Source organism: Oerskovia enterophila (assembly GCF_044748475.1).
GTDB lineage: Bacteria > Actinomycetota > Actinomycetes > Actinomycetales > Cellulomonadaceae > Oerskovia > Oerskovia enterophila.
In genome coordinates, this window is the sequence record NZ_JBIVFZ010000003.1 from 113769 (window position 1) to 218794 (window position 105026).

Genomic DNA, 105026 nt, shown 5'->3' on the forward strand with positions numbered 1-105026 from the left:
CCGTGACGATCGCACCCTCGTAGAGCAGCATCATCGCCCTCGCCATGGACGAGGGATCCTGCAGGTCGGCTTCCCTGCACAGGTCGGCGAACTGCCCGAGCAGCCATGCCTTCTGGCGCGAGACCTCGGGGAACACCGGGTGCCCGTCATGCCCGTCCCCGATCTCGGCGCGCGCGTTGATGGCGCTGCAGCCCTTGGGGCTGTTCTCGTCGGACCAGGAGACGGCCGCGTCGAAGATCGCCAGCACGCGGTCGACGCCCGGTTCCGGCACGAGCGCCAGGTGGGCCTCGACATGGCCCCGCCACCTGGCGTCCCTGTGCTGGAGGTACGCGACCACGAGCGCTTCCTTGGAACCGAACCGGTCGTACAGCGTCTTCTTGGTGACGCCCGCGGACTCGGCGATCGTGTCGACACCGACCGAGTGGATACCGCGTTCATAGAACAGTCGTGACGCAGCGTCGAGAACACGACGGGCACCTGGTGTCAGCGGAGCGAGCTCGGGAACCGGCATGACGCCAACTATACCAATCTGTATAGTCGGCGGATGAGTAAACAGATCGGTCTACTACGTCGCAGCACGACGTTGCTGGCAGCAGGTGCCTTCGTGGCGACCTGGAGCTCAGGATTCCTCGTCCCAGCACTCGCCACCGTCGAGGTCTCGCCGCTCACGCTGCTCGTCTGGCGGTTCGTCCCGCTGGCAGGCGCCCTGCTCGCCGTGGCCCTCGCCACCGGCCTCACCCGCGGCGTCAGCGCGACCGTGCTCCGACGACAGTCCTTGATCGGCCTGTTCGCACAGTTCGGCTACTGCGTCTTCGTCTATGCCGCGATCGCGTCAGGTGTCGCCACCGGCACGGTCGCGCTGATCGACGCCGTGCAACCGCTCGTGGTCGCCGTGCTCGTGGGCCCGCTCCTGGGCCTCCGAGTGCGTGGGGCCCAGTGGGCCGGGCTCGCCATCGGTGGGGTGGGAGTGCTGCTGGTCGTGCGGTCGCAGCTCGAGGGTTCGTCAGCGCACCCCTCGGTCTACCTCCTGCCCCTTCTTGCCATGTCCTGCCTGATCGTCGCCACCTTCCTCCAGCGCCGAGCGAAGGCGCAGGCAGGAGTTCTCACGACCCTGACCGTGCACGTCGTCGTGACAGCCGTGGCGCTCGTCGTGCTCGCTGCCGCGACGGGAACGCTCGCACCCCCTGCATCGGCGACGTTCTGGCTCGCGGCCGGATTCGCGGCCGCGTTCCCGACGCTGGCCGCCTACGGCCTCTACTGGTGGCTGCTGCGTCGGATCGGCGTCACGGCGCTCAATGCGCTCTTGTTCCTGATCGCACCCGCGACGGCCGCCGGGGGCGCAACCCTGCTCGGCGAGACCCTGACGGCCACGACTCTCGTCGGGTTCGTGCTCTGCGGCGCCGGTGTAGCCGTCGTGCTGGCCTACGAGACCACCACGGCACCGGACGCCGAGCCGGCGGTGCAAGCACCGTGCTCGGGGGATCCAGGCGACGGCGAGACGATCGCTCCGGGGCGGCCCGACGCACGCGTGACGAGTTGACGCCGCGCGCCGAGAAGCTCCCGGGCCTGCGGGCACCCAGAAGCCCTTCGGAGCGTGTCGGCGTGCTCGACGGCACCCACCCGCTCCGACCCGCCGAGCCGAGAACCGCGCCCACGCTCCGGACACGGCTCAGCGCCCGCGCAGCGGGTAGAGCCCCGGCACGCCGGGCGGGTCCTCCCCGACCAGGCCGTCGATCGACTCACGGATCAGGTCGGCGTGCCCGACGTGCCGGGCATACTCCTCGATCAGGTCGACCAGGACGCGGCGCAGGCTGGACTTCTCGCCGTCGCTCCCGGGCTGCCAGACAACCCGGTGGTCGAGCCCGCCGTCGGCGAGCGCCTCGTCGATCGCCGCGCGCGCCCGGACGACAGCCGTGCGCCACAGGTCGTACAGGTCCTGCGGGCCGTCCTGGGCCGCCGAGGTCCACGGCCACTGCGGGTCCCGGTCCCAGTCGACCGTGTCCCACGGTCGGCCCGGTGAGCGGCCGTGGAGCGTGGTCGAGAACCACAGCTCCTCGACGAACGCGAGGTGCTTGAGGAGCCCTCCCAGCGTGATCTCGGACGCCGCGACCTTGACCGCGAGCGCCTCGGCGTCGAGGCCGCCGACCTTCCACGCGAACGTCGCTCGCTGACGCTCGAGCGAGCCGAGGAGCGTCGCGACCTCGTCCCCCGCGACGGGTGGCTCGATGAGCTCCCAGCCGTGCGTCGCCTCGTCCATGAGCTCCTCCAGGTGGGTGCGGTCCGACCAGCTCTTGCTGCAGGCAGGTGCGCTCCGGTCGGGCGAAGAGCGCGCTGCGGAGACGCGGGGGCGATCAGCCCCGGCGTGCGAGGTGCGGGTAGTCGATCACGAGGCCGTCGGCGTCGACCGTGAGGTCGGCCGTGACGTCGCGCGTCGCGCTCGTGTAGGTGACGACCCCCCGCCCCACCGCCGGGTCGTACGGGGAGCTCGCGGCGTACACCTGCTCGCTGCGCACGACCCGCAGCGAGGGGACCTCGACCCAGGCCATGGTCAAGGAGGTTGGCGTGACCGGCGCCCGGGCGCCCAGCAGCCCGAGGCGCAGGATCGGCATGGAGTTCGTCACGGGGCACAGCGCGAGGTCGCAGTCGAGCGCGCCCGCGAGCGCCGACGGGGCCTCGATACCGGGGGTCGCGAGGTCGACCGGGGCCGCCCCGGAGTGCGAGACCTCCGCGCCCCACTCCCCTGATCCCGCCCGCTCGAGCTGCAGGTCGCGGGACCAGCCCTGCCCCCGGACCGTCACCTCGAGCCTGCGCGTGACCCAGTGCGGCCCGGTGGTCAGGGACCAGGCCGTCACGTAGGTCGGTCCCCGTGAGGTCCCGAGGCACTCGAACCGGTCTGCCCCGAGCGAGAGGACCGCCGTGTCCACGCGGTCGGGGTCGTCCTCCCCGACCCATGAGACGTGTCGACGGGTCATCTCCGCACTCCTTCGTCACGAGCGGTACGCGGGCGCCGCTGCACGCCCTTCCCCTGCCGGTCTACCAGGCTTCCGACGGGCCCGACACCCGGACGCCGCGCGGGCTGTCCTGCGACACCAGGGGCGACGTGCGCCCGACCGCCGGTCGGCGTCCGCCCGCACGCGGGCCCTTGGTCCGACGACGCGGGTGACCAACGTCCCGACCTCAGGGAGGAAGGTCCCGGCTCGCCCGGGATTGGCCACTACATGTGGGATGACACGGGTGTAATTGCTACTACATCTAGTTCCCATCGCGCCTCGGCGTGCCGGCGAGGTCGTGCCGGACCGAGGCGTCCGTCGAGAGGTTGTGGTCGCACATGAGCCCGGTCGAGGTCGCGCAGGACGAGGACGTCGCGTCACGGGGAGCGACGTCCCTGACAGTGCTCAAGCGGGACGGGCGCCGCCTGGCGTTCGACGACGCCCGCATCCGGGCGGCCCTTCGCAAGGCCTACGAGGACGTCCACGGAGACCTCACGCCGTTCGTCGAGCAGACGCTCGACAGCGTGCTCGCGCGGGTCGTCGCGGAGATCTCGGTGCGCTTCGCCGAGGTCGTCCAGATCTACGAGATCCAGGCCGTCGTCGAGCACGAGCTCCTCGAGTCCCGCGAGTACGAGGTGGCGCGGGCGTACATCGACTACCGGGTCCAGCGGGACTTCGCGCGCAGCCGGTCGACCGACCTCAACCACTCGATCGTCGGTCTGATCAGCAAGGACTCGGCGGTCGTCAACGAGAACGCCAACAAGGACTCGGACGTCTTCAACACCCAGCGCGACCTGACGGCCGGTGCCGTGGGCAAGGCCGTGGGGCTGCGCATGCTGCCCCCGCACGTCGCCAACGCGCACCAGAAGGGCGACCTGCACTACCACGACCTCGACTACCACCCCTACGCGCCCATGACGAACTGCTGCCTGATCGACTTCCGGACCATGCTGTCCGAGGGGTTCCGCATCGGCAACGCCCAGGTCGAGCCGCCCCGCTCGATCCAGACGGCCGCGGCGCAGATCACGCAGATCATCGCGAACGTCGCCTCGAGCCAGTACGGCGGCTGCTCGGTCAACCGGATCGACGAGCTCCTGGCCCCCTACGCCGCGCTGAACCACGCCAAGCACCTCGTCGAGGCCGAGCGGTGGCTCCCGGACGCCTCGACGCACGACGCGTACGCCCGGGCCAAGACGTCCAAGGACATCTACGACGCGATGCAGAGCCTCGAGTACGAGATCAACACGCTGTTCACCTCGAACGGGCAGACCCCGTTCACCTCGGTCGGGTTCGGGCTCGGCACGAGCTGGCTCGAGCGCGAGATCCAGCGGGCGATCCTGCAGATCCGCATCAAGGGTCTGGGGGCCGAGGGACGCACCGCGATCTTCCCCAAGCTCATCTACACGTTGCGACGCGGGCTCAACCTCGAGCCGGGCGACGAGAACTACGACATCAAGGAGCTCGCGGTCGAGTGCGCCACCAAGCGCATGTACCCCGACGTGCTGAGCTACGACAGGATCGTCGAGCTCACGGGCAGCTTCAAGATGCCCATGGGCTGCCGCTCGTTCCTGCAGGGCTGGCAGGACGAGGACGGGAACGACGTCGTCGAGGGCCGCATGAACCTCGGCGTCGTGACGCTCAACCTGCCCCGCATCGCCCTCGAGGCCCAGGGCAGCCAGGAGGCGTTCTGGGCGCTGCTGGAAGAGCGCCTGGTCACGGTGCGCGACGCGCTCGTGTACCGGATCGAGCGCTGCAAGCAGGCCGTGCCGGGCAACGCCCCGATCCTGTACGTGCACGGCGCGTTCGGCGAGCGCCTCGCGCCCGACGACGACGTCGACCAGCTCTTCCGCGCCGGGCGTGCGACGGTCTCGCTCGGGTACATCGGGCTCTACGAGGTCGCCGCGGCCTTCTACGGCGGTGCCTGGGAGCAGGACCCGGAGGCCAAGGCCCTCACACTGCGCGTGCTCCGTGAGCTGCACGCGCACACCCGGGCCTGGACGGCCGAGCACGGCTACCACTTCAGCGTCTACTCGACGCCGAGCGAGAGCCTGACGGACCGGTTCGCCCGCATGGACCGCGAGAAGTTCGGCGAGGTCGCGGACATCACCGACAAGGAGTACTACACGAACAGCTTCCACTACGACGTGCGCAAGGACCCGACGCCGTTCGAGAAGCTCGACTTCGAGATGGACTACCCGCAGTATGCGTCGGGCGGCTTCATCCACTACTGCGAGTACCCCGTGCTCCAGCAGAACCCCAAGGCGCTCGAGGCCGTGTGGGACTACGCCTACGACCGCGTGGGGTACCTCGGCACCAACACCCCGATCGACCGCTGCTACGCGTGCGGTTACGCGGGCGACTTCACCCCGACCGCGCGCGGCTTCGCGTGCCCGGGCTGCGGGAACACGGACCCGCGCACGTGCGACGTCGTCAAGCGCACGTGCGGGTACCTGGGCAACCCGCAGCAGCGGCCCATGGTGCACGGCCGGCACGTCGAGATCTCCTCGCGCGTCAAGCACATGGCCGGGGCCGTGAGCCTCGGCGAGGTCGGAGCTGCCGGCATGACCGGAGTCGCCGGCGAGGCCAGCTGCGAGGAGTCCGCAGCCCGCACGAGCCCCCCGGAAGACTGAGGCCGTCGTGCCGCGGGACCCGCAGCCCCACTGGCGCTCGGAGCGCCTCAGCCAGGGCTACGTCGCGGACTACAAGCCGTTCGTGTTCGTCGACGGCGAGGGCGTGCGCTGCAGCCTGTACGTGAGCGGGTGCCTGTTCGCGTGCGAGGGCTGCTTCAACGAGGCGACCTGGAGCTTTCGCTACGGCTCCGCGTACACCGACGAGCTCGAGGAACGCATCCTGGCGGACCTCGCGCACGAGTCGGTGCAAGGCCTGTCGCTGCTCGGCGGCGAGCCGTTCCTCAACACGGGCGTGTGCCTGCGCCTCGTGCGGCGCCTGCGCGAGCAGCACGGCCCGTCCAAGGACGTGTGGTGCTGGAGCGGCTACACCTTCGAGGAGCTGCTCGCAGGCTCCCCCGACCAGCGCGAGCTGCTCGCGGGTCTCGACGTCCTGGTCGACGGCCGGTTCGAGATCGCGCGACGCGACCTCACGCTCCCCTTCCGCGGGAGCACGAACCAGCGGGTCCTGTCGGTCCCGGCCTCGCTCGCCGCGGGCCGCGCGGTCCCGTGGTCGTCCGCGCGCGTGGCCCGGCGGAGCGCCTGATCTCCCCTGCCCGACGGCGTCGCGCACCTTCCGCGCGGAGGTGCGCTACGCCGTCGGGCAGGCTGCGAGGACGCGACGCGAGGCCGCCGCGGCGTGGATCCCCGCGTCCGACGGGGTAGAACTGGAGGATGCGCACGAACCCCCACGAAATCACCCACCAGGTGCTGGCCGCTCGCGGCCTCGGCGGACACCGCCAGTACCGCATCCCCGCCCTGGCCGTCTCCACGCGGGGAACCGTCCTCGCGGCCTACGACGGACGCCCCAACCTCGACGACCTGCCGAACACGATCGACCTCCTGGTCCGGCGCAGCCTCGACCACGGCCGCACCTGGGAGCCCCAGCAGGACGTGCGCGTCGGCACGGGGCTCCAGGGGTTCGGCGACCCGAGCCTGCTCGTGGACAGGGTGACCGGGCGGATCTTCTGCTTCCACGCGGCGGGGACCCACGCGGGGTTCTTCGAGGCGGTCGAGGGGCTCGAGCCCGAGGACGACGTCCAGCACGTCGACCTGTCGTTCTCCGACGACGACGGCCTGACGTGGACCCACCGTCGCGTCACGGCCTCGCTCAAGCCGCAGGGCGTCACGGGCCTGTTCGCCGCGGCAGGCACCGGGATCCAGATCGAGACCGGACCGTTCGCCGGGCGCCTGGTCCAGCAGATGGTCCTGCTCCTGCGCGGCGAGATCCGCGCCGCGTCGGCGTACTCGGACGACCACGGCGACACCTGGACGCTGGGCGAGCCCACGGGCCCCGGGGCCAACGAGAACAAGGTCGTCGAGCTGCGCGACGGTCGCCTGCTGCTGAGCTCGCGCGCGAAGGGGTGCCGGTTGCAGGCGGTCTCGACCGACGGCGGTCGCTCGTACGGGCCGCTGCACCCCGTGCACGACCTGCCCGACCCGAGCGACAACGGGAGCGTCCTTCGGCTCGGGGACGTGACCGACGTGGCCGCTCCCCTGCTCGCGACGAACAACCGCGACGCCGACCTGCGCCGCAACACCGTGCTCAGTGTGTCGCACGACGAGGGTGCGAGCTGGCGACCCGCGCTGACGATCTGCGCGGGCTCGAGCGCGTACTCGACGGGAGCCGTGCTCGCCGACGGGTCGCTCGGGGTGCTCTACGAGCGTGACGGGTACCGCGAGATCGTCTTCGCGCGCATCGAGGCCGAGGCGCTCTCGCCCGCGGCCCTCGGGGAGGCCGTCGAGACGTTCGTGGACGACGACGGCGGCGCCTTGACCATGGTGCTGCGCTCGATCACCCCGGGGCGCCCCACGCAGTGGGTCAGCGTGGGCGCGTCGCACGTCATCTCGGCCGAGGGCGGCGACTGGGGCGTGCACACCTGGAAGGAGATCGGGCAGGGGTACGACGGCGACCAGGTGCTCGGCACGCGCGAGGCCCAGGACGCCAACTACGGGCCGGCCGCGCCGGGCCTGCGGGCCGGCGACATCCTCGCGTTCACCGGGCGCTTCCGGCACCAGGGCGACGATCCCGTGACCGCTGGGCTGAGCGGGAGCTTCGACGGCGACGTGACGGCCCAGTTCCCGGCCGTGCGCCTGGCCCCCGGCGAGGACGCCCTGTACTTCACGCCCACGTACACCGTGACCGCGGACGACGTGGCCCGCGGCGAGGCGCGCGTGGAGTGCGCGGTCCAGGCCGGGCAGGCCCGCTTCGAGCGGGCGTTCCGCGCGGACACCGTGACCGGGGAGGTCGTGCCGGTCGCGCGGTGACCGGACGTGCCCGGGGTCACGGCCGCGGCGGGCGTGCCCCGGGACGCGGGGCGGGACGGCGAGCGCGGGCAGCGCGTCAGGGCACGGCGCCAGGGAGGGCGGGCGCCGCGCCGTCGGGCAGGGTCTCCGGACCGGTGCTCGTCGTGTCCTCGCGGCCGACCGCGTCGTCGGGCGTGAGGTCGGTGCGGGTGTGGGCCCGCTCGCCCTGCGGCCCGAACAGGCTGAGCACCTCGGCGCCCTCCTGGCCCGTGCTGCCGAACCAGTGGGGCGTGCGGGTGTCGAACTCGGCGACCTCCCCGGCGTCGAGCACGATGTCCCGGTCCCCCACGACGAGCCGCAGCCGGCCCGTGAGCACGTACAGCCACTCGTAGCCGTCGTGCGTCGTGAGCGCGGGCTCGGCGACCTTGCGCGGGACGAGGATCTTCCAGGCGTGCTGGCTCGCGGGCTGCCGGGTCAGGGGCACGACCACCCGGCCGTTGACCCTCCGCGGGGTGAGCCGGATGCGGGGGTCTCCCGTCTCCGGGGCGCGCACGAGCTCGTCGAGCGGCACCCGGTACGCGTGGGCGAGCAGCAGGAGGAGCTCGAGGCTGGGCTTGCGCCCCCCGGTCTCGAGGCGCGACAGCGTGCTCTTGGAGATGCCCGTCGTGTCCGCGAGCGCCGCGAGGGTGATCCCGCGTCGCCGTCGGAGGGCGCCGAGCCGTGGCCCGACCTGGTCGAGTGCGCGTCCGATCGCTGCCGTGGGGTCGTCCATCGCACCATCCCACCACTCTGTCCCAGTTCTGGCAACGAGCATTGCCGGATCCGGGTCAAACCGGCAACCTCGGCGGTATGAACCTCACCCCGCACGCACCACGCTCCCGGTCAGGACTCGTGGGTGCGCTCGCGCTCGCGACGCTCCTGGCCTCGCTCGGCACCAGCGTCGCGAACGTCGCGCTACCCACGCTCGCGCACGAGCTCGGAGCACCCTTCGGCCGGGTGCAGTGGGTCGTCCTGGCGTACCTGCTGGCCATGACCGTGACCGCGGTCGCCGCGGGGAGGCTCGGTGACGCCCTCGGGCGACAGCGTGTGCTCCTCGCGGGCCTCGGTCTGTTCACGGCCGCGACGCTCGCGTGCGCTCTGGCGCCCTCCCTCGCGGCGCTCGTCGCCGCCCGCTCGCTGCAGGGGGTCGGTGCCGCCGTCATGATCGCGCTGCCCCTGGCACTCGTGCGGGACGTCGTGCCCGAGGCACGCACCGGAGCGGCCATGGGGCTGCTGGGGACGACCTCGGCGGTCGGGACCGCGCTGGGGCCCGCCGGGGGCGGGCTGCTGATCGCCACGTCAGGGTGGCAGGCGGGCTTCGTGGCCATGCTGCCGCTCGCGGGCGTCGCTCTCGTGCTCACCTGGCGCGGCCTGGGCGACGAGCCCGCCCCGGTCCGGTCGGGCGCGAGGTTCGACGTCGCGGGCGCCCTCGTGCTCACGGCGGCCCTGGTGGCGGGCGCCCTCGCGATGACTCCTGACGCCTTCCCACAGGTCGGCGCCGGACCGCTGCTCGTGGGCGCAGCGGTCCTCGTCGCGCTGCTCGTCGCGATCGAGCGCAGGACGGCTGCACCGCTCCTGCCGTGGGGGCTCCTGCGCTCCCGCGCCCTGAGCGGTGGCCTGCTCATGAACCTGCTCGTCGCGACCGTGATGATGAGCACCCTGGTCGTGGGCCCCTTCTACCTCGCAGGCGGGCTGGGGCTCGACGCGGCCGCGATCGGCCTCACGCTCGCGGTCGGGCCGGTCGTGTCGGCGCTGACCGGCGTCGTCGCCGGGAGGGTCGTCGACCGTGCCGGCGCGGGCGCCATGACGACCGTCGCTCTCCTGACCATGACGGCCGGGGCCGTCCTGCTCGTGGTGCTGCCTCCCGCCTGGGGCCTGCCCGGATACGTGCTCGCGCTCGTGGTCCTGACTCCCGGCTACCAGCTCTTCCTGGCCGCGAACAACACCGCTGTCATGACGACGGCCGACGCACGACGCCGTGGGACCGTCTCGGGCGTCCTGAGCCTCTCGCGCAATCTCGGCCTCATCGCGGGTGCCTCGGCCATGGGCGCCGTGTTCGCGGCGGCGACCGGGTCGGTCGAGGTCCAGGGCGCCACGGTGGCCTCGATCTCGGCCGGCATGCAGACGACCTTCCTCGTCGCGACGGCCCTCCTGGGCGTCGCGACCGTGGTCTCTCTCGCGGTCCGCAAGCGCGCAGACCGCCCCGTCAGCCCTGCCCGGGTGTCGTGAGCCCGGTCTCGTAGGCGAACACGACGAGCTGGGCCCGGTCGCGCGAGCCGGTCTTCATCATGGCGCGGTTGATGTGCGTCTTGGCCGTGGCCGGGCTGATGAAGAGCTGTGCGGCGATCTCGAGGTTCGACATGCCCCGACCGACGAGCGCCGTGATCTCCTCCTCGCGGGCGGTGAGCTGGGTCTCCTGGCGCGTCGTGGCGGCGGCCGGCTCGGGGACGTGCGCGAGGAACCGGCCGATGAGCGCCGTGGTCGCGGCGGGCGACAGGAGGGACTCGCCCGACGCGACGGTGCGGACGGCGTCGAGCAGCTCGGACGGGTCGATGCCCTTGCCGATGAAGCCGCTGGCTCCGGCGCGCAGCGCGGCGACCACGAGCTCGTCGGTCTCGAAGGTCGTCAGGACCAGGATCTTCACGCCGGCGAGCGACTCGTCGGCCGTGATGCGGCGTGTGGCGTCGATACCGTCCACCCCGGGCATCCGGATGTCCATCAGGACGACGTCCGCGCGCTCGGAGCGTGCGAGGGCGACGGCCTCCGCGCCGTCGGCGGCCTCCCCGGCGACGGTCATGTCGGGTGCGGACTCGAGCAGCAGGCGAAAGGTCCCGCGCAGCAGGGCCTGGTCGTCGGCCAGGAGGACGCGGATCGTCATGAGGCTCCTCGGGTGGTCGGGCTGGACGGGGAGATGTCCCCGCCCTCGTCGGTGGTGGGCAGGTTCGCGACGACGTGGAAGCCCCCGCCCGGGGTGCGCCCGGTGCGCACGCTCCCCCCGGCCGCGGTGGCGCGCTCGTTCATCCCGATCAGCCCGTGCCCGCTGCCCGGGACAGTCCCTGGCCGGGCGTCCACCGCGGGGGCGCCGTTCACGACGTCGACCACGAGCCGGTCCTCGGTCCAGGTGAGCTCGACGTGGACCTGTGAGCCCGGGGCGTGCTTGGCGGCGTTGGTCAACGCCTCCTGGAGGATCCGGTAGGCCGCGAGGTCTCCTCGGGAGGACAGTGCGCGAGGCGTGCCCGTCGTCGTGCTGACGATGTCCGCGCCGGCGGCCCGGAGGCCGCGCACCAGCTCGTCCACGTCGCCGACCCCGGGGACGGGACGCAGGGCGTCGGCCGCCGGCTCGTCGGGCCCCTCGGCCTGGTCCCCCTCCTGACGGAGCAGCCCGACGGTCGCCCGCAGCTCGTCGAGAGCCCGGCGGGTGTGCTCGGTGATGCCCCGCAGCGCCTCCTCGGCCGCGGGCGGGTCGGTGTGCAGGAGGTAGCCCGCGACACCTGCCTGCGCGTTGACCAGCGTGAGGTTGTGCGCCAGGACGTCGTGCAGCTCGCGGGCGATGCGCAGCCGCTCGGCGGCGACCTCGCGCCGGGTCTCCTCCTGCCGGGCGAGCGCCTCGCGCAGCACCCGTTCGCGCCGTCCGGCCACGAGGGCGCCGATCGCGGTGGCGAGGATCACGACGTCGAACATCAGGAGCGAGGTGGCGAGCTCAGTCCCGGGGACGGCGAAGTGGCTGACCGCGATCAGGACGGCCGCCGAGCCGATACCGGCCGTCCACCCGTCCCGCCGCGAGGACCGCGACGCGAACGTGTAGGCCGCGACCGTGGTCGCGATCGGCACGGGCTGGAACGCGCCCATGTCGGTGATGCTCCGCGGGTCCAGGTCGATCAGCGGCATGAGCGCCAGGTGCAGGGACTCGGTGACGAGCGTGGCCACCAGGGCACCGAACGGCCAGCGGTTGCGGACGGTGAGCGGCAGCCAGGACACGAGGACCAGCACGAGCAGGAGGGGGCTGGGACGCTCGGCGAACCCCTGGCGGATCGTGGCGGTGGCGAGCATCGCCACGAGCACCGCGACGTTGAAGACCGCCCCCGTCCACCGTGCCCGGTGGCCACGGCGGACGGGAGCGGGCGCACGCCCGGCGGGTCGCGACGAGCGTGCTCGGTGGTTCACGTCACGGCTCCTCGGAGGTCTGGCGGGGCTGCTCCCCGTCCCACAGTGTCGTCGACGCGAAGGGTCCGGTCGAGGTGGCCCCGACCGCGACCGGCTCGGGGACGACGAGCGGGACACCCGCGACGGGCTCGGACGGGCCCTCGAGCGACAGGTGCGGGGTGATGCGCTCGGCCCACCGAGGGTAGGACCAGTTGCGGGCGCCGATGAGCTTCATGAGTGCCGGGACGAGGGTCAGGCGCACGACGAACGCGTCGACCAGGACCGCCAGGGCCAGACCGATGCCGATCGCCGAGACGATCCGCTCGCCGCTGAAGCCGAACGAGGCGAACACGAAGAGCATGATGGACGCTGCCACCGCGATGACCTGCCCGGTCTCGGTGACCCCGACCCGGACGGCACGATCGTTGTCCCGGGTCTGGCTCCACTCCTCGTGCATGCGGCTGACGAGGAAGACCTGGTAGTCCATCGAGAGGCCGAACACGACCCCGACGACGATCACCGGGACGATGTACATCACGGGCGCACCGGAGCCCACGCCGAGCAGCTCGCTGCCCCAGCCGTGCTGGAAGATCGTCGTGATCGCCCCCAGCCCCACCGCGAGGGTCGCGAGGTTGGAGAGGGCGCCGACGAGCGGGACCAGGAGGCTGCGGAACGCGACGACCAGCAGCAGGAAGCCGAGCACCGCGACCAGACCGAGGTAGAGCGGCAGCTTGCTCATCAGGGCGTCCGCGATGTCGATGTTCGTCGCGGTCTCGCCGCCCACGTGGACCTGCAGGTCCGTCCCTCGTGCGGCGTCGGGGACGACGCCGTCGCGCAGGGTGTGGACCAGGTCCTGGGTCTCGCGCGTCTGGGCGCTCGTCGTCGGGACCACCGAGGCGATCGCGATTCTCTGGCCCGGCTGCACGGGGGCGGCCTGCGCCGAGGCGACGCCCTCGACGTCGGGCAGGGCCTCGGCGAGCTCTGTGAAGGCCTGCGCCGCGGCCGCGTCGGGCACCTCGGCCACCAGGACCAGGGTGGCGTCGACCCCTGCGCCGAAGGCCGGGGTCATGAGGTCGTAGTACGCACGCCCAGGCGAACCTGCCGGGTCGCTGCTCGCGTCGGCGTTGCCGACGCGCATGCCGAGAGCGGGCGCGGCCAGGGCGACCAGCACCACGAGCGAGGCCCCGACCATGCGTCGGGGGGCACGGTCGAGCAGCAGCGCCCATCGCCCCGACGCCGTCGGCTTCCCCGGCGACGCGAGGCCCGTGGAGGCGAGCTGGGCGCGCTGCTTCCTGGACAGGATCCTCATGCCGATCATCCCCAGCAGCGCGGGCAGGAGCGTGATCGCCGCGGCCACGGTGAACAGCACGGTCACGGCCGCGGCCTGCGCCATGCCGGTCAGGACACCGAGCCCGACGACGAACATGCCCAGCAGCGCCACGATCACGGTGATCCCTGCGAAGATCACGGCGCGTCCCGAGGTGTTGACCGCCAGGGCGACTGCGTCGGGGACCGTCGACCCGGCCATGAGCGCCTTGCGGTGCCGGTTGACGATGAAGAGGGCGTAGTCGATGCCGACCCCGAGGCCGATCAGCGCTCCCATGGTCAGCGACGTGGCATCGACGTCGAGCGCGTGCGAGCCGATCATCACGAGGAGCAACGAGGTTCCCACGCCCATGACACCGGTGAGGATGGGCAACGAGGCCGCCCACCCGGAGCGGAACACGAGGAGCAGGATCACGAGCGCCGCCAGGATGCCCACGGCCTCCGTCCCGCCGGACGGGCTGGGGAGCTCGGTGAAGGCCTGCCCGCCGAGCCCGACGGCGAACGAGCCGGCCTCGAGGGTCTCCGCGATCGAACGGATCGCCTCGGGGTCGGCGTCGTCCGCGAGGGCGACCGTCGCGAACGCCGTGCGCTCGTCCGCGTTCACCTGTGCGGCGCCCTGGTCGGAGTACGGGCTGACCACCGCCTCGACGCCCGGCTGCGCCGTCACGTCCGCCAGCATGCGGGCAACCTGCTCCTGCACGGCCGGCGAGTCGATCGCGTCGCCCTCGGTCCGCCAGACGATGGTGCCGCTCTCGGTCTCGGCGCCGGCCCCCGCCTCGGCCAGCAGGGCGTAGGCGGTCGAGGACTCGGAGTCGGGCAGCGCGACCGCGGTCTTGAACGCGGTGCCCAGGCCGAGGGCCGCCACCGCGAGCCCGATCAGGGCGAGTATCCAGGCCCCCAGGACGACACGGCGTCTCCGGAAGCACCACTGGGCGAGCGAGTTCATGACGAGGCCTTTCGACGAGGAGGGGAACGCTCCCAGCCTGGTCGGCCGAGCACTCCACGTCGTCGTCCAGGCGCGGTGTTCCGTCACCCCCGCCCATACCGCAGGTGCGTTACGGCGCCGCTCCCGCAGGTGGACGACGAGTCCCCCGACGTGCGGAAAGACTGCTGAGCACCGTCGCTCGCACCCCACCGAAGGAGCACCTCATGACGACCGTCGAGAAGCCGCAGGCACACTCCCTCCCCCGCGACCTGGCACTGCGCCACGGAGACCGCAGGCCTGCGGTGCGCCGGAGCCGGTCGCCCCACGCCAGCGAGGTCGCCGTCAGCTGGCACCTGCTCTCGCTCCGTTCGCTCCAGCTCGCCGCGCGCCTGCGCACCCTCGGTGTGGCTGCGGGCGACCGCGTCGCGGTCCACCTGCCCACCGGGCCCACCCGGACCGCCGTCGTGTACGCCTGCTGGCACCTCGGAGCAGTCGTGGTCGCGACCACCACCGGGACGACCCACCGCCAGCGGCGCACCGCCTACCAGCTCGCCCAGCCGAGAGTGGTGATCGCCGACGTCACCGGACTTCGCGCGGCGCGCGGACGCCCGTCGGTGCGCGCGCGGATCGCCGTGGGCCCGTTGTCCGCGATCGGCCGCGCGGCGCTCCAGGTGACCCACCGCCTGGCAGACCTCCCCGACGCGCCCCGGCGCGCGGCGCTCCCCGACGCCGCCGACCCGTCCGCCGACGCCGCGATCGTGTTCACGGCCGACGCCGACGGACAGACACGCGGGATCTTCTACACCCACGGCGAGATGCTCCGCCTCCGGGACACGGTCGCGGACCAGCTGGTCGCAGCGGACGCAGCCGGTTCGGACGCCGGCTACGTCCCGGGAGCGCTGCTGCTCCGCACGACGCGCCGCGGGACCGCGCTCACGGCGGCAACGCTGCTCGCCCCGGGCATGCCCGACGGCGACCAGCCCGCGACGGCCCTCGAACGACGCCTGCTCCAGACGTGGGCCCGCGAGGTCACGAGCGGTGGCCGGGCCGTGGGCGCGCGAACCGGTGGGGGCGACCGCACCGATGGGCCGACGACGCCCGTCGGGCAGTGACCGGAGGCCGCTAGGCCTGCGTCTGACGCCGGACGATCTCCGCGATCCAGGTCGGCGCGAACGGCGACGTGCAGTTCGGGGGCGTCGGGTAGTCCTTGAGGACCTCGAGCCGCTCACCGATGTCGACCGCACGGGCGCGCAGCTCGGGGTGGTGGATGCCGATGTTCGCGAGGCACTCGTTCATGGCCCACTGCAGACGCTCGGGGGCGTCCTTCATGTCGGCCTCGATGCGGTCGAGGAGCCCCGACAGGTCGATCCCCTCGGGGGACTTCGCCACGCGGTCGGTCGTCAGCGCCCACCCGGCGCTCGCGACGACCGGGTCGGGGTCGGCGAACCACGCGGTGCGCAGCTCCTCGACGTGCGGGCTCTTCTTGACGACGTAGCTCACGAGCCACCCGTGCACCTTGGGGACACGTGCGTCGCGCAGCATGGCGTCGAGCTCCGCGGCCGACCAGGACTTGGGGCGGCAGACCAGGATCGCGACGAGGCGCGCCGCGGTGTCTCCGGTCTCCCAGAGCTGCTCCGCGAGCTCGTGCTGGGTCTTGAGGCTCTTCGCGACCGCGCGCAGCCTGGTGAGGTTGACGCCGTGGTCGTCCCCGTGGCGCTCGTTCACCGCACGGATCTTCGGGTCCTCCAGGGCCTCGAGCTCGGCCAGCACGTCGCTGACGGTCGCCTGGGCCACGGCGGTGGAAGCCATGTCGTTCTCCTCGCTCGCTGCGTCGGTCGTCGCTCACACCCTACGTCGCCGCCTCCCGCCCGCGACGAGCGCTCGTGGCGACCGCTCGTGGGGCTGCGGGCAACCCAGCGGAGAACTCGTGCGAGATCCTGGGAACGCTCAGGCCTCCTTCCGCGTTGACCTGACGGAATCCACCCGCGATCTGAGAGAGACATGGACGCAGACAGTACGAACCCCCTTGTGCCGGCCACCGATGCTGCGACGAGGGGGTGCAGGTTCTGATGTGGGTGCTGACACTCCTGCTCGGCGTCGTCGTGATCGTGGCGATCACGGCCGTGACGGGCTATTTCGTCGCCCAGGAGTTCGCGTACATGGCGGTCGACCGGTCACGGTTGAGCGCGCGCGCGGGCTCGGGCGACGCGGGGGCCAAGCGTGCCCTGGCCGTCACCAAGCGCACGTCCTTCATGCTCTCGGGCGCCCAGCTGGGCATCACCGTGACCGGGCTGCTGGTCGGCTACGTCGCCGAGCCGCTCGTCGGTGAGTCCCTGGGCGAGGCCCTGGGCGGGGTCGGCGTCCCGACCGGCGTGGGCATCGCGGTGGGCACCGTCCTGGCCCTGGTGTTCTCGACGTTCGTCCAGATGATCTTCGGTGAGCTCTTCCCCAAGAACCTCGCGATCGCCCGGCCCGAGCCGGTCGCCCTGTGGCTGGCCCGGTCCACGACCATCTACCTGGCCGTGTTCGGGTGGCTCATCAAGATCTTCGACCAGGCCTCGAACCTCCTGCTCAAGGCGCTGCGGATCGAGCCGGTCCACGACGTCGAGCACTCGGCGACGGCCCGCGACCTCGAGCACATCGTCGCGGACTCCCGACAGAGCGGCGACCTCCCCGGCGAGCTCTCGGTCCTCCTGGACCGCATCCTCGACTTCCCCGAGCGCGACGTCGAGCACGCCATGATCCCGCGCGCCCGCGTCGACGTCGTGCACGCGGGCGACACCCTCGCGGAGGTGCGGGCACGGATGGCGGCGGGACACTCGCGCTACCCGGTGCTCGCCGACGACGACCAGGTCGTGGGCGTCGTCCACCTCGTCGACGTGCTGACGACCACGCACGGCGACGACGTCCCGACCCAGGACTTCATGCGCCCCGTGGTCGTCGTCCCGACAGCGATGAGCCTGCCCGACGCCCTGCGCGAGCTCACCGAGACCCGCAACCAGCTCGCGTGCGTGATCGACGAGTACGGCGGGTTCGCGGGCGTCCTGACGGCAGAGGACCTGGCCGAGGAGCTCGTCGGGGAGATCACCGACGAGCACGACCCCGCGACGCCCACCATCGCCCCGCGCGACGACGACGGGATCTGGGTCATGCCCGGAGACACCCACATCGACGAGGTCGAGCGCGCGATCGGTCGCGACCTGCCGCGGGGCGACTACGAGACGATCGCGGGCCTCGTGATCGACCAGCACGGCTCGCTGCTCGAACCGGGTGAGGGGATCGTCGTCGAGCTGCCGCTCGACCCGGCCGACCTCGCCCTCGCTGCGGAACCTGAGCCCGCATGGATGCGCGTGGACGTGGTCGAGGTCGAGCGCCACGTCCCGTCGCTGGTCCGTGTGACGTTCCCGACGGACGACCGTCCGCTGCCAGCACCCGACGCCGCGCCTGACGCGACGCCCGAGACCGAGGAGGGCGAACGATGAGCAACCCCTGGGTCGTCGTGGCCATCACCGTCGTCATCATCGCGCTCAGCGCGTTCTTCGTCGCCGTCGAGTTCGCGCTGCTCGCCGCCAAGCGGCACCGCCTCGAGGACGCCGCCCCCAACAGCCGCTCGGCGCGGGCCGCGCTGCGCAGCTCGACCGAGCTGACCGTGCTGCTCGCCGGGTCGCAGCTCGGCATCACGGCCTGCACGCTCGCGCTCGGCGCCATCACCAAGCCGGCCGTCCACCACTGGCTCACGCCCGCGTTCGAGGCGTGGGGCGCCCCGTTGTGGGTCGCGGACGCGGCCGGGTTCGTCCTCGCGCTGATCATCGTGACGTTCCTGCACCTGGTCGTCGGCGAGATGGCCCCCAAGTCGTGGGCCATCGCTCACCCCGAGACCTCGGCCACGCTGCTGGCCATCCCCATGCGCGGCTTCATGTGGTTGACCCGCCCCCTGCTCACAGGGCTCAACAACATGGCCAACTGGTGCCTGGTCAAGGTCGGCGTCGAGCCGACGGGGCAGATCGCCTCGGGCCAGAGCGCCGACGACCTGCGTCACCTCGTCGAGCACTCGGCCAACGTCGGCGCCCTGGACCCGGCGTACTTCGCCCAGCTCTCGGGGGCGCTGGACCTGCAGACCCTCGCCGTGGGCGACCTGCTCACAGGTCAGGGCAGGCCCACCATGGTCCCGCTCGACGCCACCGTCCACGACGTGCAGGAGGCCACGCGAGCGTCCGGCCACCTGCGGATCCTGCTCGGGGACGACACCAGCATCTCGGGGGTCGTGCACGTGCGCGACACCCTCGACGTGGGCCTCGACCGTCCCGCGGCCGAGCTCATGCGGCCGCCCTTCACGCTCGAACGGTCCGTGCCCGTCTACGCGGCTCTCGCCCAGATGCGCGAGACCCGCAACCACCTCGCCGTGGTGACCGACGGCGCCTCGGTCGCCGGGGTCATCGCGCTGTCTGACGTCATGGCGCGGCTCTTCCCGCGGGAGGTCGCCGCGGCCTGACACGAGGCGCCCTGCTCTGCGCCAGCCGCCACATCCTGACGACGGCGCCCCACCCGGTCGAAGCACCGGGTGGGGCGCCGTCGTCGCGCGCAGCCCGGTTGCCGGGCCTCCGGGACGGCTCGGGACGCCGCCAGGTGGACCGGGAAGGTCTCGCCGCTGTCCGACGCCGTCAGCCGTTCGTCAGGGAGGTCGCCGCCGTCGGGCCCGGTGGCGGGAAGCGTACGAGCCATCAGTTCGATGGTTGACGGTTAGAGATCAAACAGTTAGTGTTCTAACCATGAGCGAACAGGGCATCAGACTCTCCAGCAGTCTCGAGCTGGTCCGGTGGATCGGATGGGCGCAGCGCAAGGTCGGCGAGGACTGGATCCGCGAGCGCGACCTCAGCCACGAGCAGGCCTTCGTGCTCGGGTACCTCGTGCAGAACCCGGGGGCGATACAGCGCGACATCGCAGAGGTCAGCCGCACGAGCGCCGCGAGCGTCTCGAGCCTCCTGCAGGGGCTCGAGCGCCGCGGCCTGATCGAGCGCCGCACGCAGAGCGGTGACGAACGCCGCAAGCGTGTCTTCGCCACTCCGGCGGGAACCGAGCTCATCGCCGGCTTCGACGTCGCGATGGCCGAGGCCGACGAGACGATCCTCGCCCCGCTGACCCCCGAGGAGCGGGCCACTTTGCTCACCCTGCTCACGAAGATCACCGCGGAGCTGCCGCAGCCCACTCGCTCGTAGCCACGAGGGCGCCGCCGCCCCACCTCACAGATCGACCAGCCCCACCTCGCCGCGTCGGCGTCCGCCGCCGCGCCATCGAACCTGCCCGAATGGAGCCGTCATGAGCTCGAACACCCTAGACCCCACGATGACGACGGACGACGTCGGCACCAACCACTGGTACCTCGCCTCCGCGCCCATCGTCCGCGCCCTGGTGCACCTGTGCGTGCCCATGGCGGCCGCGATGATCGTCGGCGCCGTCTACAACGTCATCAACGCCGGATTCATCGGCTCGCTGCACGACAGCGCTCTCCTCGCCGCGATCACGCTCGGCACGCCGTTGCTCGGGCTCGTCATGGCGATCGGCGGCGTGTTCGGCGTCGGCGGCGGCGCGCTCGTCTCCCGGATGCTCGGCGCGGTGGACCGCGATCCCGCGACGGCGGGCGAGATCAAGCACGTCTCGTCGTTCGCCGTCTGGGGGTCGGTGGTCGCCGGGGCGGTGTTCGGCGGCCTCGGCCTGCTCCTGCTGAACCCTCTCGTGTCGCTCCTCGGCGCGGATGCCGCCGCCGTCCCCGCGACGAGCTCGTACGTGGGCGTCATGCTCGCCTTCGTGCCGGTGCTGACCGCGGCGTTCTGCCTCGAACAGCTCGTCCGCGCCGAGGGCGCCGCCCGTCAGGTCATGATCGGGCTCGTCGGTTCCACGGTCGCGAACGTCGTGCTCGACGTCCTGCTCATCCTCGTGCTGCACCAGGGCGTCGCCGGCGCGGCCCTCGCGATGGGCCTGTCGAACCTCGGCCTCGTCGCCTACTTCGTCCGCTGGCTGCACCGCAACAGCCAGCACATGAGCCTCGCTCCACGGTGGTTCACACTCTCCCCCGCCGTGCTCAAGCCCGTCTTCGGCGTGGGCGTGAGCGAGCTGCTCCAGGCCTCCTTCCTGATCGTCACGTCCCTGGTGCTCAACAACCTCGCCGTCGCCTACGGTGACAGCGCGCTCGGGGCCATGGGGGTCGCGGTCCGCATCGCCCAGGTGCCCGAGTTCCTCGTCATGGGCATCACGCTCGGTGTCCTCCCGCTGCTCGCCTACGCGTACGGCAAGGGGGACCGGCGCCGTCTCCGCTCGGCCGTGCGCGTCTCCGCGCTCGCGGTGGGCGGTATCTCCCTGGTCTCGGCGGCGACCGTGCTCGCCTTCCGTGAGCCACTGTTCTCGGCCTTCTCGGCCGACCCGTCGACGCTCGCGATCGGCGTCACGATCCTCACGGCACAGCTCGTCGCGATGGTCATGAACGGGTTCACCGGACTCCTCACCTCGCTCTTCCAGGCCACGGGGCGCGCCACCCCGGCGATCGTGATCTCGTTGGCGCAGGGCGTGCTCTTCATCCCGATCGTGATCCTCGGGAACCTCTGGTTCGGGCTCTCGGGCATCGTCTGGTCACTGACCGTCTCCGAGTCGGCCGTGCTCCTGGTCGCGGTCGTGATGTGGCTCGTGTCCCGGCGAGCGATCGATCGTGGGCTCGTCACAGGCAAAGCAGAGCGCGCCGAGCAGTCGCTCGCACCCGCCGCGGCCTGACCGCGTCTCCCACCAGGGCTCGGGAGTCGCCCGTCGGGCTTCCGGACCGAACCTTCTGCACGCGACTCGTACGTCACACGACGCAGAAGGCCCCTGAGCAGCGTTTCCGCTGGTCAGGGGCCTTCTCTTTCGGTGGGCGATACTGGGTTCGAACCAGTGACCTCTTCGGTGTGAACGAAGCGCGCTACCACTGCGCCAATCGCCCGCTGCGACTCAACCTCTCGGTCGGGCCGTGCGTCCTGGAAGATATTAGCCGTATTTCGACCCAGATCGCGAACTGGCCTCCGGACCGGCCTCCCAGCCCGCCTCGACGGGACTCCCCCAGCGTAGCGCCGCCGGTCTCGCAACGGCCTGTTTCCGGGCCCCAGCAGCTTCTCACGGTCCGCGGGCACGCCCGGAGCGGGCGGGCAGTCGACCTCCGGCAGGCCGCCCACCGGCGCGTGACCTCACCCCAGCATCGCGCTCACGACCCCGTCACGGGTCCATGCGCTCCCGCCGCCGGCGGTCGAACAGCTCACGCGCCGCGAGCGACAGCTCACCGGCTCGAACCGCGACGCCGTCGAGCGCGACCACGGGCTGGATGTTGCGCACGCTCCCCGCGAGGGCGAGGCCCACGCCGGAGGAGGCTCCGTCGTCGGGCCCTGGAGCCACGACCCGGTCGAGGACCGAGAAGGGGAGCGCGGCCTCGCGGACGGGCAGCCCGTCCTCCGCGGCCCACTCGAGGAGGAGCTCGCGCGTGATGCCCGCGAGACAGCCCGACGACAGCGGGGGCGTCAGGAGCTCACCGCCGACCTCGACGAGCACGTTGGCCCCCGTGCCCTCGCACAGCTCGCCCACGGTGTTGGCGAGGATCGCCTCGTCTCCCCCGCGCGCGACCGCGTCGGCGAGCGCGACCACGTTCTCGGCGTACGAGGTCGTCTTGAGCCCGGCCACGGCCGAGCGCTCGTTGCGCACCCAGGGCGAGCGCACGGCCCGCGAGGTCGGGCCGGGCGACGCGGGACCCGCGGCGATCACGATGGTCTCCTCACCGTCCTCACGCCCCGACCCCATGGGCCCGAACCCGCCCGTGACCGTGATGCGCAGGCGCCCCGAGCCCTCCCCTGCGGCGGCCAGGACCTGCGCGACGCCGTCGCGGATGCGCGCCTCGTCGGGCGCGGGCAGGCCCATGCCCGCCGCGGACCGGCCCAGTCGCCGCAGGTGGCGGGTCAGCGCGAACGCCTGCCCGCCGTACACGGCGCACGTCTCGAAGATCCCGTCCCCCACGGTCACCCCGTGGTCGAGCGCGCTCAGCGCCCGCTCCCGCGGCTCGACGAAGGACCCATCCACCCACACGACGATCGACATGACCTCAGTCTGCCGCAGCCTCGCCCGAGGCGAGCGCGACGAGCCGCGCGGCCTTGAGCTCGGTCTCCTCCCACTCCTCGACGGGGTCGCTGCCCCACGTGATGCCTGCCCCGGTCCCGAACCTCAGCTCGTCGTCGGCCCACCAGAACGTCCGGATGCCGACGGCCAGCTCGGCCTCGCCCGTGTCGCCGTCGACCCAGCCGACCACCCCGCAGTAGGGGCCGCGCGGCCCACGCTCGAGCTCGGAGATGATCCGCAGCGCCGAGGACTTGGGCGCCCCCGACACCGAGGCGGGCGGGAACGTGGCCTCGAGCACCTGCCCCCACAGCCCACCAGGGGCGTCCCGGGCGACCTCCACGTGCCCCTGCACGCGCGAGACCAGGTGCACGAGTCCGGGGTGCGCCTCGACGGCCAGGAGGTCGGTGACCTCGACCGAGCCGGGTGCGCTCACGCGTTGCAGGTCGTTGCGCACGAGGTCCGTGATCATGACGTTCTCGGTGCGGTCCTTCTCGCGCAGCCCGTCCGCGGTGGCTGCGGTCCCCTTGATGGGGCCCGACGACAGCACGCCGCCCTCGAGCCGCAGGTACAGCTCGGGCGAGGCCGTCACGACCCACACGGGTTCGATCCCGCTCGCCGCGGGCACGTGGATCGCGCCCGCGTAGGGGGCGGGGTTGCCCGCGGCGAGAATCCGGGCGAGCGCCCGCGCGTCGGGCTCGCGGTCGCCCGCGGGCAGGGGGGCGGCCAGCACGCGGCAGATGTTGGCCTGGTAGACGTCCCCCTCGTGCACCGCGTGGCGGACGGCCGCCACGGCGGCCTGGTACTCGTCGCGGGACAGCGAGCTGCGCCAGGTGTCGGGGTGGGGCCCGCGCCACGCGCCCTCGCGGTCCGACGGCGCCACGCGCGCCGGGAGGTCTTCTCCGGTCGCCCCGTGGTCGCGTGCCTCGTGGTCGGCGAAGCGCCATGCCCGCGCCCGCCCCCCGTGCGCGGGGTCCTCGAAGTCGGCGACGACGAACCACAGCCCTTCGGCGAGACGGGCGGCGTCGACCGCGAGGTCGATGCACTCGACGGCCCCGAGAGCCTGGCGGCCGGAGAACGACGCGAACCCGCGCGCGTCGGAGTCCTGGTTCCCCTCGGGACCGGCCGCCGGCGCCACGCCAGGTCCGCCCAGCGCGGGGTCAGATCCGTCCCCGCGCAGGTCAGAGCGCTGCGCGTCGGGCGCCTCCGAGACACCCTGCGCCGCTCGAGAGCGTGACCCGCGCCTCATTCCGCCACCTCGATCCGAGCCGACGGGGCGTCAGGAAACCGCGGAACGGCGCGGGTCCTGGGGAATCTGGTTCGGAGTGCTGGCACCCCACAACGCTACCGAGCCGCGTGCGGGCCCTGGTCCGGTTGGACGCCCAGCGCTCTCGTCTACTAAAGTCTGTGACGCGCCGAAAAACGCCGGAGAGATCCGGGCGAGGTTCGGCAGTGCGGACGTGGCTCAGTGGTAGAGCATCACCTTGCCAAGGTGAGGGTCGCGGGTTCGAATCCCGTCGTCCGCTCGGACAAGTCTTCGGACTTGTCGGGTTCGAGTCCCTGGTGGAGTGGCCGAGAGGCGAGGCAGCGGCCTGCAAAGCCGTGCACGTGGGTTCGAATCCCATCTCCACCTCTCAGCAAGGCAGTACCCCTTGTGCTGTTCTCTCGCAGAACAGCCCTGGGCGATTGGCGCAGCGGTAGCGCGCTTCCCTGACACGGAAGAGGTCACTGGTTCGATCCCAGTATCGCCCACCACCACGAAGGCCGTCCCACCCGGGACGGCCTTTTGTCATTCCCGTGCGACGCGGGCACAGCACCGCCCCCCACCCCACGGGCCCGACCACGCGCGCCCGATGCGGGCCAGCACGACACGCCACCAGCACAGGGACCGCACGAGCAGGCCGCGGCGCCAGCGGCGCCACGGGCGGCCGCGTGACCACGGCCCCTTCCGACGTCGGGTTCTCGGGGCCTTCGCCGTTCCGATCGGTGACCTTCGATCCATCCACGGGCTCGCGCCCCTTGCCCTCGTCGACACGCTCTCGACCCAGCTCGAGCAGCAGCCCCACGACGCGGGCACGGACATCGGGAGCCCCCGAGATCACGCCGACCCTGGCGCAACCGAGTACGCCCGCTCGCTCGCCGGCCACGCGACGCCCGACACGCGACCGCCCGGGGCCCTCAGGTCGGCCCCCCTCGCTCTCGCCACGTCCCACGACCCCCGCCCCGGCCGCGCAACGCACTGACCTGGGGCGATTTGGACTCTTGCCCCATCTTTCGGCTAGAGTCTGTGACGCGCCGAAAAACGCCGGAGAGATCCGGGCGAGGTTCGGCAGTGCGGACGTGGCTCAGTGGTAGAGCATCACCTTGCCAAGGTGAGGGTCGCGGGTTCGAATCCCGTCGTCCGCTCGGACAAGTCTTCGGACTTGTCGGGTTCGAGTCCCTGGTGGAGTGGCCGAGAGGCGAGGCAGCGGCCTGCAAAGCCGTGCACGTGGGTTCGAATCCCATCTCCACCTCTCAGCAAGGCAGTATCCCTTGTGCTGTTCTCTCGCAGAACAGCCCTGGGCGATTGGCGCAGCGGTAGCGCGCTTCCCTGACACGGAAGAGGTCACTGGTTCGATCCCAGTATCGCCCACCACCACGAAGGCCGTCCCACCCGGGACGGCCTTTTGTCATACCCCCCTCGGGCCCCGGAGCTCGCCGAGCACGACGACGAGTACTTCTCGACTCACGCCGAGCCGTTCGAGGGATCGCGTGCGACGCGACCCGTCCCTTGTCGCGGTGGCGGGTCGCACGTAGCGTCGGGAGCATGTGCCGCAACATCACCGCCCTGCGAGGGCTCGAACCACCCGCCACCGACGAGGAGATCCAGGCGGCGGCCTTGCAGTTCGTCCGCAAGGTCGCCGGGGTCCAGAGCGTCAGCGCAGCGACCCGTGCGCCCATCGACACGGCCGTCGCCGAGATCGCCGCGACCGTCACACGGCTGCTCGCCGAGCTGCCCGAGCGCCGTCAGCCACCGAGCACGGTCCCCCCGCTGCGCCGGGCCGAGGTCCGGGCCAGGATCGCTGCACGCGAGGCCGCCGAGGCCGCGCACGAACGAGCGCACGAGCTGGGCCTCGTCCACGAGCACTGAGGCCGGTCCACGGCGCACCGGCCCAGGGAACCTCGTGCGCGACGCCCTCGTTCACCTCACGTCCCGCGCGAGCGTCTAGGCTCGTCGGGTGGACTCCCCCGCCAACGAACCCGTCAGCGCCTCGATGCGCCGCGCCAAGGCCGAGGCCCGCACCTCGCACGTCACGATCGGCCATGTCCGACGGGTCGCCGACGGCCGGGTGACGATCGACTGCTCGTGCGGCATGCAGCTCACCAACGGGCCGGACTGGTCGCTCGACGAGCACATCCGGCTGCACCGGGCCGAGGCGCGCTACGTCGCGCTGAGCAAGGTCGCGCCTGCCGGCATGCCGCGACTCGTCGCCGTGGACCAGGACCGGCTGCCGACGCTCGGCTAACAGTCGACCGGCACGACCGACTCACGGTCCGACGTGCCGTCAGAAGCCCGTCAGAAGCCCGTCAGAGTTCGTCCGGGTCGTCCCACGACCGCCCGCTCGACATCCCGTCGGTGGCCCGCCGCTCCTCGTCGGCGAGCGACTGCGGAGCCTTGGAGGCGTCCCCGCCCTCGCGGACGTCGGCCTCTGCCTCCTGTTCCAGGGTCAGCCGGGAACGCGGGGAGATGCGTGCGGACGAGACGTCGCTCTCGTTCAGGTCGACCGCGTCAAGGGCGCGGTCCTCGCTCGTGCTGCTCATACCCCTGGTCTAGCAGGTCCCACGGCCCCACGCACGGCTCCGCGCCGACCAGGACAGAGCTGCGGCGGCGAGATCACCCGTCACGGCTGGTCGGTGAGTCGCAAGCTTCGAGCGATCCGGACGAGATCCGCGCTTGGCACACTATTTGTGCACGGGAAGAGCGACGCAGCTCCGCCGTCGTGCCCCGAGGCGCGCTCGCGCTCCCCCCGGGCGATACTCGGGCCATGGCTGCCCCGGCGTCTCCCCGGGCCCCCTGGGGCCTCTTCCCCACCCTGCACGGCTACCGCATCGCGTCGCTGCGTACCGACGTGCTCGCCGGCCTCACGGCCGGCGCCGTCGTGGTCCCCCAGGCCATGGCGTACGCGACGATCGCCGACCTGCCCGTCCAGTACGGGCTCTACACGTGCATGCTCCCGATGGTCGTCTACGCGGCCCTGGGCGGATCGCGCGCGCTGAGCATGTCGACCACCTCGACCATCGCGACCCTCGTCGCGACGTCCCTCGTCGGCCTCTCGACCGTCAGCGGCGGTGGTGACTCCGAGGCGCGGATCCGGGCGCTCGCGACCCTCACGGTCCTGGTCGGTGTCATGCTGCTCGTCGCGCGCGTCCTGCGGCTGGGCTCGCTCGTGCAGAACATCAGCCACGCGACGCTCACGGGCATCAAGGCGAGCGTCGGGCTGACCGTCGCGGTCGGGCAGGTCCCCAAGCTCCTCGGGGCGCGCGAGACGCTCCACGGGCACGGGTTCGTCCCCGAGCTCCGCGCAGCCTTCCGCGCGTTCTCGGACGTCAACGGGACGACCGTGCTCCTCTCGGTCGTCTCGCTCGCAGCCCTCGTCCTCGTCAGCAGGGTCTGGCCCCGGCTCCCCGCCCCCCTGATCGTCGTGACGGGCGGCATCCTCGCCGCGACGTTCGGCGGCATCACCGACCGCGGCGTGAGCCTCGTCTCCCCGATCCCTGCCGGTCTGCCCGCGATCGTCCTCCCCCGGCTCGGCGACGCGCCCCACCTGCTGCCCGCGGCCGCTGCCATCGCCATCATGGCCTTCCTCGAGTCCGTCGCGGTCGCCCGCGAGGTCCGCAACCGCAAGGACCCGCGCATCGACCCCGACCAGGAGCTGCTCGCCGTCGGGGCGGCGAGCCTCGTCGGCGGGTTCACGGCCGTCATCCCTGCCGCGGGCGGCTTCTCCCAGTCCGCGGTCGCCCAGCGCGCCGGGGCGCGGAGCCAGGTCGTGAGCGTCGTGACCGCGCTGCTCGCGGTCCTCGTGGCCATCTTCCTCGCCCCCGTGCTCGACCACATGCCCGAGGCGACGCTCGGTGCGGTCGTTCTCGTGGCCACGCTCGGGCTCGTGGACGTGCGAGAGTTCCGGGCCCTGACACGCTTCGACATGTCCGAGCTGTGGATCGCGGTCGCGACCACTCTCGTCGGGCTCCTCTCCGGGCTCCTCGCGGGAGTGGCCGCGGGCGTGCTCATGACGCTCTTCATCGTGCTGCGCGACCTCGACCGCCCCCAGGTCGAGGTCCTGCGGCACGGCCCGGGAGGGTGGGAGCCCTCGCCGGACGAGCCGCTGCAGCACGACGCCCCGACGGCGGGCGGCGTCTCGCACGCCGCCGGCACCACGGATCCCACGAGCGACCCGGGCCCCACAGACACGAGCACGGGCACCGGCCTCCTCGTGCTCCGGCTCCGCGGCATGCTCTACACGGCCAACGTGCGCCCCACGGTCGAGCGCACGGCACAGCTCGTCCGGGCCGCGAGCGCCCGGACCGTCGTGCTCGAGGTGAGCGCCATGGACTGGGTGTCCTCGACGGTCGTCGACGAGCTCGAGGACCTCGACGACGAGCTGGCCGAGAACGGCTGCCGGCTGTTCCTCACCGGGGTCGCGCCGGCGCTCGAGCCGCGGCTGCGCGCCTCGGACTGGTTCCGCGAGCTCGAGGCCCAGGGCAGGGTCGTGAGCACGATCGACGCGGTGGAGGTCGCGGGGCGCGCACCCCACCCACCGGAGACGACGACCCCGGGGCGCGCGACGTCGTCGGGCGCCGACGTGCCTCCGGACGGCCCTGGCACCCCCTCCGCGAGCGCCCCTTCCTGAACGTCGGGGCGTGCCGTGGGCGACAACGGGCGCCCGGGATGAAAGGGTCGACCCATGCAGACCTGGCCGGGCCGACCGTATCCGTTGGGCGCGACGTTCGACGGGACGGGGACGAACTTCGCCCTCTTCTCGGAGGTCGCCGAGAAGGTCGAGCTGTGCCTGATCGGCGACGACCTCGACGAGGAGGGTCGCCCCCGCGAGACGCGCGTCCTGCTCGAGGACGTCGACGCCCACGTGTGGCACGTCTACCTGCCGGGCCTGGGCCCCGGCGTGCGCTACGGCTACCGGGTGCACGGCCCGTACGACCCGGCCGCAGGCCACCGGTGCAACCCTGCGAAGCTCCTGGTCGACCCGTACGCCAAGGCGATCGACGGGCAGGTCGACGGCGACGAGTCCCTGTTCTCCTACCGGTTCGGCGAGACGCCGGCCGTGCAGGCCGCGACGGGCGGCGCCCTCGGGGCGGTCGCCGGCGGGTCCGAGGGCAGCTCGCCCGACGGCACCGACGACGAGCCGCACGAGTCCTCCGGGGAGCCCCCGGCCCCGCCCTCGCCGAGCAACACCGAGGACTCGCTCGGGCACACCATGCTCTCGGTCGTCGTCAACCCCTTCTTCGACTGGGGCCACGACCGCCCGCCCCAGCACGACTACCACGACTCGGTCATCTACGAGGCCCACGTGCGGGGCATGACCATGCTCCACCCCGACGTGCCCGACGAGCTGCGCGGGACGTACGCGGGCATGGCCCACCCGGCCGTCGTCGAGCACCTGCGCGCCCTGGGCGTCACGGCCGTCGAGCTCATGCCGGTGCACCAGTTCGTCAACGACCCGAGCCTTGTCGCCAAGGGGCTGTCGAACTACTGGGGCTACAACACCATCGGCTTCTTCGCTCCCCACAACGGCTACACCGCGTACGGCACGCGCGGGCAGCAGGTCATGGAGTTCAAGGCCATGGTCAAGGCGCTCCACGAGGCCGACATCGAGGTGATCCTCGACGTGGTCTACAACCACACGGCAGAGGGCAACCACCTGGGTCCCACGCTGTCGTTCCGCGGGATCGACAACGCCGCGTACTACCGGCTCGTCGACGGCGACGAGGCCCACTACTTCGACACGACGGGCACGGGCAACTCGCTGCTCATGCGCTCGCCCCACGTGCTCCAGCTCATCATGGACTCGTTGCGGTACTGGGTCACCGAGATGCACGTCGACGGGTTCCGCTTCGACCTCGCCGCGACGCTCGCGCGCCAGTTCCACGAGGTGGACCGGCTCTCGGCGTTCTTCGACATCGTCCAGCAGGACCCGGTCGTGTCCCAGGTCAAGCTCATCGCCGAGCCCTGGGACCTGGGCGACGGCGGCTACCAGGTCGGCGGGTTCCCTCCCCTGTGGACCGAGTGGAACGGCCGCTACCGCGACACCGTGCGCGACTTCTGGCGCGGGGAGCCCGCCATGCTGCCCGAGTTCGCGAGCCGCCTGACGGGCTCCTCGGACCTGTACGAGCACTCGGGCCGCAAGCCCATCGCGTCGATCAACTTCGTCACGGCCCACGACGGCTTCACGCTGACGGACCTGGTGTCGTACGACGAGAAGCACAACGAGGCCAACGGCGAGGGCGGGGCCGACGGCGAGAACCACAACCGCTCGTGGAACTGCGGCGTCGAGGGCCCCACCGACGACCCCGAGGTCCGCGCGCTGCGGGCGCGTCAGCGCCGCAACTTCCTCGCGACGCTCCTGCTCTCCCAGGGCGTCCCCATGCTCTCCCACGGCGACGAGATCGGCCGCACCCAGCGCGGCAACAACAACGGGTACTGCCAGGACAACGAGATCACGTGGATGGACTGGGGAGGCGCGGACGGGCTCGACGAGGAGCGCAGCAGCCTCCTGGACTTCGCCCGCCGCATGGTCGAGATCCGGCGCGCGCACCCGCTGCTGCACCGGCGTCGCTTCTTCCAGGGCCCTGCGGGCACACCCGACGGCGAGATCCCGGACATCGACTGGTTCGACCTCTCGGGCAGCCGCATGGACTCGACCGACTGGAACCAGGGGTACGCGCAGTCCGTCATGGTGTTCCTGGGCGGGGACGACCTGCCCGAGCGGGACCGGCGCGGGGAGCCCATCGTCGACGACTCGTTCCTGCTGCTGCTCAACGCCTCGGACCGCGCGCTCGACTTCACGCTGCCCGTCGCGGCCTACGGTGCGACGTGGCGCACGCTCGTCAGCACGGCGGACGGGGCCGAGCCGGAGCCACTGACGTACCGCGCGGGCGACCACCTCACGGTCTCGTCGTTCGCCACGGTCCTGCTCGTGCGAGCCCAGGGAGAGGCGCACGCCGGATGACCTCGCGCTACCGCAACACCGCCAAGCCGCCCGACGACGCCCCCATGATCCCCGTCCCCGGGCCGCGTCCCGTCGTCTGGGCCCCGCGCGCCCGCACGATCGAGGTCGTCCTGCCCCGCAGGGCACCGCACGACGAGGACAGCGCAGGGACCGACGCCGCTCCCGGGGCAGCCGCAGAGCCCGAGCGCCGCCCCCTGCGCCTGGTCGGGATGCACGTGCCCAACTGGTGGGGAGCCGACGACGAGCTCGCGCCGGGCACCGACTACGCGTTCTCGATCGACGGCGGCCCACCGCTGCCCGACCCGCGCAGCCCGCGCCAGCCGCACGGCCTGCTCGGCTGGAGCCGCTCGTTCGACCCGGCGTTCGACTGGTCCGACGAGGCGTGGCAGGGGCCCGACGCGCGGGGCGCGGTCCTCGACGTCGACGTCACGACGTTCACCCCCGAGGGCACGCTCGATGCAGCCGCCGCGCGACTCGACGCGTTGTCGGCGCTGGGCGTCGCGGTCGTCGAGCTGCGGACGATCGGGTCGGTCGCGGGCGTGCTGTGCCCCCATCTCTACACGGTGTGCGAGGAGATCGGCGGCCCGCGCGCGCTCCAGCGGTTCGTCGACGCGGCCCACGCGCACGGGATCGGCGTCTCGCTCGGGGTCGCCTACCACCGCGCCGCCCCCGGGGCGGCCTTCCTCGAGGCCTACGCCCCCTACCTGGCGCCGCTGCGGACCCGGCGGCGCACGCCCGGCTCTCCTCTGCCCTCGCTCCCCCTGCGGGACGAGCCGGCCGCCGACGTGCCGGCAGACCTGCCCTCGGGGCGCCGGATCAACCTCGACCGGGCCGGCAGCAGGGAGGTCCACGACTGGGTCGTCGACAGCGCCGAACGGTGGTTCGACGACTTCCACGTCGACGCGCTGCGCATCGCCAGGGTCCAGGACCTCGCCGACGCCTCGCCCGTGCACCTCCTGGTCGAGGTCGCGCGGACGGCGGACGCCGCGTCGCTCGCACACGGGCGCCCCGTCCGGCTCGTGGGCGAGTGCGAGACCGCGGAGCCCCGGCTGCTCGTCCCGGCCGAGCAGGGAGGCCGGGGACTGGGCACCCTGTGGGTCCGTGGCCTCGAGCGGTCGTTCCACGCCCTGGTCGCGGGCGCCCGCGAGGGTGACGCCACGTGGTTCAACGCCCTGAGCAGGATCCTGACCATGCCAGATGCCGCGCAGATCATGCTCGGCCTCGAGTCCACAGAACGCGTCGACGAGGACGGGCAGGCGATCGTGACCGCGCTGCTCCTCGCCTCGGCGTTCGTCCCCCGCCTCGAGGAGCCCGCGACCGACCGCCTGCGCGCCTGGACCAGCACGCTCCTGCGCCTGCGGCGCGCCGTGCGGGACGACGCGGTCCTCATCGTGCGCCGGGGTCCGGGGGGCGTCGTGCTCGTCCAGCGCGGGAACGTCGTCACGGTCGTCAACGTGGGTCCGCACCCACGGACCGCGCTGCTCCCCTCGTCCCGTCGCGCCTGGAGCGTGGCCGCCCGGTGGTCGTCACCGAGCGAGCCTGCAGACGCTCCCAGCCCTGCCGGCACGCCCAGCAGTGTCGCCCCTGCGGCCCGTCCCGGCACCGCCGACACCCGCGGCACTGCCGGCACCGCCGCCCGCTCCCGGCCCGACCACGCGAGCGCGCGCCATGATCTCGAGCCCCTCGCGCCGGCCCCCGTCGACGAGTCGTCCGTGCGTGTCGCGGGTCGTTCGGCTGTCGTCCTGACCTCGAGGTGACTAGCCTCACCCGCATGGGAAAGCACTCGTCCGGCTCGGCCGGCCCCGCATCAGCGCCCGAGGACACCACGGCCCGGTCCGGCGCCAAGAAGGTCGCCGGCTGGGACGTGCCGCCCGTCGAGTCGCTGCGCGCACCGCGCGGGTTCGACCTCGCGTCGTTCGACCGCGCCTCGACCCCCGGGTGGTCCCAGGGGCGCAAGCAGGCCGAGCGGTTGCTCGACGCGCACGCCGACGAGCTCTCCGACCTCCAGGAACGCCTGTTCGCCGAGGGCCGCAGCGGCGGCAGCCGGTCCGTCCTGCTCGTCCTGCAGGGCATGGACACGTCGGGCAAGGGCGGGATCGTGCGGCACGTGATCGGCCTGGTGGACCCGCAGGGCGTCCAGCACACGTCGTTCGGGGTCCCGACCGCGGAGGAGCGCGAGCACGACTACCTGTGGCGCATCCGCCGCGCGCTGCCGGACCCCGGGTACCTCGGGGTCTTCGACCGCTCGCACTACGAGGACGTCCTGGTGGCCCGTGTCGACGAGCTGGTCCCGCCGGACGTCTGGGAGGCGCGCTACGAGGAGATCAACGCGTTCGAGCAGGAGCTCGTCGCGGGCGGCACGACGATCGTCAAGGTCGCCCTCTTCGTGTCCCTCGACGAGCAGAAGGCTCGGCTGCGCGACCGGCTGGAGCGCCCCGAGAAGCACTGGAAGTACAACCCGGGCGACATCGACGCACGCAAGAAGTGGCCCGCGTACCAGGAGGCGTACCAGGCCGTGATCGACCGGACGAACACCGAGATCGCCCCGTGGCACGTCGTGCCGGCCGACTCCAAGTGGTTCTCACGGCTCGCGGTCTCCGAGCTCGTGCTCGACGCGCTGCGACGCCTGGACCTGGGGTGGCCGCCCGCCGACTTCGACGTCGCGACCGAGCTCAGGCGGCTGGAGTCCGCGTGAGGGCGCGTCCGTCCTCGGCGAGCGAGCCCAGCCGGGACAGTGCCCGGAAGTACTTCTTGCGGTAGCCGCCGCGCAGCATCTCCTCGGTGAACATCGCGGCCTCCGCGCCGCCGCTCCCTGCTCCTTCGCCCGGGCCGCCCGCGAGCAGGACCGGCACGTCGCGGTCGTAGAGGCGGTCGACGAGCACCACGAGCCGCAGCGCGGCCGACTGCTCGGTCACGGGGTGGACCCCCGTGAGCGCGACGAGCGTGACGTCGTCGAGCATCGCGCCGTACTTGCTGGGGTGCACGTGCCGGAGGTGGTCGAGCACGTCGTCGAGGGAGTCGAGCGTCGCGCCCGGGTGGCTCGCCGCGACCTGCGCGGCGACCTCCGCGGGCAGGGGCTGCGTCTCGGTCACGACCGCGCGGTGGCGGTAGTCCTCGCCGTCGACCCGCATGACCTCGAACCGGGCCGCCATGGCCTGGATCTCGCGCAGGAAGTCCTCGGCCGCGAAGCGCCCCTCGCCCAGCGAGCCGGGCAGCGTGTTGGACGTCGCGGCGAGCGCGACGCCCCGGTCCGCGAGCTCGCGCAGGAGCCGGGACATGAGGACGGTGTCGCCCGGGTCGTCGAGCTCGAACTCGTCGATGCAGACCAGCCGCTTGGTCGCGAGCGCGTCGACCGTGGCCTGGAAGCCCAGGGCCCCCACGAGGTTGGTGTACTCGACGAACGTCCCGTAGGCCGCGTCGGGGCCCACCGCGTGCGCGAGCGAGGTCAGCAGGTGGGTCTTGCCGACACCGAACCCGCCGTCCATGTAGATCGCAGGCACGGCCTTGCGCTTGGCGAACAGGCCGCGCACGCCCCTGCCGGACGTGCTCGGGGCGAGCTGCGCACCGACCTCCTCGAGACGGGCGACCGTCGACGCCTGGCTCGGGTAGGCCGGGTTCGCGCGGTACGTCGCGAAGCGCGCGTCGGCGAAGTGGCGCGGGGGAACGAGGTCCGCGAGCAGCCGCGTGGGCGGCACGACGGGCCGGATGTCCGCGAGCGCCCGCACGCGCGCCGTGCCCTCGGCGCCCGCGCCCGGCAGGCTCGCCGTGCCCGGTGCGGGCGAGGCGGCGGTACGGGGCGGGTTCGACGAGTTCGACGGGGTCCCGGCGAGATCGGGAGGCGCAGCAGTCACGAGGATCCAGCCTACGCGCACTAGCCTGGCGGGATGAGCGCTGTGTCGGACGTCACCCCATCGCCCCCTGCCCCGTCCCTCCCTGCGCTGGACGTGCTGATCGGCCCGGGCGGCGCGGGGCACCTCGCCGGGACCCGGCTCGAGGTCACGCCCCGAGAGGAGGAGCTCGCGGCGTTCTACGCGTCCCCGCCGGGCCTGCACGTGCGCGCGAACATGGTCTCGAGCGTCGACGGCGGCGCCTGGGGTCCGGACCACCGCTCGGGCACCATCAACGACGCGGCCGACTGGCGCGTCTTCCGGGTGCTGCGGGCCCTCGCGGACGTCGTGCTCGTGGGGGCGGGTACGGCACGGGCCGAGGGCTACACCGCGCTCGACGTCCCGCGCGGGCTCGAGCACCTGCGCGCGGGGCGCGGGCCGCTCGAGCTCGCGGTCGTCACGCGCAGCGGCCACCTGCCCGCGTCGCTGGCCGGGGGCGCGCGCCCGCCGTTCGTCATCACGGACGAGCACGGGGCGGGCATCGCCCGGGCGAGCGTGCCGGCGGACCGCATCCTCGTCGTCGGGCCCGACGACGACACGCACGCGGGTGCGCCCCGCACCCCCCAGGACCTCCCCTCCCCCACGCCCGGACCCGACCTGCGGGCCGGTCTCGCCGCGCTGACGGAACGGGGGCTGACCCGGGTGCTGTGCGAGGGGGGTCCGCACCTGCTCGCGGACCTGCTCGCCGCCGACCTGCTCGACGAGCTGTGCGTGACCACGACCCCGGTGCTCGTGGGCCCGGGGCCGGGCCGGATCGTGGCCGGCCTGCCGCCCCTCGTCCCGGGTGCTGCCACCGGTCCCACGGCGGGTGGCGAGATGCCCGCGAGCGCCGATCCGGTCCGTCCTCGGCTCGAGCACCTGCTGCACGCGGGCGGGACGCTGGCCGCCCGATGGGCGCTGCGCTGAGAACGTTGACTACTCTGGGCCTGTGACCGACACCATCCTCGTCCTGACCGAAGACACCCTCGCCGCCGTGGACGTGGAGCACATCCTGTCCCTCCACCCCGACGAGACCCTCGCCTACCGGGTCCTGGTGCCCGCCGACACCGAGCGCAACGTCGTCTCCGCGATCATCGACCACCTCAGCGTGGGAGAGCTCAAGGAGGCATGGGACGAGGTGCTCGGCAAGGAGCCGTCGCGCGCCCAGGCCACGGCCACCGCGCAGGAGCAGCTCGACGCGAGCGTCGCAGAGCTCCGGGCCGCGGGCCGCGAGGCCGAGGGCGCCGTGACCGAGGACGACCCGCTGCCCGCGCTGCGCGCTGCGGTCGCCGCGGGCGACGTCCGCGAGATCGCGATCGTGACCTACCCGCACGCGGTCGAGGACACGTTCCACCAGGACTGGGCGTCGCGTGCCCGCGAGGCGCTGCACGTGCCCGTGCTGCACCTGTACTCGGGCACCAGCGAGCTGGGCTGACCTTCCCGCAGGCCGCAGCCGCACCGGAAGACGCGGCGAGCACGACGACGAGGGGCCGTCACCACCAGGTGGTGACGGCCCCTCGTGCTGTCCGGCCCGCTCGTCAGGGTGCGGAGAAGGTCGGTGCGGTCGGCACCGACGGTCTCAGTAGCCCGTCGTGGTCGGTTCCGGGTAGTGCTTCTTGTACTTGCGGTAGAAGTTCTGGGTCATCGCCTCGACGACCAGTCGCCTCTTGAGCCCCCCATCCTTCGAGTACTTCAGGGGGTTCACCGCGTCGCCGCGGTCCTTGACCGCCTGCAGCCGGATCCGCAACGAGGGGTCCAGGATGTACTTGAGCAGGAGCCGGAACGGCACCACCGAGTACAGGACCTCCTTCGTGGCCAGCAGGGGCTCGATCGACCTGCCGAGGACCCGGTCCTCGACGAGCGCGCAAGCGATGTTGGCCCCGGCCGCGGTCACGTAGTAGTTGTTGCGACCGATGCGCGGGTTCACCTCGAAGTACACGTGCCGACCCGTGCGGGGGTCCAGCTTGTAGTCGAAGTTGGCGAACCCGGTGTACCCGACGTTGTCGAGGAACCGGCTCGCGGCCTCCATGGCGTCCTCGTACGGCTCCGTGAGGATCGCCGCGGGGATGCCCAGCGTGCCCGGGGTGTGCTCCTCGAGGAGCACCCGGCCCGTGGCGAGCAGGGTGATCACGCCCCGCGTGTCCCGGTAGGCCGTGAGCGAGCGCATCTGCGTCTCGTCGCCCGGGATGAACTCCTGGACGAGGAACGTCCCGGGGTACCCCGCGGTGACGAGGTGCCCGAGCAGCTCGTCGAGCTCGGCGCGCGAGTCGACGTGGTGGATCTTGCGCTTGCCCGGGAACGAGACGTAGTGGTAGTCCGCGCTCGAGGACGGCTTGGCGACGACCGGGAACTCGAGGTCGACGCGCAGCGCGGGGATCGCCGCGAGCCCGCCGTCCGCGACGAGCTGGGGCACGCTGACCGCGACCGTGCGCGGCGTGGGGATGCCGAGCCGGTCGCAGACCTCCGCGAAGCCCTCCTTGCTCGAGACCTGCTCGAGGACCTCGAGCGTGCAGTAGGACATGACGTACTTGTCCTCGAGCCGCGCGCGGTTCTCGACGATCGACCGGACGAACCAGTCGGCGTTCGTGAGCAGCACGAGCGTCTTGCCCGGGTGCTGGGCGGCGACGCGCTCGAGCGCGGCGACGAGGACCTCGGGGTCGTCGATGCCGGGCGTCACGACGTTCGTGACGAACGACGAGTCGGCCATGGCGCGCGTGGCGACGCTCGAGATCACGAGGGCGTCGGTCCCGTACTGCTCGTGGAACGCGCGGACCATCGCATAGACGCCGATGTCACCACCGACGCCGACAGGCAGGAGATCGGGGAGAGAAGTCCCCGTCATGCGTTGGACTCGCTGCGGTCGCCGGACCACTCGGTGTGGAACACGCCCTCCTTGTCGACGCGGTGGTAGGTGTGGGCGCCGAAGAAGTCGCGCTGGGCCTGGATGAGGGCCGCGGGCAGGCGCTCGGCGCGCACCCCGTCGTAGTACGCGAGCGAGGACGAGAACGCGGGCGTGGGCACGCCGTTGAGCGCGGCCTGGGACACCACGCGACGCCACGAGGACACGCCCTCGCCGACGGTCTGCGTGAAGTACGGGTCGGCCAGGAGCAGCGCGAGGTTCTCGTCGCGCTCGTAGGCCTCGGTGATGCGGTTGAGGAAGCGGGCGCGGATGATGCAGCCCCCGCGCCAGATGCGGGCCATGGCACCGCGGTCGATGCCCCAGCCGAACTCCTCGGAGGCCGCGGCGATCTGGTCGAAGCCCTGCGAGTACGCGACGACCTTCGACGAGTACAGCGCACGGCGCACGTCCTCGATGAACGCGTCACGGTCCGTGATCTCCCACTGGCCCGCGTCGGCCGGCAGCACGCCGACCGCGGCCGAGCGCTGGGGCACCGAGCCGGACAGCGCACGCGCGAACGTGGCCTCGGCGATGCCCGTGATCGGGACGCCCAGGTCGAGCGCGTTCTGGACCGTCCAGCGGCCCGTGCCCTTCTGCTCGGCACGGTCGAGGATGATGTCGACGAACGCCTTGCCGGTCTCGGCGTCGACGTGCTGGAGCACGTCGGCCGTGATCTCGATGAGGAACGACTCGAGGTCGCCCTTGTTCCACTCGGCGAAGATCTGGCCGATCTCCTGGGCCGAGGCTCCGAGGCCCTGCTTGAGCAGGTCGTACGCCTCGGCGATGAGCTGCATGTCGGCGTACTCGATGCCGTTGTGGACCATCTTCACGAAGTGGCCCGCGCCGTCGGGACCGACGTAGGTGCAGCAGGGCACGCCGTCGACCTTGGCCGAGATGTCCTCGAGGATGGGGCCGAGGGTCTCGTACGACTCCGGGGCGCCACCGGGCATGATGCTGGGGCCGTTGAGCGCGCCCTCCTCGCCGCCGGAGACACCGGTGCCCACGAAGTGCAGGCCCTTCTCCTTGAGCTCGGCCTCGCGGCGGCGCGTGTCGGGGAAGTGCGCGTTGCCGGCGTCGATGATGATGTCGCCCTGCTCGAGGAGCGGGACCAGCTCGGCGATGACGGCGTCCGTCGGGCCGCCGGCCTTGACCATGATGACGACCTTGCGGGGACGCTCGAGCGAGGCGACGAAGTCGGCCATCGACTCGGACGGGACGAAGTCGCCGTCGTCGCCGTGGTCGGCGACGAGCGACTGGGTCTTGGCGAAGGAGCGGTTGTGCACCGCGACCGTGTAGCCGTGACGAGCGAAGTTGCGGGCCAGGTTGCGGCCCATGACCGCGAGTCCGGTGACGCCGATCTGTGCGCGGGCTGTCATCTGCTGTGCTCCTCGGGGGTAGGTGCTGGCTCCGGCGAGCAGGAGTGCCGGGCGCCGGCGGGACATGCCGACGACGGGCGTCGGCGGACACTCCCGACAGCCTAGTCCGGCGATCACGATTCGATCTCCTCCGCGCGCCTAACCTCCACGATGTGGACATCTGCTCGTACTGTGCAGCGTGTGATCAAGTCCGGAGAAGCCGCGGCACCACCCGACTTCCTCCGCGCCCTGGAGTCCGTGGGGCGCCGGAGGCTACGCCCCGAGGTCCGCCTCCAGGAGGTGCCCGCGCCCGGCAGGATCGCCCCGTTCGCGCTCGCCCTCACGGGCGAGGTGACCGGTCAGGACGGCTCGGGCGAGGACCTCGCGAGCGGACGCTTCATCCTGCTGCACGACCCCGCGGGCCAGGAGGCCTGGCACGGCACGTTCCGCGTCGTGACGCTCGTGCGCGCGACGCTCGAGCCCGAGATGGCCACCGACCCGCTCCTGGCCGAGGTCGCCTGGACCTGGCTCGACGACGCCCTCGCGCACTCGCACGCCGACGCGGTGGCCGAGGGCGGCACCGTGACCCGCGTGCTCTCGGAGAGCTTCGGCGCGCTGGCAGGCCAGGCCAACGACGTCGACCTCGAGATCCGGGCGTCCTGGACGCCCACGTCGACCGACCTCGGGGCCCACCTCGAGGCGTGGTCCACGCTCCTGTGCACGGCCGCCGGGCTGCCCCCGTTGCCGGACGGCGTGACGTCGTTGCGGCCCCGACGCAATACCGTGGGTCCATGAGCTCGGCCCACACACCTTCCTTCTCCTCACGCCGGACCGCCGACCGCGGCCCCTCCGGCGACGCCGTCGACGTCGGCACAGCGCGTGAGGCGGCGCGCGACGTCCCCGCGACCGACTCGACGCCCGACGGCGCAGACCCCGGCGCTCCGGTCCCCGCCGTGACCCCGCTGACCGAGCCGGCCGACGGCGTCGGTCCCGTGATCGACACGCCCGAGGCCTTCGCCGAGGTCGTCGCGGCCTACGCCGCAGCGTCCGGCCCTGTCGCCGCGGACGCCGAGCGCGCGTCGGGCTACCGGTACGGCCAGCGCACCTACCTGGTGCAGGTGCGCCGCGAGGGTGCGGGCACCGCGCTCATCGACCCCATCGCGATCCCCGACCTCTCGCCGCTGCGCGAGGCCGTGGGCGACGCCGAGTGGATCCTGCACGCCGCGTCCCAGGACCTGCCCGGGTTCGCCGAGCAGAACCTGTACCCCGCCCGGATCTTCGACACCGAGCTCGCGGCACGCCTCCTGGGCATGGAGCGCGTCGGGCTGGCCGCCGTGATCGCCGAGGTCCTGGGCCTCGGGCTCGCCAAGGAGCACTCCGCGGCCGACTGGTCGACGCGCCCCCTGCCCGAGGACTGGTTGCGGTACGCCGCGCTCGACGTCGAGGTCCTCATCCCGCTGCGCAAGATCCTCGGCGAGCGGCTCGAGGAGCAGGGCAAGGCAGAGTGGGCCGCCCAGGAGTTCGAGGCCGTGCGCACCGCTCCCCCGCCCCCGCCGCGCGAGGAACCCTGGCGTCGCACGTCGGGCGTGCACGCGCTGCGCAACCCGCGCAGCCTCGCGGTCGTTCGCAGCCTGTGGGAGGCACGTGACGAGAACGCCCGCCGCAGGGACATCGCTCCGGGACGGGTCCTGCCCGACCGTGCGATCGTCGCCGCCGCCCAGGCCATGCCCCGCTCGGTGCCCGAGCTGGTCAAGCTGCCCGCGTTCTCGGGCCGCAACACGGCCCGCCGGGCCGCGGCCTGGCAGCACGCGATCGACCAGGCGCTGGCCCTGCCCCAGGAAGCGCTGCCCAGCGCCCGCGGGCCGCGCAGCGACGCCCCGCCGCCGCCGCGCGCATGGGCCGACCGCGACCCCGCCGCGGCCCAGCGCCTCGACGCCGCGCGCGTCGTGGTCCAGGCGCTGTCCGACGAGCTCTCGGTGCCGATCGAGAACCTCCTGCAGCCCGACGCCCTGCGCCGCGTGTGCTGGACGCCTCCCTCACCGCTCGACACCGAGCACGTCGCGCAGTTCCTGCGCGGCCGCGGCGCGCGCGAGTGGCAGCTCGACCTCGTGGCCGAGCCCCTGGCCCGCGCTCTCGCCGACCCGGCCTCGGTCGCACGCCCTGCCCCGTCCCCGGAGAGCGCCTCGTAGGTCCCGGCGCACGGCTCGCCGACGCCTGCGCCCGCCGCCCACCTCGGCCGATGTCCTGGACGCCGGTCGGGGCAGACGGTGGGGACGCCGTCGTCCGGGACTTCCCCTCGCCGGTAAGGTCGGGGGCATGCTGCCCGAGTCCTCCTCCTTGACCGTCACGACGATCACCGACCGCGCCGCCTGGGACGAGCAGGTGCTCGCGATGGGTGGCCACCCGCTCCAGCTCTGGGGGTGGGGCGAGGTCAAGGGGGCCGGGGCCTGGACGCCTCGCCGCCTGCAGGTCGCGGGCTCGGACGGCACGGTCCTGGGCCTTGCGCAGGTCCTGGTCCGTTCGCTGCCCGCGCAGTTCAAGGCGCTGAGCTACGTGCCCCGTGGTCCGGTCGTCATGCCCGACGGCACGGGCTACCCCGCGACCCGGTCGGGCGTCACGGAGGCCGTGGTGGGCTGGTGCCGCGAGAACGTCGGTGGCGTGGGCATCACGCTCGAGCCGGACTGGGACGCGGGGACCTCGCTCGAGCTCGACGGCGCGGCCCCCGCGGTCAACCCCGTGCTCTACCCGACGACCCTGATCCTGGACCTGCGCAAGACGCCCGACGAGCTCATGGCCGACATGGCCAAGAAGACCCGCCAGTACATCCGCAAGTCGGAGCGCGAGGACCTCGAGTTCCGCCCGGTCACCACGCGCGCCGAGCTCTCGGCGTGCCTGCGCCTGTACCGCCAGACCGCCGAGCGGGCCGGGTTCGGCCTGCACGAGGACTCCTACTACGAGCTCGTGTTCGACCAGCTCGGCGAGCACTCGCCCGTCTTCGCGGCCTTCGCCCGCTCGCGCGAGGGCGGCCCGCACGACCGGCCGGTCTCGTTCGTGTGGTTCGCGGCCTCGGCGCGCACGTCGTTCGAGCTGTACGGCGGCATGGACGAGGAGGGCCAGCGGCTGCGCGCCAACTACGGTCTCAAGTGGTACGCGATCAACGCGATGCGTGAGCGCGGCGTGCTGCGCTACGACGTCAACGGGCTCCTCAACGACGGGATCTCGACGTTCAAGCGCGGCTTCGCGAGCCACGAGGACGAGCTGATCGGGAGCATCGACGTGCCGTTCTCGATGTGGTACACCGCCTGGAACAAGGGCCTGCCGACCGCCAAGAGGGTCGTGCGCAAGCTCCGCGGAGGCCACTGACCTCTCCACGGGCGAGACTGCGTATCGCCCAGATCGCCCCTGATATCCCCGACGGACCCGCCTCGAACCCTCTGGTTGAGCGGGTCCGTCGGCCGTTGCAGATACTCGGTCTCACGCTTTCGTGCATTTTCCCGGTACCGTGGGTAGCCTGTACCAACGCTGAGCGGTGACGCTCAGGGACACCGCCGTCCAGATCAGGAGATGCCATGACTGTGGCCAGCAAGGGTTCGGGCTCGCGCCGGACCGTCCGCGACGTCGTCTTCGTCGAGGGGGTGCGTACGCCGTTCGGCAAGGCCCGTCCCGACGGCATCTACGCCAACACCCGTGCCGACGACCTCGCCGTGAAGGCCGTGCGCGAGCTGCTGCGTCGCCGCCCCGAGCTCCCGGTCGAGCGCATCGACGAGGTGGCGCTGGCCGCGACGACCCAGACGGGCGACCAGGGCCTGACGCTCGGCCGGAGCGTGGCCGTGCTGGCCGGCCTCCCGAAGTCCGTCCCGGGCTTCGCGATCGACCGCATGTGCGCGGGCGCCATGACCGCGGTCACCACGACCGCGTCGGCCATCGCGATCGGCGCCCAGGACGTGACGCTCGCGGGCGGCCTCGAGCACATGGGCCACCACCCCATGGGCGAGGGCGCGGACCCCAACCCGCGCTTCGTCGCCGAGAAGCTCGTCGACTCGACGGCCCTGGTCATGGGTGCGACCGCCGAGAACCTGCACGACCGCTTCCCGCACCTGACCAAGGAGCGCGCGGACGCGTACGGCGTCGCGAGCCAGGCCAAGTACGCCAAGGCGCTCGCCAACGGCGACGTGACGCCGGACCTCGTCCCGATCGCGCTGCGCGACCCGCAGCAGGGCTGGGGCCTGGCCACGGCCGACGAGCTGCCCCGCCCGGGCACCACGGTCGAGGACATCGCGCACCTCAAGACGCCGTTCCGTCCCGGCGGCAAGGTCACCGCGGGCAACGCGTCCCCGCTGACCGACGGCGCTGCGGTCTCGCTCCTCGCGGCGGGCGACGTCGCGGCCGAGCTCGGTCTGCCGGCCCGCATGCGTCTCGTGTCGTTCGCGTACGTGGGCGTGGACCCCGAGGTCATGGGCATCGGGCCCATCCCCTCGACCGAGAAGGCCCTGGCCCAGGCCGGCCTGAGCATCGAGGACATCGGCCTGTTCGAGATCAACGAGGCCTTCGCCGTGCAGGTCCTGGCGTTCCTCGACCACTTCGGCCTGCCCGACGACGACGCTCGCGTCAACCAGTACGGCGGCGCGATCGCGGTGGGTCACCCTCTCGCGGCGTCGGGCGTGCGCCTCATGACCCAGCTGGCGCGCCAGTTCGAGCAGCACCCCGAGGTCCGTTACGGCCTGACCACGATGTGCGTGGGCCTGGGCATGGGCGGCACGGTCGTCTGGGAGAACCCGCACCACGCCGACTACTCCGGCCACACGACGACCGACGGGGAGAACTGACCCATGAGCACCCAGACCACCACGCCCCGTGCCGAGCGCGTGACCCACTCCCTCGTCCGCGACGTCGAGCTGCCGGGCGGCGCGGGCACGCTCGCGCTCCTGACGCTCGACAACGGCCTGGACCACACCAAGCCCACGACGCTCGGGCCCGAGGGCATCGCCGAGCTCACGGCAGCGCTGACCACGCTCCAGGCGCGCGCGGCGCGCGGGGAGATCGCGGCTGTCGCCGTGACGGGCAAGCCCTACTTCCTCGCCGCGGGCGCCGACCTCACGCAGGTCGCAGGCGTCCGCACGCGCGACGAGGCCCTCGAGCTGGGCCGCAGCGGCCACGCGGCCTACCGCCTGCTCGGAGAGATGGGCGTCCCGACGTTCGCCTACGTCAACGGCCTGGCCCTGGGCGGCGGCCTCGAGGTCGCGCTCAACTGCGACTACCGCACGGTCGCGACCGACGCCCCCGCGCTCGCGCTCCCCGAGGTCGGCCTCGGCTTGGTCCCGGGCTGGGGCGGCGCCTACCTCGTGCCACGCCTCGTGGGCATCGAGAAGGCCATGGACGTCATCCTCACTCGCCCGAGCGCCAACAAGCCGTTCAAGGCCAAGGAGGCCTTCGAGATCGGCCTGGCCGACGCGCTGTTCGAGGCGCCGGACTTCCTCGAGTCCTCGATCCGCTGGACCGCCGACGTCGTGCGCGGCACCACGGTCGTCGAGCGCCGCGAGCTCGACCCGGCCCCGGTGTGGGACGCGGTCGTCGCCGGTGCGCGCAAGCAGCTCGACGCCGTCGTGCACGGGTCACGGCCCGCGCCCTACCGGGCGCTCGACCTGCTGGCCGCGGCACGCACCGCGACCAAGGACGAGGCCTTCGCGGCCGAGGACGAGGCCCTGGCGGACCTCATCATGTCCGACGAGATGCGTGCGAGCGTCTACGCGTTCCAGCTCGTCTCGCACGGCAAGCGCCCCGCGGGCGCCCCGGACCCGAAGCTCGCCCGCCCGGTCACCTCGGTCGGGATCGTGGGCGCGGGGCTCATGGCGGCTCAGCTCGCGCTGCTGTTCGCACAGCGCCTGGGCGTGCCCGTGACGATGCGCGACCTCGACGCCGAGCGCGTGCAGCACGGGCTCGACTACGTCCGCACGACGGTCGAGAAGCTCGTCACGACGGGCCGGATGAGCAAGGACACGGGAGCCAAGGTCCTGTCCTCGGTCCACGGGACCACGGACATCACCGAGTTCTCGCGCTGCGACTTTGTCATCGAGGCGGTGACCGAGGTCCTGGGGCTCAAGAAGAAGGTCTTCGCCGAGCTCGAGGGCATCATCGGCCCCGACACGATCCTCGCGACCAACACCTCGGCGCTGTCCGTGACCGAGATGGCCGCAGACCTGGCACACCCCGAGCGGGTCGTGGGGCTGCACTTCTTCAACCCCGTCGCGCAGATGCCGCTCGTCGAGGTCGTCCGGGCAGAGAAGACCTCGGACGAGGCCCTCGCCACGGCCTTCGCGGTCTCCAAGGCGCTGCGCAAGACCGCGGTGGGCGTCGCCGACCGCCCGGGCTTCGTGGTCAACCGCCTGCTCGTGCTGCTCCTGGGCAAGATCGTGGAGGCCGTCGAGAACGGCACCTCGGTCGAGGTCGCCGACCGCGCGCTGCGTCCCCTGGGCCTGCCCATGGGTCCGTTCGCGCTGTTCGACCTCGTGGGCCCCGCCGTGGGCCTGCACGTCCTGACGTCGCTGCGCGAGGACCTGGGCGACCGCTTCCCGTCCTCCCCCGGGCTCGAGAAGCTCGTGGCCGAGGGCACCAAGGTCGTCCTGCCGGCTCCGGCGCGCGGCATCCCCGCGAGCGTCGACCCGGCGATCCAGGCCTACTTCGGCACCGGTGAGGCCGGCGGACCGGGCGCGCTCGACGAGGCGGGCGTGCTCGACGCCGTCCTGGTGGCCCTGACCACCGAGATCGGCCACATGCTCGACGAGGGCGTCGTCCAGGGCCCCGAGCAGATCGACCTCTGCATGATCCTGGGTGCGGGCTGGCCGTTCCACGACGGCGGCATCACGCCGTACCTGGACCGGACGGGCTACACGGAGAAGGTCCTGGGCCGCCGTCTCCTGCCCGACGGCGTCGCGAACGTCCCGGCGCAGGTCGCCTGACGCGCAGCTCGCCGCTGGGTGCCGAACCCGAGGTTGGTCGGGCAACTCCGAAGAGTTGCCCGACCAACTTCGGGTTCGGTGTCTGCCCGCAGCCACCGGCACCTCCGAGGCGCCGACCCCTGTGGATCCGCATCTACCCCGGACGCAACCACCGCACCACGACCGTCGACGCCTGCGCACACGCGCACGCGTCGACGGTCGACACCTGAGAGGGCTCTTCGGAGTCCGTCCTGAGTTGCATCCAGATGAGCTTTCGACACCCTCAAACATGGCGTGAAACGGCTCGTTCCAGGTGAGTTTCGCGCGAAGGCCCCCGAGCCCGCAAGGCCGCTTGCGCTAACCACTCAATGCTGTGTCTGATGCGATCGTGACGTCAACGAGCTCAGGACCCGAGCTGCCCGGCGCTGCGCGGCTCGTTCCGGTCGAAGGGCTTGGACTGCTTCAGCCGGAGTCCGCGGTGATGGAGGCCATGCCGGAGGGCTGGGCGCGTCAGCAACGCGTCCGTTTTCTCAAGACCGCCACGATCGCCCATCGGCTTCGGATGGCTCGACGCATGGTCGAGTTCTCGAACCTCTACCCATGGCAGCGGACGGCGGTCGAGATCGAGGGGTTCATCGGGAATACGTGAGCTCGGCAGGTGTCAACAGCTCGTGCCTACACCGGCGATCTCCGGATGTTCTTGGAGTATCTGACCGACCGCCGTTACGGGTGGGAGGCGGTGCGCCTGGAGCGGTTGGCGAGGCACCGCAGCAGGTGCTTGATGAGTGGAACAGTGTCGTGCACTCCAGCGAGTACGAGGGCTCTCCTGGGGTCCGATAGGAATCCGGCGCAGCAGATCACTCGTGATGAGCGGGTGCTCCACGCGCGCGGGGTCATCCGTAGTCGGGTCTTCGTCGTCGAAGCCCTCCTCGTCACCATCCACGCCAGCGACACCCCAGTAAGGCCGGAAGAGCTCCAGTGTCCGTTCTCAATCTAGTTGGCGGTCTCCAACTGCAAGAACGCCAACTAGAACGAGAACGACGGGCGCTCAAATTCTCAGTTGACCTGGCATGTCCGGACCGGAGGTCTGGCGCCGAGTAGTCGAGCGCGAGGAGCACGGGACTTGATGTGCGAGGAGTTCGAGCCTCAGGCAAATACGTCCGGCTGCCCGGCGGTCTCGCCGCCGTCCGCGATGAACTCCGCGCCGGTGGAGAAGGAGCTCGTGTCGCCAGCGAGGAAGAGGACCATCGCCGCGATCTCTTCGACCTGTGCGGCGCGGTGCATGGGTACGTGGGGGTAGTCGGCATAGAGGCCATCGATCATTGCGGTCTGGACGTTGCCCGGGTGCACCGAGTTGACGCGGATGTTGAACGGCGCCAGCTCGAGTGCGGCTGACTTCGTCAGCCCGCGAATCCCGAACTTGGATGCGTTGTATGCGGAGGTTCCCGCGAACCCCTTCAGTCCAGCTGTGGACGAGACGTTGATGATCGACCCTGCTCCGCGCGCGCGCATCGACGGCACCACTGCGCGAATGCCCTTGAACTGACCGGTGAGGTTGATGCTGATGATCCGCTCCCACGCGGAGTCCTCGTACTCCCAGATGGGTGCCTGCCCCAGGATCCCGGCGTTGTTGACCAGGACGTCAACGCCCCCGAACTCGGCCTCGGCGGCAGCCACAGCGGTGGTCCACTCGTCTGTCGAGGTGACGTCGAGGTGGACGAAGTGGGCGGCCTCGCCCAGCTCTGCGGCGAGAAGGTGACCGGCTTCGTCGGTGACGTCAGCGATGAGCACACGGGCTCTGGCTGCTACCAGGGCGCGTGCGTGCGCTGCGCCCATGCCGTTTGCCCCGCCCGTGACGATGGCGACCTTGTTGGTGAGTGCCGCGGCTCCGTTGACCATCATTGCTCCTCTTCGAATTCCGGATCTGACACATGTCAGATTTTGAAGCGACCCTATCATTGGCAGATGGCACTGGATCGCCCCCGAGCGGAGCTCGCACTGCGTCAAGCTGTTGTCACGGTCGCAGGCGAGACCCCGATCAGCCTCGTGAGCGTCACCGAGCTGTGCCGTGTCGCTGCGGTCACGCGGGATACGTTCTACCGATATGCCAGCAGCCCGTCCGAGTTGCTGGCGCGCGTCCTCGACGATGACCTCACCGCGTACGCGGCTCTGGCGAACAGGATCCCCGAGGGACCACCCGCTGGCGGCACAATGATGGATCTGCCGTCCGAGGAGCTCTTCTCTCACATCGAGCGATTCTGGCCGCAGTACCGCCGTGCGCTGGTGACTGGGCTGCCCTCGGAACTGCGCGACGTACTCATCGCCCGCATCGAACAGGTGCTCGTGACGTTTGCCGTTTCGCATCCTGACGCCGTTCCGCAGGAACTCTCAGACATCGAGCGCAAGACCGCGTTGTCCATGATGATCCGCTACGCCGCCTCGGGTGCGGTAGGCGCCATCGAAGCCTGGCTCGCCTGCGCTGATGAGGCATCCGCAGCCCCGGCGATGGGACGCGCGCGTGCGATCGCCACTGTTCACGCGGCGAGCGGCGTCTGGTTGGTACAACGAGCAGTCGACGAGCCGAAGATCGTCAGTAGAACCACTTGATGGTGGAAGGTCCCGTCCCCTCTGCGACCGCACAGCCCGCCGTTCTGGCGCCACGCGGCCCAGGCGGGCGTGTCATGGGGTGCCGGTCCAGCCTTCGCGATAGTCGAAGTGCCGGATGCGCCATTCATCGTCGTCGAGGACCAGCTGAAGTTGATATCGCGCGCCAAACAGGGGTGCGCCGCTAGCGTCCACGTCGCGTTGCGGAATGACTCTGCCGACCACCATGGAGGCGGTGCGAGCGTCGTCGAGGGTGACGGCCAGCGGCAGTCCGAAGTGTTGCATGTGTGGCCAGTGCCGTCGAAATGCCTTCTGTTGTCCGATGATGTCTCGGCGGCCCTCGCGATGCCCCAACGGCATGAACTCACCGGACGCGTCCGGTGCGTACGCGCCTACGAGCAGGGCGATGTCACCTTGATCGATCGCCCACGCGTATCGGGTGTAGGCGTCGACGACCCTCTGCTCTGCGCTGAGGCCCGCCAGTGCGGGCACTCCACATGCCCAGGGTGAATCGATCTCGCTGACGATGATCGGAGTTGGGTCGCCGACCTGCCAGCCGGAGCGATCAGGCAACTGCCACCTGGCGAAGTGACGTCGGGTGCCCTCGACTTGGGTGACGCTGAGGCGGAGGTCGGTGAATACCCAGCCGTCAGGTCCCGGGACGAGGTTGGCGAGCAAGACGGCGCCGAACACTGCCTCTGTGCGGTTGCTCTCATGGGCGAAGACGCCGTAGAGGTATGCGGTGAGCGTTGTGCGGGCGAGGTTACCTGCGACGTAGGCGTTGGTCGAGACGATTCGCGTCGGTGCGGCGGCGGGGAAGTCGGTCGCGAGCGTGTCGGCGATAGTGGCCGCAGTGAGGACTTCTCCGTGCGCGCTGCTGCGCAGCACCGCGTCGTCAGTGAGGGCGGCCCGGATGCCGGTGGTGTCGTGGGAACGCCAGCCGGCGATGAACCGCTCAAGAGTCGACAGGACGTCCGCCCTGATGTTCGTGGTCATGGGTGTCCCTCCCGATGGAGACGAGTAGTCTGTGTGCGACCTTCCGGCGATGGGCGCCGCGGTGCGAGACGCAGCATCCGTGCCGCCTGCCGCGCGTGGCCGGGCTATTCCGGTAGCACGAGGTCGGCTGCGGGAAGGCCGCCGCCGACTGCGGGCACCGGCCAGGTGACGTCCAGGCGGGAGCGGCTGATGCGCCATGCACCGTTCTCGATCCGGTACTCGTCGGCGTAGGTTCCGAGAAGGATCCATCGCTCGTCGTTGGGGTCGGTCTGCAAGTCGATCAGGTACGACCTGCCCTCTGCTGTTCCGGGACCGGTGAACTCGATCCAGTGGTTGGTGATCGCGTGGTGGAAGGGGTAGATGCCGCTGCCGGTCGTGTCGTAGGCGGCGAATGCCTCACTCAGTCCCGCGAGGACGGCTTCCAGTCCGTGCCACTTGCCGCGGCCGGCGTCGACGATCGCGTCGCTTGCGAACACTTCGCCGAGCCGGTCGACGTGGTTGCTGTCGAGCAGGTGCGCGTACTTGATGCGGAGACTGCGGATATCTTCGGTGGCGAGGAGTCGGTCGATGGGGTCCACGATGGTCCTGTCTGATGGTTGTTGAGGTACTGGATGGTGGTTCACTGCGCGTCGATCGAAGAAACGGTCGGGTGCGTCGCATCCGCGTTGTCGAGGAGCGCGATCCGCACGGTCCGCGGCGAGGCGTTCTGTCCGCGGATGGTCACGTAGGCGGTGTATGACGATGCGGGCGCTGAACTCGGTGCCCACACCTTGACGTCGGCGGTGCTTGTGAGAGGTCCGAGAGCAGCGACGAAGATCGGCTGGTCCTTGGGGTTGGCCAAGGCGCTGTGTATCAGCCCACCCACGCGATGAGCTGCCCAGGAAGGCTGATACACCGGATCGGTATCGGGCAGCACCGGTGTCTTGTCGAGCGCCACGAACCGCGCCTGGCCGTCCCGGAACGTGATGACGGTGTCGTACTTGATGATGGCCCCGGCGACGCCATCGAGGGTGGGCGTCTGGTAAGCGACGACGAACGACAGTCCGCCGCTTCCCGCGCCGGCCTCGGACCAGACCGCGTGCAACATGTGGTGGGCACTCGTCGCGTCCGGAACCGCTTCGAACCATCGCTGCAGCGATTCATGGCTGTGCGCGAAGGTGACGCCTCCGTGGTGGCCGGTGAGAGTGACAGCGGGTTCGAACATCGTCATGTGGTCGGGGGTGTTGCCCCAGTCTGTCTCCAGGAACGCGAACCAGCGGTGCGCGAGGGCGAGGGCCGCGTGCTTACGACGGGCTGCTGTGTCGGTCATCGGGGCGTCGCGTCCTCGAGCGGAGTGTCGCCGTCGATGACGTTGAGGACATGGCCGGTCGCCCGATCGGTCGTCGCGAGCAGCGCCAGAAGCGCACCCGTGTTGGCGCGGCTGGTCGTTCCGTCCTTGACGGAAGGAGCGATGGTCACGCGTCTCGTGAGGGGGGCGTCGTTGAGCGCCCCGGGACGGACGATCGTCCACCGCAAGGTGCTGGCACGCAGTGCCTCATCGGCGGCGTGCTTCGCCTTTTGGTAGGCGAGCATGTCCGGGTGCGTGCCGCCCTCAGGCGGCTCGTCCGCACCGAGGTAGGACACCTGGATGAATCGGTCGACGCCGACGTGCGCGGCTGCTTCCATCGCTTTGATCGCGCCTGCTCGATCCATCGTGTCCTTCCGCCCTGGGCCGGACCCGCCGCCGGAGCCTGCAGTGAAGATGATGCTGTCGACACCGCGAACTGATGCTGCGAGCTCGTCCGTCACGGACTGTTCGAGGTCGATGACGACGGGTGTGGCGCCGTCGGCGACGATGTCGTCGGTGTGCGCAGGGTTCCTGACGACCCCGATCACGTCGTGGCCGTCAGCGCTGAGCAAGCGAGCGGCGATGCGGCCGACCTTGCCGTGCGCGCCGATGATGGCGATAGTGCTCATGGCGTCTCCGGTGTCGTTGGCGGGGTCGACGTCGATGGCAGGTCGAGAGCTCGGGCGAGCCGACCCAGAGCCGCCGTGCGGTTCTGTTCGTCGGGGACCATCGGGTTGATCATGACTTCGTCGGTGCCGTACGTATCTGCGAGACGGCGAACCTGCTCGGCCACCTGCGCCGCTGTTCCCGACACCAGCCGACCCGCGTTGCGGTCACGTGCTGCCAGCTCCCCGGGGGACCAGACATGATCCCGGACGGCGGCCGTAGACGGTAGACGACCGAACGGCGCTGCGCTCTCTGCATGTGCGAGCCACAGGTGGAACGCGTCCGCGAGCCCGGCGGCCTCCTCCTCGGTGTCACCGATGGCGGCGAACACCGCGACGATCACCGCAGGATCGTCTAGAAACTCGCTTGCCTGAAACGCTGACCGGTACTCCTGGGCCGCCGCGGGGCCCTGCCCGGACGGGTTGATGAAGTGCGCGAAGGTGAAGCCGAGCCCGTTCATCCCGGCAAGCTGCGCGGTGGAGCCGCTCGCCGCGAGTACCCACGGCACAGGGAGGGTGTCCAACTGCGGAGCTGCGGAAACGCCGACGTACCTGGAACTGGCGCGATGCTTGCCTGTCAGGAACCCGACGAGGTCGGTGACCTTCTCCGAGTAGGGCAGTGTTCCCGCCTTCTCGTCGTTCAGCGCGGCAGTCACGCGACGGTCAGCGCCTGGGGCGCGACCGAATCCAAGGTCGATGCGCCCTGGGTTCAGGGCATCGAGGGATCGATAGTTCTCCGCCACCTTCATGCTGCTGTAGTGCGGAAGCATCACTCCGCCGGATCCGATCCGGATCGTCGACGTGTTCGCGGCCAGATGTGCCATGAGCACTTCAGGGCTGACGCTCGCGAGGGCTCCGGTGCCGTGGTGTTCCGAGACCCAGTACCGGGAGTAGCCGAGGCGTTCTGCCTCGCGGGCCAACCGGGTCGAGGCGCTGAGCGCGTCGTGCGGGTTCTTGCCTTCGTCGATGGGTGCGTAGTCGAGCACTCCGAGTCGCATGTTCCTCCTCTGACGTCCGGCGTTCGGACATCGAGCAGGCTAAACCTTCACACTCATGTGAAGGTCAAATGGACTCATGCAGCAGTGGTCGACGCCGCTTGCGCGAGGTAGCGACGAATCGCCTCTGCTTGGTCGACGAGTGCCGCGATACGCTCTTCGAGCGCGACGAGTTCGGCATGCAGGTTGGCTGCCATCTCGGGATCTGTCATGGCGCGAAGGTCGGCTCCTTGCCCGGTGAAGCACGGCAGCAGTCGCTGGATCGCGGTGGTGCTAAGGCCCGCCTCAAGGAGCGATCGGATCTGCAGAACTCGTTGTACGCTACCGTCGTCAAAGTCTCGATAGCCGTTGGGAAGGCGCTCGGGATGAAGCAGGTCCTGCTCCTGGTAGTACCGAAGCAGCCTGGTCGCGACCCCTGTGCGGCGCGCTAGTTCGCCGATCTGCATCATTCCCGCTTCCTTGAGTGCTGCCGTTGACATGCGGCCGATTCGCTCGAGAGCCAAGGCCCGAGCACCGGCCTCCGCGGACGATGTCTGCGATCGTAGGTATGTCTACTTCGCCAGCGGTCGTCTCTCCCGCCGCCCGGGGCGACCTAGCCCCTGGGCCCCTAGAAGTCCTATGAACCCATGGGCACCATCACACGCCCTGCATCCAGTAAGTCTATTGCAGGACCCATAACGAGGACGTGAAATGATCACCGACCGCGTACAGGAACTCGTAGCGAAGCTCGACCTGTCGGAGAAGGTCCAGCTGCTCACTGGCCGGGACTTCTGGACGACCTGGCCGATCGAGAAGATCGGGCTGCGACGCATGCTCATGTCCGACGGGCCGTCGGGGGTCCGCGGCGAGGTGTGGGACGAGCGTGACCCGTCACTCAACCTGCCGTCCGCGACGGCGCTGTCGGCGTCCTGGGATCGAGCGATCGCCTACCGATACGGTGCCGTTGCCGCTGTCGAAGCTCGCCGCAAGGGGGTCGACGTCGTGCTCGGCCCGACCGTCAACCTGCAGCGTTCCCCGCTCGGAGGACGTCACTTCGAGGCGTTCAGCGAAGACCCGGTCCTCACAGCCGACCTCGCGGCGGCGTACGTCGACGGCGTGCAGCACAACGGGGTCGCCGCGACACCGAAGCACTACGTCGCCAACGACTACGAGACCGACCGGTTCACCGCGTCGACCGAGGTGTCCGAACGGGCGCTCCGTGAGCTCTACCTGCTGGCCTTCGAGAAGGCGGTGACCGAGTCGCACGCATGGGCGGTGATGTCGTCGTACAACTCGATCAACGGAGTCACCGCATCGGAGAGTGATCTCCTCGAGACACCGCTGAACTCTGAGTGGGGCTTTGACGGCATCGTCGTCTCCGACTGGACCGGCGTCCGATCCATCAACTCGGCCAAGGCGTCACAGGACGTCGCGATGCCCGGCCCGGACGGCGCGTGGGGCCCCGCGCTGCTCGCCGCGGTCCAGAGCGGAGAGGTCTCCGAGGCGGCGATCGACCGCAAGGTCCATCGCATCCTGCACCTGGCTGCGCGGGTGGGCGCGCTAGAAGGATTCGACGCCGTCGCCGCAACCCCGGTCAACGTCGAGGACGGCGTGGCATTTGTGCGCGAGGCCGAGGCAGAAGGGATTGTCCTCGTCCGCAACACAGGCGTGCTGCCGATCCAGCCGAAGGGCGTCTCACGGATCGCCATCGTCGGCCACAACGCCGACCAGGCCCGCACCCAGGGTGGTGGCTCCGCGACGGTGATCCCCGAGCGCGTCGTCAACCCGATCGAAGGTATCCGTGCGGCATTCCCGGACGCGACGGTCGACTACGCGATCGGCGCCGTCGTGCAGGAGGGCATCGCAGAGTTCCCCCTGTCCGCAATCACGAACCCGGCAACGGGTCAACCAGGAGTCCGGGCACGATTCCTCCGCGGAAGCGAAGAGCTGTTCGTCGAGGACCGCAGGGCAACCGTGCTCGTGTGGTTTGGTGGGGATGCGCCGATCAGCAACTCAGACACGCTGGAGCTCGAGACGACGTGGACTCCCCAGGTGACGGAGGACACTCGAGTCGGGGTCGGTTCCGCAGGAGTCAGTCGTCTGTGGGTCAACGGCGAACTCGTCCTGGACGAGGACGTCCCGAGCGTCGGCGATGCGCTCGGTGCCGCGTTCACAAATCCACCGACCGTCTCGGTCCCTGTCCACGCACGCGCCGGCGAACCGATGCACATCCGGATCCAGCACACGTTCAGCGCAGACAGCGCCCTTGCTGGCGCTCTCGCCTACCAGTTTGGAACCGAAGCGGACGGGGGAGCCCCCCAAGCCCTCATCCAGGCGGCAGTCGAGACAGCCACCGGCGCAGATGTCGCGATCGTGGTCGTGGGAACCAACGCCCGCGTCGAGTCCGAAGGCTTTGACCGCACCACGTTGGCACTCCCTGGTCACCAGGACGCGCTGGTGCGTGCGGTGGCTGCCGCGAATCCGAACACCGTGGTCATCGTCAACGCGGGCTCACCGGTCGAACTACCGTGGCGGGACGAGGTGTCGGCCGTGCTGCTGACGTGGTTCGGAGGTCAGGAGTACGGCAACGCGCTCGGCGATGTGCTCACCGGCCTTCGCGAACCCGGCGGACGCCTGCCGACGACGTGGCCGATCGCCGAAGGTGACGTGCCGGTCATCAACGTCACACCAGTTGACGGAAAGGTCTCCTACGACGAGGGCATCCACATCGGGTACCGCGCCTGGCTGAAGGCTGATGTGACTCCGGCCTACGCCTTCGGATTCGGACTCGGCTACACGACCTGGACCATCGACGACGTCGCAGCCTCTCCGACCGTCTCCGAGGGAGGGACGGTCACGGTATCGGCGACCGTCACGAACACAGGGGTCCGGACGGGAAAGAACGTCGTGCAGGTCTACGCCTCTCGCGAGGAGACCTCGATCGACCGACCCGTGCGGTGGTTGGTCGGTTTCGAGACCGTGCGCCTCGACGCCGGATCGTCGGTTTCCGTCGAGATCAAGGTCCCGGCCCGCGCATTTGCGCACTGGGACGGAGCATGGGCGTACGAACCCGGTGAGTTCAAGCTGCACGCTGGATCCTCTGTCGCCGACATCGCTGGTACGGCACCAGTCGTGGTGACGAAGAGCTGACGTCACCACGTCCCGGCGATGCGGAACGGTCCGAGTGTCGCGCCGTTCCGCATCGCTGGGCGCTCCGCGCGAGCGGACTTGACCTTCACATGCCTGAGAACGTTTAGCGTAGTTCTCCTCAGGACGACAGCTCAGGTCAGGAGGGCCAGTGAGGCACGCGAATGTGCACGACGCACCGATCGATGGGGACTCGAGACCCCCGTTTGAAAGACAGGACGACACCACGCTGGAAGCGCGAGTCCTCCAGTTGGGGAGTCAGCGGTGACTGCGACGTGCGCAATCGCGCACACCAGCGGTCCACCACACATTCGTGGGGTGTGGTCCACGTGTTGCGGGGCACTGCCGGTCTCGGAGCACGACTTCAAGGCCGCCATGACCCAGGTCGCCACTCCGGTCTCAGTCGTCACGACCGTACATGAAGGGGTGTCGCATGGCACCACCGTCAGTGCGTTCATGTCGCTCTCGATGCGTCCACCGATGGCACTGGTCTCCCTGGACGCAGGCTCACGACTGCTCGCCGTCCTGGAGCTCGGCAGCACGATCGGGCTGAACGTGCTCGCAGCCACGCAGGACCCGCTTGCCCGCCACTTCGCCACCAAGAACGAGGACAAGTTCGCGGGAGTCGAGTGGGAGCTCAGTTCTGGCGCGCCACGCCTCCCTCATACCCACGCGTGGATAGCAGGTTCGGTCTCCCAGATCATCCCAGCCGGAGACCATAGCCTGATCCTTGTGAACGTGGAGGCATCCGAGCCAGGGCAGGGATCACCCCTGACCTATTGGCGCGGCGGCTTCGGGACCCATGTCGCTTCGTAACGCTCGACCGCGCTGGCGCAGGTAGTTCGTCGCGTCGCGATAGTAGCGCGAAGAGCTGGGACAAGATCTTCACGATCTCGGGGGAGCAGTCAGCCGCAGCCAGGAAGTCAGACTCGAGCAGGCTCTCAAAATTTACGTGCCCATGGTTGGTCGACGACCACCGCAAGCCCTCGTAGTAGCGCTTGCTTGGCCATGAGGCGAATCGCGTCACGGGGATTCGCGACCGCCCACGCGCGAAAGCGGAGTGTCGCTCGTCTGGTTGATCGGGATCCGACACACTCGGACACCTTCCAGTGGGCCGCAGTGGCGCGCCCAGCGCATTGCGAGACGTGCCGACTAAATGGAGAACAGACAGCATCCAACTCTGCGATCTCTAAGGCCTCGTCCGCGACCGCTCGACATCCCCACCCTCCTGGAGCGCCGATGATAGCGTCACGGGGCCCTCGAACCGTGGCGCAGCGACCGCCGATCCTCACGAGAGTCCCTTCTCCCCCGCCGACGTCCCCAGGAGCTCCGCCCGATGACCGCGCCCGACGCTCCCCGCCCGACGCCCGAGCAGGCACGGGAGGTCGTCGCGCTCGCCGACGAGGTCGCGGCGCTGCTCTCGGGTCTCGCCGGGGCGCCGGCCCGGTTCCGCGAGCACGTGCGCACCGCGTTCGGTTCCAGCCAGGAGGACAAGGTCCTGGGCGAGCTCTCGGCGATCGGGGTCGAGCGGCTGCGCGAGGTCAGCGGTGAGCGGCTGCGCGTCGGTCGCCTGGTCGACGGCGGCATCACGACCGTCGGAGCCGTGCTGCGCGCGGGACCCGCCGGGCTCGAACGGCTGCCCGGGATCGGGCCGCAGACCGCGACGCACTGCCTCGCGGCCGCGGCGCAGATCGCGCAGGCCGTCCAGGAGACCCTGCGGTTCCGGATCGACGACGCCCCCGGCGACCCGTTCACGACCGGCCTCGTCCAAGCCCTTGCGGGGCTCGACGCAGCGCGCACGGGAGCGACGCGGCACCGGCAGGTGATCGTCACCTTCCTCGAGGGGCACACGGAGCACCGGGCCGCGGCCCAGGAGGCGACCCGCGCGGTCCGGTCCTTCTTCTCGCTGCCCGCGCGGCGCCGTCGGGCGGCGGACGCCGTGCGCGACCTTGCGCGGCTCACCCGGGACGCCGAGCAGTCCGGGGCCGTCGCGGCCGCAGGGCGCGTCGGCGCCCTCCAGGCCGAGCCCGTCGACGCCTTCGAGGCGTGGACGGACTTCCGGGCACGTTCGGCGACGTACTACGCGCTGCTCGACGACGTCGTGGACATCGGGCGCGACCTCGAGGCCACCGAGGGCCACCTGCCGCCCGAGCTCCTGGCCCGCGTGAACGAGCAGCCGCTCGACCAGTCCCTCCTGACCGCGTCCCTGCGCGGGTACCAGGTGTTCGGGGCGCGCTACGCCCTCGCCCAGCGACGCACGATCCTGGGCGACGAGATGGGCCTCGGCAAGACCGTGCAGGCCATCGCCGCGATGGCGCACCTCGCCGCGGGCGGCGCGACGCACTTCCTCGTGGTGTGCCCCGCGAGCGTCATGACGAGCTGGGTGCGCGAGGTCGGGCGGCACTCCACGCTGCGCTCGCTCGACGTCCACGGCCCCGAGCGTGCCGAGGAGGCCGCGCAGTGGGCGCGCGAGGGAGGTGTGGCCGTGACGACGTTCGAGCAGGTCGGGCTCCTGCCGCTCGACCTGCCCACGCCCGCGATGCTCGTGGTCGACGAGGCGCACTACGTCAAGAACCCCGAGGCCAAGAGGTCGCAGGCCGTGGCCGCCTGGGCGGGACGCACGGAGCACGTGCTGTTCCTGACCGGCACCGTCATGGAGAACCGCGTCGAGGAGTTCCGACGCCTCGTGGCCTACCTCCAGCCCGACGTCGCCGAGCAGGTCAGCGCCGCGCACGGGGCCGCGGGGGCCGAGCGGTTCCGGCTCGCCGTGGCCCCCGTCTACCTCCGGCGCAGCCAGGAGGACGTGCTCGAGGAGCTGCCCGAGCTGCTGCAGGTCGAGGAGTGGGAGTCGTTCGGTCCGGCCGACGGCGCCGCCTACCGCGACGCGGTGCGCGAGGGCAGCTTCATGGCCATGCGCCGGGCCGCGTACGCCGTCGACCACCCCGAGGACTCGGCCAAGGTGCGCCGGCTCGTCGAGCTCGTCGAGGAGGCCACGGGGAACGGCCGCAAGGTCGTCGTGTTCACGTACTTCCGCGACGTCGTCGACCTCGTGGTGCGCGCGCTGGGCGACCTCGCCGCCGGACCGCTCACGGGGTCCGTGGGGGCGAGCGCCCGCCAGACGATCCTCGACGACTTCACGGCCTCGCCCGCGCCCCGGGCGCTCGTGAGCCAGATCGACGTGGGCGGGGTCGGCGTCAATCTCCAGGCGGCGTCCGTCGTCATCCTGTGCGAGCCGCAGGTCAAGCCCACGACCGAGGCCCAGGCCGTCGCACGCGCCCACCGCATGGGTCAGGTGCGCACCGTGCAGGTCCACCGGCTCCTGGTCGCCGACACGGTCGACGAGCGCATGGTCGAGATCCTCGGGACCAAGGCCCGGCTGTTCGACGCCTACGCGCGACGCAGCGTCCTGGCCGACGCGCTGCCCGGCGCGGTCGACGTGTCGGAGGCCCGGCTCGCGCAGACGATCGTCGCGGCCGAGCAGGCGCGCTGGCTGGGCGGGGAGCCGGTCGTGGCAGCCGCCGCCGGGGCGACGGTGGCCAGAGGGCTCGTGGACGGCGTGGTGCTGGACCACGACGTGCAGGACGCGCCGGCCGACGCGCCGTGGGGCGAGGGCAGCAACGACGTCTGACGGTCAGGTCCCTGTCACCGCGTCGGTCTTGAGGTCGTCGACGAACGCCTGGAACTCGTCCAGCTCCTCGGGGCAGTAGATCTCGATGATGAGCAGCTGCCCCTGGACCACGCGGCTGTCGGCGATGACCGGCCTGGCCCCGGGACCGGTGGCCCCGTTGGCCAGCTGCGCGAGCAGCGTCGCCCGGCTGAGCGCCTCGTTCGGGTTCGCGCAGGTCGCGCCGCCGTCCTCGCCGAGGACGCGCACGATCTGGTCCTTGTCGGGGGTGCGTGCGCCGGCGTCCTCGAGCGCGGCGATCAGCTCGTCGGCCTTGTCCTGCGCCCGTGCCGTCTCCCGGACGACGCTGAACGCGAGGACAGCCCACACGCCCATGGCGACGAGGATCACGCACGCGCCGATGTAGATCCACCGACGTTCGTGTCGCGGCTGGTTCTCCGCCGGTGTACTCACGAGGCCACCTCCGTCGACTCGGCCTGCTTCCAGGACGGCTTGCGGAACCGGTAGAACAGGAACGGCACGAACAGGCCCAGGCCCAGGGCCCCGCCACCCACGATGAGGAAGTAGACCAGCGGGCTACCGGAGGAGAACTGCGACGGCGGGATGAACCCCACCAGCAGGGCCGCCAGGGAGGCCGCGAAGCCGACTCCGCACATGCTGACGAGCATCGGGGCCCGGAACCCTCGCGGGTGGTCGGGCTGCTTGCGACGCAGCTTGATCGCGGCCACGAACATCAGCAGGTACATGATCAGGTACACCTGCGTCGTGATGACCGAGAAGATCCAGTAGGCGCTCGAGACGTCGGGGATCAACGCATAGGCGAGGCCGATCACGGTGGTCACGATCCCCTGGACCACCAGGATGTTCTGCTGGACACCGTTCTTGTTGAGCCGCTGCAGGAACGGTGGGAGGTACCCCTCTTGTCGGGAGATGAGCAGCAGGCCCTTGGAGGGACCGGCCAGCCAGGTGAGCATGCCACCGAGCGACGCCGTGACCAGCATGATCCCGACGATCGGGGTCAGCCACTGCCACCCGAAGTTCGCGAACACCGCGTCGAAGGCCTGCATCACGCCGGCCGTGAGCGAGAGCTCCTCGGCCGGCACGATCCAGCTGATCGCCAGCGCGGGAAGGATGAAGATCGCGAGCACCATGCCCATCGCGAGGAACATCGACTTCGGGAACTGCTTCCCGGGGTTCTTCAGCGACGACACGTGGACCGCGTTCATCTCCATCCCGGAGTAGGACAGGAAGTTGTTGACGATGAGGACGAGGCTCGAGAGCCCCGCCCAGGCCGGCAGCAGGTTGTCGGCGGTCATGGGCGCCGCGGACTCGTTCCCCTGACCGAGGAAGACGACACCGAGGGTCACCAGGACGACCCCCGGGATCAGGGTCCCGATGATGAGCCCGCCGCTCGCGAGACCGGCAACCCCCTTGGTGCCGCGCGAGGAGACCCAGACGCCGGACCAGTACACGACGATGATCACCGCGGCCGTCCACACCCCGCTGCTCGCGAGGGCGGGGTTGATGACGTAGGCGAGCGTGCTCGCGACGAACCCGAGCAGGCTCGGGTAGTAGAAGATCGTCATCGCGAACTGGCACCACACCGCGAGGAAGCCCATCGGCTTGGAGATGCCCTCGGAGACCCACTTGTAGATACCACCGGTCCAGCCCGAGGCGAGCTCGGCGGAGACCAGCGAGGTCGGCAGCAGGAAGACGACCGCGGGCAGAAGGTAGAGGAACACGCAGGCCAGGCCGTAGACGGCCATCGTCGGCGCCGCGCGGAGGCTGGCGACCGAGCTGGTCGTCATCATCGCCAGCGCGACCCACGAGATCCACTGGGTGTTCGTCGCGCGGGCTCGGGCGGCCGGGACCGCCGCCGCACCGTCGACGGGTACGTCCGCGGGGACGTCCGCGGCGCTCATCGCGCTTCCTGAAGGGGGGCGTACGTGGTCATGACTGCCTCCGTCGACTCCATCGGTCAGGCCTTTGTTCGAGTGTGCAGCCGGGGGAACCCTTCACACCTCATTCACATCGCGTGAACCGCAGTCGCCGACGAGGAGCCGGCACGACCGTTCAGTCCCGGTCCGACCCGGTTTGTCCTGCGGTCGCCGAGGTGGGCAACGTGAAGGAGACCGCCGCGGCCGCCGCGGCGGCGTCGTCGAGCGTCCCCTTCGCCGCGCGGTGGCGACCGATCACGACCGCCATGAGCACGCCGAGGAAGCTGAAGATCGCCATCATCCATGCGGCGGCCGCCAACCCCGAGGCCAGGGCGTCACCCTGCACGGCCCCCGCAGCGGTCCGGGACGCGATCACGTTGCCGTAGATGGTGGCTGCCAGCGCCGTCGCGACCGCTGCGCCGACGTACCGGGCCATGTTGGAGATCCCGGACGCTCCTCCCACCTGGTTCTCGGGCACCGCTGCCGTGGCCGCTGCCGACGCAGGGCCGTTGGACAGGCCCATGCCGACCGCGATCGCGACCAACGGCAGCAGGAATGCGGGGTAGAGCCACGACGCGTCGACGAAGCCCACGAGCACGAAGCCGGCCGTGGTCAGAGCGAACCCGAGCCCGATCGTCTGCCGTCCGCCGATCTTCGCCGCGAGCCGCGGCACGAGCGGGGCGATCACCACGAGCCCCACGGTCGCCGGGAGCGTCGCGAGCCCCGCCTGGAGCGGGCTGAAGCCCAAGGTGGCCGGGTCCTGGAAGTACAGGCTCAGGAGGTACATCAGGCCGTTGATCGTGCCCGCCCCGATGAGGATCGCGATGGTCGAACCCACGAGCACGCGGTTGTGCAGCAGCGCGAGGTCAACGAGCGGGACGGCCACCCGCCCCTCGACGACGACGAACGCGACGGCCGCCCCGACAGAGATCGCGAAGCACCCCAGCGTGGCCACCGAGAACCAGCCCCAGTCGCCGCTCTTGGTCACACCCAGGATGAGCGGGGTCAGCGTCAGCGCGATGAGCACCGTGCCCGCGTAGTCGATCGTCCTCGGCCGGTCCGGGTCCCTCGACTCGGCGACCGTCAGCGCCGTGAGGACCATGCAGAGCACCGCGATCCCGGCGTCGATCCAGAACAGCCCCTGCCATCCGGTCACGTCGACGAGCACGCCGCCGACCAGCGGACCGGCCGCCGCGCCCACGGCAGCCGCCGCGCCCCACAAGGAGACGGCCCGGAGCTGGGCGTCTCCCGAGTTCGCGACCGAGAGGAGGCTGAGCCCGCAGGCCAGGATGGTCGCCCCGGCCGCTCCCTGGATCACGCGACCGGCGATGACCATGCCCCCGGAACCGGCGAGCGCGATCATCACGCAGGACGCGACGAACAGCAGCAGCCCCAGCTGGAAGACCCTCCGACGGCCGAACACGTCGCCCAACGAGCCCGACGTGACGATGACCGCCGCACCCACCAGCGAGTATCCGGTCACGGCCCACTGCAGCGTGGTGACGGACGTCCCGGTGTCCTCGGAGATCGCCGGGAGCAGGATGCTGACGGCCGACGTGTTCGCGTTCACCACCAGGGTCGAGATGCACGTGGCCGCGAGCACCCCGCCCGTCCTGGCACCGACCTGCCCACCAACCTTCGCAGCGTCGCTCATCGCACTGCCCTTCCCGTGACCGGCTCGGGGCGGGTACCCCTCACACACGGTAGGGCAGATGATCGCGGCGCTCCTGTCGAACGCGCGACCCGGCGGGGCACGGTGCGGCGCTAGTCGTCCCAGCCCATCTTCAGCACCTCGAACGCCGTGGCGTGCTCGACGCCCATGCGGGCCCCGCCCGCCCGGCTCATGGTCGCGAGGAACTCGGCCGGGTCGAAGTGCTCCCACCCGAGGCCGGCGATGTACGCGGCGTGCGCCCGGAGCGAGGCGACGCCCGCGTCGAACGTCCCGGTCACGTCCACGCCGTGGGCCGCGTCGGGCGATCCGGCGACCCAGACCTGCCGCACGCCTCCCCACGGCTCCAGGCCCGCCTCGACCTGGTCGTGGAAGACCCACCGGTTCCCGGCGTCTCGCACGGCGTCGACGACGGCGCGACCGGTCGCGATGTGGTCGGCCTGGTTGAGCATCCCGCCCGGGAAGGTCTCGCGGTAGTTGCCCGTGATCACGACCTCGGGGCGGTGCCGCCGGACCGCCGCCGCGACGGCCGACCGCAGCGGCAGACCGTACTCGAGCACGCCGTCGGGCAGGCCCAGGAACTCGACCTCGTCGACGCCGACGATCGCGGCCGACGCCACCTGCTCGGCCTCGCGCACCACGCGCGCCTCGTCGTGGGCCAGCCCGTCGATCCCGGCCTCGCCGCTCGTGACCATGGTGTAGACCACGGTCTTGCCCTGCCCGGTCCAGCGCGCGACCGCGGCGGCTGCCCCGAACTCCATGTCGTCGGGATGGGCGACGACCGCGAGCGCCCGCGTCCAGTCCTCGGTCAGCGGGGTCAGGGGCGCCTGCGGTGGGTGGTTCATGCTCCCCACGGTATGCCCGGGCGCCCGGGCCAGCAGGTCAGCGGACCGCCGCGACGGCCTCGACCTCGACGAGCTGGTCGTCGTAGCCGAGCGCAGCGACGCCGAGCAGCGTGCTCGGCGGGTCGTGCGGGGCGAGCGCGTCGCGCACGACCTCCCACGCGGCCACGAGGTCGTCCTGGGAGGTCGAGGCGACGTACACGGTCGTCTTGACGAGGTCCGCGAAGGTCGCGCCCGCGTCCTCGAGCGAGATCCGCAGGTTCGCCATGGACCGGGCGGCCTGTGCCCGGACGTCACCGACCCCCACGGTCGCGCCGTCGTCGTCGAGCGGGCACGCGCCTGCGGCGTAGACGAGCCGCACGCCCGACGGGACGACCGCGGCGTAGGCGTACTCGGCGACGTCGGACAGGCGGGGGCTGCGCACGAGTCGCGCGGCGGGGGTCGACGGCTCAGCGCTGGACGGGGCGGCGGGGACAGCAGGCACGGGTTCTCCTCGGGGTCGACGGGTGTCCCCCGATCCTCGACCATCTGCCGCCTGGGATCCAGGCATTTCGGGCCGGCGGCCCGGCGTCCGCGATAGCGTGGACGTCCACCTCGCGCAGCGTCGGAAGGACCTCGCCATGCCGCTCGAACCGAGCACACCCACCTCCACGTCCCGCGAGGCCACCGCAACCCTCCACGACGGCAGCACCCTCACGGTCGAGGTCACCGGCACCGGCCCGGCGGTCCTGCTCCCGGTCAACCCCGTCCCGGCCACGGGGCCCTCGGCGGACGAGCTCCGGACGTGGGGCGTCGACCCTGCGCTCGGGCGGACGCTGATCGACGCCCTGTCCCCCACGTTCCGCGTGGTCGCCGCCGACTACGAGGGCCACCGCATGTCCCACCCGGCGGCGGGCACGCTGACCCCGGAGAACGTCACGGCCGACCTGCTCGCGATCGCCGACGCCGCGGGCGCCGAGACCTTCGCGTACTACGGCTACTCGTGGCTCGCCCTGAGCGGCCTCCAGCTCGCGCTGCGCACGGATCGCCTGACCGCTCTGGCCATGGGCGGCTTCCCGCCGCTCGAGGGCCCGTACGCGGGCATGCTCGCCGTCACGCGCGCGACGCACGGCATGACGTCAGCGTCCCCCGCGGCGACGCCTACCGCGCCCACGGACGGCCCGACGGCGCCGCTCGAGACGAGCGACGCCGTCGGGCAGGAGGAGCGCGCGCAGTCGACGGACGCCTCCCCCGGCGCCGGGGGCGACGCGGCGGCGGACCCCGAGGACTTCGACTGGGAGAGCTTCGACATGACGCTCGGCGAGGAGCAGACGCGCCAGTTCGTGACGCTCTACGAGGCCCTCGACACCTTCGACGACCGAGGCGCGCTGGACCGCGTGACGTGCCCGCGCCTCGTGTTCGCGGGGACGGCCGACGAGATCGAGTACGGCGAGAGGTGGGGCGGGGTGCACGTGAGCATCGGTGGCGCGCTCGCAGCGCACGCCGCCGAGCTGCGCGCTGCGGGCTGGGACGTGGAGCTGCTCGACGGGCTCGACCACACCCGTGCCATGCAGCCGGACGCCGTGCTGCCCGTGCTGGGACCGTGGCTGACCTCGGCGCTCACCAGGGCATGAGAAGCGGCCCCGGATCACAGGATCCAGGGCCGCAGCCCACGTCGGGGGGTCGGGCGCCAGGTCAGTAGACCGTGAGGCCCTTCGCCCGGAACTGGTCGCGCACGCGGTCGACCAGCTCGACGTCCGGGGCAGGGGTGTCGGTGAGCTCGTACTCGCGCCCGAGCGTCTCCCACTTGTCCCGGCCCATCTGGTGGAAGGGCAGGACCTCGACGCGCGTGACCGTGCCGGGCCGGATCTCGTTGAGCGAGGCCGCGTAGTCCGCGACGACGTCGACGTGCTCGGCCTGGTCGGTCAGGCCCGGGACCAGCACGTAGCGGATCCAGACCTCGACCGGGTGCTCGGCCGTGACCCCGCCGGGCAGGCCCGACTCGGCGAGCCGTCGCCCGAACGTCAGGGTGGGCTCGAGCGCACGGCCCGTGACCTTCTCGTAGGTCGCGGGGTCGCCCGACTTGACGTCCAGGAGCACCAGGTCGGTGTTCGCGAGCATCTCGTCGCTCAGGTTCGCCCCGAGGAAGCCCGAGGTGTCGAGCGTGGTGTGCACGCCCATCTCCTTGGCGCCCGCCAGGATGCGCGCGGCGAACGCGGGCTGCATGAGCACCTCGCCGCCCGAGAGCGTCAGACCGCCCTTGGTGGCACGGAAGACCGGCAGGTACCGCTTGACGCGCGCCAGCAGCTCGTCGGCCGTGACCGGCTCGCCGTCCTTCATCTGCAGCGTGTCGGGGTTGTGGCAGTACAGGCACCGCAGCGGGCACCCGTTGAGGAAGACCGTCAGGCGCGTGCCCGGCCCGTCCACCGCGGTCACGAGCTCCCACGAGTGGACCGAGCCCAGCTCGCCCGAGCGCATCATCGCGAGCTTGTCGTGCCGGTCGAGGTCCTCGGCCGTCGAGAGGCCGGAGACCCCGGCCCCCGTCCGGCGGCGGGGGGCCTCCGGTGCGTCCAGGTCACTGTCGTGGCCCAGGGCGTCACCGGAGGTCCGCCACGGCAGCGGAGCCGAGGCGACCCCGTCGACCCCGTAGCGGGCGGCGGCACGCGCGGGCACCTGGCCGGCTGCGGGCGTCGAGAGAGTCGTCATGATGTTCCGCCGATCTGCGCTCAGAGAGCGCCGTGGAAGGTCCGCGAGAGGACGTCGAGCTGCTGCTCGCGGGTGAGCCGCACGAAGTTCACGGCGTACCCGGAGACACGGATCGTGAGCTGAGGGTAGTTCTCGGGGTGCTCCATGGCGTCCTCGAGAGTCTCCTTCACCAGCACGTTGACGTTCATGTGGTAGCCGTCGCCACCGACCGACGCGTCGAGCAGACCCGCGAGGTTCGCGACCTGCTCCTCCCGGGTGCGGCCCAGGCCGCTCGGGACGACCGTGTTGGTCAGCGAGATGCCGTCCTGCGCCTCGTTGTACGGCAGCTTCGCGACGGACAGGGCCGAGGCGAGCATGCCGTGCGTGTCGCGGCCGTTCATCGGGTTGGCGCCCGGGGAGAACGGCTCGCCCGCACGACGACCGTCGGGCGTGTTGCCCGTGGCCTTGCCGTACACGACGTTCGACGTGATGGTCAGGACCGACTGCGTCGGCAGCGCGTCGCGGTACATCTTGTGCGAGCGGATCTTCGCCATGAACGACTCGACGAGCTCGACCGCGATCGCGTCGACACGGTCGTCGTCGTTGCCGTACGCCGGGTACTCGCCTTCGGTCTCGTAGTCCACGACGATGCCTCGCTCGTCGAACACGGGCGTGACCTTGGCGTACTTGATGGCCGACAGGGAGTCCGCCGCGACCGCGAGACCTGCGATGCCGCAGGCCATGGTCCGCAGGACCTCCTTGTCGTGGAGCGCCATCTCGAGCCGCTCGTACGCGTACTTGTCGTGCGACCAGTGGATGCAGTTGAGCGCCTCGACGTAGGTCTCGGCCAGCCAGTCCATGGTCTTGTCGAAGCGGGCGCGGACGTCGTCGTAGTCGAGGGGCTGACCCTCGGGCACGGGAGCCACGACCGGCGAGACCTGCTTGCCCGTGACCTCGTCCTTGCCACCGTTGATGGCGTAGAGGAGGGTCTTGGCCAGGTTCACGCGGGCACCGAAGAACTGCATCTGCTTGCCGACCGCCATGGGCGAGACGCAGCACGCGATCGCGGCGTCGTCACCCCAGGCCGGACGGATCTGCTCGTCCGACTCGTACTGGACGGCCGAGGTGTCGATCGAGACCTTGGCGCAGAAGTCCTTGAACCCCTGCGGCAGGCGCGGGCTCCAGAACACGGTCATGTTGGGCTCGGGAGCCGGGCCCAGGTTGTACAGCGTCTGCAGGAAGCGGAACGAGTTCTTGGTGACGAGCGGCCGACCGTCGTCGCCCATGCCACCGATGGTCTCGGTGACCCACGTCGGGTCGCCCGAGAACAGGGAGTCGTACTCGGGGGTGCGCAGGAAGCGCACGATCCGCAGCTTGATGACGAAGTCGTCGATGATCTCCTGCGCCTGCTCCTCGGTGATGACCCCGTTCGCCAGGTCGCGCTCGAGGTACACGTCGAGGAAGGTCGAGGTGCGGCCCAGCGACATCGCGGCGCCGTTCTGCTCCTTGACCGCGGCGAGGTAGCCGAAGTAGAGCCACTGCACGGCCTCGCGGGCGTTGGTGGCCGGACCCGAGATGTCGTAGCCGTACGAGGCGGCCATGGCCTTGAGCTCGCCGAGCGCACGGATCTGCTCCGCGTGCTCCTCGCGCTCGCGCACGACCTTCTCGCTGAACGGCTGGGTGTCGAGGTCCAGCTTGTCGAGCTTCTTGGCGGCGACGAGCTGGTCGACGCCGTAGAGCGCGACGCGGCGGTAGTCACCGATGATGCGGCCACGGCCGTAGGCGTCGGGCAGACCCGTGATGATGTGCGAGCTGCGTGCGGCGCGGACGTTGGGCGGGTAGACGTCGAAGACACCCTGGTTGTGGGTCTTGCGGTACTCGCTGAAGACCTTCTTGAGCTCCTGGTCGACCGGGTAGCCGTAGGTCTCCAGGGCGCCCTCGACCATGCGCCATCCGCCGTTCGGCATGATCGCGCGCTTGAGCGGGGCGTCGGTCTGGAGGCCGACGATGACCTCGGCGTCCTTGTCGATGTACCCGGGCGCGTGGGCCGTGATGCCCGCGGGCGTGTGGGGGTCGACGTCGTAGATGCCCTTCTCGCGCTCGGCGGGGAACATCTCGGAGAGCTTGGCCCAGATGCCTGTGGTGCGCTCCGTGGGTCCGGCGAGGAAGGAGTCGTCACCCTCGTACGGGGTGTAGTTGCGCTGGATGAAGTCGCGCACGTCGACCGTGTCCTGCCAGGGACCCGCGGTGAAGCCGGCCCAAGCGGGGACGGTCGCGTCGTCCTGGCCGCCAGTGGTGCTGCGAGCCTCGGAAATGCTGGTCATATCACTCTCCTCGACGTCCACGCCGCGCAGCCTGCGCGGCGGGGGTAAAGACCTTGGTCGACGCGGGAAATCCGTGCCGTCCTGCCGTTCTCCTTCGCCCTTTCAGGCTACGACCCCGAGAGGGTCCGGGGGTGGTCAAGACGCTGTCACCTGGCTCACAGGGTGAACCGTCGGACACCGGGCCACGCCCCGCAGAACGGCGAGATTGCAACCTTTCTGGCTACTGGAACACCTCCGCAGGGCCGAGCATTCCCGCTTGTGACAGTCTTCACATGACCCTTCCTTGGGCGTTCGACGAGTGACTACTCGGGACCAAAGTCCCTTGCGGAATGCGTCCGGGTTGCTTTTTTCTCCCGCCTTGCCGGGAGCATCCACGATACGCAGCGAACAACGGCCCGGCATTTCCGCACCGACCATTCTCGGCGTCGGCGCCCGCAACCTCCCCCGCCCCGAACCGCCGCCCTCTCGCCCGGGGCGCGCGCCGCCGTCGGGCCCCCTGCGTGCGAGCGGCCCCCGCCACGTGTGAGACTTCCTCGATGCGAACCATGGGAGTGGAGGAGGAGTTCCTCCTCGTCGGACCGGACGGCGTCCCGAGCGCCGTCGCGGCCGAGGTCATCGAAGCAGCCGGCACGAGCCGGCCCACCGAGGCCGGGCTCGGGGCGTCGGGCGGCTCGCGCCCGGACCAGGCCGGCGACGCCCCCGGGGGCGACCTCGAGCTCGAGCTCATGGAGGAGCAGCTCGAGACCGGCACGCACCCCTGCGCGGACCTGTCCGAGCTGGCCCAGGAGATCCGCGACGGGCGCATCCGGGCCAACAAGGCGGCCGAGCAGCGCGACGCGCGCATCGTCGCGCTCGGCACCTCACCCGTGCCCGTGTCCCCGACGACCGTCGGGAAGCTCCGCTACCTCGAGGCGCGCGCCGCGTTCGGCCTCACGGCCCGCGAGCAGCTCACGGGCGGCTGCCACGTCCACGTCGCGGTCTCCTCGGACACCGAGGGCGTCGCGGTCCTCGACCGGATCGGGCCCTGGCTCGCCCCGCTCCTCGCGCTGAGCGCCAACTCGCCCTACTGGCAGGGCGAGGACAGCGGGTACGCGAGCTTCCGCTCCCAGGTGTGGTCGAGGTGGCCGACGGCGGGCCCCGCCCCGTCGTTCGGCACGCCCGAGGCGTACCGCGCCACGGTCGACGCGCTGGTCGGCACCGGGACCATCCTCGACACCGCGATGATCTACTTCGACGCCCGGCTCTCGGCGTCCTACCCGACCGTCGAGATCCGCGTCGCGGACGTGTGCCTCGACGCCGACACCGCGACCCTGCTCGCGGCCCTGGCCCGCGGGCTGGTGGAGACCGCCGCGCGCGAGGCCGCGGCGGGCGCGGCCGCGCCCATGCTCCATCCCGAGCTCCTGCGCACGGCGTCGTGGCGTGCGGGCCGGTCGGGGATCTCCGGCGACCTGGTCTCGCCGCTCACCTGGAAGCCTGCGACCGCGCACGACGTCGTGGGGCAGCTCGTCGCGCACGTGCGCGAGGCGCTCGTCGACGCGGGCGACCTCGACGCCGTGACCGAGCTCCTCGGGCGGCTGTGGTCGACCGGCGGCGGCGCGGCGCGGCAGCGCGCCTGGTTCGCCGCGTCGGGCGACCCGCGCACGGTGGTCGAGCGGGCCGCCGAGGCGACGCTCGCCTGAGTCCCTGCGCTGCCGGGCTCGGCCCGGCTCGGCCCGGCTCCGCCCGGGGTCGAGCCGAGCCAGGACGCAGGACGGGGCACGGACCGCGCGGTCCGTGCCCCGTCCTGCGTCCGGCGGGCCGCCGGGTCAGAGCAGCGCGAGCGCCGTGAGCGCGTCCCGCGTGACGTCCTGCGCCGTCAGGCGGTGCGTCGTCTTCACCTGGTCGATCGTCATGTGGTCCAGGAAGACCGTGGGCAGGCCCAGCGGGACCACGGGGACCGTGATCCCGGCCTCGACCGCGCGCTGGCCCAGGAGCGAGCCCACGCCGCCGTCGGCGATGCCGTCCTCGATCGTGACCACCAGGTCGTGCTCGCCCGCGAGCTTGACGAGCGCCGACGGCAGCGGCAGGACCCAGGTCGGGGACGCGACCGTGACCTCGACGCCGTGGGCCGCGAGCGCCTCGCCCGCGGCCATGGCGGTACCGGTCATGGAGCCGACGCCCACGAGCAGGACCTTGCGAGTCGCCCCGGCCGCAGCCTTGGTCTTCTTGGCCCGCACCGCGTCGTGGCGGGCGACCACGTCCACGCCGTCGAGCGTCTCGATCGCGGGGATCGGCGCGACGACCGCGCCCTTGGGGTAGCGCACGACCGAGGGCGCGTCGTCGATGTCGACCGCGTGCCGCAGGGCCTCGCGCAGCGTGGCCTCGTCGCGCGGGGCCGCCAGGTGCAGGCCCGGGACGATGCGCAGCATGGCCATGTCCCACATGCCGTTGTGGCTCGCGCCGTCCTCGCCCGTGATCCCCGCACGGTCGAGCACGAACGTCACGCCCGCCTTGTGCAGCGCCACGTCCATGAGGACCTGGTCGAACGCACGGTTGAGGAACGTCGCGTAGACCGCGACGACCGGGTGCAGGCCCGCGAAGGCCATGCCCGCGGCCGACGTCGCGGCGTGCTGCTCAGCGATGCCCACGTCGAACGTGCGCTCGGGGAACGCCTCGGCGAAGGGTGCGAGGCCCACGGGGTGCAGCATGGCTGCGGTGATCGCGACGACGTCGGTACGGCGTCGGCCGATCTTCACGATCTCGTCGGCGAACACCGAGGTCCAGCCGAAGCGCGAGGGCGCGACGGGCAGCCCGGTCTCCGGGTGGATCTGGCCCACCGCGTGGAAGCGGTCGGCGACGTCCTGCTCGGCCGGGGTGTACCCGCGACCCTTCTCGGTGATGACGTGCACGATCACGGGCGCCCCGTACGAGCGGGCCCGCACGAACGCGTGCTCGAGCGCCTCGATGTCGTGGCCGTCGACCGGGCCCACGTACTTGATGCCCAGGTCCTCGAACATGCCCTGGGGCGCGACGACGTCCTTGAGGCCCTTCTTGAGCCCGTGCAGCCACTCGTACGCGAACCGGCCGGGGGCGCCCGAGCGTGAGAGCGTGCGCTTGCCCCAGTCGAGGAAGTTCTCGTAGCCGCGCGTGGTGCGCAGCGTCGACAGGTGGTGCGCCATGCCGCCGATGGTCGGCGAGTAGGAGCGGCCGTTGTCGTTGACGACGATCACCAGGCGCCGGTCCTGGCTCTCGGCGATGTTGTTGAGCGCCTCCCAGGCCATGCCGCCCGTGAGCGCGCCGTCGCCGATGACCGAGACGACGTGCCGGTCGCGCAGGCCGCGCACGACGTTGGCCTTGGCGATCCCGTCGCCCCAGCTCAGCGCGGTCGACGCGTGCGAGTTCTCGACGATGTCGTGCGGGGACTCGGCGCGGCTCGGGTACCCGGACATGCCGTCGCGCTTGCGCAGCGCGGAGAAGTCCTGGCGGCCCGTGAGCAGCTTGTGCACGTAGGCCTGGTGGCCCGTGTCGAACACGAACGAGTCCTTGGGCGAGTCGAAGACGCGGTGCATCGCGAGCGTCAGCTCGACCACGCCGAGGTTCGGCCCGAGGTGCCCGCCCGTGCGGGACACGGCGGAGACGAGGAACTCGCGGATCTCCGCTGCGAGGGTCTCCACCTGCTGGGGGGTCAGCCGCCGGAGGTCCTCCGGTGACGTGATGCTGCTCAACAGGGTCATAACCGCTCCGTTCCGCCTGCCATTCGACTAGCCCGACAACTCTAGGCGCTCCGGGCGGGTGCTCGCGCCCGGAAGGGCCGGATCACGACCTCTCCACGCGCTGGGCACCCGATCCGCGCTCGCTCTCTCGACAGCCTCCGTAGACTGCTGGGGTGCGCTTCCTGCCGGGCCAGCAGCCCACCACCGACCTGACCTACGGCGACGTGTTCCTCGTCCCGTCCCGCTCCGAGATCACCTCGCGCTTCGACGTCGACCTCGCGTCCGACGACGGCACGGGCACCACCATCCCGCTCGTCGTGGCCAACATGACGGCGGTCGCGGGCCGCCGCATGGCCGAGACCGTCGCACGGCGCGGCGGGATCGTCGTGATCCCGCAGGACGTGCCCACCGACGTCGTCGCGGACGTGGTCGCCGACGTCAAGGGCAAGGACCCGGTCATCGAGACCCCGGTCGTGGTCTCCCCCACCGACACCGTGCACACCGCGCTGACCCTGATCGGCAAGCGGTCGCACGGCGCGGCCGTGGTCCTCGACGGCGACCGCCCCGTGGGGGTCGTGACCGAGGCGGACTGCCTGGGCGTCGACCGCTTCACGCAGGTCCAGCAGGTCATGTCGGCCCAGCCGCAGGTGGTCGAGGCGTCGGTCGTGTCGGGTCCGGGCGGTCTGCAGGCCGCGTTCGACGAGCTGCACCGCTCGCGGCGCAAGGTCGCCCCGGTCGTGCGCGACGGGCGCCTCGTGGGCGTCCTGACGCGTCGCGGCGCGCTGCGCTCGAGCGTCTACTCCCCCGCCCTGGACACCCAGGGGCGCCTGCGCATCGCGGCGGCCGTGGGCATCAACGGCGACGTCAAGGCCAAGGCCGCAGAGCTCCTCGCCGCGGGCGTGGACGTGCTCGTGGTCGACACGGCCCACGGTCACCAGGTCAAGATGCTCCAGGCCCTGGAGGCCGTGCGGTCCCTGGACCCGCAGGTCCCGATCGTCGCGGGCAACGTCGTGACCGCCGAGGGCGTGCGCGACCTCGTCGCCGCGGGCGCGGACATCGTCAAGGTCGGCGTGGGGCCGGGCGCCATGTGCACCACGCGCATGATGACGGCCGTGGGCCGTCCTCAGTTCTCTGCTGTCCTCGAGTGCGCGGCCGCGGCCCGCGAGCTGGGCAAGCACGTCTGGGCCGACGGCGGCGTGCGCCACCCGCGCGACGTCGCCCTCGCCCTCGCGGCGGGCGCGTCCCAGGTCATGATCGGCTCGTGGTTCGCCGGGACGCACGAGTCCCCGGGCGACCTGCACGACGACGGCACGGGTCGCCTCTACAAGGAGTCGTTCGGCATGGCCTCGGCCCGCGCGGTCGCGGCCCGTGGCGCGGGCGGGTCCCCGTTCGAGCAGGCGCGCAAGGGCCTGTACGAGGAGGGCATCTCGTCCTCCCGCATGTACCTCGACCCGGTCCGCCCGGGCGTCGAGGACCTGATCGACGAGATCACCGCGGGCCTGCGCAGCTCGTGCACGTACGCGGGGGCGGCCTCGCTCACCGAGTTCGCCGAGCGGGCCGTGGTGGGCATCCAGTCCGCGGCCGGGTACGAGGAGGGGCGCCCGCTGCCCGCGGGCTGGTGACCGTCCCGCCGACCGCGGGCTCGGCGCGCGCCGGGCTCGTGGCCCTCGCCCAGGACGGCTCGCCGTGGCCCCGCCCGTGGCGCTACGCGATCGGCACGCTCGACGAGTCGCGCGTGCGGCAGGCCGCGGTCCTGGTCCTGTTCGGGGTGCTCGACGACGTCCTGGCCGCTCGTGGCACGTCCGGGCAGGACGCGACGGACGACGCTCCCGCCTCGCCCGTGCCCGCCGACCTCGACGTGCTGCTGCTCGCCCGCGCCTCGACGCTCAGCCACCACCCGGGCCAGGTCTCGTTCCCCGGGGGACGGCTCGACGACTCGGACACGGACCTGGTCGACGCGGCCCTGCGCGAGGCCGTCGAGGAGACGGGGCTGAACCGCGACGGCGTCGAGGTCCTGGGCGCGCTCTCCCCGCTCCCCCTGCCCGTGAGCAACCACCTCGTGACCCCCGTGATCGGGTGGTGGGCTCGGCCCACACCGGTCGCGGTCGTCGACTCGGCCGAGTCTGCGCACGTCTTCCGGGTGCCCGTCGCGGACCTGACGGACCCCGCGAACCGGCGCACCGCCGTCGTGCGCCGGGGACGCAGCACGCACAAGAGCCCCGCCTTCCTGGTGTCCGCGGACGGGCGCGAGCACCTCGTGTGGGGGTTCACGGGCGCGATCCTCGATGCGCTCCTGGACCGGCTGGGCTGGGCCGAGCCGTGGGACGCGGCGCGCACGGTCGAGGTGCCGGTCTAGTGGCGTTGCGGCCCGCCGCGGAGGTCGACGTCACGGCCGACCTCGTGCGCGCCCTGCTCACCGCACAGCACCCCGACCTGGCCGGCCTGCCCCTGGAGGTCGTCGCGAACGGCTGGGACAACGTGGTGCTGCGCCTGGGCGACGAGGTCGCGGTGCGGGTCCCGCGCCGCGACCTCGCGGCCGCGCTCGTGCGCCACGAGCAGGAGTGGCTCCCGGTGCTCGCACCGCACCTCCCGGTACCGGTCCCCGCTCCCGTGCGGGTCGGGCGTCCCTCCGACGGGTCTGCGGGCCCCTCCTTCCCCTGGTCGTGGAGCGTCGTCCCGTGGTTCGACGGGCTGAGCGCCCTCGCGGTCGACCCCGCGCTGCGCCGCGCGTTCGCCCCCGACCTCGCCGCGTTCCTCGTGGCCCTGCACGTCCCCGCGCCGCCCCAGGCGCCCGCGAACCCGTTCCGGGGCGTCCCGCTGGCCGCGCGTGACGAGTCGGTCCGGGAGCGCCTCACGTCGGGCCAGGTGCCCGACGACGGAGCGCTCCTCGACCTGTGGTCACGCCTCGTCGAGGTCCCCGCGTGGGACGGGCCGGCGCTGTGGCTGCACGGCGACCTGCACCCGGCGAACCTGGTGCTCACCCCCGGTGACCACCGCCTGGGGGCGGTGGTCGACTTCGGGGACATGACCAGCGGGGACCCCGCCACGGACCTCGCGACCGCCTGGATCACGTTCGACGCCGTGGGACGCCACGCGTTCCGCGAGGCTGTCACGGCCCGTCGCGGGACCGACGACGCGACGTGGGCCCGGGCGCGGGGCTGGGCGCTCGTCCTCGGCACCGCGTTCGCGGCCCACTCGGACGACGACCCGGCGTTCGCCGACCTGGGCGCGCACACGCTCGCGCAGGTGCTCGGCGACGACTGAGCCGCTCGAGGAGTCCGCGACCTCGTCGCTGCTCTGTGAGTGGCGGCTCCTAGGGTGGGCCGCATGACACGCACCGACTCGTTCTTCGCCCTGTCCTCCGGTCGCCCCCAGGGTACGCCGTACGCCCAGACGGTCCACGACCTGGGGCACCTGGTCCTGCCCAGCGGTCGTCTCGAGGCGAGCGACCCGTTCGTGTCGCTGGGCGAGTCGCTCGTCGTCACCGTCCCCGCAGGCACCTACCCGGTGCGGGTCACGGTGGCCGACGTCTCGGACGCGCAGGACGGCAGCCACCTGCGCGAGGCCTACCTGAGCCTCGTCCTGGCCGAGGGCGAGGTCTCGCGCGTCGAGGGCATGGTGCCCGAGGGCGCCTCGGGCGCTGCCGATGCCGACGCGAACGACCGTGAGGACGACGAGCGGCTCCACGGCGTCGGGGTCGACGCGGGCACCGTCGCGTTCGCGGACGCTCGGGCCGTCAAGACCTCGATGCCCGAGGGCGACTGGTACGAGGACCTGTTCGACGACGGCACGGAGTCGAGCTGGTTCGCGCGCATGGACGATCCCGCGCACCTGCGGGCGGGGTGCGCGAACATCGTCCTGCCGCTCGCCACGGCCGGGGAGAACCTCGTGCTCGCGCACTCGGGCTGGGGAGACGGGTGGTACCCGGTCCTCGGCTCGTACGCGGCCGACGGCACGCTCCTGGGGGTCCACATCGACCTCCTCGTCGCGGGCGAGCAGGAGCAGGACGACGAGGACGCCGCCTGACCGCGCCCGTCCCGGGCACGCGGCCCCCCCGCCGCGCGATACTGGCTCGCATGGCTACCGAAGCGAAGACCCGCCCGCACGACGGCGACGTGGACGCGTTCCTCGCGACCGTGACCCACACGGTCCGGCGGCGCGACGCGGACACGCTCGTCGCGCTCATGGAGCGCGTCACGGGCGAACCGCCCATGATGTGGGGTCCGTCGATCATCGGGTTCGGCCACTACCACTACGAGTACGCGAGCGGGCGCCAGGGCGACGCGGGGGCGGCCGGCTTCTCCCCGCGCAAGGCCGCGTCCACGGTCTACCTGCCCGACGGGACGGGGGCCCACGAGGACCTGCTCGCGCGCCTCGGGCCGCACACCACCGGACTCGTGTGCGTGTACCTCAAGGACCTGCAGGCCAACGACCTCGACGTCCTGGAGGAGATCGTGCGCCGCTCCTACGCGGCCGTCACGGCGGGCACGTTCACCCAGCGGGCACGCGACTCCTCGTCCTGACCGGAGAACGACGACGGGGCGCCCCACCCGAAGGTGGGACGCCCCGTCGTCGTACGTCCTGGGCGGGGTGCGCGGCGCCGTCGGGCATCCGGGAGATCCCGGGCCCGACGACGCCGCCCACCGCGGCCGACGCTCGTCAGTCGTTGACGAGCGAGCGCAGCACGTACTGCAGGATGCCGCCGTTGCGGTAGTAGTCGGCCTCTCCGGGGGTGTCGATGCGGACGACCGCGTCGAACTCGACCGAGGTGCCGTCGGCCTTGGTCGCGGTGACCTTGACCGTCGAGGGCGTCGTGCCCTCGTTGAGCGCCGTGACACCCGAGACGTCGAACGTCTCGGTGCCGTCCAGGCCCAGGGACCCTGCGGACTCCCCGGCCGGGAACTGCAGCGGCAGGACGCCCATGCCGATCAGGTTCGAGCGGTGGATGCGCTCGAAGCTCTCGGTGATGACGGCCTTGACGCCCAGGAGCGCGGTGCCCTTGGCGGCCCAGTCACGCGACGAGCCGGAGCCGTACTCCTTGCCGCCGAGGATCACGAGCGGCGTGCCGGCCGCGGCGTAGTCCTGCGCGGCGTCGTAGATGGTGTCCTGAGCGTTCTTCACGAAGTTGAACGTGAAGCCGCCCTCGACGTTGTCGAGGAGCTGGTTGCGCAGACGGATGTTCGCGAACGTGCCACGGATCATGACCTCGTGGTTCCCGCGGCGCGAGCCGTAGGAGTTGAAGTCGCGACGCTCGACGCCGTGCTCGGCCAGGTACACACCGGCCGGCGAGTCCGCCTTGATGGACCCGGCAGGGCTGATGTGGTCGGTCGTGACCGAGTCGCCCAGCTTCGCCAGCACGCGAGCACCCGAGATGTCGGTGACCGGCGACGGCTGCGCCGACATGCCCTCGAAGTACGGGGGCTTGCGGACGTAGGTGGACTGCTCGTCCCACTCGAACGTGTTGCCCTCGGGGGTCGACAGCGCGCGCCAGCGCTCGTCACCCGTGAAGACGTCCGCGTAGTCCTTGGTGAACATCGCGCGGTCGATCGAGGAGTCGATCGTCGCCTGGACCTCTTCCGGCGTGGGCCAGATGTCGCGCAGGAAGATCGGCGAGCCGTCCTCGTTGCGTCCCAGCGGGTCGTGCTCGAAGTCGAACTCCATGGTGCCCGCGAGGGCGTACGCGATGACCAGCGGCGGGGAGGCCAGGTAGTTCATCTTGACGTCGGGGTTGATGCGACCCTCGAAGTTACGGTTGCCCGAGAGCACCGAGACGACCGACAGGTCGTGCTCGTTGACGGCCTCGGAGACCTTCTCGTCGAGCGGGCCCGAGTTACCGATGCAGGTCGCGCAGCCGTAGCCCACGAGGTGGAAGCCGAGCTTCTCGAGGTAGGGCCACAGGCCCGCCTTCTCGTAGTAGTTCGTGACGACCTGCGAGCCCGGTGCCATGGAGGTCTTGACCCACGGCTTGGCCTCCAGGCCCTTCTCGACGGCCTTCTTCGCGAGCAGCGCCGCAGCGAGCATCACGGACGGGTTCGACGTGTTGGTGCACGACGTGATCGAGGCGATCGCGACCGCGCCGTGGAACAGGTCGAACTGCTTGCCGTTGGTGTCCGTGACCGGGACGGTCCGGCGGCCGTTGGCGTGGATCGCGGGCGAGTCGGAGGCCGGGAAGGACTCCTTCTCGGCCTCGTCGACCATGTCGACGACCTCGGGGGCGTAGGTCGGCAGGTCGCGGGCGAACGCGGACTTGGCGTTCGACAGCTCGATGCGGTCCTGGGGACGCTTGGGGCCGGCGATCGAGGGGACGACCGTCGAGAGGTCGAGCTCGAGGTACTCGGAGAAGACCGGCTCGACGTAGCTCGGGTCGGTCGGGTCGAGCCAGAGGCCCTGCTCCTTGGCGTACGCCTCGACGAGCGCGAGCTGCTCCTCGGAGCGGCCGGTCAGGCGCAGGTAGTCGACCGTGACCGAGTCGATCGGGAAGATCGCGGCGGTCGAGCCGAACTCGGGGCTCATGTTGCCGATCGTGGCACGGTTGGCCAGCGGCACGGCCGCGACGCCCGCCCCGTAGAACTCGACGAACTTGCCGACCACGCCGTGCTGGCGCAGCATCTGCGTGATCGTGAGGACGACGTCGGTCGCGGTGACGCCCGAGGGGATCTGGCCGCTGAGCTTGAAGCCGACGACGCGCGGGATGAGCATCGAGACGGGCTGGCCGAGCATCGCTGCCTCGGCCTCGATGCCGCCCACGCCCCAGCCGAGCACGCCCAGGCCGTTGACCATGGTCGTGTGGGAGTCGGTGCCGACGCACGTGTCCGGGTATGCACGGAGCACACCGCCGACCTCGCGCGTCATGACGGTGCGTGCCAGGTACTCGATGTTGACCTGGTGGACGATCCCGGTGCCCGGGGGGACGACCTTGAAGTCGTCGAACGCCGTCTGGCCCCAGCGCAGGAACTGGTAGCGCTCGTGGTTGCGCTGGTACTCGAACTCGACGTTGCGCTCGAACGCGTCGCGGCGACCCGCGACGTCGATCTGCACCGAGTGGTCGATGACCATCTCGGCGGGAGCCAGCGGGTTGATGCGCGACGGGTCGCCACCGAGGTCCGCGACGGCCTCACGCATGGTCGCGAGGTCCACGACGCAGGGCACGCCCGTGAAGTCCTGCATGATGACGCGACCCGGCGTGAACTGGATCTCGGTGTCGGGCTGCGCGTCCGGGTCCCAGGCGGCGATCGCCCGCACGTGGTCCGCGGTGATGTTCGCGCCGTCCTCGGTGCGCAGGAGGTTCTCGGCGAGGATCTTCAAGCTGTACGGGAGGCGCTCGGCGCCTTCTACCGCGGAGAGGCGGAAGACCTCGTACGAGTTCTCACCGACCTCCAGTGTTCCCTTCGACCCGAACGTGTCGACGCTGCTCACGGTTGCTCCTTCTACCTGGCGAGGGTGGGTGACGACCACCTCGCCTGGGGCACCGCGCGGGCTCTGTGGCCCACGTCGCACGCCCGACGTGGCAGGTCGTCGGATGACGATCAAGATGGTTCTGGGGGCTTTGCCCAGCGTACGCCGGGCCGGGCGACGCACCGAAATGCCGCCGACACACAGCATACCGCATTTATCTTGACGTCAAGATATTCACGCGCGGTGCCACCGCAGGAGCCACGGGACGAAGAACCGGTACACGGCCTCGATCGCGACCCAGCCCACGAGCACCGCGACGGTGATGACCACGGCCTCCTGCGCCGTCGGGACCTGGAGCGCGAAGAAGTCGCGGACCCACGGGATCGCCACCGCGAGCGCCGCGCACGCCGCGAGCGCGGCGATCAGGAGGAGCTTCCACCCGTTGAGCGGCCGCGCCTGGATGCCCACGACCCACAGCGAGACCCCGATCAGCACGAGCGTCGAGGCCGACCGGGCGTCGCCCGTGCCCACGAGCGGCCGCAGGTACCCGTACACGAGCAGGATCACGGCCCCGATCACGACCCCCGCGGGGATCGCGAAGCTCAGCACCCGGCGCAGGAAGCCCGCGAGGTAGCGCCGGTTGTTGGGCGGCAGGGCGAGGAAGAACGCCGGGATGCCGATCGTGAGAGATCCCGCGATGGTCATGTGGCGCGGCAGGAACGGGTACGGCCACACGAGCAGCACCACGGCCACCGCGAGGATCGCCGCGTACGTCGTCTTCGCGAGGAACAGGCTCGCGACCCGCTCCATGTTGGCCATGACGCGGCGCCCCTGACCCAGGACCCCGGGCAGCGTCGCGAACCGCCCGTCGACCAGCACGACCCGCGCGACGGCCTTGGTCGCCGGGGCGCCGTTGCCCATCGCGATCCCGAGGTCGGCGTCCTTGAGCGCCAGGGCGTCGTTGACCCCGTCGCCCGTCATGCCGACCACGTGACCGCGCGACTGGAGCGCGTGCACGATCGCGCGCTTCTGCTCGGGCGTCACGCGCCCGTAGACGTCGTGCGCGTCGACGACCTCGGCGAGCTCGGCCGGGTCGTCGGGGAGCCGGCGCGCGTCGAAGCCCTCGACCCGCTCGCCCTCGCCGTGCAGGGCGACCTTGGTAGCGATCGCCGCGACCGTGTCGGGGTTGTCGCCCGAGATGACCTTGGCCCGGACACCCTGGCGGCGGAAGTACTCGAGGGTCTGGGCCGCGTCGGGGCGGATGCGTTCGCCCAGCACCGCGAGCAGCGCGGGCACGAGATCCTCCGGGAGCGGCGCCTCGGTCGCCGGGAGGCCCGTCGGGGCGTGCGCGAGCAGGACCACGCGCGCGCCCGTGTCCGCTGCCTCGCGGACCTCCGCGAGCGCCGTGGTCGCCGGGGCGTCCGCCCGCCCCGCGAGCAGGATCTCGGGGGCACCCAGCACGAACGCGCCCGCGTCGGTGCGCAGCGCGCTCCACTTGCGGGCCGAGGAGAACGGGACCGACTCGCGCACGGCTGCGGCCTCGACGTCCGCGAGCCCCTCGGCGAGAGCCTGCGACGTCGCGTTGCCCTCGGGGTCGGCCGCGACGGCCGCGAGCGCCTCCCGGGCTCCCTCGACCTGCTCGAGCGCGCGCAGCTCGGTCAGGGCCACGTGCCCGTCGGTGATGGTGCCCGTCTTGTCGAGGCACAGCACGTCGACGCGCGCCAGGATCTCGACCGCGGGCAGCTCCTGGACCAGGACCTTCTGGCGCGCGAGCAGCATCGCGGCGATCGCGAAGTTGAGCGAGGTCAGCAGGACGAGCCCCTCGGGGATCATCCCGACGACGCCCGCCACGGCCGCCACGACGCCGTCGCGCCACGTCCCGTCCGCGATCGACTCGCGCACGCCGCCCGTGTAGTAGAGCTGGCTCCAGAACAGCAGGAGCGAGATGGGCACGATCCCGATCGAGACGACCCTGAGGATCTTGTCGACCCCCTCACGCAGCTCCGAGCGCACGACCGAGAACTTCTTGGCCTCGGCCGTGATGCGCTGGGCGTACCCGGCCTCGCCCACGCGGACCACGCGGCACACCGCGTGCCCGGCGACCACGGACGAGCCCGAGAGCACCTCGTCGCCGACGGCCTTGTGCACGGGGCGCGACTCGCCCGTGAGCATGGACTCGTCGACCTCGAGCCCCGTGACCTCGAGCACCTGGGCGTCGGCCGGCACCTGGTCGCCGATGCTCACGAGCAGCACGTCGTCGAGCACCACCCCGTCGAGCGCGACCTCCTGCTCGGTCCCGTCGCGCACCACACGGGCCGAGGGGGCGGTGAGGATCGAGAGCCGGTCGAGAGTCCGCTTGGCGCGGTACTCGGTCACGATCCCGATCCCCGCGTTGATGACCACGACGAACCCGAACACCGCGTCGGGCCACCGGCCCGTGAGGAGCACGAGGGTCACGGCGATCGCGAGGATCAGGTTGAAGAGCGTGAACACGTTGGACCGCAGGATCGCGCTGAGCGAGCGTGAGGTCGCCTGCGAGGTCCGGTTGGTCTGCCCGGCCTCGACACGCGCGGCCACCTCCTGGGCGCTCAGCCCGCGGGGCCCGGCGGTCACGGTGCCCGACGACGCGGCGCCCGGTGGGCCGTCGGGTCCGGTCGCGGGGGCGCCGTCGTCGGCAGAGGTGCTCACCTGTCGATTGTGCCCGTCAGCGCCGGTTCTGCCCTGTCGGAGCAGGGTGCACTCCGCCTGGGTGGGTCACAGCCACTTGTGCCGCTTGAAGATCAGGTAGAGCGCGAACCCCATGGCGACCATCGCCGCGACGGCCGCCGGGTAGCCGAGGCCCCAGCCGAGCTCGGGCATGCGCTCGAAGTTCATGCCGTAGATCGTGCCGACGAGCGTGGGCGCGAAGAGGATCGCCGCCCAGGACGAGATCTTCTTGACCTCCTCGCCCTGGGCGAGGCTCGTCTCGGACAGCCGTCGCATCTCCTCGTTCTGGTGCTGGGCCACGAGCGTGGCCTGGACCATGAGGGCGTTCTGCAGGAGGACCCGGAAGGAGTCGGCCTGCTCGGCGAGGCGCAGCGAGTGGTCGAGCACGTCGCGCAGGTTGCGCTGGAGCTCGATGTCGACGCCGTACTTCTCCGAGCCGCGCTCGAGCGACTGAAGGATGCCCACGACGGGATGGGTGGCCCGCTGGAAGGCGATGACCTCGCGCGAGAGCTCGTAGATGCGCCGCGAGACGGCCGGGTCCCCGCTGAAGAGCTGGTCCTCGATCTCGTCGATGTCGTTCTGCAGCCCCGCGACCACGGGGGCGTACTCGTCGACGACCTGGTCGAGCACCGCGTAGAGGATGGCCTCGGGACCGAGCCGCAGGAGCTCGGGCGTGGACTCGAGCCGGCGGCGCACCGCCCCCACGTCCGGCGACTCGGCGTGCCGGACCGTGACGACGAAGTCGGGGCCCACGAAGACGTGCAGCTCGCCGAACTCGACGCGCTCCTCGGCGTCCAGGTAGCGGGCCGGGCGCAGGACCACGAAGAGGTTGTCGTCGTAGCGCTCGAGCTTGGGGCGCTGGTGGGCCGCGATCGCGTCGTCGACCGCGAGGTGGTGCAGCGAGAGCTCCTCGGCGACCGCGCGGATCTCGGCCTCGCTCGGCCGGTACAGACCGACCCACGCGAGCCCGTTCCGCTCGCGCATGGTCTCGAACGTCTCGTCGAGGCTCGACGGGTTGGCCGTGCGCCGCCCGTCGACGTAGACCGCGTTGTCGACGATGCCCATGCTGGTAGCCCTCCTCCGGTCGTCGCGCCCGGGGAGCCGGCCGCGGCGACCATCATGACAGCCCAGGTGAGGCCGCACGGACGGCGCCTCCGGCGGGCGGCGCGCCCTGGGGCGCCGGACGGAGCGGCGCTCAGTCCTCGTCGGCCGCGGGGGCCGCCTTCTCCCCCGTGAGCGGGACGACGGGCTCGGGCTCGTTCTTGCGGGGCCGGTAGACGACCTGGGCGTGGAAGACGAAGCGCAGGAGGAACGCGACGACCAGGGTCAGCGCCTGCGCGAGGACCGGTGGCATGCCCGTGAGCACCACGAGCCAGTGCAGGAACGGCAGACGCACCGCGGCCTCGACGCCGTTGAACGTGAACGACTGCGCCGCGCGCTTCCACACGTTGCGCCCCTCGTCGCGCAGGTCGTGGAAGACGAAGTGCTCGAGCAGCAGGAAGTTCGTCACGATCGTGACGGCCGCCGAGACCACCGCGGCGGGCATGTAGTGCACCCCGAACTGCTCGAGGCCCCACATGATCGCCAGGTTCATCACGGCCCCGAACGCCCCGACGAGCGCGAACGTCGACATCCGCCCGAACCGCAGCGCGGTGAGCTGCTGCAGGTAGCGCAGACCGTTCGCGAACGTCGCCTTGGACTCCCCCGCGAACCGCTCCCCGAACACGAACGGCTCCTCGACGACCTCGACCTTGTTGCGGGCCAGGATCTCCAGCAGGATCTTGAACCCCCGCGGGCGCAGCGCCGCGACGTCGATCGCCGCCGTGCGGACGGCGAAGAAGCCCGTCATGGGATCGGTCACGTTGCGCAGCCGCACCGGGAACATCGAGCGTGCGAGCAGCGAGGACGCCGACGAGACCAGGTGCCGCCACCGCCCGTCGAGGCCGCCCGCGTCGCCCCCGCCCACGTACCGCGACGCGACGACGATGTCGGCCCCCGTGGAAGCCGCGGTCTCGAGCAGGACCGGCACCATCTCCGGCGGGTGCTGCAGATCGCCGTCCATGACCACGACCCACTCCCCGTGGGCCTCTCCCAGCCCCTCGACGACCGCGCCGCTCAGACCGCCGACGGGCTCGTCGCGGTGGAGCAGCCGGACCGGCAGGCTCGACGACCCGGCCACGCGCGCGACGACCGCTGGCGTGTCGTCGGTCGAGTCGTCGACGAACAGCACCTCCGCGTCGATCCCCTCGACCGCGGCAGCGAGACGCCCCACGAGCTCCTCGACGTTCGGTCCCTCGTTGAACGTCGGCACGACCACGGTGACCTGCATGCGCCCTCTTCCGCTCCGCCCATCGCCGGGGGCTCCCGGCACACCAGTCCATCGTCACCCGGATCCTCTCCGGGCGACAGGTGAACCGTCTGCTGCGAGACCAGCGTCCCGGGCGGACCTGGGCCGTGCCTGTACGGCCCTGTGCGGCCTGCCCGGGACGGGTCAGCGCGTCAGGACCGCGATCGCCTCGACGTGGTGGGTGTGCGGGAACAGGTCGTAGCCCGTGACGGACTCGACCGTGTAGCCGTGCTTCGCGAAGTACGCGATGTCCCGTGCGAGCGCGGCGGGGTCGCACGCGACGTACACGACGCGCGGGGCCTGGAGCGCGGCGACCGCGTCGACGACCTTGCGGCCCGCGCCGGTCCGCGGCGGGTCGAGCACCACGACGTCGGCAGTGGGCGCCGCGTGGTCCTTGGCCGCCAGCACCTTCTCGACCGGGCCGTGGTGGAGCTCGACCTGGGGCTTCTCGAACGCGTTGCGACGCGCGTCCTTGACGGCCCGCTCGTCGCCCTCGATCGCGACGACGCGCCCCGTCTCGCCGACGGCGTCGGCGAGCGGCAGCGTGAAGAGCCCGGCCCCCGAGTACAGGTCGACGACGGTCGCCTCCTCGAGCGGACCTGCGGCGGCCAGCACGGCCTCCGCGAGCAGCGCGGGCGCCTCGCGGTGGACCTGCCAGAACCCGTCGGCCGCGACGCGGAAGGTGTGCTCGGTGCCCGCGACCGTGACGGTCTCGGTCACGGCGTGGCGCGCGTGGGGACGGCGGTCGATGTGGCCCGAGTGCCACACGACCCCGTCCACGAGCAGGATCGGGTCGGTGCCGCCGGCAGGGGCGACGAGCTCGAGCCGGGTGCCCGGACGCCAGCGTCGGGTGAAGACCTCCTCGGCCTCGGCGAGCGCCGCGACCTCCGGGGTCGCGAGCGGCATCTCGTCGAGGGGGACGACGTCGTGCGAGCGGAAGACGCGCATGCCGGCACGGCCCTTGTCGTCCGCGACCAGGTCGATCCGCGTGCGGTAGCCGAGGCCACCGCGCTCGTCGTCGCCCGGCGCACCCTCAACCTCTACCTGAAGGTCAAGGCTGGCCAGCCGCTTGAGCTGCTCCTGGAGGACCGCGGCCTTCCAGCGACGCTGGGCCGGCAGGGAGACGTGCGAGAGCTCGCCGCCCCCTGCGCCGCCGGCACCGGCCGCGGGCCAGGCCGCGGGAACGCGGTCCGGCGAGGGCTCGAGGATCTCGATCGCGTCGGCCCGCCAGAACTTCGCGGTGTCGCCCTCCTCGGTGAGACGAGCGAGCACCCGCTCCCCCGGCAGCGCGTGCCGGACGAAGACGACCCGCCCGTCGAGCCTCGCGACGCAGTGGCCACCGTGCGCGACCGGCCCGACCTCGAGCTCGACCAGAGGTTGAGACTCAGGGGCGGTGGGAGTGGAGTTCAGGGTTTCAGACACCCCCCTAGTATCCCGGACGCGGACGGACTTCGTCCCCGATCCGCTGCCCGACGTCACGTGGGGCCGCACACGTCCGGCTCAGTAGCGGCGGTTGATCCGCTTCTGCGCCGCGAAGCCCTCCTTCTCGAGGCCCGTCTGCCCCTTGGTCGAGGAGAGCTGCCACGGCACCGATGCCACGACCACGCCCGGGGTGAACAGGAGCCGCCCCTTGAGGCGCAGCGCGCTCTGGTTGTGCAGGAGGTGCTCCCACCAGTGCCCCACGACGTACTCGGGGATGTAGACCACGACCAGGTCGCGCGGGCTCTCGCGGTGGATCGAGCGCACGTAGGACAGGATCGGTCGGGTGATCTCACGGAACGGCGAGTCCAGGACGCGCAGCGGGACCGGGATGTCGAGCGCCTCCCACTCCGCGGTGAACTCGGCGACCTCGTCCGCGTCGACGCCCACCGTCACGGCCTCGAGCACCGAGGGCCGCGAGGCGCGGGCGTAGGCCAGGGCCCGCATGGTGGGCTTGTGCAGCTTGGAGACCAGGACGAGCGCATGGACCCGGCTCGGCAGCGCGCGCGCGGCCGCGGGGTCCTCACCCAGGGTGAGCTCGTCGCGCACCGAGTCGTAGTGCTTGCGGATCGCCCGCATGAGCACGAACACGAAGGCCATCGCGAGGATGGCGATCCAGGCACCGTGCGTGAACTTGGTGAGCAGCACGATGACCAGGACGGTCCCGGTCATGCCGAACCCGATCGTGTTGACGACGCGCGAGCGCTTCATCTTGGTGCGGAAGCGCGGGTCCGGGGTGGTGCGCAGCTCGCGGGTCCAGTGCTTGATCATCCCGAGCTGGGACAGCGTGAAGGACACGAACACGCCCACGATGTAGAGCTGGATCAGTCGCGTGACCTGGGCGTCGAACGCCCAGATGAGGGCGATCGCCGCGACCGCGAGGGTCACGATGCCGTTCGAGAACGCGAGGCGGTCGCCGCGCGTGTGGAGCTGGCGCGGCAGGTAGCCGTCCTTGGCCAGGATCGAGGCCAGGACCGGGAAGCCGTTGAACGCGGTGTTGGCCGCGAAGACCAGGATGAGGCCCGTGACGGCGGCCACGAGGTAGAACGCGATCGGGACACCCTGGAACACCGCCTGGGCGAGCTGACCGATGACCGGGTCCTGCACGAAGTCGTCGGGCACGGGCTGACCGTTGATCGTGAGCTGCTCGGGCGGGTTCTCCGCGAAGTGCACGCCGGTCTTCTGGGCCAGGAAGAGGATCGCCATGATCATGAAGGCCGAGATCGACCCGAGCAGGGCGAGCGTCGTGGCCGCGTTGCGCGACTTGGGCTTCTTGAACGCCGGCACGCCGTTGCTGATCGCCTCGACGCCCGTGAGGGCGGCACAGCCCGACGCGAAGGCGCGCGCCACGAGGAACGCTCCCGCGAGCCCGGTCAGCCCCTGGTCGAAATGGCTCTCCGCGACGAGCTCGTAGGTCGAGCTCTCGGCCATGGGCAGGGTGCCCGTGGCGTACCGGACGAACCCGACGACGGCCGTCATCCCGATCGCGAACATGAACAGGTACACGGGGATCGCGAAGAACGAGCCCGACTCCTTGACCCCGCGCAGGTTGACCAGGGTCAGCAGCACGACCAGGGTGATCGCGAACGCCGCCTCGTGGCCCCGTAGGAACGGCAGCGCAGCCGCGGCGTACTGCGCACCCGAGGAGATCGAGACGGCCACCGTCAGGACGTAGTCGACCATGAGCGCCGACGCGACGCCGACGCCCGCGGTCGGCCCCAGGTTGACGGTGGCGACCTCGTAGTCCCCGCCGCCCGAGGGGTAGGCGTGCACGTTCTGGCGGTACGACGCCACCACGGTCAGCAGGACGACGACGACCGCCAGCCCCACCCACGGGGAGATGGTCGTGGCCGCCAGGCCGGCGATCGAGAGGGTCAGCAGGATCTCGTCCGGGGCGTACGCGACGGACGAGAGCGCGTCCGAGGCGAAGACCGGGAGCGCGATGCGCTTCGGTAGCAGGGTGTGCCCCAGGTCGTCGCTGCGGACGGGACGTCCGAGCAGCAATCGTTTGGCGGCATCAGCGATATCCGACACGTTGGCCCATGCTAGGCCCTCTGGGGGCCCTTGACCCCTCCACGGCCCGACCGGTCTCGTCGCCCGGCTCCTGTACGTGGACGTGACGCCGTCGCGGTAGCGTTTCGCTCGTGCACTTCGTGATCATGGGATGTGGCCGTGTCGGCGCCACCCTCGCCCAGTCTCTCGAGAACCGCGGCCACTCGGTGGCCGTGGTCGACCAGAACCCCGACGCCTTCCGACGGCTGTCCGCGGAGTTCTCCGGCAAGAAGGTCACGGGCCTCGGGTTCGACCGGGACACGCTCGTCCAGGCGGGCATCGAGGACGCCTACGCGTTCGCCGCGGTCTCCGACGGCGACAACTCGAACATCCTCGCCGCGCGCGTGGTGCGCGAGACGTACGGCGTCGACAACGTCGTGGCCCGCATCTACGACCCTCACCGTGCGGAGATCTACCAGCGCCTCGGGATCCCGACGGTCGCGACCGTCCGCTGGACCTCGGACCAGGTCCTGCGCCGCATGCTCCCGCTCGGCGCGACCGACGAGTACCGCGACCCCTCGGGCCAGGTCCGCCTCGCGCAGACGGACTTCCACCCGGGCTGGGTCGGTCACGCGGTCGGGACCATCGAGTCGGCGACCAGCGCGCGGGTCGCGTTCCTCGGCCGGTTCGGCGAGGGGGTCCTGGCGACCCCCAGCACCGTCCTGCAGGAGAACGACGTGCTGCACGTCCTCATGCGCAGCGCGGACGCCCCCACGGTCGAGCGCGTCCTCACGCACGCCCCCTCACTCAAGGAGAACTGATGCGCGTCGTCGTCGTCGGAGCAGGCTCTGTCGGGCGCTCGATCGCCCGCGAGCTGCTCAGCCATGACCACGAGGTCACCATCATCGACAAGCAGCCCGCGGCGATGCGGGTCGCGCAGGTGGCCGACGCGGACTGGCTCCTCGCGGACGCGTGCGAGCTCTCGACCCTGTCGGAGGCCAAGGTCGACGAGTGCGACGTGATCGTCGCCGCCACAGGAGACGACAAGGTCAACCTCGTCGTCTCGCTGCTCGCCAAGACCGAGTTCGGCGTGCCGCGCACGGTCGCCCGCGTCAACAACCCCAAGAACGAGTGGATGTTCGACGAGTCGTGGGGCGTGGACGTCGCCGTGTCGACCCCGCGCATCATGACCTCGATGGTCGAGGAGGCCGTCGCGGTCGGCGACCTGGTGCGGATCTTCACGTTCCACCAGTCGGGCGCGGACATCCTCGAGCTCACGCTGCCCCCGGACTCACCGCTCATCGGCACCCGGGTCGGTCAGGTCGCGTGGCCCCAGGACACGGTCCTCGCGGCGATCGTGCGCGGGACCCAGCCGATCACGCCGAGCATCGACGACACCCTCGAGGTGGGCGACGAGCTGCTCATCGTGACGGGTCGGGACGTCGACGAGGCTGCGCTCCTCAAGGTGCTGGTCGACCCGACCGACGACGGCGGCACCGGCATCGTCGACGAGACCACGGGCCTGCCCGTCTGACCAAGGGTCGCCGACCCGCGCCCCGGTCCGCCCGGGCGTGGGTCGACTCGGGCCAGGTGCGCGGACCGGCTCGCGAGGCGCTGCAGCAGCTCGGCTCAGGCCGACGCAGGGGCAGCCGACCCCTCGTCCGCGACCCGCGGGCGACGGACCAGCAGCCAGGTCACCCAGAGCGTCAGCGCCCACAACGGGATGCCCATGACGAGCCGGGCCGTGCCGAGCCAGGCGACCGCGTCCTCGCCCGCCATGAACAGCGGGACCTGCACGGCAAGCCGCAGCGCGAACATGCCGACCCAGAGCCACGTCGCGAGCGCGTAGCGACGCATGAGATCCGCGTCCCCGCGCCAGCGACGGGCCCACGCCGTGAAGGCCCCCGGGGCGGGCTCGTCGCCCTCGCGCGGGACCTGCGCCTCGCCCGCCGCGACGGGTGCTGCGGAGGTCGCTCCGGCGTCGGGCTCGTCGCTCGACGCGACCGCGGCCTTGACCTTGTCCCCGTCCGTCCACCCGCTGCGCAGCGCCTCGACGACGAGCCCGACCACGGGCCAGCGCACCAGCACCGAGACCGCCATCGCGACCAGGTACGCCGCGTTCGTCAGCAGTCCTGCGGCGTAGTAGTTCTGGGCCTCGCCCGACTTCCAGGCCCACAGGACGCCGATCGCGACCCCCAGGAACCCGCCGAAGGCCTGCGTGATGGGCGTGCGCTGGACCAGCCGCGCCGCCACGGCCACGAGCGCCACCGCGACCGACGCGATGAGCGCGGGCTGGAGCGTGTTGCCCGACGCGATGAACACGACCACGAACACGAGCCCGGGAGCCATGGACTCCACGAGCCCGCGTACCCCGCCGATCGACTCGGCGAGCGAGAACGACTCCCCCGTCAGGGCGCGCACACCGCGTGCGGCGCCCTCGTCCGGGGGCACGACGTCGTCGATCGCGTCGGCGACCTCCTCCACCTCCCGGGCGAGCGGCTCGGGGGCGGCAAGGTGCTCGTGCGTCATGTCGTCTCTCTCGCCTGCGGGGTGGGTCACGGGCTCACTCGCCGGCGCGAGGGCGCAGCTCGTAGCGGGGGTTGAACATGGTGCGCCGGCCCGCGATCTCGCAGACCAGGCCCTCGACACGGACGCGACGTCCCGGCTCGATCCCGGCGATGCGCCGACGACCGAGCCAGACCAGGTCGAGCGAGCCCGAGCCGTCGTACAGCTCGGCCTCGACCGTCGGCACCCCCTCACGGGGCCGCAGGATCACCGAGCGCAGCACCCCCGAGACGTGGGCCCGCTTGCGGTTCGCGAGGTCCGCGACCGCCGAGCACCCCGTCTGCCGGGACGCCTCGTGACGTTCCTCGTCCGCGGCGATCTCCTCCTGGGAGGCCAGCACCGCGTGCAGCGCCTGACGCAGCGACATCTCGGGTCAGCGCCTCTCGGTGATCTCGGGCCCGCGCGTGAGCGGGTCGAAGGCCGGGAGCGACGGGGCCGCGCCCTCGGGGGCGGCGACCGCGGGACGCGGCGCCTGACCGGGAAGGTGCATGGCCAGCAGGTCGCGCGGCGGCCGGGCGTTGTTGTCGCGGACCACGACGATGTTGGCGAAGACCGACTCGAGCAGGCGAGCCGCCTCCGGGTCCACGGCGGCCTTGCCCGTGAGGACCCCTCGCAGGAACCAGCGCGGGCCGTCGACGCCCACGAACCGGGCCGCACGGAAGCCGCGCTGGCCGTCCGGGCCCGTGACCGGGAGCTTCGCGAGCAGCTCGCGACCGAACGGACCGGGGATGTCGTCGACCGTCCCGCCCTGCTGGGTCACGGACTCGGCGATCTCCTCGCGGATCTCGTCCCAGATGCCCATGGTCTTGGGGGCGGCGAACGCCTGGACCTGCAGCGCCGAGCCGTTGACCGCCGCGGCGGCCCCCGTGATCTTCTGGGTCTTCTTGTCGACCTCCATGCGCAGCTCCATGCCCGGGACGCCCGGGAGCCAGATCGCCCCGAGGTCCGCACGGGCACCGAGCTCGCTGACCTGGGAGGAGTCGAACGGGCCACGGGTGCCCGCGGCCGGAGCCACGGGTGCCGAGCTCTCGTCCGCACCCGCCGGAGCCTCCACGGACTCGGAGCCCTCGGCGACGACCGCCTCGTCGCTCGACTGCTGCGACGCACTACGCCGGAACAAACCCACGGAAGCTCTCCTTCAGCTCTTCGCCGCGTCGACCATCGACAGCGACTCGTACGGGACGGCGTGCACCGATCCCCGTCCCCACCACACTAGACCGCCGCGCCGCTCCCGTGACCGCCCTCGGCCACGAGCGAACACGGCGGGCACCCGGGCTCACTGCCCGGTGGCCCACCCGCCGCTCGAGCCGAACCCGCCCTCGCCCCGGTGCGACCCGGGCAGCCTCTGCGCCTGGAGGAAGCGCGCGTGCTCGACCTTCTGGATCACGAGCTGCGCGATGCGGTCGCCGCGGTGCAGGACGACAGGCTCCGACGCGTCGGTGTTGTGCAGGATCACCTTGATCTCGCCGCGGTACCCCGCGTCGACCGTCCCGGGCGCGTTGACGATCGTCAGGCCGTGCCGGGCCGCGAGGCCCGAGCGCGGGTGCACGAACGCCGCATACCCGTCCGGGAGCGCGATCGCGAGCCCCGTGGGCACGGTCGCCCGGCCCTGCGGCGCGATCACCACGTCCACGGTCGTCACGAGGTCTGCCCCGGCGTCGCCCGGGTGGGCGTACGACGGGACCGCCGCGACGTCGTCGAGCAGCTGGACGAGCACCTCGACGTCGCCCGGGCGGGCGGACGAGGGCACGGGCACGCGCGAGGGCGCAGGTTCTTCGATGGGCACCCGCAGAGCCTAGTGCTCGACGGGCGGGGCGGCGAACATCGCCACGGGGCACCTCGCGGACCTGGGATGATGAACCCATGCCTCAGCCTGACGCCGCCTACCGCGAACGCCTCCTGCCCGGACCCGGCGGCTGGTCCGCCGCTCTCGCCTTCGCCGTCATCCTGGGCATCGCCCTGTGGCCCGTGGACGAGGTCCTGTCCTACGTCACCGCGGGCATCGCCCTGGTGGTCCTCGTGGGCCTGCTCTGGTGGACGTCGCCCGTGGTCTCGGTGGCCCCCGGCACCGACGGCACGCCCCACCTGCGGGCCGGACGGGCCGTCATCCCCACCTCGCTGCTGCGCGACGTCACGGTCCTGGACCGCGAGGCGATGACGCACGAGCTCGGCCCGGGGCTCGACGCGCGCGCGTACGTGTGCCTGCGGGCCTGGGCCCGCACGGGCGTCCGTGTCGAGGTCGACGACCCGGCGGACCCGACGCCGTACTGGCTCGTCTCCACGCGCCACGCCCCCGCGCTCGCCGCAGCGATCACGGCCTCGGCGCGGTCCGCGTCGGCCTGAGCCGCCGGCCCCCGGGGCGGCCCGAGGGCCGCCCACGCCGGGGCCCTGCACGCGCGAACGGCCGCCACCCCGAGGGGTGACGGCCGTTCGTCGTGAGAGGGTTCGGCGCTCAGGCCGCGCACTCCGAGCAGATCTGCTGCCCGTTCTTCTCGTACGCGAGCTGGCTGCGGTGGTGCACGAGGAAGCAGCTCGAACAGGTGAACTCGTCAGCCTGCCGAGGAAGCACACGGACCGAGAACTCTTCGCCGGACAGGTCCGCGCCCGGGAGCTCGAACCCTTCGGCTGCTTCGGTCTCGTCCTCGTCCACAACGCCCGAGCTCTTGTCGGAGCGACGAGCCTGCAGCTCTTGGATCGAGTCCTCGCTGAGATCCTCTTCGCTCTTGCGGGGGGCGTCGTAGTCAGTTGCCATCTGTGGGGTCACACTCCGGAACGTCGTGGTCGAACATGGGGGTCGTTCGGTCCGGCGAAGGCCGTCGAACTGGCACTCCGTAGGACGCTTCGCGAGACGTCCTGACTGGTGTACGCGGTGTAATGCTCCGCCACCCGGAATTGTTCCCGGTGGCCCCCGGATTCTGCACCAAATACCGCGCGAGCGCACCCTCAGCGCGGGGTGTTCCTCGTCACCCCTGCGGCGGCCCGAGGATCAGACCCCCGAATCGGCTCCCGCCGACTCGAGGATCGCGACCAGCGCGTCGACCGCGGCCGGCGGTCCGGCGACCGTCATGTCCGCTCCGGCCGGACGTCCCCGCAGGCCGGTCACGAGCGCTCCGGCCTCCTGGGCCACGAGGGCCCCGGCCGCGAGGTCCCACGGGTTCAGCCCGCGCTCGTAGTACAGGTCGAGGCTCCCGGTCGCGACCAGGCACAGGTCGATCGCCGCCGACCCGAGCCGGCGGATGTCGCGGACCTGCGGCAGGACCGTCGTCAGGACCTCGGCCTGGTGACGGCGCCGCTCGGCGTCGTACGCGAACCCGGTGCCGACCAACGAGGTCGCGAGCGGTCCCGCCGGGTTGACGCGCACGGGCTCGCCGTCGAGCGTCGCGCCCGCCCCGAGCCCCGCTGTCCAGGTCCGGCCGTCGACGATCGAGTGCACCGCCCCAGCGAGCACGGTCCACTGCGCGGGGTCCGGGGGGCCCACGACGACCGCGACCGAGATCGCGTACGAGGCCACCGAGTAGAGGTAGTTGACGGTGCCGTCGATCGGGTCGATGACCCAGGTGAGGCCCGACGTCCCCTCGGAGGCCCCCTCCTCCTCGCCGAGGACGGCGTCGTCGGGCCGCTCCCGCGCGATGATCCGGCGCAGCAGGGCCTCGGACTCGGCATCCATGGCCGTCACGACGTCGACCGCGCTCGACTTGGTCGCGGCCACCTCGACGTGCTCGGGGCGGCCCTCGCGCACGAGCGCTCCGGCCTCCCTGGCCATGCTCTCGGCGAGCGCGCGCAGTGCGGCGATCGTGACGTCGTCGGGCAGGCGGGGGTCATCGATGAAGAAGGTCACGGCTCACATCCTGCCCGACCCCGCACCCCCGCGACGACCTGACCACGGCCCCGGGACGGTCCACCCGAGCCGGAGCGAGACCAGCCGGAAGCCGAACACCAGGCCGATCGTCGCGAGCTGGCTCCAGAGCGTGAGCCACCCCTCGTGCCACAGCACGGCCGTGATCGAGGCCCCGACGATCGCGGGGACCGCGTAGAGCTGGCGGTCCTGGAGGATGAGCGGCGCCTCGCTGCTCAGCAGGTCGCGCAGGATCCCGCCCCCGATCCCCGTGAGCGTCCCCACGATGACCGCGGCCATCATCCCGACGCCGTAGTCGAGGCCCTTGGTCGTCCCGACCACGACGAAGAGCGCGAGCGCACCGGCGTCGAGCACGATGATGCCGCGGCGCATGCGTTCGAGGCGTGGGTGGAAGAAGTAGATGACGACGCCGGCCGCGAGCGCCGCGACCACGAGCCTCCAGCTCGAGATCCCGACGGGGGGTATGGCGCCGATGAGCACGTCGCGCAGCATCCCGCCGCCCAGCCCGGTCGCCCAGGCGAGCACCAGGACCCCGAAGATGTCGAAGGACTTGCGGATCGCGGCCAGCCCTCCGGACAGCGCGGCGCAGAACACCGCGCCCAGCTCGAGGACGTCGTCCAGGGGGAACTCGATCACGGGGAGAATCATCCCAGCAGACCTCACCGGGCGGCACACCGAGCCGCCTGCGCCGTCCCGGCGCGCCGGGGTGGCACTCTCGGGAGTGCAGGCCCACCGGCGACGAGCCGGTCTGCGACGTCGTTGGAGGATTCATGAGTGAGCTTGAGCTGGTGAGGGTGCACGAGGACGGGGAGCATCTCGTCCTCGCCGGACCGGACGGTGCGCGCTTCACCCTGCCCGTCGACGACGCGCTCCGCGCCGCCATGCGCCGCGACCGCGCCCAGCTCGAACAGCTGCGCTCGCAGTCCCCCGACGTGCTGCCCGTGCGCGAGATCCAGGCGCAGCTGCGCGCGGGGCTCAGCGCCCGCGAGGTGGCCGAGAAGGCCGGCATCCCGATCGAGCAGGTCCACCGGTTCGAGGGCCCCGTGCTCGCCGAGCAGGAGTACGTCGTGGGTCAGGTGCTCAAGAACCGCGCGGGCCACGACGAGGACTCCCCCACGCTGGGCGAGGTGGTCTCCGAGCGGCTCACGGCGCGCGGGGTCGCCGAGGACGACGTCGAGTGGTCCGCGGCGCGCTCGCACGCGGGCCCGTGGACCGTCACCGCGCTCTTCCTCATCGGCGACCGTGCGCGCAGCGCCCGCTGGTCGTACGACCCCCAGAACCGCACGCTGCACGCGCTCGAGGACGAGGCTCGCTGGTTGTCGGGCACCGACGTCGCCGAGGAGCCCGTCCGTGGGGTCCGCGGCGCGCTGTTCGACCACTCGGCCCGGGGTGGGCAGGCGTCAGCAGGACCGTCGTCGTCGACAGCGCAGTCGGCACCGTCCGCTGCGTCGCCCACGGACCCGGCGGAGCGCGACGACGCGCCCTCCCCGTTGCACGAGGAGACCGACTCGACCTCGTCGATGCTCGACGACCTCAGTCAGCGCCGCGGCGTCCGCCAGCACCGGGACGAGCCCTCGGCCCCGTTCGAGGGGTTCGGGCCTCCGCAGACGTTCGACCTCGGCGAGCGCTCGGGGCGCCGGGACGAGGCACCGGAGGACGAGGAGCCCGCAGGGGCCAAGGTCTTCTCGCTGAGCAAGGCGAGCCGTAAGGAGCAGCGTCCGGCGCCCGACGACGGAGAGCACGACGCGTCGTCGTCGCACCGGGGCACGGGGCACCCTGCGGGCACGGGCCACCGCGGGTCCCACGAGCACGACGACGACCGTGGCGCGGCGGACGCTCCCCCGGACCAGGACGGGGCCACCGAGGCGAGCACCTCGCGTCCGGGCGCGTCCTCGCACGGGGGACGCGACGTCGTCGGGACCCTGCGGAGCGAGCGCGACGAACCCGACGCGACCGGTGAGCACGGCGAACGCCCCGCACCGCGAACGGGCGAACCGCGTCGCCCGCGCAAGACGCGGGCCAGCGTCCCCTCGTGGGACGAGATCGTGTTCGGCGCCAAGCCCGAGCACTGACCGGCTCTCCCCCGCACGGGTCGACGGCGCTCTCCGCCGGACGTGCCCTCCGGGGCGCCCGGCGGCGCGTAGGGACCTGGGCCGTGCTCCTACCCCGCGGCCCCCGGCAGGTCGAGCGCGAGCCCGTCCGCGGTCGTCGAGCGCAGCCGCGCGGACGCCGAGGTCATGCGACGCATGTGGTGCCGACGGCACAGGACCTCGTACGCGACCTCGCTCGCGCTCTCGCCCGTGTTGCCGACCACGACCTGGGCCCCCTCGACGACCATCCAGCCGTCGATCGTGCGCGCGTTGTGCGTCGCGCGCGCCCCGCACCAGCACAGCGACTGCACCTGGAGCACCTCGACGCGGTCGGCGAGCTCGATGAGCCGCGCCGAGCCGGGGAAGAGGTGCGTGCGGAAGTCGGCCGTGATGCCGAACGCGTAGACGTCGATCTCGACCTCGTCGACCAGGCGGGCCAGCTGCTCGACCTGGGTCGTCGAGTAGAACTGGGCCTCGTCGCAGATCAGGTAGTCGACCGTGGTGCCGCGCATGCGCTCGTCGACCACGAAGGTCCAGAAGTCGGTGTCGTCGCGGACCTCGTGCGCGGCGACCTCGAGTCCCAGGCGCGAGGACAGGCGGTCGGTCCCGGCACGGTCGTTGCGCGAGAAGATCAGTCCGCAACGACCCCGCGCGGTGTGGTTGTGGTCGAGCTGGAGGGCGAGGGTGGACTTGCCGCAGTCCATCGTCCCGGAGAAGAAGACGAGCTCAGCCACGGTCGTGGACCTTTCGGTGCGGGGGAACAGGTCCCCAGGAGGAGGTGACCGGGTGCTCGCGACGCCCGGGCGGAGGCGTCGTGCTCAGGTGGTCGTGACGAGCAGCGGGACCTGCATCTCGGTGCGCGTGAGGGAACCGTGGACCCCGACGAGCTGCATCGAGGCCGGCGTCTGGGTCCGCGAGTCCACGACCGTGGCGCGGCCCCGCATCGCGACCACGACGTCGCCGATCGTGGGCAGCACGTGCTCCGCGACGGGTCCGAACCAGCCCGCGGCGACCGCGTCCTCGCGCAGCGCGACGAGGGCCGCGTCCCCGAGGACCTCGGACCAGCGCCCGGCCACGGCCGCTGCCTGGTCCGCGTGCGTGTAGACGTGCACGGCGCGCGGCTCGCCGCCCACGAGCGCGACCCCGCGGCCGAGCGCGGGCGTCCTGGCGACGTCCCAGCGTTGCGAGCGGTCGACGTCGACCATCCCGTGGTCGGCCGTGACGAGCAGCAGCGTGCCGTGGGGCAGCGACCGGGCCAGGCGTCCGAGCTCGCGGTCGAGGTCGGAGAGCGCGTCGCCCCACTGCCGCGAGCGCCAGCCGTGGTGATGGCCCGCCTTGTCGACGTCTCCCCAGTACAGGTACACCAGGCCGGGGGCCGTGAGCTCCCAGGCGACCGTGTCGACGCGGTCCGCGATGGACTCGGCCGCGACGTAGCGCGCGCCGCGCAGGGCGGCCACGGTCATGCCCGAGCCCGCGAAGCGCGCGGGGCCCACCGACAGGACCTCGCGGCCTGTGGCCGCGACCTGCTCGAGGACGGGCGGCTCCTGCTGGAGCTCCTGGGGCGGGGCCGCTCCCTCCCACGAGACCATGTTGGCCAGACGCCCCGTGGCGGCGTTGCGCTGGGTGTACCCCAGCATGCCCGTCCGCCCGGGCGAGGTCCCCGTGCCGAAGGTCCCGATCGCCGCGGCGGTCGTGCTGGGGAAGCTCGAGGTGAGCACGCGCGAGGACGCGAGGAGCGAGCGCAGGAACGGGGCGTGCCCCGCGCGCTCGGTGAGGTTGGCGTGGCCGAGCCCGTCGACCAGGACGACGCACACACGGTCAGCGGCGGGTAGCGCGAGGTCGGTGCGCGCCTGGGTCGAGCGGGTCCCCGTGGCGGTCGTCAGGTCGACCCCGAGCGCGCCCGCGGCCGCGGGCAGGACCGAGCTGAGCGCGAGCCCGTCGTAGCGGGGGGCGAGCAGGCCGTCGGGCAGGACCTCGGGCAGGACCGTCACCGGCTCGCCCGGCCTGCGTCGCGGCGGGCCGTGGCCGTCGAGAGCTCGCGCGCGAACGCGAGCGCGTTGCGGACGGCGTCGCGGCCCTCCGCCTCGGCGCTCACGCGCACCACGATGTCGTCGGGAGTGATCTGGCCCGTCAGGCCGTGGTCGGCCTCGCAGCCCGGGTCGGGGCACTGGGCGGGCTCGAGGTCGACGCGCGAGACGGCGCCCCAGCCGATCGCGAGCGTGACCTCGATGGGGGGCGTGCCGCTGCGGTGCTTCTCGGGGTCGAGGACGACGTGCGTGAGCGAGACCGAGCGCAGCTCGGTGATCGGCACGGACTCGGTGGTCGCGGCTGCGGAGGCCGAGGGGTTCTCGCTGTCCGCGGGGTGGTCGTCGACGTGGGCCGTGATGAGGCGCGTGGGGGTCAGGACCAGGACGGTCAGGTGGCGACGGACCTCGGTGTCGAACGTCGTCTCGACGTACACCAGGTGGGACACGAGCTCCTCGCCGGCGATCGCGACGTCGAGGACGTCCTGGACCAGCTCGGGGTAGTAGCCCGCACGGCGCAGCTGGGAGGTCAGGTCGGTCCGGGAGGCAGATTCAGCAGATGGCACCCGCGCATTCTCCCACCGCTCGACGCGGCGGGGCCAGTCCGCCCCCGGGCTGTGGGCGCCTCGGCCCCGCGGGGGCCTGTGGACGCCTCAGCCCGGCAGGGCCCGGCGCAGGGTGTCGGCGCGCTGGGCACCAGCGACCTGGACGCGGGCGCCCAGCACCGCCGCGCCGTGCTCGGCGACCACGACCGGGTAGATCTCGACGCTGCGCAGCTCGGGCAGCTCGTCGGCCATGAGCGACACGCGGGCCAGCAGGTCCTCGAGGGCCGCGGTGTCCGCGACGGGCGCGCCCATGTACCCGAACAGGCGGGGCGCGGCGCGGATCGAGCGGACCATGGTCGCGACGTCGACGTCCGTCAGCGGCGGCACGCCGTAGCTCACGTCGCCCAGGAGGTCGACCGCGTCGCCCGCGAGACCGAACGAGACGACCGGGCCGAAGAGCTGGTCCTCGGTCGAGCGCACGACGCACGCGACGCCCGCGTCGGCCATGCGCTGGACCTCGAAGGGTGCAGGGCCGTCCGAGTCCCCCTGCTCGTCGTCACCGGTCCCGGTGCTGCAAGCTCCCGGCAGCACGGCCGCGAGCGTCTGGCGCATCTGCTCGACGTCGTCGCGCAGCTCGTCCTCGTCGCCGATGTCGAGGCGCACTCCCCCCAGGTCCGCGCGGTGCCGCAGCGACTCCGCGGTGCTCTTGAGCGCCACGGGCCAGCCGATGTCCTGGGCCGCCGCGACGGCCTCGTCGGCCGTGCGGACGCGGCGCGAGGGCCAGAGCTCGATCCCGTAGGCCGCGAGCAGGCGCGCGACGTCCTGGGCGTCGAGGTCCACCACGGTGTCCCCGACGAGCGCCGCCTCGACCAGGGCGCGCGCCCCGTCGGAGTCGACGCCCGTCGGCCGCTCGACCGTCCCGTGGTCGGCCTCGCGCCAGCGGGCGTACCCGACCACGGCCTCGACCGCGGCGACCGCGTCCTCGGGCGTCGAGTAGGCGGGCACGTGCACCGGCGGGCCGTCGGGGTTCGCCGGGTCGGGGGCCGAGAGCTCCTCGGCGAGCCCGTGCATGCCCAGGACGCTCGCGACCGTGGTGCGACCGCTCGCTGCGGCCGCGCGCGCGACGGCCCGCGAGAACGCCTCCCCGCGCGGTCGCACCGTGGGTACGTGCACCGCGACGACGACGTCGCACGCGTCGGGGGCGAAGATCGCCGCGACCGCGGCCTCGACCTCGGCGTCGTCGGCATCCTCGGCCACGAAGCCCGACCGGTCCGAGACCACGAGCCCGGCCGACCCCACCGCCTCCGCGACGAGCGCGGTGAGCGCGGCCGACGACGTGAGGAGCCCGATGCGCCGACCGCCCGGCAGCGGCTGGTACGCCAGGAGCTGGGCGATGTCGACCAGGTGGTGGGTGTTCTCGGCGTGGATCACGCCCGACTGGCGCAGCATCTCGTCGAGCGTGCGGCGAGGGGCACGGGTCGAGCGCACCGCGTGCCCGGGCGGCACGACCTGCCCCGAGCGCCCCGCGGTCACGACCACGACGGGCTTGACCGACGCGAGCCTGCGCGCGATGCGGGAGAACTTGCGCGGGTTGCCGATCGACTCGAGGTACAGGCACACGACCGAGGTCTCGGGGTCGTCCTGCCAGAACTGCATGAGGTCGTTGCCCGAGACGTCGGCCCGGTGCCCTGCCGACACGAACGACGAGACCCCGATCCCGCGCCGCAGCGCGGTCGCCAGGAGCGTGACCGCGGTGGGCGCCGACTGGCAGAAGATCCCGATGCTCCCGGCGGGCGGCAGCGCCTCGGCCAGGCTCGCGTTGAGCCGGTGCTCGACGTGGGTCGTGAAGAGCCCGTACGTCGCGGGGCCGACCACGCGCATCCCGGCGGCGTGCGCGGTGCGCAGCAGCTCGCGCCGCAGGGCCAGGCCCTCGGGCCCGGTCTCGGCGTACCCCGCCGAGAGCACGACGACGGCGCGCACGCCCAGGCGCTCGAGCTCGGCCGTGGCCGCGATCGCCTCGTGCGGGGGCAGCGCGAGCAGGGCGAGGTCCACGGGCCCGGGGACGTCCGCGATCCGCCCGAAGAACCGGACGGCCGAGGGAGCAGGCGCGGTGTCGCCCTCTGCCCTCCCCTCGGCTCCTCCCTCCGCGGGCTCTACTGCGAGGTCGTCCAAGCCCGCCGGAGGAGCGACCCCCACGACGTCGAACGTGCCGTCGCCCGGGTCCGTCGACGCGTTCGCGAGCACGCGCTCTGCCATGAGACGGCTCGCGGTGCCGGGCTCCGCCGTCGGACCCGGCCCGACGAGCAGGACGCGACGCGCCGTGAGCAGGCCGTGCATCGACCGCGCCTCGGCGCGGTGCTCGCGGTCCGCCATGACCGCCCGCGAGCGCTCGGTCGGGTCGAGGTCGACGCTGACGGCGACGATCCCGTCGTCGACGTGCTGGCTCGTGGCGTACCCGGCCTCCTGGAAGACCGCGAGCATCTTGCCGTTCTGCGGCAGCACCTCGGCGCTGAACCGCCGCACCCCGCGCTCCCTCGCCGCGACCGCGAGGTGCTCGAGCAGCACCGAGCCCAGTCCGCGCCCCTGCTCGGCATCGGCGATGTTGAAGGCGACCTCGGCCTCGTGCGGCGTCACCTTGTCGAAGCGCGCGACGCCGATGATGTCCTCGCGCGCGTCCTCTCCCACGCGCTTGACCGCGACCAGGGCCACGCGCTCGTCGTGGTCGACGACCGTGAAGCGCGCGAGGTCACGGTCCGAGAGCCGCTCGATGTTCGCGAAGAAGCGCAGGTAGGTCGAGCGCTCGGACTGCCCCATGTGGAAGCGCTGGAGGGCCGGGGCGTCGGACGGGCGGATGGGGCGCACGTGCGTCGTGCTGCCGTCGCGCAGCACCACGTCCGCCTCCCACTCGACCGGGTACTCCCCCTGGCCGGCGTCGTGGGGCCCCGCGTCGGGCTCCGCCGGGACGTCGTGTCCGCTCACCCGCCCTAGGCTACGTGGGTCGTGGCACCGCTGGTCAGCGGCACGCCCGGTTCGCGGGAGAATGGGGCCCGGGTGTCGGTGCCCCGCAGTATCGTTCGCTGGTGCTGCGCGTCCTGGACCACCAGGCCGCAACCGTGCCCGCCGTGCCCGCCGTGCCCGCCGCACCCGAGCCTTCGCCACGCGACGACCGCTGTCCCCGATCCACCGACCCGCAGGAGCCCGACGACCCATGGCGCGCAGACCGTCCGCCTCGAAAGCCCCGCTCGACCCGAGCGAGGTCCACGAGAAGATCATCGACATCGACGTCACGACGGAGATGGAGGGGTCCTTCCTCGAGTACGCGTACTCGGTCATCTACGCCCGCGCCCTGCCGGACGCGCGCGACGGGCTCAAGCCCGTCCAGCGCCGCATCCTGTTCCAGATGTCCGACATGGGCCTGCGCCCGGACCGCGGCCACGTCAAGTCGGCGCGAGTCGTCGGCGAGGTCATGGGCAAGCTCCACCCGCACGGAGACACCGCGATCTACGACGCGCTGGTCCGCCTGGCCCAACCGTTCTCGCTGCGCCTGCCCCTCGTCGACGGGCACGGCAACTTCGGGTCGCTCGACGACGGCCCCGCCGCTCCCCGGTACACCGAGGCCCGCCTCGCGACCTCGGCCATGGCCATGACCGTCGGGCTCGACGAGGACGTCGTCGACTTCATCCCGAACTACGACAACAAGCTGACCCAGCCCGAGGTCCTGCCCTCGGCCATCCCCAACCTCCTGGTCAACGGAGCCGCGGGCATCGCGGTCGGCATGGCGACCAACATGGCGCCCCACAACCTGGTCGAGGTCGTCGCCGCTGCCCAGCACCTCATCAAGCACCCCACCGCGGACCTCGAGGCGCTCATGCGCTTCATCCCCGGCCCGGACCTGCCCGGAGGCGGCAAGATCGTCGGCCTCGACGGCATCCGCGACGCCTACCGCACGGGTCGCGGCTCGTTCCGCACCCGGGCCACGGCACGCGTCGAGAACATCACGGCCAAGCGCAAGGGCATCGTCTTCACCGAGCTGCCCTACCTCGTCGGCCCCGAGAAGGTCATCGAGAAGATCGCCGAGGGCGTGAAGTCGAAGAAGCTCGTGGGCATCACCAACGCGACCGACCTGACCGACCGCGCGCACGGTCTGCGCCTTGTCGTGGAGATCAAGACGGGCTTCAACCCGGAGGCCGTGCTCGAGCAGCTCTACAAGGTCACGCCGCTCGAGGACTCGTTCGGCATCAACAACGTGGCTCTCGTCGAGGGCCAGCCCCGCACGCTGGGGCTGCGTGAGCTGCTCCAGGTGTGGGTCGACCACCGCATCGACGTCGTGCGCCGTCGCAGCTCCTACCGCCTCGCCAAGCGCAAGGAACGACTGCACCTGGTCGAGGGCCTGCTGCTCGCGATAGTCGACATCGACGAGGTCATCCAGGTCATCCGCACGAGCGACGACGCGGACACAGCCCGCACCCGCCTGCGCGAGGTCTTCGACCTCTCCGAGCCCCAGGCCGAGTACATCCTCGAGCTGCGCCTGCGCCGCCTGACCAAGTTCTCCCGCCTCGAGCTCGAGAAGGAGCAGGAGGCCCTGCGCCTCGAGATCGCCCAGCTCGAGGAGATCCTCGGCGACGACGCCAAGCTGCGCGCGGTCGTCTCCGCGGAGATGAAGGAGGTCGCCAAGACCTACGGCACGCCTCGCCGCACCATCCTGCTCGAGTCGGCAGGCGCATCACCCACCTCGGCCCAGGGCGTGCTCGGGACCGTCTCGGCCGTGCCGCTCGAGGTCGAGGACACCCCCTGCTGGGCGCTCATGTCCGCGACCGGGCTCCTGGCCCGCACGAGCGACGCGACCGAGCCCGGGACGGGCGGGCGCCGCCACTCGCACGACGCGCTGCGCGGCACGGTCCTCGCGAGCGTGCGCAGCGACGTCGGGCTCGTCACGAGCCGCGGACGGATCGTGCGTCTCTCGGTGCTGGACCTGCCGACCCTGCCCCCGACCGACGGCGCCCCGAGCCTGTCCGGCGGCGTGCCGCTGAGCGAGATCGTGAGCCTCGAGCCGGGCGAGGCACCGTTGACCATCGTCTCGCTCGACCCCGACGCGCCCACCCTCGCGCTCGGCACCGCAGGCGGCGTGGTCAAGCGCGTCCTCGCGGGCGACATGCCGACCAACCGCGACGCCTGGGAGGTCATCTCCCTCAAGGAGGGCGACAGCGTGGTCGGCGCGGCCCCGGTCACCGACCAGGACGAGCTCGTGTTCGTCAGCTCCGACGCGAACCTGCTGCACTTCGACGCCTCGGCGGTACGCCCCCAGGGGCGCAGCGCGGCCGGCATGGCGGGCATCAAGCTCGGCCCGGACCAGCGCGTCACGTTCTTCGGCGTGGTCGAGGCCGACAGCCGCGACCTCATGACCGTCGTGACCATCGCGGGGTCGGCCGACGCACTGCCGGGCACGCAGGCAGGCGCCGGGAAGGTCACGCCCTACGAGCTGTACCCGGGCAAGGGACGCGCGACGGGCGGCGTCCGGGCCCAGCGCTTCCTCAAGGGCGAGGACTCGCTCATCTTCGCGTGGGTGGGCCGTGGCCCCGGTCGGGCCGTCGGCTCGGCCGGGCAGCCGGTCGACCTCCCGCCCGTCGACCAGCGACGCGACGGCTCGGGCGCCCCGCTCGACGTGCCGATCACCGCGATCGGCGTCGGCTGAGCACAGCACGACCCCGCCGCTCCACGCGGCGGACGGCCGAGGGGGGGCCCGGTGTCTCCGGTCGGCCCCACCGCCGGCTCACGCCGCCGGCACCGCCCCGCCCCCAACGGGGGGTCCGGGGGATTTTGGTGGTGG

At 71.8% G+C, this 105026-nt stretch carries 86 protein-coding genes and 7 tRNA genes (1 of these 93 only partly in view); 46 read left to right on the plus strand and 47 right to left on the minus strand.

Annotated elements, in window-relative coordinates; genetic code table 11:
- Positions 1 to 511, minus strand: partial view of a TetR/AcrR family transcriptional regulator gene (locus ACIPWA_RS09885; protein WP_400289826.1) — the 5' portion only. It extends 104 nt beyond the left edge of the window; the window shows 511 of its 615 coding nt (coding positions 1-511); the start codon lies at positions 509 to 511; the stop codon falls past the left edge of the window.
- 33 nt (positions 512 to 544) lie between these two features.
- Between ACIPWA_RS09885 and ACIPWA_RS09890 the strand changes: the two genes are divergently transcribed.
- Positions 545 to 1540, plus strand: coding sequence for a DMT family transporter (locus ACIPWA_RS09890; RefSeq protein WP_400289827.1), 996 nt, complete (start codon positions 545 to 547; stop codon positions 1538 to 1540).
- 129 nt (positions 1541 to 1669) lie between these two features.
- Here ACIPWA_RS09890 and ACIPWA_RS09895 read toward each other — a convergent pair whose 3' ends face one another.
- Positions 1670 to 2257 (minus strand): DinB family protein, encoded by a 588-nt coding sequence (locus ACIPWA_RS09895; RefSeq protein ID WP_400289829.1) that lies wholly within the window; start codon positions 2255 to 2257, stop codon positions 1670 to 1672.
- A 94-nt stretch (positions 2258 to 2351) separates the two neighbouring features.
- On the minus strand, positions 2352 to 2972 hold the full coding sequence (locus tag ACIPWA_RS09900) for a putative glycolipid-binding domain-containing protein (protein WP_400289831.1): 621 nt from the start codon (positions 2970 to 2972) through the stop codon (positions 2352 to 2354).
- A 356-nt stretch (positions 2973 to 3328) separates the two neighbouring features.
- Between ACIPWA_RS09900 and nrdD the strand changes: the two genes are divergently transcribed.
- From nrdD to ACIPWA_RS09915, 3 genes are all read left to right on the plus strand, one after another.
- The gene (gene nrdD / locus ACIPWA_RS09905) at positions 3329 to 5620 is read left to right on the plus strand and encodes an anaerobic ribonucleoside-triphosphate reductase (RefSeq protein ID WP_400289833.1); all 2292 of its coding nucleotides are present in this window, start codon (positions 3329 to 3331) and stop codon (positions 5618 to 5620) included.
- Positions 5621 to 5627: 7 nt separating this feature from the next.
- Positions 5628 to 6203 (plus strand): anaerobic ribonucleoside-triphosphate reductase activating protein, encoded by a 576-nt coding sequence (nrdG, locus tag ACIPWA_RS09910; protein ID WP_400289835.1) that lies wholly within the window; start codon positions 5628 to 5630, stop codon positions 6201 to 6203.
- 128 nt (positions 6204 to 6331) lie between these two features.
- Positions 6332 to 7924 carry a sialidase family protein gene (locus ACIPWA_RS09915; RefSeq protein ID WP_400289837.1) on the plus strand — a complete coding sequence of 531 codons (1593 nt, stop codon included), beginning with the start codon at positions 6332 to 6334 and terminating at the stop codon, positions 7922 to 7924.
- 76 nt (positions 7925 to 8000) lie between these two features.
- Here ACIPWA_RS09915 and ACIPWA_RS09920 read toward each other — a convergent pair whose 3' ends face one another.
- Entirely contained in the window at positions 8001 to 8675 is a 675-nt protein-coding gene (locus ACIPWA_RS09920; RefSeq protein WP_400289839.1) for a helix-turn-helix domain-containing protein, read from the minus strand.
- Between the two features lie 77 nt (positions 8676 to 8752).
- On the opposite strand from ACIPWA_RS09920, the gene ACIPWA_RS09925 reads away from it, so the two are divergent.
- A complete protein-coding gene (locus tag ACIPWA_RS09925; RefSeq protein ID WP_354505346.1) occupies positions 8753 to 10171 on the plus strand; it encodes an MFS transporter in 1419 nt (472 codons plus the stop codon).
- Here the strand turns inward: ACIPWA_RS09925 and ACIPWA_RS09930 are convergent.
- Genes ACIPWA_RS09930 through ACIPWA_RS09940 form a run of 3 tightly spaced genes read right to left on the minus strand, consistent with a single transcriptional unit; the run spans position 10149 to position 14357 of the window.
- Positions 10149 to 10820, minus strand: a complete 672-nt coding sequence (locus tag ACIPWA_RS09930; protein WP_354505343.1) for a response regulator transcription factor — start codon at positions 10818 to 10820, stop codon at positions 10149 to 10151. The genes ACIPWA_RS09925 and ACIPWA_RS09930 overlap by 23 nt on opposite strands.
- Positions 10817 to 12106 carry a sensor histidine kinase gene (locus tag ACIPWA_RS09935; RefSeq protein ID WP_056652175.1) on the minus strand — a complete coding sequence of 430 codons (1290 nt, stop codon included), beginning with the start codon at positions 12104 to 12106 and terminating at the stop codon, positions 10817 to 10819. The genes ACIPWA_RS09930 and ACIPWA_RS09935 overlap by 4 nt, the downstream gene beginning before the upstream one ends.
- Before the next feature lies 1 nt (position 12107).
- Complete coding sequence (locus tag ACIPWA_RS09940) at positions 12108 to 14357, minus strand: MMPL family transporter (RefSeq protein WP_082608974.1); 2250 nt, start codon at positions 14355 to 14357, stop codon at positions 12108 to 12110.
- Between the two features lie 203 nt (positions 14358 to 14560).
- On the opposite strand from ACIPWA_RS09940, the gene ACIPWA_RS09945 reads away from it, so the two are divergent.
- Positions 14561 to 15448, plus strand: coding sequence for an AMP-binding protein (locus tag ACIPWA_RS09945; RefSeq protein ID WP_354505337.1), 888 nt, complete (start codon positions 14561 to 14563; stop codon positions 15446 to 15448).
- A 10-nt stretch (positions 15449 to 15458) separates the two neighbouring features.
- Here ACIPWA_RS09945 and ACIPWA_RS09950 read toward each other — a convergent pair whose 3' ends face one another.
- Positions 15459 to 16145, minus strand: a complete 687-nt coding sequence (locus tag ACIPWA_RS09950; RefSeq protein WP_200955957.1) for a DNA alkylation repair protein — start codon at positions 16143 to 16145, stop codon at positions 15459 to 15461.
- Positions 16146 to 16405: 260 nt separating this feature from the next.
- Between ACIPWA_RS09950 and ACIPWA_RS09955 the strand changes: the two genes are divergently transcribed.
- From ACIPWA_RS09955 to ACIPWA_RS09970, 4 genes are all read left to right on the plus strand, one after another.
- Positions 16406 to 17818, plus strand: a complete 1413-nt coding sequence (locus tag ACIPWA_RS09955) for a hemolysin family protein (protein ID WP_400289844.1) — start codon at positions 16406 to 16408, stop codon at positions 17816 to 17818.
- A complete protein-coding gene (locus ACIPWA_RS09960) occupies positions 17815 to 18828 on the plus strand; it encodes a hemolysin family protein (protein ID WP_400289846.1) in 1014 nt (337 codons plus the stop codon). The genes ACIPWA_RS09955 and ACIPWA_RS09960 overlap by 4 nt, the downstream gene beginning before the upstream one ends.
- A 277-nt stretch (positions 18829 to 19105) precedes the next feature.
- Positions 19106 to 19552 carry a MarR family winged helix-turn-helix transcriptional regulator gene (locus tag ACIPWA_RS09965; RefSeq protein ID WP_400289849.1) on the plus strand — a complete coding sequence of 149 codons (447 nt, stop codon included), beginning with the start codon at positions 19106 to 19108 and terminating at the stop codon, positions 19550 to 19552.
- A gap of 100 nt (positions 19553 to 19652) precedes the next feature.
- Positions 19653 to 21098, plus strand: a complete 1446-nt coding sequence (locus ACIPWA_RS09970) for an MATE family efflux transporter (RefSeq protein WP_400289852.1) — start codon at positions 19653 to 19655, stop codon at positions 21096 to 21098.
- Between the two features lie 133 nt (positions 21099 to 21231).
- Here ACIPWA_RS09970 and ACIPWA_RS09975 read toward each other — a convergent pair.
- The 3 genes from ACIPWA_RS09975 to ACIPWA_RS09985 all read right to left on the minus strand — a co-directional run bounded on the left by ACIPWA_RS09975 (position 21232) and on the right by ACIPWA_RS09985 (position 23706).
- A tRNA-Val gene (locus tag ACIPWA_RS09975) sits at positions 21232 to 21303 on the minus strand.
- Between the two features lie 269 nt (positions 21304 to 21572).
- Entirely contained in the window at positions 21573 to 22442 is an 870-nt protein-coding gene (locus tag ACIPWA_RS09980; RefSeq protein ID WP_400289854.1) for an aminotransferase class IV, read from the minus strand.
- Between the two features lie 4 nt (positions 22443 to 22446).
- Positions 22447 to 23706 (minus strand): chorismate-binding protein, encoded by a 1260-nt coding sequence (locus ACIPWA_RS09985; RefSeq protein ID WP_400289859.1) that lies wholly within the window; start codon positions 23704 to 23706, stop codon positions 22447 to 22449.
- A gap of 205 nt (positions 23707 to 23911) precedes the next feature.
- On the opposite strand from ACIPWA_RS09985, the gene ACIPWA_RS09990 reads away from it, so the two are divergent.
- The 8 genes from ACIPWA_RS09990 to ACIPWA_RS10025 all read left to right on the plus strand — a co-directional run bounded on the left by ACIPWA_RS09990 (position 23912) and on the right by ACIPWA_RS10025 (position 25963).
- A tRNA-Gly gene (locus tag ACIPWA_RS09990) sits at positions 23912 to 23983 on the plus strand.
- A 36-nt stretch (positions 23984 to 24019) separates the two neighbouring features.
- Positions 24020 to 24090: transfer RNA gene (locus ACIPWA_RS09995), tRNA-Cys, on the plus strand.
- A gap of 47 nt (positions 24091 to 24137) precedes the next feature.
- Positions 24138 to 24212, plus strand: a tRNA-Val gene (locus ACIPWA_RS10000).
- Positions 24213 to 24791: 579 nt separating this feature from the next.
- Positions 24792 to 24863, plus strand: a tRNA-Gly gene (locus ACIPWA_RS10005).
- A 36-nt stretch (positions 24864 to 24899) separates the two neighbouring features.
- Positions 24900 to 24970 (plus strand) — tRNA-Cys (locus tag ACIPWA_RS10010).
- Positions 24971 to 25017: 47 nt separating this feature from the next.
- Positions 25018 to 25092: transfer RNA gene (locus ACIPWA_RS10015), tRNA-Val, on the plus strand.
- A 171-nt stretch (positions 25093 to 25263) separates the two neighbouring features.
- On the plus strand, positions 25264 to 25587 hold the full coding sequence (locus ACIPWA_RS10020; RefSeq protein ID WP_068627485.1) for a DUF2277 domain-containing protein: 324 nt from the start codon (positions 25264 to 25266) through the stop codon (positions 25585 to 25587).
- A gap of 88 nt (positions 25588 to 25675) precedes the next feature.
- Positions 25676 to 25963, plus strand: coding sequence for a hypothetical protein (locus ACIPWA_RS10025; protein ID WP_322788314.1), 288 nt, complete (start codon positions 25676 to 25678; stop codon positions 25961 to 25963).
- Positions 25964 to 26024: 61 nt separating this feature from the next.
- On the opposite strand, the gene ACIPWA_RS10030 is transcribed toward ACIPWA_RS10025, so the two are convergent.
- The gene (locus tag ACIPWA_RS10030) at positions 26025 to 26258 is read right to left on the minus strand and encodes a hypothetical protein (protein WP_056650073.1); all 234 of its coding nucleotides are present in this window, start codon (positions 26256 to 26258) and stop codon (positions 26025 to 26027) included.
- A 224-nt stretch (positions 26259 to 26482) separates the two neighbouring features.
- Between ACIPWA_RS10030 and ACIPWA_RS10035 the strand changes: the two genes are divergently transcribed.
- From ACIPWA_RS10035 to ACIPWA_RS10050, 4 genes are read left to right on the plus strand one after another with little or no spacing between them, the layout of a single operon-like run.
- Complete coding sequence (locus tag ACIPWA_RS10035) at positions 26483 to 28345, plus strand: SulP family inorganic anion transporter (RefSeq protein WP_400289863.1); 1863 nt, start codon at positions 26483 to 26485, stop codon at positions 28343 to 28345.
- A 54-nt stretch (positions 28346 to 28399) separates the two neighbouring features.
- Positions 28400 to 30679 carry a glycogen debranching protein GlgX gene (glgX, locus tag ACIPWA_RS10040; RefSeq protein ID WP_400289865.1) on the plus strand — a complete coding sequence of 760 codons (2280 nt, stop codon included), beginning with the start codon at positions 28400 to 28402 and terminating at the stop codon, positions 30677 to 30679.
- Positions 30676 to 32436, plus strand: a complete 1761-nt coding sequence (locus ACIPWA_RS10045) for an alpha-amylase family protein (protein WP_068706625.1) — start codon at positions 30676 to 30678, stop codon at positions 32434 to 32436. Before glgX ends, ACIPWA_RS10045 begins: the two co-directional genes overlap by 4 nt.
- Positions 32437 to 32450: 14 nt before the next feature.
- The gene (locus tag ACIPWA_RS10050) at positions 32451 to 33374 is read left to right on the plus strand and encodes a polyphosphate kinase 2 family protein (RefSeq protein ID WP_082618419.1); all 924 of its coding nucleotides are present in this window, start codon (positions 32451 to 32453) and stop codon (positions 33372 to 33374) included.
- On the opposite strand, the gene zapE is transcribed toward ACIPWA_RS10050, so the two are convergent.
- Positions 33352 to 34437, minus strand: coding sequence for a cell division protein ZapE (zapE, locus tag ACIPWA_RS10055; RefSeq protein ID WP_400290726.1), 1086 nt, complete (start codon positions 34435 to 34437; stop codon positions 33352 to 33354). The genes ACIPWA_RS10050 and zapE overlap by 23 nt on opposite strands.
- Positions 34438 to 34563: 126 nt before the next feature.
- Between zapE and ACIPWA_RS10060 the strand changes: the two genes are divergently transcribed.
- Positions 34564 to 35472, plus strand: a complete 909-nt coding sequence (locus ACIPWA_RS10060) for a dihydrofolate reductase family protein (protein ID WP_400289867.1) — start codon at positions 34564 to 34566, stop codon at positions 35470 to 35472.
- Between the two features lie 22 nt (positions 35473 to 35494).
- Positions 35495 to 35980 (plus strand): hypothetical protein, encoded by a 486-nt coding sequence (locus ACIPWA_RS10065; RefSeq protein WP_400289868.1) that lies wholly within the window; start codon positions 35495 to 35497, stop codon positions 35978 to 35980.
- Positions 35981 to 36124: 144 nt separating this feature from the next.
- Here the strand turns inward: ACIPWA_RS10065 and ACIPWA_RS10070 are convergent, their stop codons facing one another.
- Both ACIPWA_RS10070 and gndA read right to left on the minus strand, forming a co-directional pair.
- Positions 36125 to 37387, minus strand: coding sequence for a carboxylate--amine ligase (locus ACIPWA_RS10070; protein WP_400289869.1), 1263 nt, complete (start codon positions 37385 to 37387; stop codon positions 36125 to 36127).
- Entirely contained in the window at positions 37384 to 38820 is a 1437-nt protein-coding gene (gene gndA / locus ACIPWA_RS10075; RefSeq protein WP_056650090.1) for an NADP-dependent phosphogluconate dehydrogenase, read from the minus strand. Before gndA ends, ACIPWA_RS10070 begins: the two co-directional genes overlap by 4 nt.
- A 183-nt stretch (positions 38821 to 39003) precedes the next feature.
- Between gndA and ACIPWA_RS10080 the strand changes: the two genes are divergently transcribed.
- From ACIPWA_RS10080 to ACIPWA_RS10105, 6 genes are all read left to right on the plus strand, one after another.
- Positions 39004 to 39594, plus strand: a complete 591-nt coding sequence (locus ACIPWA_RS10080; protein ID WP_369800609.1) for a DUF3000 domain-containing protein — start codon at positions 39004 to 39006, stop codon at positions 39592 to 39594.
- The gene (locus tag ACIPWA_RS10085) at positions 39591 to 40988 is read left to right on the plus strand and encodes an HRDC domain-containing protein (protein WP_400289871.1); all 1398 of its coding nucleotides are present in this window, start codon (positions 39591 to 39593) and stop codon (positions 40986 to 40988) included. The genes ACIPWA_RS10080 and ACIPWA_RS10085 overlap by 4 nt, the downstream gene beginning before the upstream one ends.
- A 127-nt stretch (positions 40989 to 41115) precedes the next feature.
- Complete coding sequence (locus ACIPWA_RS10090) at positions 41116 to 42162, plus strand: lipid II:glycine glycyltransferase FemX (RefSeq protein WP_068706844.1); 1047 nt, start codon at positions 41116 to 41118, stop codon at positions 42160 to 42162.
- Positions 42163 to 42368: 206 nt separating this feature from the next.
- Entirely contained in the window at positions 42369 to 43625 is a 1257-nt protein-coding gene (locus tag ACIPWA_RS10095; RefSeq protein WP_400289873.1) for a thiolase family protein, read from the plus strand.
- A gap of 3 nt (positions 43626 to 43628) precedes the next feature.
- Positions 43629 to 45755, plus strand: a complete 2127-nt coding sequence (locus ACIPWA_RS10100) for a 3-hydroxyacyl-CoA dehydrogenase NAD-binding domain-containing protein (RefSeq protein WP_400289876.1) — start codon at positions 43629 to 43631, stop codon at positions 45753 to 45755.
- A 367-nt stretch (positions 45756 to 46122) separates the two neighbouring features.
- Positions 46123 to 46383, plus strand: coding sequence for a hypothetical protein (locus ACIPWA_RS10105; protein ID WP_400289878.1), 261 nt, complete (start codon positions 46123 to 46125; stop codon positions 46381 to 46383).
- Between the two features lie 497 nt (positions 46384 to 46880).
- Here ACIPWA_RS10105 and ACIPWA_RS10110 read toward each other — a convergent pair whose 3' ends face one another.
- Entirely contained in the window at positions 46881 to 47636 is a 756-nt protein-coding gene (locus tag ACIPWA_RS10110) for an SDR family NAD(P)-dependent oxidoreductase (protein ID WP_400289881.1), read from the minus strand.
- A 63-nt stretch (positions 47637 to 47699) separates the two neighbouring features.
- Here ACIPWA_RS10110 and ACIPWA_RS10115 point away from each other — a divergent pair, with 63 nt between their 5' ends.
- Positions 47700 to 48341: a hypothetical protein gene (locus ACIPWA_RS10115; RefSeq protein ID WP_400289883.1), complete on the plus strand. Its 642-nt coding sequence runs from the start codon at positions 47700 to 47702 to the stop codon at positions 48339 to 48341.
- A 72-nt stretch (positions 48342 to 48413) separates the two neighbouring features.
- Here the strand turns inward: ACIPWA_RS10115 and ACIPWA_RS10120 are convergent, their stop codons facing one another.
- From ACIPWA_RS10120 to ACIPWA_RS10145, 6 genes are all read right to left on the minus strand, one after another.
- Positions 48414 to 49334, minus strand: coding sequence for a nuclear transport factor 2 family protein (locus ACIPWA_RS10120; RefSeq protein WP_400289886.1), 921 nt, complete (start codon positions 49332 to 49334; stop codon positions 48414 to 48416).
- A gap of 104 nt (positions 49335 to 49438) precedes the next feature.
- On the minus strand, positions 49439 to 49912 hold the full coding sequence (locus ACIPWA_RS10125) for a nuclear transport factor 2 family protein (RefSeq protein ID WP_400289888.1): 474 nt from the start codon (positions 49910 to 49912) through the stop codon (positions 49439 to 49441).
- 41 nt (positions 49913 to 49953) lie between these two features.
- Positions 49954 to 50643, minus strand: coding sequence for a hypothetical protein (locus tag ACIPWA_RS10130; RefSeq protein ID WP_400289890.1), 690 nt, complete (start codon positions 50641 to 50643; stop codon positions 49954 to 49956).
- Positions 50640 to 51290 carry an SDR family oxidoreductase gene (locus ACIPWA_RS10135; protein ID WP_400289893.1) on the minus strand — a complete coding sequence of 217 codons (651 nt, stop codon included), beginning with the start codon at positions 51288 to 51290 and terminating at the stop codon, positions 50640 to 50642. The genes ACIPWA_RS10130 and ACIPWA_RS10135 overlap by 4 nt, the downstream gene beginning before the upstream one ends.
- A complete protein-coding gene (locus tag ACIPWA_RS10140) occupies positions 51287 to 52324 on the minus strand; it encodes an LLM class flavin-dependent oxidoreductase (protein ID WP_400289895.1) in 1038 nt (345 codons plus the stop codon). The genes ACIPWA_RS10135 and ACIPWA_RS10140 overlap by 4 nt, the downstream gene beginning before the upstream one ends.
- Before the next feature lie 74 nt (positions 52325 to 52398).
- The gene (locus ACIPWA_RS10145) at positions 52399 to 52770 is read right to left on the minus strand and encodes a MerR family transcriptional regulator (protein WP_400289897.1); all 372 of its coding nucleotides are present in this window, start codon (positions 52768 to 52770) and stop codon (positions 52399 to 52401) included.
- Between the two features lie 241 nt (positions 52771 to 53011).
- Here ACIPWA_RS10145 and ACIPWA_RS10150 point away from each other — a divergent pair, with 241 nt between their 5' ends.
- The 3 genes from ACIPWA_RS10150 (at position 53012) to ACIPWA_RS10160 (ending at position 59075) form a co-directional block, all read left to right on the plus strand.
- Complete coding sequence (locus tag ACIPWA_RS10150; protein WP_400289899.1) at positions 53012 to 55450, plus strand: beta-glucosidase family protein; 2439 nt, start codon at positions 53012 to 53014, stop codon at positions 55448 to 55450.
- Positions 55451 to 55822: 372 nt separating this feature from the next.
- Positions 55823 to 56263 carry a flavin reductase family protein gene (locus ACIPWA_RS10155; protein ID WP_400289901.1) on the plus strand — a complete coding sequence of 147 codons (441 nt, stop codon included), beginning with the start codon at positions 55823 to 55825 and terminating at the stop codon, positions 56261 to 56263.
- 520 nt (positions 56264 to 56783) lie between these two features.
- Complete coding sequence (locus ACIPWA_RS10160; RefSeq protein ID WP_400289905.1) at positions 56784 to 59075, plus strand: DEAD/DEAH box helicase; 2292 nt, start codon at positions 56784 to 56786, stop codon at positions 59073 to 59075.
- Between the two features lie 3 nt (positions 59076 to 59078).
- On the opposite strand, the gene ACIPWA_RS10165 is transcribed toward ACIPWA_RS10160, so the two are convergent.
- The 5 genes from ACIPWA_RS10165 to ACIPWA_RS10185 form a co-directional block, all read right to left on the minus strand.
- On the minus strand, positions 59079 to 59525 hold the full coding sequence (locus ACIPWA_RS10165) for a hypothetical protein (protein WP_400289908.1): 447 nt from the start codon (positions 59523 to 59525) through the stop codon (positions 59079 to 59081).
- Positions 59522 to 60994: a glutamate/gamma-aminobutyrate antiporter GadC gene (locus tag ACIPWA_RS10170; RefSeq protein ID WP_056650110.1), complete on the minus strand. Its 1473-nt coding sequence runs from the start codon at positions 60992 to 60994 to the stop codon at positions 59522 to 59524. Before ACIPWA_RS10170 ends, ACIPWA_RS10165 begins: the two co-directional genes overlap by 4 nt.
- Before the next feature lie 151 nt (positions 60995 to 61145).
- Complete coding sequence (locus ACIPWA_RS10175) at positions 61146 to 62663, minus strand: MFS transporter (RefSeq protein WP_056763573.1); 1518 nt, start codon at positions 62661 to 62663, stop codon at positions 61146 to 61148.
- Positions 62664 to 62773: 110 nt separating this feature from the next.
- Entirely contained in the window at positions 62774 to 63523 is a 750-nt protein-coding gene (locus tag ACIPWA_RS10180; protein WP_400289912.1) for a PIG-L deacetylase family protein, read from the minus strand.
- A 37-nt stretch (positions 63524 to 63560) separates the two neighbouring features.
- The gene (locus tag ACIPWA_RS10185) at positions 63561 to 64004 is read right to left on the minus strand and encodes a RidA family protein (protein ID WP_056650119.1); all 444 of its coding nucleotides are present in this window, start codon (positions 64002 to 64004) and stop codon (positions 63561 to 63563) included.
- A 136-nt stretch (positions 64005 to 64140) separates the two neighbouring features.
- Here ACIPWA_RS10185 and ACIPWA_RS10190 point away from each other — a divergent pair, with 136 nt between their 5' ends.
- Positions 64141 to 65133, plus strand: a complete 993-nt coding sequence (locus ACIPWA_RS10190) for an alpha/beta fold hydrolase (protein ID WP_400289916.1) — start codon at positions 64141 to 64143, stop codon at positions 65131 to 65133.
- 61 nt (positions 65134 to 65194) lie between these two features.
- Here the strand turns inward: ACIPWA_RS10190 and pflA are convergent, their stop codons facing one another.
- Positions 65195 to 66205: a pyruvate formate-lyase-activating protein gene (pflA, locus tag ACIPWA_RS10195; protein ID WP_082618414.1), complete on the minus strand. Its 1011-nt coding sequence runs from the start codon at positions 66203 to 66205 to the stop codon at positions 65195 to 65197.
- Between the two features lie 20 nt (positions 66206 to 66225).
- Positions 66226 to 68508 carry a formate C-acetyltransferase gene (gene pflB / locus ACIPWA_RS10200; RefSeq protein WP_068706831.1) on the minus strand — a complete coding sequence of 761 codons (2283 nt, stop codon included), beginning with the start codon at positions 68506 to 68508 and terminating at the stop codon, positions 66226 to 66228.
- A 545-nt stretch (positions 68509 to 69053) separates the two neighbouring features.
- Here pflB and ACIPWA_RS10205 point away from each other — a divergent pair.
- Positions 69054 to 70187 (plus strand): carboxylate-amine ligase, encoded by a 1134-nt coding sequence (locus ACIPWA_RS10205; RefSeq protein WP_400290728.1) that lies wholly within the window; start codon positions 69054 to 69056, stop codon positions 70185 to 70187.
- A gap of 126 nt (positions 70188 to 70313) precedes the next feature.
- On the opposite strand, the gene dxs is transcribed toward ACIPWA_RS10205, so the two are convergent.
- On the minus strand, positions 70314 to 72221 hold the full coding sequence (gene dxs / locus ACIPWA_RS10210; RefSeq protein WP_400289919.1) for a 1-deoxy-D-xylulose-5-phosphate synthase: 1908 nt from the start codon (positions 72219 to 72221) through the stop codon (positions 70314 to 70316).
- Between the two features lie 152 nt (positions 72222 to 72373).
- On the opposite strand from dxs, the gene guaB1 reads away from it, so the two are divergent.
- The 5 genes from guaB1 (at position 72374) to ACIPWA_RS10235 (ending at position 76723) form a co-directional block, all read left to right on the plus strand.
- Positions 72374 to 73822 carry a GMP reductase gene (gene guaB1, locus ACIPWA_RS10215; protein ID WP_400289921.1) on the plus strand — a complete coding sequence of 483 codons (1449 nt, stop codon included), beginning with the start codon at positions 72374 to 72376 and terminating at the stop codon, positions 73820 to 73822.
- Positions 73816 to 74556 (plus strand): NUDIX hydrolase, encoded by a 741-nt coding sequence (locus tag ACIPWA_RS10220; protein WP_400290729.1) that lies wholly within the window; start codon positions 73816 to 73818, stop codon positions 74554 to 74556. The genes guaB1 and ACIPWA_RS10220 overlap by 7 nt, the downstream gene beginning before the upstream one ends.
- Entirely contained in the window at positions 74556 to 75464 is a 909-nt protein-coding gene (locus tag ACIPWA_RS10225; RefSeq protein WP_400289924.1) for an aminoglycoside phosphotransferase family protein, read from the plus strand. The genes ACIPWA_RS10220 and ACIPWA_RS10225 overlap by 1 nt, the downstream gene beginning before the upstream one ends.
- A 63-nt stretch (positions 75465 to 75527) precedes the next feature.
- Positions 75528 to 76226 (plus strand): DUF4241 domain-containing protein, encoded by a 699-nt coding sequence (locus ACIPWA_RS10230; RefSeq protein WP_400289927.1) that lies wholly within the window; start codon positions 75528 to 75530, stop codon positions 76224 to 76226.
- Between the two features lie 50 nt (positions 76227 to 76276).
- Positions 76277 to 76723, plus strand: a complete 447-nt coding sequence (locus tag ACIPWA_RS10235) for a DUF1801 domain-containing protein (RefSeq protein ID WP_400289931.1) — start codon at positions 76277 to 76279, stop codon at positions 76721 to 76723.
- A gap of 136 nt (positions 76724 to 76859) precedes the next feature.
- On the opposite strand, the gene acnA is transcribed toward ACIPWA_RS10235, so the two are convergent.
- The 6 genes from acnA to ACIPWA_RS10265 form a co-directional block, all read right to left on the minus strand.
- The gene (gene acnA, locus ACIPWA_RS10240; protein ID WP_400289934.1) at positions 76860 to 79616 is read right to left on the minus strand and encodes an aconitate hydratase AcnA; all 2757 of its coding nucleotides are present in this window, start codon (positions 79614 to 79616) and stop codon (positions 76860 to 76862) included.
- A gap of 213 nt (positions 79617 to 79829) precedes the next feature.
- Positions 79830 to 82283, minus strand: coding sequence for an HAD-IC family P-type ATPase (locus ACIPWA_RS10245; protein ID WP_400289937.1), 2454 nt, complete (start codon positions 82281 to 82283; stop codon positions 79830 to 79832).
- A 66-nt stretch (positions 82284 to 82349) separates the two neighbouring features.
- The gene (locus tag ACIPWA_RS10250; RefSeq protein WP_400289940.1) at positions 82350 to 83366 is read right to left on the minus strand and encodes a magnesium and cobalt transport protein CorA; all 1017 of its coding nucleotides are present in this window, start codon (positions 83364 to 83366) and stop codon (positions 82350 to 82352) included.
- 130 nt (positions 83367 to 83496) lie between these two features.
- Positions 83497 to 84630 (minus strand): glycosyltransferase, encoded by a 1134-nt coding sequence (locus tag ACIPWA_RS10255; protein ID WP_400289943.1) that lies wholly within the window; start codon positions 84628 to 84630, stop codon positions 83497 to 83499.
- A 162-nt stretch (positions 84631 to 84792) separates the two neighbouring features.
- Positions 84793 to 86070, minus strand: coding sequence for a class I SAM-dependent RNA methyltransferase (locus tag ACIPWA_RS10260; RefSeq protein WP_400289946.1), 1278 nt, complete (start codon positions 86068 to 86070; stop codon positions 84793 to 84795).
- A gap of 78 nt (positions 86071 to 86148) precedes the next feature.
- On the minus strand, positions 86149 to 88161 hold the full coding sequence (locus ACIPWA_RS10265; RefSeq protein ID WP_056650153.1) for an APC family permease: 2013 nt from the start codon (positions 88159 to 88161) through the stop codon (positions 86149 to 86151).
- Positions 88162 to 88286: 125 nt separating this feature from the next.
- Between ACIPWA_RS10265 and ACIPWA_RS10270 the strand changes: the two genes are divergently transcribed.
- Entirely contained in the window at positions 88287 to 88940 is a 654-nt protein-coding gene (locus tag ACIPWA_RS10270; protein WP_068624903.1) for a potassium channel family protein, read from the plus strand.
- Positions 88940 to 89653 carry a potassium channel family protein gene (locus ACIPWA_RS10275; protein ID WP_056763558.1) on the plus strand — a complete coding sequence of 238 codons (714 nt, stop codon included), beginning with the start codon at positions 88940 to 88942 and terminating at the stop codon, positions 89651 to 89653. Before ACIPWA_RS10270 ends, ACIPWA_RS10275 begins: the two co-directional genes overlap by 1 nt.
- 95 nt (positions 89654 to 89748) lie before the next feature.
- Here the strand turns inward: ACIPWA_RS10275 and ACIPWA_RS10280 are convergent, their stop codons facing one another.
- The 4 genes from ACIPWA_RS10280 to dut all read right to left on the minus strand — a co-directional run bounded on the left by ACIPWA_RS10280 (position 89749) and on the right by dut (position 92464).
- A complete protein-coding gene (locus tag ACIPWA_RS10280; protein WP_400289950.1) occupies positions 89749 to 90648 on the minus strand; it encodes a DUF3159 domain-containing protein in 900 nt (299 codons plus the stop codon).
- A 34-nt stretch (positions 90649 to 90682) separates the two neighbouring features.
- Positions 90683 to 91051, minus strand: coding sequence for an OB-fold nucleic acid binding domain-containing protein (locus ACIPWA_RS10285; protein ID WP_056763556.1), 369 nt, complete (start codon positions 91049 to 91051; stop codon positions 90683 to 90685).
- A 6-nt stretch (positions 91052 to 91057) separates the two neighbouring features.
- Entirely contained in the window at positions 91058 to 91810 is a 753-nt protein-coding gene (locus ACIPWA_RS10290) for a DUF3710 domain-containing protein (RefSeq protein ID WP_056763554.1), read from the minus strand.
- A gap of 150 nt (positions 91811 to 91960) precedes the next feature.
- Entirely contained in the window at positions 91961 to 92464 is a 504-nt protein-coding gene (gene dut / locus ACIPWA_RS10295; RefSeq protein ID WP_231907674.1) for a dUTP diphosphatase, read from the minus strand.
- An 83-nt stretch (positions 92465 to 92547) separates the two neighbouring features.
- Between dut and ACIPWA_RS10300 the strand changes: the two genes are divergently transcribed.
- Positions 92548 to 93027: a DUF3093 domain-containing protein gene (locus tag ACIPWA_RS10300; RefSeq protein ID WP_056763551.1), complete on the plus strand. Its 480-nt coding sequence runs from the start codon at positions 92548 to 92550 to the stop codon at positions 93025 to 93027.
- A gap of 109 nt (positions 93028 to 93136) precedes the next feature.
- On the opposite strand, the gene ACIPWA_RS10305 is transcribed toward ACIPWA_RS10300, so the two are convergent.
- The 3 genes from ACIPWA_RS10305 to ACIPWA_RS10315 form a co-directional block, all read right to left on the minus strand.
- Positions 93137 to 93436 carry a DUF4193 domain-containing protein gene (locus ACIPWA_RS10305; protein WP_056650168.1) on the minus strand — a complete coding sequence of 100 codons (300 nt, stop codon included), beginning with the start codon at positions 93434 to 93436 and terminating at the stop codon, positions 93137 to 93139.
- A gap of 234 nt (positions 93437 to 93670) precedes the next feature.
- Positions 93671 to 94522 (minus strand): inositol monophosphatase family protein, encoded by an 852-nt coding sequence (locus ACIPWA_RS10310; protein WP_255354304.1) that lies wholly within the window; start codon positions 94520 to 94522, stop codon positions 93671 to 93673.
- Between the two features lie 3 nt (positions 94523 to 94525).
- A complete protein-coding gene (locus tag ACIPWA_RS10315; protein WP_331709589.1) occupies positions 94526 to 95176 on the minus strand; it encodes a trimeric intracellular cation channel family protein in 651 nt (216 codons plus the stop codon).
- 134 nt (positions 95177 to 95310) lie between these two features.
- Between ACIPWA_RS10315 and sepH the strand changes: the two genes are divergently transcribed.
- Positions 95311 to 96612, plus strand: coding sequence for a septation protein SepH (gene sepH, locus ACIPWA_RS10320; protein WP_400289958.1), 1302 nt, complete (start codon positions 95311 to 95313; stop codon positions 96610 to 96612).
- Between the two features lie 89 nt (positions 96613 to 96701).
- Here sepH and ACIPWA_RS10325 read toward each other — a convergent pair whose 3' ends face one another.
- The 4 genes from ACIPWA_RS10325 to ACIPWA_RS10340 all read right to left on the minus strand — a co-directional run bounded on the left by ACIPWA_RS10325 (position 96702) and on the right by ACIPWA_RS10340 (position 102178).
- Positions 96702 to 97364: a thymidine kinase gene (locus ACIPWA_RS10325; RefSeq protein ID WP_068624820.1), complete on the minus strand. Its 663-nt coding sequence runs from the start codon at positions 97362 to 97364 to the stop codon at positions 96702 to 96704.
- Between the two features lie 84 nt (positions 97365 to 97448).
- Positions 97449 to 98621 (minus strand): alkaline phosphatase family protein, encoded by a 1173-nt coding sequence (locus ACIPWA_RS10330; RefSeq protein ID WP_068707701.1) that lies wholly within the window; start codon positions 98619 to 98621, stop codon positions 97449 to 97451.
- Positions 98618 to 99220, minus strand: a complete 603-nt coding sequence (locus ACIPWA_RS10335; protein WP_056650182.1) for a DUF5998 family protein — start codon at positions 99218 to 99220, stop codon at positions 98618 to 98620. The genes ACIPWA_RS10330 and ACIPWA_RS10335 overlap by 4 nt, the downstream gene beginning before the upstream one ends.
- Positions 99221 to 99307: 87 nt before the next feature.
- Positions 99308 to 102178: a bifunctional acetate--CoA ligase family protein/GNAT family N-acetyltransferase gene (locus ACIPWA_RS10340; RefSeq protein WP_400289963.1), complete on the minus strand. Its 2871-nt coding sequence runs from the start codon at positions 102176 to 102178 to the stop codon at positions 99308 to 99310.
- 229 nt (positions 102179 to 102407) lie between these two features.
- Here ACIPWA_RS10340 and ACIPWA_RS10345 point away from each other — a divergent pair, with 229 nt between their 5' ends.
- Positions 102408 to 104891, plus strand: coding sequence for a DNA gyrase/topoisomerase IV subunit A (locus ACIPWA_RS10345; RefSeq protein ID WP_056650188.1), 2484 nt, complete (start codon positions 102408 to 102410; stop codon positions 104889 to 104891).
- The last annotated feature ends 135 nt before the right edge of the window (positions 104892 to 105026 follow it).

Excerpts from the sequence above, each read along its gene's own strand:
- ACIPWA_RS09890 (WP_400289827.1), top strand. The coding sequence starts at position 545 with ATGAGTAAACAGATCGGTCTACTACGTCGCAGCACGACGTTGCTGGCA.
- ACIPWA_RS09895 (WP_400289829.1), bottom strand. The coding sequence starts at position 2,257 with ATGGACGAGGCGACGCACGGCTGGGAGCTCATCGAGCCACCCGTCGCG.
- ACIPWA_RS09900 (WP_400289831.1), bottom strand. The coding sequence starts at position 2,972 with ATGACCCGTCGACACGTCTCATGGGTCGGGGAGGACGACCCCGACCGC.
- nrdD (WP_400289833.1), top strand. The coding sequence starts at position 3,329 with ATGAGCCCGGTCGAGGTCGCGCAGGACGAGGACGTCGCGTCACGGGGA.
- ACIPWA_RS09915 (WP_400289837.1), top strand. The coding sequence starts at position 6,332 with ATGCGCACGAACCCCCACGAAATCACCCACCAGGTGCTGGCCGCTCGC.
- ACIPWA_RS09920 (WP_400289839.1), bottom strand. The coding sequence starts at position 8,675 with ATGGACGACCCCACGGCAGCGATCGGACGCGCACTCGACCAGGTCGGG.
- ACIPWA_RS09925 (WP_354505346.1), top strand. The coding sequence starts at position 8,753 with ATGAACCTCACCCCGCACGCACCACGCTCCCGGTCAGGACTCGTGGGT.
- ACIPWA_RS09930 (WP_354505343.1), bottom strand. The coding sequence starts at position 10,820 with ATGACGATCCGCGTCCTCCTGGCCGACGACCAGGCCCTGCTGCGCGGG.
- ACIPWA_RS09940 (WP_082608974.1), bottom strand. The coding sequence starts at position 14,357 with ATGAACTCGCTCGCCCAGTGGTGCTTCCGGAGACGCCGTGTCGTCCTG.
- ACIPWA_RS09945 (WP_354505337.1), top strand. The coding sequence starts at position 14,561 with ATGACGACCGTCGAGAAGCCGCAGGCACACTCCCTCCCCCGCGACCTG.
- ACIPWA_RS09950 (WP_200955957.1), bottom strand. The coding sequence starts at position 16,145 with ATGGCTTCCACCGCCGTGGCCCAGGCGACCGTCAGCGACGTGCTGGCC.
- ACIPWA_RS09955 (WP_400289844.1), top strand. The coding sequence starts at position 16,406 with ATGTGGGTGCTGACACTCCTGCTCGGCGTCGTCGTGATCGTGGCGATC.
- ACIPWA_RS09960 (WP_400289846.1), top strand. The coding sequence starts at position 17,815 with ATGAGCAACCCCTGGGTCGTCGTGGCCATCACCGTCGTCATCATCGCG.
- ACIPWA_RS09965 (WP_400289849.1), top strand. The coding sequence starts at position 19,106 with ATGAGCGAACAGGGCATCAGACTCTCCAGCAGTCTCGAGCTGGTCCGG.
- ACIPWA_RS09970 (WP_400289852.1), top strand. The coding sequence starts at position 19,653 with ATGAGCTCGAACACCCTAGACCCCACGATGACGACGGACGACGTCGGC.
- ACIPWA_RS09980 (WP_400289854.1), bottom strand. The coding sequence starts at position 22,442 with ATGTCGATCGTCGTGTGGGTGGATGGGTCCTTCGTCGAGCCGCGGGAG.
- ACIPWA_RS09985 (WP_400289859.1), bottom strand. The coding sequence starts at position 23,706 with ATGAGGCGCGGGTCACGCTCTCGAGCGGCGCAGGGTGTCTCGGAGGCG.
- ACIPWA_RS10020 (WP_068627485.1), top strand. The coding sequence starts at position 25,264 with ATGTGCCGCAACATCACCGCCCTGCGAGGGCTCGAACCACCCGCCACC.
- ACIPWA_RS10030 (WP_056650073.1), bottom strand. The coding sequence starts at position 26,258 with ATGAGCAGCACGAGCGAGGACCGCGCCCTTGACGCGGTCGACCTGAAC.
- ACIPWA_RS10035 (WP_400289863.1), top strand. The coding sequence starts at position 26,483 with ATGGCTGCCCCGGCGTCTCCCCGGGCCCCCTGGGGCCTCTTCCCCACC.
- glgX (WP_400289865.1), top strand. The coding sequence starts at position 28,400 with ATGCAGACCTGGCCGGGCCGACCGTATCCGTTGGGCGCGACGTTCGAC.
- ACIPWA_RS10045 (WP_068706625.1), top strand. The coding sequence starts at position 30,676 with ATGACCTCGCGCTACCGCAACACCGCCAAGCCGCCCGACGACGCCCCC.
- ACIPWA_RS10050 (WP_082618419.1), top strand. The coding sequence starts at position 32,451 with ATGGGAAAGCACTCGTCCGGCTCGGCCGGCCCCGCATCAGCGCCCGAG.
- ACIPWA_RS10060 (WP_400289867.1), top strand. The coding sequence starts at position 34,564 with ATGAGCGCTGTGTCGGACGTCACCCCATCGCCCCCTGCCCCGTCCCTC.
- ACIPWA_RS10070 (WP_400289869.1), bottom strand. The coding sequence starts at position 37,387 with ATGACGGGGACTTCTCTCCCCGATCTCCTGCCTGTCGGCGTCGGTGGT.
- gndA (WP_056650090.1), bottom strand. The coding sequence starts at position 38,820 with ATGACAGCCCGCGCACAGATCGGCGTCACCGGACTCGCGGTCATGGGC.
- ACIPWA_RS10085 (WP_400289871.1), top strand. The coding sequence starts at position 39,591 with ATGAGCTCGGCCCACACACCTTCCTTCTCCTCACGCCGGACCGCCGAC.
- ACIPWA_RS10090 (WP_068706844.1), top strand. The coding sequence starts at position 41,116 with ATGCTGCCCGAGTCCTCCTCCTTGACCGTCACGACGATCACCGACCGC.
- ACIPWA_RS10095 (WP_400289873.1), top strand. The coding sequence starts at position 42,369 with ATGACTGTGGCCAGCAAGGGTTCGGGCTCGCGCCGGACCGTCCGCGAC.
- ACIPWA_RS10100 (WP_400289876.1), top strand. The coding sequence starts at position 43,629 with ATGAGCACCCAGACCACCACGCCCCGTGCCGAGCGCGTGACCCACTCC.
- ACIPWA_RS10110 (WP_400289881.1), bottom strand. The coding sequence starts at position 47,636 with ATGATGGTCAACGGAGCCGCGGCACTCACCAACAAGGTCGCCATCGTC.
- ACIPWA_RS10115 (WP_400289883.1), top strand. The coding sequence starts at position 47,700 with ATGGCACTGGATCGCCCCCGAGCGGAGCTCGCACTGCGTCAAGCTGTT.
- ACIPWA_RS10120 (WP_400289886.1), bottom strand. The coding sequence starts at position 49,334 with ATGACCACGAACATCAGGGCGGACGTCCTGTCGACTCTTGAGCGGTTC.
- ACIPWA_RS10130 (WP_400289890.1), bottom strand. The coding sequence starts at position 50,643 with ATGACCGACACAGCAGCCCGTCGTAAGCACGCGGCCCTCGCCCTCGCG.
- ACIPWA_RS10135 (WP_400289893.1), bottom strand. The coding sequence starts at position 51,290 with ATGAGCACTATCGCCATCATCGGCGCGCACGGCAAGGTCGGCCGCATC.
- ACIPWA_RS10140 (WP_400289895.1), bottom strand. The coding sequence starts at position 52,324 with ATGCGACTCGGAGTGCTCGACTACGCACCCATCGACGAAGGCAAGAAC.
- ACIPWA_RS10145 (WP_400289897.1), bottom strand. The coding sequence starts at position 52,770 with ATGATGCAGATCGGCGAACTAGCGCGCCGCACAGGGGTCGCGACCAGG.
- ACIPWA_RS10150 (WP_400289899.1), top strand. The coding sequence starts at position 53,012 with ATGATCACCGACCGCGTACAGGAACTCGTAGCGAAGCTCGACCTGTCG.
- ACIPWA_RS10155 (WP_400289901.1), top strand. The coding sequence starts at position 55,823 with ATGACCCAGGTCGCCACTCCGGTCTCAGTCGTCACGACCGTACATGAA.
- ACIPWA_RS10160 (WP_400289905.1), top strand. The coding sequence starts at position 56,784 with ATGACCGCGCCCGACGCTCCCCGCCCGACGCCCGAGCAGGCACGGGAG.
- ACIPWA_RS10170 (WP_056650110.1), bottom strand. The coding sequence starts at position 60,994 with ATGAGCGCCGCGGACGTCCCCGCGGACGTACCCGTCGACGGTGCGGCG.
- ACIPWA_RS10175 (WP_056763573.1), bottom strand. The coding sequence starts at position 62,663 with ATGAGCGACGCTGCGAAGGTTGGTGGGCAGGTCGGTGCCAGGACGGGC.
- ACIPWA_RS10180 (WP_400289912.1), bottom strand. The coding sequence starts at position 63,523 with ATGAACCACCCACCGCAGGCGCCCCTGACCCCGCTGACCGAGGACTGG.
- ACIPWA_RS10190 (WP_400289916.1), top strand. The coding sequence starts at position 64,141 with ATGCCGCTCGAACCGAGCACACCCACCTCCACGTCCCGCGAGGCCACC.
- pflA (WP_082618414.1), bottom strand. The coding sequence starts at position 66,205 with ATGACGACTCTCTCGACGCCCGCAGCCGGCCAGGTGCCCGCGCGTGCC.
- pflB (WP_068706831.1), bottom strand. The coding sequence starts at position 68,508 with ATGACCAGCATTTCCGAGGCTCGCAGCACCACTGGCGGCCAGGACGAC.
- ACIPWA_RS10205 (WP_400290728.1), top strand. The coding sequence starts at position 69,054 with ATGGGAGTGGAGGAGGAGTTCCTCCTCGTCGGACCGGACGGCGTCCCG.
- dxs (WP_400289919.1), bottom strand. The coding sequence starts at position 72,221 with ATGACCCTGTTGAGCAGCATCACGTCACCGGAGGACCTCCGGCGGCTG.
- ACIPWA_RS10230 (WP_400289927.1), top strand. The coding sequence starts at position 75,528 with ATGACACGCACCGACTCGTTCTTCGCCCTGTCCTCCGGTCGCCCCCAG.
- ACIPWA_RS10235 (WP_400289931.1), top strand. The coding sequence starts at position 76,277 with ATGGCTACCGAAGCGAAGACCCGCCCGCACGACGGCGACGTGGACGCG.
- ACIPWA_RS10250 (WP_400289940.1), bottom strand. The coding sequence starts at position 83,366 with ATGGGCATCGTCGACAACGCGGTCTACGTCGACGGGCGGCGCACGGCC.
- ACIPWA_RS10255 (WP_400289943.1), bottom strand. The coding sequence starts at position 84,630 with ATGCAGGTCACCGTGGTCGTGCCGACGTTCAACGAGGGACCGAACGTC.
- ACIPWA_RS10270 (WP_068624903.1), top strand. The coding sequence starts at position 88,287 with ATGGGATGTGGCCGTGTCGGCGCCACCCTCGCCCAGTCTCTCGAGAAC.
- ACIPWA_RS10275 (WP_056763558.1), top strand. The coding sequence starts at position 88,940 with ATGCGCGTCGTCGTCGTCGGAGCAGGCTCTGTCGGGCGCTCGATCGCC.
- ACIPWA_RS10280 (WP_400289950.1), bottom strand. The coding sequence starts at position 90,648 with ATGACGCACGAGCACCTTGCCGCCCCCGAGCCGCTCGCCCGGGAGGTG.
- ACIPWA_RS10285 (WP_056763556.1), bottom strand. The coding sequence starts at position 91,051 with ATGTCGCTGCGTCAGGCGCTGCACGCGGTGCTGGCCTCCCAGGAGGAG.
- ACIPWA_RS10300 (WP_056763551.1), top strand. The coding sequence starts at position 92,548 with ATGCCTCAGCCTGACGCCGCCTACCGCGAACGCCTCCTGCCCGGACCC.
- ACIPWA_RS10305 (WP_056650168.1), bottom strand. The coding sequence starts at position 93,436 with ATGGCAACTGACTACGACGCCCCCCGCAAGAGCGAAGAGGATCTCAGC.
- sepH (WP_400289958.1), top strand. The coding sequence starts at position 95,311 with ATGAGTGAGCTTGAGCTGGTGAGGGTGCACGAGGACGGGGAGCATCTC.
- ACIPWA_RS10345 (WP_056650188.1), top strand. The coding sequence starts at position 102,408 with ATGGCGCGCAGACCGTCCGCCTCGAAAGCCCCGCTCGACCCGAGCGAG.